Below are 110,041 nucleotides of genomic sequence, written 5' to 3'. Positions count from 1 at the left end.
GGCCGATCGCCAGATCGTGGACGAACCAATTGTCACTCGCCGCCGGCGGTTTGAGCGTCGTGCCGATCGGCGGGGGGCTGGCGGCCGGCCACGGGTGGCTGAGGATGTAGGCCCGCAGCTCGTCGCCGTCGAACGCGCCCCAGCAGAGGTTCGGCGCGATCGTCAGGCGACTGGCCAGAATGTCCTGCGGCTCGTGGAACAGCGGATCGAAGGCGATGAGCTGCAGGGCCGCCACCGCCGGCATGTCGGCGAAGGTCAGGGGGCGCAGGGAGGCTCGCTTCTCGGTCATGGGTCGGCTTATAGACCCTGGTCAGTCAGGAGGTCCCCATGCCGGTCGAAATTCTTCAGCAGCACAAGGTCCATGGCGGGACGCTGAGCTATATTCGCCACCAGAGCGCGGCGACCGGGACGGCGATGCGGTTCTCGATCTTCATGCCGGGCGACATGAGCGGTCCGGCTCCCTACCTGATCTGGCTGTCGGGCCTGACCTGCACCGAGGACAACTTCACCACCAAGGCCGGCGCCTACGCCTATGCGGCCAAGGCCGGCGTCGCCATCGTCGCCCCCGACACCAGCCCGCGCGGCGAGGGCGTCGCCGACGACCCGACCTATGACCTGGGCCAAGGCGCCGGCTTCTATGTCGACGCCACGCAAGCGCCCTGGGCTCCGCACTTCCAGATGGAGACCTACGTCGTCGCCGACCTGACTGCGGCGGCGGAGGAAGCCTTTGCGCTGGACGGCGGCCGGCGCGGGATCTTCGGACACTCGATGGGCGGCCATGGGGCGCTGACCTTGGCCCTGCGCCATCCGCAGCTCTTCAAGACGGTCTCCGCCTTTGCGCCGATCTCTTCGCCGACCCGCTGCCCGTGGGGGCGCAAGGCGTTCGGCGCCTATCTCGGCCCCGACGAGGCCGCCTGGGCCGCTCATGACAGCGCCCGGCTGATCGCGGCGGGCCAGGCGCGCGGCCGCGAAATCCTCGTCGACCAGGGCGGCGGCGACAGCTTCCTCGCCGAACAGCTGAAACCGGAACTGCTGCAATCAGCGGCGGCCGAAGGCGGTGCTGCCCTGACCCTGCGCATGCAGGAGGGCTACGACCATTCGTATTTCTTCATCACCAGCTTCATCGGCGACCACGTCGCCTGGCACGCCGCCCGGCTCTAGGAGGCGGCGGGTGCGGTCGACGGACAGGCCGCCGACCGCGAGCGCCTAGAGAGCGCGCTTGTAGAGGTCGAGCAGTTCGGCCCAAGCCTTTTCGGCGGCTGGCTCGTTGTAGACTTGGCTGCCCTTGACGGTCCAACCGTGGGCGGCGCCTTCGTAGACCTCCACGCGGCTCTTCAGCTTGGCGGCGTCGAGCGCCTGCTTGAGCTTTTCCTTGGCGGCCGGATCCTGCTTATCGTCGTTGTCGGCGACCAGGACCATGTACTCGGCCTGGGTTTTGGGCAGCACCAGGTGCGGGCTGGTCGGGCCGTCGGTGAACAGGCCGCCGCCGTGGAAGCTGGCGACCGCGCCGACCCGGTTCGGAACCGCGCCGGCCGTGCGGAAGGCGAGCGGTCCGCCCATGCAGTAGCCCTGCGTGCCGACCTTCTTATTTTTGTCGGTCTGCGGCTGGGCGTCGAGGAAGGCCAGATAGGCGACGGAGTCGCGATCAGCGCCTTCCGGCGTCACGCTGGCGCGCAGCGGGGCGAGCTTGGCGCGGTCGTCGGCGTTGGCGAAGTTGAACGCGCCGTCGACCACCGGGGCCTTCTTGACCCGGTAATAGAGGTTGGGAACCAGCACCACGTAGCCGGACGCAGCCAGGCGCTTGCCCATCTCGCGGAACACCGGCCGCAGGCTGACCACGTCAGGCCACAGCAGCACCGCGGGCCAGGCCCCCTTGCCCTCCGGATAGTAGAGCGCGGCGTCGGCGACGCCGTCGGAGGTCTTGATCTCAACGTCCTTCTCGACGACCGGGACCGCTGCGTGCGCGTTGGCGGCGGTCAAGCCGACCGCCGCCACGGTCATCAGGCCGAAAGTCCGGCGCGAAACTGTCGGGTCCTCGATCAGGCCCTGGTGGATATCGTCGTCGCACATGGCGTCACCTCCCTATTCCAGCGCATGGAGCGCAGCATTTGTTGCGCGGATGTGTCGGAGAGGGAAGCGCGGCCTCAGGCGGCCAGGCCGAGGCGCTTCAGTTCGGCGAAGTCGGCGTGCGGCAGGGTCGGTCGCGCAGCGTGCTCGATGACCGCTGCATAAGCCGGCGGCGGGGCGCCGGCCTTCATGCCGGTAAGCAGCCCGGCGCGCTCGCCCGGATTCATGGCCGGCAGCATCATCCGCATGTTCGCGATGGTCTCGTCCGGCGACAATGAGGCGATAATCGCCTGTTCAATCGTCATCAGTTCGTCGTCACTGAAGAGCGCGCAGAGCAGCGGCCAGACCACGGTCTCCTCGTGCAGCATGTGCAGCAGATCCTCCGCCACGAAAGCGCTGAACTCCAGGTAAAGGACCCGACCGAGCCCGGGGCGATCAAGGGAGTCGCCGTGCTCGACCCGCTTGATGGCCGCGTCCAGCGCTGCAAAGCGGGCGCGGTGATGTGCGTGCTGGTCGTCGAGCGTCGCGACGGCGTCCGAGGCGCGGGCGGCAAGCGCGGCGTGGATGTGCTCCTCCTCGTGCGCCAGGTGCTGGGCGCCGATCTGCAGGTGAGCGCGCAGGTCGGCGAGCAAGGGTTGAACATCGCCGGCGAAGTCGGCCGAGCCCAGCCGCGCGGCCATGGCGCCGTGGGCCAGGCGCAGCCCCTTGTGGACAGGGCCATAGATGTCCCAGCGGCGGGCGGTCGAGAGGGCGAGAAGGTCTGTGCTGGTCATGGAGCGTCTCGTGGCGGGGCCGCGCAGAGCGGCGCGTTGGCGTTGGCGCGCTGCCTAAGCCCGGCCCGCAGGCGGCTCATCCTAAATGGTTCCTAAGCGGCGAACAGCGTTCCTAAAACATCGCTATCGGGTTAGTTTTCCGGCCAGGGGAGCTGCTGTGATCGACGCGGAATTGACGGCGCTCCTGAAGGAGCCGGTGATGATGGTGTTCGCGGCCAAGAGCGCCGCGGGTCTGCCGGCTCTGGGCCGGGCGCTGGGCGCGCGCCCGGCTCCGGATGGGCGGACGATCGACATCTTCACGCCCGCCGCCCAGTGGGGCGAAGCATTGAGCGGCCTCGCCCCCGGCTCGCCGCTGGCGTTCACCTTCGTCCAACCGAACGACTACCGGACGTTCCAGCTGAAGGGCGAGCTGATCTCGATCGCACCTTCCGGCCCCGAGGACGTCGCCGCCGCCGAGCGCTACGTCGCCCAGGTGTCGCTGGCGCTGACGGCGCTGGGCGTGCAGCCGCAGCAGATGGAGCATTGGCTGGGGCGCGGCGACCTCGCCACATTGCGCCTGGCGCCGAGCATGGCGTTCCGCCAGACGCCAGGGCCGCACGCGGGCGAGCGCCTGCCGGATCGAGGCCTATGAAAGTCGCCCTGGCGAGCATTCGCGACTGCTTCGAGGGGGTGATCCCGTCGATCATCGCCACCCTGGATGCGGCCGGGCAGCCGAACGTCTCGTACCTCTCGCAGGTTTACCTCGTGGACGACGAGCACGTCGCGCTCTCGAACCAGTTCTTCTCGAAGACCGCGGCCAACGTCGCGGCGACCGGACGGGCGCATGTGCTGGTGGTAAGCGGCCGGACGGGCGAGCAGTTCGCGCTCGACGTCGAGCACCGGGCCTCGCTGGTCGACGGGCCGGTGTTCGAAAAGATGTCGGCCCAGCTGACGGCGATCAGCTCCCAGCACGGCGTCGGCGATGCAATGGTGCTGCGCAGCGCCGAGCTCTATCGGGTCAGGGAATGCCGGGCGATCCCCGGGCCGCCGATGCTGGCGCAGACCTTCGCACCGGGTACGCAGGATCGGCTGGCCCTGGCCGCCAGGGTCGCGGCCGCGATCGCCGCCCAGGCCGACGCCGAGGCGATGGTCGACGCGGCCCTCGACGGGCTGGTCTGCGCCTTCGGTTTCGCCAACGCCATGCTGCTGACGCTCGACGATCACGACGGCCGTCTGACCACCATCGGCAGCCGCGGCTACGCCCAGGGCGGCGCCGGCTCGGAGGTGGCCCTAGGCGAAGGCGCCATCGGCATCGCCGCGGCCAGCCGGCAGGCGATCCGGCTCAGCGACATGAGCCGCGGGCGGCGGATGGCGGCGGCCGTGAAGGCGGCCGCAGCCCTGGACGTCGAGCGATCGGTTCCCTTGCCCGGCCTGGACGAACCGCAAAGTCAGCTCGCCGCGCCGATGATCAGCCGGGGGACAGTGCAAGGGGTGCTGTTCGCCGAAGCCGCCGAGCGGTTTCGATTCGGGCCTGAGGACGAGGAGGCGATGATGCTGATCGGCGGCCAGTTGGCGGCCAGCCTGCGCCTGGCCGAGTTGGAGGCCCGGGAGGTCGAGACCGCCGCGATCCGGAACGGTCCGGCAGCCTCGGGCGGCGAGATCCGGGTCAAGTATTTCCGCCACGACGACAGCCTGTTCATCGACGAGGCCTACCTGATAAAGGGGGTTCCGGGGCGGCTGCTGTTCCATTTGCTGACCGTGTACGCCGACACCGGCCGGCGCGACTTCACCAACCGCGAGATCCGCCTGGAGGCCTCGCTCCGCTTACCCGGACTGAAGGACAACCTGGAGACCCGCCTGATCCTGCTGCGCCGGCGGCTCGAGGAGAAGGGCGCGCCGATCCGGCTGGCCCGGCCAGGCCGCGGGCAGATCCGCCTGGAGCTCGACGGCGTCCCGCGGCTGGAGACTGCGCCTTCCGCCTGATCAGCCGTCGCGCCAGAGGCCGCGGGCGATGACGCGGAGCTGGCTGGCGATCAGGTGCTCGCGGTCGGACCACGGAAAGCCCGGCTTGGCTATCAGCAGGGAGACCAGACCGTGCATTCCCGACCAGGCGCACTGGGTCAGGGTCTCGATGTCGAGGTCGATGGTCAGGCCGCGGGCCTGGAGCTTGGCCAGTTCGCCCCGCAGCACGCCGTAGGTGGACTGCACCGCCGGCAGCATGGCCAAGTCCTTCGGCTCGTGCCGCAGCTTGCCGATATGCTGCCCCTCGGACATGAAGCCGATGCGGTACATGTCAGGGTTCTCAAGCCCGAAATCGACATAGATCCGAAGCATCTGGACGACGCCGTCAAGGTTGTCGATCTGACCGCGGTCTCCCGCCGCCAGCTTCTCGGCCAGCAGCGCGAAGGCGCGGTGCTGCAGCTCGTGGCCGATATCGTCCTTGGTCGGAAAGTAGGCGTAGAGCGTCGGCTGAGAGATGCCCACGGCCTGGGCGATCTGCCGCGTGGAGACGGCGTAGATTCCGAATTCCGTGAACAGCTTGAGCGCCGCCGCGAGGATCTCCTCGCGTCGTTCGGCCCCCTGGCCCTTCGCCTTGCGCGGCGATCGCAAGCTCGGCGCATTCATCCTGCATGCCTGTCATAAGCCGTCGTCGCTTGACAATCGCACATTATCAATCACTGATCACCTATCATTGATTGATTACTGGAGACACCGGTGCGTATCAGGCGTTCTGTGAGACCACGCCTCGTGCGCGCCGGAGTGGCGGCGGCCGCCAGCCTGGCCGCCGCCACCGCTTGTTCGAAGGCGCCGAAAAGCGCCGAGGCTCCGCCGCCCGCGGCGGTCGAGGCGGTCGCCGTGCGCAGCCCCTCGGACGGCGCGATCCTGACCGCCACCGGCCCGCTGGAGCGGCGCCGGGAAATGACCTTGTCGTTCCGCATCGGCGGCGTGATCACCGCCCTGAACGTCGACGACGGCGACGTGGTCCGGGCCGGCCAGGTGCTGGCCAGCCTTGACCCCGCCGGCGTCGCCGCGGCCCAGACCCAGGCCGACGTCGAGGTCGAACGCGCCCGCCGCGACCTCGCCCGCGATCAGGCGCTGTTCGACAAAGGCTTCATCTCGGTTCAGCGGCTGGACGATCGCAAGAGCGCGCTGCGCGCGGCCCAGGCGCGGGCAGGCTCGGCCGCATTCGACCGACGCTGGGCCCAGTTGGTCTCGCCAGCCGGCGGCGTGGTCCTGCAGCGCACCGCCCAGGCTGGCGAGGTCGTGCAACCCGGACAGGCGGTCCTGCGCATCGCCGACGAATCCAGTCCGCTCACCCTGCGCGCGCCCCTGGCCGATCGTGACGTGATCCGCGTCCGCGTCGGCCAGAGCGCCAGCGTCCGCATCGACGGCCTCCCCGCCGTCGTGCCCGGCCGTATCAGTCGGGTGGGTGAGCGGGCCGGGCCCCAGACCGGCGCGGTTGACGTCGAGATCGAGCTGCTCGGCGCCCATCCGCTGCGCTCGGGCCAGATCGCCACCGCCGACATCAGCGTCGGCGCCGCGCCGACCACGCCGATGGCGCGGGTGCCGGCCGAGGCGATCCTTGAGGCCGACGGCCAGCGGGCCTTCGTCTTCGTGGTCGACAAGGACGTCGCCCGCCGCCGGCCGGTCAGCTTCGGCGGCTTCGACGGCGACGATGCGTTGGTCTCCGGCCTGCCGGTCGGCGCGCGAGTGATCACCGCCGGCGCCGGCTTCATCGACGACGGCGAGAAGGTGCAGGTCGTCGATCCCAAGCAGCTGAACCTGGTCTCGGCGGGGAAGTGAGCCGATGAGGTTCGACGTCGCCGCCTTCGCCGTCCGCAACTGGCAGTTCACGCTGGTCGCCTTCGCCCTGCTGGCCATGCTGGGCCTCAACGCCCTGATGACCACGCCGCGGTCCGAGGATCCGCACTTCCCCATTCCGGTGGTGATCGTCCGCGCGGTGCTACCCGGCGCCGAGCCGGCCGAGATGGAGCAGCTGGTCGCCGACCCGATCGAGGACGCTCTCGACGGCCTGGACGACGTCAGCAAGATCGCCTCGACCAGCCTGGACGGCGCGGCCATCGTCAGCGTCGAGTTCGACTGGAGCGTCAACACCGAGCGCAAGTACGACGAGGTCGTGCGCGAGGTGAACGCCCTGCGCCCCAGCCTGCCGCCGGGCCTGGCCCAGCTGGAAGTGCGCCGCGCGCGCACCACCGAGGTCGCCATCGTCCAAGTGGCGCTGGTCAGCGAACACCTGCCGATGCGGCGACTGGAGAAGCTGGCCGACACCCTGCGCGAGCGGCTGGACCGCACCCCCGGCGTGCGCGAGGCACGCTACTGGGGCGCGCCGCCGTCCGAGGTGCGGGTGGCGATCGACCTGCCGAAGCTGGCGGCGATGCAGCTGCCGCCGACGGCGGTCGCCGACGCCCTGCGCGCTGCCGGCGCCGAGACCCCGGTCGGGGCCGCCCACGCCGGCGAGCGGCGCTTCAACGTGAAGGCCGGCGGCGCCTTCCGGGACCTGCAGTCCGTCGCCGACACCCCCGTGCGGGCGGTCGATGGCCAGGTCGTGCGGCTCAAGGACGTCGCCCAGGTGAGCTGGGCCCAGCAGGAAGCCGACCACCTGGCGCGCTTCAACGGCCAGCGCGCGGTGTTCGTCACCGTCGCCCAGAAGGACGGCGCAGACGTCGCCCGCGTCACCAAGGGCGTGGAGCAGACCCTGGACGCCTTCGAGAAAACCCTGCCCGCCGGCGTGAAGCTGGAGCGCGGCTTTGTGCAGGCCGACAATGTCGCCCACAGGCTCTCGCGGCTGTTCCGTGACTTCGGCCTGGCGCTGGCCCTGGTGATGGTGACGCTTCTGCCGCTCGGCCTGCGCGCCGGCGGGGTGGTGATGCTGTCGATCCCGCTGTCGCTGCTGATCGGCCTCTCGGTGCTGCAGGCGCTGGGCTTCACGGTCAACCAGCTGGCCATCGCCGGCTTCGTGCTGTCGCTGGGGCTGCTGGTCGACGACAGCATCGTGGTCACCGAGAACATCGCCCGCCACCTGCGCGAGGGCGCCAGCCGGCTCGATGCGGCGATCAATGGCACGCGCCAGATCACCCTGGCGGTGATCGGCTGCACCGCGACCCTGATGTTCGCCTTCCTGCCGCTGCTGGCCCTGCCCGGCGGCTCGGGCGCCTATATCCGCTCGCTGCCCGTGACGGTGCTAGCGACGGTTGGCGCGTCCCTGGTAGTGGCGCTGACCATCATCCCGTTCCTGGCCAGCCGCATGCTCTCGCGCCACGAGGAGCCGGAGGGCAACGCCATCCTGCGGGCCGTGAACGGCGCGATCCACCGCTTCTACACCCCGGTGCTGCACCGCGCCCTGGCCCGGCCATGGGTCGCCGTCGCGATTATCGGCGCGATCTGCGCCACCACCGTGCCGCTGCTGGGCGCCATCGGCTCCAGCCTGTTCCCGCCGGCCGAGACCCCGCAGTTCCTGGTCCGCGTCGAGACCGCCGACGGATCGTCGATGGCCAAAACCGACCAGGCCCTGCGGCACGTGGAGGCGCGGCTGAAGGCAACGCCGCAGATCGCCTGGACCGCCGCCAACCTGGGCCGCGGCAACCCGCAGATCTTCTACAACCAGCAGCAACGCCAGACCCAGGCCAGCTATGGCGAGGTGTTCGCCAGCCTGAAGGCCTGGGAGCCCGGCAAGAGCCAGGAGGTGCTCGACGCCCTGCGCGCCGACTTCGCCCGCTATCCCGGCGCGCGGATCAGCATCGTCACCTTCGAGAACGGCCCGCCGATCGAGGCCCCGGTCGCCATCCGCATCACCGGCGAGAACCTCGACGTGCTGAAGGCGCTGGCCGCCCGCGCCGAGCAGATCATGAAGACGACGCCCGGAACCCGCGACGTCGAGAACCCGCTGCGGCTCGACCGCACCGACATCGATCTTGGCCTCGACGAAGCCAAGGCCGCGGCGCTGGGCATGCCGGCCGGCGCGGCGCGGCGCACCGCGCGGCTGGCGCTGTCGGGCGAGGATGCGGCGCGCTACCGCGACCCGGACGGCGACGACTATCCGGTGCGCGTGCGCCTGCCGATGGGCGAGCGTAACGAGCTCTCGGCCCTGTCGCAGATCCACGTGCCGACCGCCGACGGACAGTCGGCCCCGCTGGCGGCGGTCGCCCAGCCCACCTTCCGCTCCAGCCCGGCGTTGATCACCCGCTACGACCGCGAGCGCACCGTCACGGTCACCTCGCAGGTCCGCACGGGTGCCCTGACCTCGAAGGTCACCGCCGACGTCGAGGCCCGGCTGGCCAAGGAGCTGCCGATGCCGGCCGGCTACACCCTGTCGCTCGGCGGGCAGGCCGAGGCGCAGTCCGAGAGCTTCGCCGGCCTCGGCGCGGCGATCCTGGTCGCTGTGTTCGGCATCCTCGCCATCCTGGTGCTGGAGTTCGGCAAGTTCCGCACGGCGCTGGTCGTGGCCGGCGTGATCCCCCTCGGCCTGTTCGGCGCGGTGGCGGCGCTGTGGCTGACCGGACATTCGCTGTCCTTCACCGCCACCATCGGGCTGATCGCGCTCATCGGCATCGAGATCAAGAATTCGATCCTGCTGGTCGACTTCACAGAGCAGTTGCGCAAGAGCGGCATGGGTCTGCGCGAGGCGATCGAAAAGGCCGGCGAGGTGCGCTTCTTGCCGGTGCTGCTGACCTCGGTGACGGCGATCGGCGGCCTGCTGCCTTTGGCGCTCGAGGGCTCGGGCCTCTACTCGCCGCTGGCCATCGCCATCATCGGCGGGCTGATTACCTCGACCTTCCTCAGCCGAGTCGCGACGCCGGTCACTTACCTGTTGCTGTCACGCGGCGACGAGAAGGCTGCCGAGTCGCCGCATGAGGTCGAGGCGCAGGCGGCCTGAGGCCCCGCATGACGGATGACAAGGCGCCCCGTTGCGGCCAGTCTTGCGTCATGACCCTCGCGCCCCTGCCCGCCCAACCCGCCGATGTTCCCTGGCCGACCGAGGCCTGGCCTGAAGGTGCGCTGCCTGGAAGCTTGCAACGCGAGAGGTTTGACGCGCTGCTGGCGCAGGCCTTCGAGGGCGGCAGCGTCGGGGAGACCCACGCCCTGGCCATCGTCCAGGGCGGCAAGCTGATCTTCGAGCGCTATGGCGAAGGCCACGGTCCCGACGCCACCTATCCCTCCTGGTCCAAGGCGAAGAGCATCACCCAGTCGCTGGTCGGGATGCTGGTGCTGGACGGCAAATTAGACATCCACGCCCCGGCCAAGGCGCCCGAGTGGAGCGCCGAGGGCGACCCGCGCGGAGCCATCACCCTCGATCAGCTGCTGCGCATGTCGAGCGGGCTGAAGTTCGTCGAAGATTATGTTCCGGGCAGCGTCTCGGATGTAATCGAGATGTTGTTCCAGTCCGGCAAGGGCGACGTTGCCCACTATGCCGCCAGTCTGCCGCTGGAGCATGAACCGGGCGCCTTCTGGTCCTACGCCAGCGGCACAAGCAACATCATCGCCCGCGCCGCCGGCGATGCGGCCGGAAACCTTAAGGCTTTCATGCAGGAGCGCCTGTTCGGCCCGCTCGGCATGAAGACCGCGAGCCCGAAATTCGACGCCGCCGGCACCTTCATCGGCTCTTCGTTCTGCTACGCCAGCGCCCGCGACTTCGCGCGGTTCGGCCTGCTCTATCTGCGCGACGGCGTCTGGGAAGGCCGCCGGCTGCTTCCCGAAGGTTGGGTCGACTACGCACGCACCCCGACCTACCAGCAGCCAGGCGCCAGCGAGCTCGGCTATGGCGCGCACTGGTGGCTGGGCATCGCCGGCGAAGGCTCGTTTTCGGCGAACGGCTATGACGGCCAGTTCACGGTGCTAGTCCCCGAGCTCGACCTGATCCTGGTGCGCCACGGGGCGACGCCGCTGGACAAGAAGGAGGCGCTGGCCGCGTGGATCGGCCAGGCGGTGGACTGCTTCCGTTGATGTGGCTGCTGCCGGCTTTGGCGGCGGCGATGGGCGGAGCGACCTTCTGGCTCGCCCGAAAGCAACTGAACGACGACGGCCTGCCGGTGACCCGCGACCTGTTCGCGGATGCCGACCGTAGCGGTGAACATCGTGGCGCAGGGACGGCGCAAGCGGCGGCTGCTGGACATCCGCGCCTCGCAGGCCAAGGTCATCGCCGACGTGCGGCCCTATGCCGACCGCTTACCGCACTGGCTGTACTATCGGCTGTTCGACCGCGAGTACTTCGCGCTGGCGATCGACCGCTGAGGCTCAGGCGTCCGGATCGCCCGCCAGCACCACATCGCGGTACTTGAGCGCCGCCGCCGCCGGCATTCCCGACCAGCCCTGCAGCAGAGAGCCGCGTCCCCAGGGCGGCGCGAAGTACTCGACCGCGCCCATCCAGCCCTGCTCCAGGCAGGTCTCCCACCAGCGCAGCATCGGATAGCGCCAGCCGGGCAGGCCGCGGCGCAGGCGCTCCTCGGCGTACATCCCCGACAGCCAGGGCCAATCCGAGCCGTTGTGATAGCGATAGGCGAAGGCCGATTTCGAGCGGGTGTCGGCCTTGTGCTTGTAGGGCGGAAAGCAGCACATCACGCCCCAGTCTCCATAGGTCTGGGTCGCGTTGTGACGACTCTCCAGGCGCGTGCGCACCGCTTCCAGCACCTGCAAAGCCCGGTCGGGCGGGACCGCGTCGTGCCGGAGCAGGGTCAGGCTGTCGAGCGCCAGATGATCTTCGAGGGTCGGCTCGACGTCCTCCAGGCCGGGCGGGGCGTGGTAGTCGGCGTACCAGCCGGCCTTGCCCCACAGCGCCGCGTCGAGCGCCTCGCGGGTTTGCTTGGCCAGCACCCGCGCTTCGCCTGAGAGAGTCGGATCGATCTTCCGCCCAAGCCGCGCGATCACGTCCAGCGTCCCCACCCAAAGGCCGAGGTCATAGGCGACGAACCCGCCGCGGTAGACGTTGTCGGCCCAATCGCGGTCGTGGCGCGGCTTAACCGGCAGCCCCTGCTCTGTGAAGCCGCGGTAGCGCTCGAAGATCGCCTTGATCAGTGGCCAGTGACGTTCGGCGGGCCCGTCGTCGTCGCAAGTTCGCTCGTAGTCGCCGATCGCCAGCACAAAGAACAGAGGCGAGTCGAAGTGATCGCTCCACCAGTCGTTAGAGCGGGTGTGAATCCAATCTAGCCCGAACACCGTGGTGCGCAGCTCTTCCCAGGCCTTGGCCTGCTCGGGCCCGGAGACGATGACCCCGCTGGGCGCCTCGCCGTCCGGCTGTACGCCGGAGGCCAGCATCTCGATCTGCTCGTGGACCATGGCCGGGGCCGCTTCCAGCAAGAGCTGCAGGGTCCAGTAGCCGTCGCGGTAATAGGTGCGGGCCGGGGCCGAATAGTGCAGGCCAGCGGCCAGGCCGTCGAAGCGACCGCGCTCGTCGCGCCGGATGCTGGAGAGCGCCGCATGCGTCCCCTGCATGACCATGCTGCGCAGCATGGGGTCGGCCTCGCGCAACTGATCGCAGTGATCGGCGTAAGCCCGCGACTCGGCGACGATGGTGTCGACCGAGAAATGCAGCGCGCGCTCGGCCTCGGCGATGTCGGTCCCGGCGGCGATCACCAGATCCTGCCCCCTCTGCTCGATCAGCACGTTGGCCCAGGGCAGATCGACGCGGCGGCGGGTCTTCTCGCGCCGCACGCCGGCTTTCGGATGGTGAATGCGGTCCCAGGAAGCGCAGCGCCGTGCCGGGGTGAAGCCGCGATAGGCCACGCCGCGGATCACCATCACCGGTGCTTCCTGAGCCACGAAGATCCCGCCGCCAGGCGTGGTCAGGATGTTCGGTCCGTACACATAGGGGCCCGCGAGCGGCTCGAACCGGATGCGGCCTAGGTCGCCCTCGCCCCACAGCGCCAGATCGCCGAAGCCCGCCGCCGACAGCTCGCCCTGCAGCCGCGGCGCCATAACCGGCAACAGCACTGGCGTCGCGCTCTCGACCAGGCCGTCGGCGCGAGGGGTCAGGATCGGCATAGGCGGCTCCCGCAGCTGGCCATGGTGCAGGCCCTTGGGAAGAACGCGGAAGGGCGCAGTTAGCTCGCGCGGATCGCGGTGATCAGGCCCTTCAGGTTCGCGCCGGAGAAGATCTCGATCCAGTAGCCGTCCGGGTCCTTGATGAAGGCGATGCCCTTCATGGCGCCGTCGTTCGGACGTTTGACGAACTCGACGCCCAGTTCCTCGAAGCGGGCGCAGGCGGCGTCTACGTCGGGCACCGATACGCCGATGTGGCCGAAGCCGCGCGGCTCGCTGTTGCCGTTGTGATAGCCGAAGTCGGCGTCGTCCTCTGTGCCCCAGTTGTGGGTGAACTCAAGCAGCGCCGGCTGCTCGAACACCCATTTCACACGCTCGGCCGGATCGCTGGGGACCTCGCCGCCCGGATAACCCATGAAGTACAGCGAAAACTTGCCCGCCTCGAAGTCATAACGGTCGACCAGGGTCATCCCCAGGACGTCGCGATAGAACGGCACGGTCTTGGCCGGGTCCTTCACCCGCAGCATGGTCTGGTTCAGCACGAAGCCGTCGGTGGCGCTCATCTCAGGTGTCCTTCATGCCGTGGGCCCGGGCCGCGGCGGCCAGCTCTTCACGCATGACGCTCCTTAGCCGCTGCGGGGCGATGATTTCCACCTTGTCGCCCCAGGTAAACAGGTGCCAGGCCAGTTCGCGCATGCCCCCGGCGGTGAAGCGCACGATCACCGAGCCGCCGTCCTGGGGCTCGATCGACTGGGTCGGGTGAAAGCGCCAGCCCATCGCCTCCTCGGCGCCGTGCGGCAGAATGCGCAGCACCACCTCCTCGACCTCGTCCTGATAGATGCCGAAGCTGCGGTTCATGAACGCCTGCAGCGAGAATCCCGCAGGGCGAGAACCGGCGACGTCGGAGACCTCGATGTCGCGGATGCGGTCGAGGCGCCAGGTGCGCGGCTCCGGCGAATCCCCCTCGCCGCCGACCAGATAGTTCGAGCGGCCGAACAGCAGGCCGAAGGGAGTGATCTCGCGCACCCTGCCGGGCGAGGAGCCGCCCTCGTAACGCAGCCGCAGGCGGCGCAGCGAAATGATCGCCTCGCGCACCGCGCCCAGCACCTGCTCGTCCTCGAACGGGCGCGGGCCGGCGTGGACGGCCATGGTCTCGGCTTCTAGCAACGCCTCGAGGTCGGGGGCTAGCTTGCGGCGTGCGCCGGCGCGGATCGCCGAAAGCACCTTCTGCTCCAGCGACAGCAGCGCGCCGGCTCGGGCCCGGGCGCCCGCGGCCTTGAACTGCTCGGCGGCGGCGCGCAGAGCGGCGAACTCGTCGGCGCTGGGCGCCTGAAAGATGCCGTCCAGGCCAGCCGGGATGCGGAAGCGGCGGGTCGGCGGGTCCTCGACCTCCTCCATCTGTGGAAACGCCTCGCGGACGGCGTCGCGCATCCGCTCGGCCGTGCGGCGGCCGACATCCAGGCGCTCGGCCATTTCGTCGAGGGTCAGGCCCTCGGCGGACGAGGCCAGCATCCGGGCCAATTCGAGGAGGCGGGCGGCCTTCTCATGACGCATGAGAACTTTTCCAGAACAACGATGCGTCCGATTCTGACGCATCGGCACTTTAACAAGAACCTGCCGAGAGGAAAGGAGCTTCCCGATGTCCGCCGCCGCCCGAGTGACCCCGTTCCGCCGTTCCTATGCCGACCCGATGTTCCTGTTCGCCGCCCGCCGACCGATGGCGCCGGCGAGCGCGCAGATGATCGACGAGGTCATCACCCACGCCGACGTCGCGGTGCGGATGTCCGGCCAGCGCCTGAAGCTGCGTCTGTCGGCCGGCATGATCGAGCAGCTGCAGGCCCAGGGCAAGCTGGGCGAAGACGCCTGGCGGCTGGCCGACCTGACGGTGATCTGGGATGAGGCCGAGGGCCAGGTCCACACGGTCCGCGACGACGCCCGCCTGCGCGACGCCGCCGACAGCTGGGCCGACTGGGACGCCCTGTTCGACGAGGAGAGCTTTCGCCCGGTGAGCGCTGCGGCCTAGCCCCAGCGCTGGCCCATCGTCTTCACCGTCGCCTCGAACTCGGCGACCGTCTCAGCGATAACCTGGGCCACCGGCTTCACCGCATCGATGCGACCGGCGACCTGACCCGTCAGCGGGATCGACTTTTCGAGATCGCCGCCGAAGTACATCTCCTTGGCGTGGGCGAACTCGGCCATCACGCCCTCGCCGCCTTCGCGCTCGTAGGCTCCGGTTTTCTCGGTGCGCAGCGCCCGAAGCGCCGGGCCAGGTCCGAAGCGGTTGAGAAACACCGTGTCGGTCTCCTTGGCGCCGACGATGGCGTCCTTCCAGTTCTGGTGGACCGGGCTCTCGGCGGACGACACCATGCGCGTGCCCATCTGGACGCCCTCCGCGCCGAGCGCGAAGGCCGCGGCCATCGAGCGGCCGTCGGTGATCCCGCCGGCGGCGATCACCGGCACGTTCACCTTCGAGCAGACCAGCGGCAGCAGCACCATGGTCGAGACGTCCCGCGCGTTCTTGAACCCGCCGCCTTCGCCCCCCTCGACCACCAGCCCGTCGACGCCGGCCTCGATGGCCTTCAGCGCCGCGCCCAGCGACGGCACCACGTGGAAGACGGTCAGGCCGGCCTCCTTCAGCGCCGAACAGTACTTGTTGGGATCGCCGGCCGAGGTGGTGACGAACTTCACGCCCTGGTCGACCACGAAGGAGACGATGTCCGGGTCGCGGACGAAGGCCTGGGCGATGTTCACGCCGAACGGTTTGTCGGTCAGGTCGCGCATCTTGCGGACTTCGTCGCGGACGGCGTCGAGCTCGCCGGACGAGGTCTCGATGATCCCTAGACCGCCGGCGTTGGATACCGCCGAGGCGAGTTGGCTACGGGCGATCCAGCCCATCGGCGCCTGCACGATGGGGTACTCGATCCCGAGCATCTCGGTGATCTTGGTCTTGATCATGGAGCGCCTCCCAAACGCGTGTTTGAACCATTGGGCGACCAGCGCCCGGCGGCGTCAAGCGCCGGCCGAGGGTGAAATCAGCCCGAATGCAAAATGATTGTTGCGAGTCATTCTCAGTAGCAATACGGTCGAGAGAGTCCAAGGAGCCTACCCCATGCCCCAGCACGCTCACCGGCCGGACGACCACGCCCGCCTCTGCGACCTGTCCCACGGCGAGCACATGTTGCTATGGGCGTTTCGCGCTGCGGCCTTCGGCGCCGGCGACTGCCGCCTGGTGCGCCGTCAGTTCGAGGAAAGCTGCGGCCCGCTGGGGATCGAGGCGCTGACCGCCCTGACGGTGTTTGTCCGCGAGCTCGGCCTGTCGGGCCGACGCAAGATCACCCTGGCCGCGCCGGGCTCCTATCGCCTGACCCGCGACGAGCAGTCGGTGCTGGCCCTGTTCGCGGCCGCTCAGGCTGAGGACTACGCCCGGCTCGACGCGCATCTGGCCTGGCTGCTGGCCGACGATCCGCGCGCGCCGTTCCCCGCCGCCGCCTGCCTGGTCGCACAGGCGCTGGCGATGAGCGGCTATGTGCTGCGGCTGCCGACCATCGAGGCCGCCCGTCCACCCGAAGCCCCGGACCGTGAAATCGACAACGTGCTGGCCTTCCGCCGGCGCGCGTCCTGATGGCCTGCATTGACCACCTGGCATGCCTTCGGCATGGCCTCGTCTCCTTCCGTTCGCCAGCCGAGGGAAGGCCGCAATCAGAAGGCGACGGGCGCACGGCCTGATGTCTTCAAACGCAGCGCCCAGAGTGCCAGAACATCGACATCCGAAATGCACGCCCCGCAAACCGAAGGAGGGCCAGGTGCAAGTCGATCAATCCAAACTCGAAGCGTTCCAAGGCAAGATGCTCGGCGACATGGGCGCGGCCATCTCGGCGGCGCTGGTGATCCTCGGCGACCAGCTCGGGCTCTACAAGGCGATGGCCAAGAGCGGGCCGACCACCTCGCTGAAGCTCGCCTCGCAGACCGGCACCACCGAGCGCTACGTCCGCGAATGGCTGGCCGCCCAGGCGGCCTCCGGCTACGTCGAATACGACCCGGTGAAGTCCGAGTTCTTCCTCACCCCCGAGCAGGCCATGGTGTTCGCCGACGAGGGCGGGCCGGCGTTCATGGCGGGCGGCTTCGAAGTCCTCGCGGCGATGTTCCGGGACGAGCCGAAGGTCGAAGCGGTGTTCAAGAACGGCAAGGGCCTGGGCTGGCATGAACACGACGTCTGCCTGTTCCGCGGCACCGAGCGGTTCTTCAGGCCCGGCTATAACGCCCACCTGACCACCGAGTGGATCCCGTCGATGGACGGCATGGAGGGCAAGCTGAAGGCCGGGGCGCGGGTCGCGGACGTCGGCTGCGGGCACGGCGCCTCGACCGTGTTGATGGCCAAGACCTATCCCAACTCGAAGTTCTATGGCTTCGACTATCACGAGCCGTCGATCGAGCGGGCGCGTGAGGCGGCCAAGGAGGCCGGCGTTTCGGACCGCCTGACGTTCGAGGTCGCCAGCGCCAAGGATTTCAACGGCGGCGCCTACGACATTATCGCCATCTTCGACGCCCTGCACGATATGGGCGACCCGGTCGGCGCGGCCAAGCACATCCGCGAGAGCCTGGCCCCCGATGGCAGCTGGCTGTTGGTTGAGCCGTTCGCCAACGACGATTTGGCCGACAACCTCAATCCGTTTGGTCGGATCTTCTATTCGGCCTCGACCATGATCTGCACGCCGGCCTCGCTCAGCCAGGAAGTCGGAATGGGGCTAGGGGCCCAAGCCGGTGAGAAGCGGCTGCGGCAGGTGGCCGAGGACGCCGGCTTCACCCACTTCAAGCGCGCCACCCAGACGCCGTTCAACCTGGTGTTCGACGTGCGCCCCTAGAACGGGAAGAACACCGGGATCGCGATCATCGCGGCGATCCAAGTGACCAGGTTGAGCGGCACGCCGAGACGGACAAAGTCCATGTAGCTGTAGCCGCCCATCTGGAAGACCAGAACGTTGGTCTGGTAGCCGAACGGCGTGGCGAATGCGGCGCTGGCCGCCATCATCACCGCGACCAGGAACGGGCGCGGATCGACGCCCAGGCTTTCGGCCAGGGCCACGGCGATCGGCGTCACCAGCACCGCGACGGCGGCGTTGGACAGGAACTCGGTGGCGACCAGGGTCACGCCGTAGAGGATGATCAGCGCCGCCAGCGGGCCAAACGGGCGGATAAATCCGATGAGGAACTCGCTGCCGGCGGCGGCCAGGCCCGTGACCTCGATCGACATGCCGACCACGACCATGCCGGCGATCAGGAGCAACACGTCAGGCCGCAAGCCGGCATAGGCCTCCTCAGCGCTGATCACCCTCAGCAGAATTAGCGACACCGCACCGGCGAAGGCCGCCGCCGAGATCGGCGCCGCGCCGAAAGCCGCGGCCGCCACCACGGCCACGAACACCGCCAGCGAAGTCAGCGCCTTGCCAAATTGCAGCGGGCGGTCGGCCGCGCTAAACAACGCCACGTCGCCGAGCACCGCATCGCCCGCCCCACCCTCGTGGCCCCGCGCCTCGCCCAGCGGGATCGGGGCGGAGGTGCTGGGAATGATATCGCCCTTGGGCAGCAGGCGTACGCCGAACAGATAAAGGTAGACCGCTCCGGCTCCGGCTACGCAGAGACCCACCGGGGTGATCTCGAACAGGCCGAAGGTAGGCTGGCCGGCGTTGCGGGCCATGTCATTGACCAGCAGGTTGGTCGATGTCCCGATCAGGGTCAGCAGCCCGCCCATCACGGTCACGTAGCTGAGCGGCATCAGGAAGCGTTTCGGTGAGAGCCCGATTGAGGCCGCCACGTCGCGGATCACCGGCGCGGCCAGCACGACGATCGGCGTGTTGTTGAGGAAGCCGCCCACCGCGCCGCAGAGGCCGATGACCAGCCACAGCCCCTTCTCGCCCAGGCGCGCGCACATCTTGGTCGCCTGGCGGATCATCAGGCCGAGCAGGCCGGAGAGCTCGATGGCGTAGGCGATGACGAACAGCGAGGCGAGCGCAATGACCGCCGGACTGGCGAAGGCGCCCTGCACCTCGACGGGACGGATCACGCCCAAGAGCAACAGCGCCGCGGCGGCCGACAGCGCCGCCACGTCCGACCGGATCCGTCCGTGGATCAGCACGGCGACGACGCCGACAAGCACCACGAGGGCGGCGATCTGATCGAAGTTCATCGGTGAGGGCGCGCCTTCCGTGACGTTCACGCCAAGGTTCTTGGAACGTACGGGCGGTCACATGCTAGCCTTGCTCCCATGCCTCCCGCAGATGTGAACTCAGCGCGCCGGAGACCGGCTCGCCTCGGCGCCGTCGTAATGCCCGCTCTCCTGCTCCTGGCCTGCGGTCCGAAAGAGACCGCGCCGCCGCCTCCCCCGCCGAAGATCGAGCCGCCGCCGCCGGAAATCCCGAAGATCATTGCGCCGCCCCCAACGCTCAGCCGCGCCGACCTGCTGGCGGCTGCGACGACAGCCGCCTCGGCCTATGCCTCGGGCGTCGCCGCGGAAGGGACAGACCCGCTGGCCGGGCGCAGCTTCACGATCCGCACCCCGTTCGGCTGCAATCCGGACGCCAAGCCGGCTCCCGGACTGGCAGGACGCACCCTCCGGGCCAAGGGCCGGGCGGCGGAGCTAAGCCTGACTCCCGCCGACTGGAGCGGCTCGCCGCTGGTCGCCGCTGCGGTCGAGGCCAAGGTCTGGGACGCTGTCGAGGGCTACTGGATCGACAGGCCCTGGCTCCAGTCGGACCACTGCCCTCCGGCCGCGGCGCGGGCCGCGGATGTTGACGACGCAGAGGCTGCGCCGGCGCCGAGCCCGCAGACTCTTGGACTGGCGGCGGTGTTCGAGCCCGAGGGCTCGCGTTTCGGGCGGCGTAACGGGCGCGCGTACAGCTTCACCGTACGCAGCGAAGGCGAAGCGCCGCCGCCGATCCCGGCCAGGGGTTACCGGCTGGTGCTTGAGGGCCGCTTCGCCGCCTTTCCCGACGGGCGAACCATTCATTGCCGCGCCGAGACGCCGGACCGGCGGCCGCTCTGCATCGCCGCCGCCCAACTCGATCGGGTGGCGTTCGAAGACGCCGACACCGGCAGCGTGATCAGCGAGTGGCGCAAGGACTGAGAGCGCCCTAAATTTCAGTCCAACCTAGGAGACCGACGATGACCGAAGCGACCGACCTCCCAGAAGTGGTCCGCACCGATAAACGCTTCGAAATCAGTGTCGGCGAGAACGTCGCCTTCGCCGAGTACAAGGTGCGCGGCGACAGCGTGATCTTCCCCCACACCGTGGTGCCCGAGGCGTTCGCCGGACGGGGCGTCGGCAAGCGTCTGGTCGAGGCCGGGCTGCAGTTCGCGCGCGACGAGAAGCTGTGGGTGCGGCCGCACTGTCCGTTCTTCAACGCCTACATGAAGAAGCGCCCCGAGTTGCACGCCATGGTCCACCCGGACGAGCGCCCGGGCATGACCGCGTGAGCGAGGTCGTTCGCACGCCAAGCCGGTTCGAGATCGCGCTGCCCGGCGGCGAGGCCGCCTTCGCCGACTACAGCATCGCCGGCGGCAGCATCGTCTTTCCGCATACGGTGACGCCCAAGGCTTTCGAGGGACAGGGCCTAGCCTCGAAGCTTGCCCAGGCGGCGCTGGCCTACGCCCGCGACCAGGGCCTGAAGGTGCGGCCGCATTGCGGCTTCTTCCGCGCCTACATCGCCAAGCGGCCGGAACTGCACGACCTTGTCCATCCTGACGAGCGGGCGACGCTGAGCGCCTAGGGCTGCGGTTCCATCTGCTCGGCCGCGGCGGCGAGGTCGTCAGGCCGAAGCGGCCGATGCCAGTCGTCCGGCGTCGTCGGGATCGTCGTCTGGATGAGGATGCGCGACATGACGCCGACGCTACGCGCTCGAGTCAGGCACGCAAGCGCTGCGGCTCAGGCCGCCAGCCCCTGCATCCGCGCGGCAATTCCGCGCACTCGCTCGGGACCGCCCAGCAGCTGGCGGTTCAAGCCGATGCGCTTGAACCAATAGTGCAGGCCGAGCAAGTCGGTGATGCCCATGCCGCCGTGCACCTCGGTGGCGGTGCGGGCGATGAAACGGCCGATCTCGGAAGTGTGGGCCTTGGCGTGGGCGGCGGTCACCCCGGCCTCGGCCGGCGCGTCGTCGCAGGCGTAGGCGGCGTACCATACCAGCGAGCGGCTGGGCTCCAGCTCAGCCGCCATCTCGGCGCACAGGTGCTTCACCGCCTGAAACGAGCCGATCACCCGGCCGAACTGGCGGCGCTCCTTGGCGTAGGCGACGGCCTTCTCGATCATCACCTCGGCCGCGCCGAGAGTGTCGGAAGCCAGCAGCGTCCAGGCCGCGTCGCGCACGGCGTCCAGGGTGTGGACGGCCAGCGGCTCGGCGGCGACGCCGTCGAAGGCCAGTTCGCCCAGCCGCCGGGTCAGGTCGATGCTGGTCACGTCCGAGCGGGTCAGGCCGGCTGCATCGCCGGCCACCAGATGCAGACCGCCGGTGGTGTCGGCGACCAGGAACAGATCGGCGGCCAGGGCGTCGGTGACGAACAACGCGCCGCCGCTCAGCCGCCCGCCCGCCGCGGTCACGCCCATGCCGTCGCGCGCGCCGGCCACCGCCTCGGATATGGCCAGGCCGACGACGACCTCGCCCGAGGCGATCTTCGGCAGCCAGCGGGCCTGCTGCTCGGCGCTACCGCCGCGCACCAGCGCCACCGAGGCGGCGACCGAGCCCAGGAACGGTGTTGGGGCGACAGCCCGGCCCAGCGCCTCGGCCGCGAGGGCCGCGTCGAGCAGGCCAAGTCCCAGTCCGCCATGCTCCTCGGGCACGACGACGCCCGGCAGGCCGAAGTCGGCCAGGGCTGCCCAGATGTCGCGGGCGATCGCCTCCCGGTCGGCGGCGAACTTGCGCACGCGTTCCAGCGGCGCGGCCGCCTCCAGCGTGCGGGCGAGGCTTTCCTGCATCAGCCTCTGGTCGGCGGTGATCGAGAAATCCATGTCAGGCGCTCGCGAGCTTGGGTTCGCGCGGCATGCCGAGGCCGCGTTCGGCGATGATGTTCTTCTGGATCTGAGCGGTGCCGCCGCCGATGATCAGTCCGAGATCGAACATGTAGTTCCACTGCCACGAGCCCTTGGCCCGTAGGTGCGGACCGTCCTCGTAGAGCACGCCCAGTTCGCCCAGCGCGTCGATCGCCAGGGCGGCGATCTGGTGGTTCAGTTCACAGCCCTGCAACTTGACCACCAGCCCGGCCATGCCGCTGGATTCGCCGTTCACCGAGGCGGTCACGTTGCGCAGGCCGTTGAACTTCATGGTCAGAACGCGGGCCTGCAGTTGCATGGCCCGGTCGCAGAAGACCGGGTCGTCGATCAACCGCCGGCCGTCGACGGTCTCAGACTTCATCAGTTCGATGAGGGCGTGGAGCCGCGCTTCGGTGGCGTTGGGGTCCCCCAGCATGCCACGCTCGTGCTTGAGCGTGGCGTTGGCGACGAACCAGCCGCGGCCGCGGCCGCCGACCACCGCGCTCTTGGGCACCCGCACGTCGGTGAAGAAGACTTCGTTGAACTCGGCCGAACCGGTCATGGTCTTCAGCGGGCGCACCTCGATCCCCGGCGAGGTCATCGGGAACAGCAAATACGAAATGCCGTCGTGCTTGGGGGCGTCCGGCTCGGTCCGCACCAGGCAGAAGATCATGTCGGCTTGCGCCGCGGTGCTCGTCCAGATCTTCGAACCCGAGATCACGAAGTCGTCGCCGTCCTCGACCGCCTTGGTCTGCAGCGACGCCAGATCCGACCCGGCCCCCGGCTCGGAATATCCCTGGCACCATACCACCTCGCCACGCAGAGTCGGGCCGATCCAGCGTTGCTTCTGCTCCTCCGACCCGACCTCGAGGAGGGTTGGAACCAGCATCGAGATACCCTGATTGGCGAAGCCGCGCGGCGCGCCGACGCGGGTGAATTCCTCAGCGATGATCCGCGACTTCAACACGTCTGGCGCGGCGCCATAACCGCCATAGGCCTTGGGGATCGTCCGCGCCGCATAGCCATGCTCGATCAGCAGCCGCTGCCACTCCAGCGCAGCCTCACGCGGACGCGGGGCGTCGCCGGCGTAGCGATCGCGGTGTTTCGTCAGGAATCTGCGAACCTCGTCGCGGAAACCTTCCATTTCGGGCGTGAGTCTGAGGTCCATCGGCGTCCTCCCAGGGCGTCGTCGCCTCTAGGCGAGCACCCTCGCCCGCGCCCTGCAAGTATGACCCAACGGAACCCGAACGCCTTGCGGCGCACCGGAGCAAATCTCGAATTGAACTTTCGTATAATATGACTCAGCCGTCACTATATTACCCAGAACTGTAGAATTTGCATCTACACACGCTGAGGTTTGAAGCCGCCTGCCGATCGAAAACGCCACTGCGGCGGCTTGTCGCACCAAGGCGCGCAAACCCCCGCAAACACTGGATAAAGCCGCCTTCGCCCGCGGTTGCAGTAACCATTTATTCAGCCGGAACGACCTAGCGGTAGGACACGCGCTGAGGGGTGGCGGAGTGCACGCCTGCCGACATCGCTGAAGTATTCGTAGGAGAATAGTGCACGTCGCAGGCGACTATCTTTCGTATTATTGAGAACAATGTTCTCCAAGTGTAGAACCGGTAAGGTCGGCTCTGCAACTTCTTGGATCTGGTACGGAAAATCAGCCTGGGGCGCGCTCGCCTCGTGTCGCGCTGTCTGCGATGCGGTCTGAACCCTGGGGACGGCCTCGTGTTTCTCGACAACCTGAAGATCTCCCGCAAGCTGGCCCTGGGCTTCGCTGCGGTGGTGCTCACCATGGCCGGCATGGGCGGCGCGATGATGGTCAACCTGCGCACGCTCGACCACGCCCGAGAACAGATCACCGAAAGCCGCGAGGTGCTGTCAGCCCTCGACGAGGCCAAGTTCTTCATGACCCGGCAGGAGAACAGCTATCGCGGCTATCTGCTGTCGAAGAGCGACTACTATGTCGAGCGGGTGAACAAGCACCGGGCGAACTTCAAGAAGCGCCTGGATGCAGCACGCGCAGGTCTCGCCGATTCCCCGGAGCTCGCCTCCAAGATCGACACCGCCTCGGCGTCGGCTGACCGCTGGTACGCCGAGATCTTCGAGGCCGGGGTCAAGCTCGCCTCGGATCCGGCCACGATCGACCAGGCCATCGCCATGGTGGGCCCGGACGGGGCCGCCGACTCGGTGATCGCACCCGCCGAAGACGCGATGGACGCCGTTCAGGCGGCGATGAACGAAGAGATGGCCCGGCTACAGGCGCAGCAGGTCAAGGCGTCGGCCACCGCGACCGCCAGCCTGGCGATCGGCCTGACCCTGGCGGTGCTGATCGCCATCGGCCTCGGCTGGATGCTGAGCAAGATGATCGCCGCTCCGGTCACCGCCATGACTGCCGCCATGCGCCGCCTGGCGCAGGGCGACTTCACCGCCATCGTCCCGGCGATGGACCGCAAGGACGAGGTCGGCCAGATGGCGCAGGCCGTGGCGGTCTTCAAGGAAGCCGGCATCGAGAAGCTGCGCCTCGAAGGCCAGACCGCCGAGCAGCGCGCGGCCGCCGAGGCGGAGCGCCGCGCCCGCGAAGAGGAGAAGGCCCGCAAGGCCGAGGAAGACGCCATCGCCATCGGCGCCCTCGCCGAGGCTCTGGGCAAACTGGCCCACGGCGACCTGACCCACCGCATCACCGCTCCGTTCTCTCCGGACGCAGAACAGCTGAAGACCGACTTCAACGCCGCGATGGTCCAGCTCCAAGACGCCATGAAGGTGGTCATCGCCAACGTCCAGGGCATCAAGAGCGGCGCCGGCGAAATCAGCATCGCCGCCGACGACCTGTCCCGCCGCACCGAGCAGCAGGCCGCCAGCCTGGAAGAGACCGCCGCCGCGCTCGACGAGATCACCGCGACCGTCAACAAGACCGCCAGCGGAGCTAGGACCTGCAGCGACGTTGTGCTGGGCGCCCGCGGTGACGCCCAGAAGAGCGGCGAAGTGGTGCGGCAAGCCGTCGCGGCGATGAGCGAAATCGAACAATCGGCGCAACAGATCAGCCAGATCATCGGCGTCATCGACGAGATCGCCTTCCAGACCAACCTGCTGGCCCTGAACGCCGGCGTCGAAGCGGCCCGTGCGGGTGAGGCCGGCCGGGGCTTTGCGGTCGTCGCCTCGGAAGTGCGGGCCCTGGCTCAGCGCTCGGCCGAAGCGGCCAAGGAAATCAAGGCATTGATCAGCGCCTCGAGCCAGCAGGTCGGACAGGGCGTGCACCTGGTCGGCGAAACCGGCGAGGCCCTGCAGCGCATCGTCAGCCGTGTCGCTGAGATCGACGAGCTGGTCTCCGAGATCGCGGCCAGCGCCCAGGAGCAGGCAGTCGGTCTGCAACAGGTCAACACCGCTGTTAACCAAATGGATCAGGTCACGCAGCAGAATGCCGCCATGGTCGAGGAATCGACGGCGGCGAGCCATGCCCTGGCGGGTGAGGCCGAGGCCCTCTCCGGGTCCGTCGCGCGGTTCAACATCGGCCAGGTGCAGGCCGCTCCGGTCGGACGTCGTCCGGCCGCCGCCAGCACGCAGATGCGACGGTCGAGCCGTGACGGCTCAGCGCTCCGCAAGCCGGAGCCCGAGGCCGACGGTTGGGAAGAATTCTAAGGCGGCGCAGCACGCGGCCGCTTGGGGGGAGTGAAGATGACGACGTCGACGGCGCCCGCCGTAGTCAGCCTGCAGCCGATCCTGGACCTGCAGGCGGCCGAGCCGCTGCGGGCCGAATTGATGGCCCTACGCGGCCGCCCCCTGAGCCTTGACGCCTCGCAGGTCACGCGCCTCGGCGGGCTCTGCCTGCAAGTTTTGATGTCGGCGCGCAAAATCTGGGCCGAGGACGGCCTTAGCTTAACTGTGGATCAACCGTCTTCGGGCTTTTCAGAGCAATTGGCTGCGTTCGGCGCGCCCGAGCTGCAATTCGAGTCCTAGGGGGATTCTCGTGAGCAAAACCGTCCTGACGATCGACGATAGCCGCACCATGCGGGAAATGCTGAACCACGCCCTGGTTCAGGCCGGATACACCGTGATCCAGGCCGTAGACGGCGTGGAAGGCCTGGAAGTCCTGCAGGCCAACGGCGCCGACGTCGTCATCACCGACATCAACATGCCTCGCCTCGACGGCTTTGGCGTGATCGAGGGCGTGCGAGCCAATCCCGATCACCGCGCCACGCCGATCCTGGTCCTGACCACGGAAAGCGACGCGGCCAAGAAGGAGCGGGCCCGCGCGGCCGGCGCCACCGGCTGGATCGTGAAGCCCTTCAATCCGGTGAAGCTGGTCGAAGCCGTCCGCCGGGTCGCCGCCTAAATCTTCCCACCCAACCGGAGCGTTCCGTTGGATCCGTTCGAGAGCATCAAGCAGACCTTCTTCCAGGAGTGCGACGAGCTCCTGACCGACGCCGAGCAGGGTCTGCTGGCCATGGAGGCCGGCGACGCGGACAGTGAAACCATCAACGCGGTGTTCCGGGCGGTGCACTCCGTCAAGGGCGGCGCCGGGGCTTTCGGCCTGGAAGACCTGATCCGCTTCGCCCACGTCTTCGAGACGGTGATGGACGATCTGCGCTCGGGGAAGATGGAGCTGACCGACGAGGTCGCCAAAACCCTGCTGCGCGCCTTCGACGTGCTGGCCGACCATGTCGCCGCCGCGCGCGACGGCACGACCGTCGACGAGGCCCGCTCGGCGGGCATGCTCTCCGAACTCAAGTCGCTGATCGGCGAAGACGGCCTGGCCGACGACGGCGACCTGGGCGACGATGAGGACTTCGGCTTCGTGCCGATGGCGGTCTCGATCGACGACGACGCTGGCGCGCCGGCCATGGATTTCGACCTGCCCACGCCAGTGGCGCTGGAGCCGGAGCCCGCCGCCGCGGGCGGCGCCTGGATCATCCAGTTCGCCCCCAAGACCGAGATGTACGCCAAGGCCAACGAGGCCGGGCTGCTGCTGCGCGAACTGGCCCGCCTGGGCGAAACGCAAGTGACGCTGGACGACAGCGACCTGCCGCCGCTGGACCAGATCGCGGCCGAGAGCGCCTACCTGCGCTGGACGATCCGCCTGACCACCGAGCAGGACGAAGCCTCGATCCGCGAGGTGTTCGAGTTCGTCGAGGACGACTGCATCCTGTCGATCGTCCGCGAGGGCGGCGACGAGCCGGCCCCCAAGGCCGACGTGCCGATGAGCGACGACGACCTGGCCAAGGCCAGCGCCGAAGCGCCCCTGGATTTGGCCGCCCTGCTGGCCCGCGTGTCCGGCGACGCGCCCGCCGCCGCGGCCGAGCCCGAACCGATTCCTGAGCCGGTCGCCGAGCCCCCGCCCGAGCCGGCCGCCGACATGGACGTCGCCGCGCTGATCGCCCGCGCCCAGGCCGAACCCGTCCCGCCGCCCGCCGCGCCGGCTGTCGCCCCCGCTGCGGCGAAGGCGGCGGCGCCCGCGAACACCAACGCCCCGGCCGCGCCGGCCCAGGCGACGATCCGGGTCGACCTCGACCGCGTCGACCGCCTGATCAACGCCGTCGGCGAACTGGTCATCCAACAGGCCATGCTGTCCCAGCGCGTGCTGGAGAGCGGCCTGGCCCGCTCGTCGAACGTGGTGCTCGGCCTCGAGGACCTCGAACTGCTGACCCGGGAAATCCAGGACAGCGTCATGGCCATCCGCGCACAGCCGGTGAAGAGCGTGTTCCAGCGCATGCCGCGCCTGGTTCGCGAAGTCGCCGACATGGTCGGCAAGCGCGTGCGCCTGGTCATGGAAGGCGAAGGCACCGAGGTCGACAAGACCGTCATCGAGCGGTTGACCGACCCGATCACTCACATGCTGCGCAACGCCATCGACCACGGGTTGGAAACGCCCGAAGGCCGGGCGGAAGCGGGCAAGCCGGCCGAAGGCGTCGTGCATATGCGCGCCCTGCACCGCGGCGGCCGCATCGTCATCGAGATCCAGGACGACGGTCGCGGCATCAATCGCCAGCGCGTGCGCGGCATCGCCATCGACAAGGGCCTTATCTCCGAGGACGCGGTGCTGTCGGACGAAGAGACCGACAACCTGATCTTCCTTCCCGGCTTCTCCACCGCCGAGACCATCTCCGACATTTCCGGCCGTGGCGTCGGCATGGACGTGGTGCGTCGGTCGATCCAGGGCCTCGGTGGCCGCATCTCGATCTCATCCGAGCCCGGCAAGGGCTCGAAGTTCACTATGTCGCTCCCGCTGACCCTGGCGGTGCTGGACGGCATGGTGGTGACCGCCGCCGAGCAGACCCTGGTCGCGCCGCTGTCGGCCATCGTCGAGAGCCTGACCCCGCGCCCCGAAGACGTGCACTATGTCGGCGGCAAGGACGCGGTGATCCGTATCCGTGACACCTTCGTGCCGCTCATCGACGTCGGCGTGTCGCTGGGTTTCCGCGACGGACCGATGGAAGCCGGCCAGGGCGTGGCGATCCTGGTCGAAAGCGAGGGCGGCGGTAAGGCGGCCCTGCTCGTCGACGCCATCCAGGGCCAGCGCCAGGTGGTGATCAAGAGCCTGGAAGCCAACTACCAGCAGATCGACGGCATCGCCGCGGCGACCATCCTGGGCGACGGCCGCGTCGCCCTGATCCTCGACGTCGACGCCCTTGTGACCACTCAGCACCGGCGCAAGCCGGCGCCGCGTAGCGAAAAGCGAATGGCCGGATGAGCATGACTGACCCGATGACCCATGCCGCGGCCGGCGCGCGCCGCGAACTGATCGCCTTCCGCATCGCCGAGCAGGAATTCTGCGTCGACATCATGCAGGTGCGCGAGATCCGCGGCTGGACCCCGGCCACGCCCCTCCCCCGCACGCCGTCCTACATGAAGGGCGTCATCAATCTGCGCGGCGCGGTGCTGCCGATCGTCGACCTGGGCGCGCGCCTGGGCCTGACAACCAGCGAGCCGAGCGCCCGCCACGTGATCATGGTCGTCAATGTCGGCGGCCGCACGCTCGGCCTACTGGTCGAGGCGGTCAGCGACATCATCAACGTCAGCGATGACATGGTGCAGCCGACGCCGGACGTGGCCTGCGACCAGGTGAAGACCTTCGTGAAGGGCCTGTTCGCTATCGACGGGCGCATGGTCAGCCTGATCTCGCTCGACCGCGTCCTGCCCGAGACCGAGGCGGAGGCCGCATGACGAGCCCAGTCGATACGCGCGCCAGGGGCGGCGCCGCGGCCGGACTGGTCGAAGGCGAGTTCCTGTTCACCGAGGACGATTTCAAGAAAATCGCCAACATTCTGCACAGCCACGCCGGGATCGCCCTGGCCGAGGGCAAGGCCGCGCTGGTCTATTCGCGCCTGGCAAAGCGCCTGCGCTCGCTGGGCATGCGCTCGTTCCGCGAATACTGCAGCCTGATCGAGGGACAGCAGGGCGTCGACGAGCGCCAGGCCATGATGGCGGCGCTGACCACCAACGTGACGCGCTACTTCCGCGAGCCGCACCACTTCGACCACCTGCGCGAAGTCGTGATGCCCAAGCTGGCCGAGACGGCCCGCCGCGGCGGCCGCGTGCGCCTGTGGTCGGCGGCCTGCTCGAACGGTCAGGAGCCCTACTCCATGGCCATCACGGTGCTCAGCGCCCTGCCGGAAGCTGCGAACCTCGACGTCAAGATCCTGGCCACCGACATCGATCCGAACATGATCGCCGAGGGCAAGGCGGGCGTGTACCGCGAGGACGCCGTCGCCCCGGTGCCGCTGGACCTACGCCGCAAGTGGTTCAAGAAGGCCGGCTCGGGCTGGGAAGTCGCCGACGAACTGCGCGAACTGGTGGCGTTCCGCGAGCTGAACCTGATCGGCGACTGGCCGATGAAGGGCAAGTTCGACGTCATCTTCTGCCGCAACGTGGTGATCTACTTCGACGAACCGACCCAGGAGCGGATCTGGAGCCGCTTTGCGCCGGTGCTCGTTCCCGGCGGGACGCTCTACATCGGCCATTCCGAACGCGTGTCCGGACCGGCCGCCAGCCAGTTCGAGACCACCGGTTTGACCACCTATGCCCTGCGAGGCGGCCGATGAGCGTCGGAGTCCTCGTCGTCGACGATAGCGCCACCATGCGCGGCCTGATCGCCGCGGCGCTGAAGCGTGATCCTGAGATCGAGGTCCTCGGCTTCGCCAACGACCCGCTGGAAGCCCGCGAGCAGATCAAGAAGCTCAATCCTGATGTCGTCACCCTCGACATCGAGATGCCGAAGATGAACGGCCTGGAATTCCTGGAAAAGATCATGCGCCTGCGGCCGACGCCGGTCGTCATGGTCTCGACCCTGACCCAGGCCGGCGCGGACGTAACCCTCGAGGCGCTTGAGCTCGGCGCCGTCGACTGCGTGGGCAAGCCGGTGGGCGGCGTCACCGCCCAGGAAGCGTTCAACGACCTCACCGCCAAGGTGAAGGCCGCCGCCCGCGCAAGGGTAAAGCCGTACAACGGCCCGACCACGCCGGTGGAACGCGACGGCGACTACCGCGCCTCCGATGCGATCCTGGCGATCGGCTCGTCGACCGGCGGGGTCGAAGCGTTGATGACGATCCTGTCGACCTTCCCCGAGACCTGCCCGCCGACCGTGATCACCCAGCACATGCCGGCGACCTTCACCAAGAGCTTCGCCGCGCGCCTGGACCGTATCTCCGGCGCCCACGTGACCGAGGCCCGCGACGGCGACCGTCTCCAGCCCGGTCGCGTCTACATCGCCCCCGGCGGCGACCTGCACATGGAAGTCATGTCGGCCTCGCATCCGGTGATCCGGATGCGCGCGGGCGAGCCGGTCAACGGCCACCGCCCCTCGGTCGATGTGCTGTTCGAGTCGGTCGCCAAGCTGAACCGCCATGCGGTCGGGGCGATCCTGACCGGCATGGGCCGGGACGGCGCCGCCGGCCTGCTGGCCATGCGTAAGGCCGGGGCCCGCACCCTGGGTCAGGACGAGCCCTCGTGCGTGGTCTACGGCATGCCGCGCGTCGCCTTCGAAATGGGCGCCGTCGAGAAGCAGGTCGGCCTTTCGCGAATGGGCCCCGCCATCTTGAACCTCTGCTCCGCCGCAGACATCCATAGGAGCGCCTGATGCCCGCCGCCGCCAGCATCAAGACACTGATCGTCGATGATCAGCAGACCATGCGCTCGCTCATCCGCACGAGCCTTAACGCCCTGGGCATCGCTCAGACCCGCGAAGCGCCGGACGGCGAGGAAGCGCTGCGTCAGCTGATCGCCGCGCCGGCCAACCTGGTGATCACCGATTTCAACATGCCCAAGCTCGACGGCCTGGGCCTGTTGCGGGCGATCCGCGCCCATGGTCCGACCTCCAAGACCGCGGTGATCATGCTCACTGGGCGCGCAGACCGCGAACTCGTGCAGCGCGCGGTGCAATTCGGTGTGAACAACTACCTGGTGAAGCCCTTCACCACACAGACGCTCAAAGAAAAAATCGAAGCGGTGTTCGGTCCCCTGACATGATCGTCGAGAACGTCTCTGGACGGCCGGGAAAACGGATCCATGTGGTGCAGGGCGAGCACCACATCTCCAGCGATCCCGATGTCATGCTCACTACGATCCTCGGATCGTGCGTGGCGGTGTGCATGCGCGATCCGAAGACCGGCGTCGGCGGCATGAATCACTTCCTCCTGCCGAGCGGCAAGGCGGAGGGCCTGGACGAAGGCCGCCGCTACGGCGCTTACGCCATGGAGCTGCTGATCAACGAACTGCTGCGCTCAGGCGCACGTCGCGATCGCCTGGAGGCCAAACTGTTCGGCGGGGCCCGCATGTTCGGCGGCCTGTCGGACGTCGGCGCCTCGAACGCCGCCTTTGCGGAAAAATTTCTGCGCGACGAAGGCATTCCGGTTGTTGGCTCCAGCCTGGGCGGCCTGGCCGCGCGCCGGGTGCAGTACTGGCCGACCACCGGCCGGGCGCAACAGCGGACCGTCACTGATAACGCGGAGCTAACCCGTCTGCGCGAACCTGTAGCGCGGGTCCCTGCGCCAGTGGAGGACGAAGGGTCCGTGGAGCTGTTCTGATGAGCCAATCCGCGATCGTGCGCACCCCCGAGGTGCTCGCCTCCATAGCCCAGGAGTTGGAGCACGCCGGCGAGCTGTGCGACCGCCTGGAGACCCTGGTGACCCAGCTTGTTCGCGCCAGCCGCGGCGAGCCGCTGGCCATCGCCCTGCACGAGGCCCAGACTCTTGACGTGCTGACCCAACACCTGGCGGCCCTGGCCAACTTCACTCGCAAGCTGTCGGCCCAGGCAGAGAGCGACGCCTACGATCTCACCGACGCCGTCGCCGGCGTCACTCTCGGCGACCTCGCCAACCGGCTGGCGCGGGTGACGCGCGACGGGCCCGCGCGGGCGGCGGCCGACGCCGGGGACCTCGACCTCTTCTAGGCGCTCGCCAATGGCCCTCGATCCCAAGATCCGGATCAATCTCGACCGATCGGTGGTCCTGCTGGTCGAAGCGAATTCGCAGGCCATGGACGCGCTGACCGCCATGTTCCGCGGGTTCGGCGTGCGTAAGCAGTTCAAAGCCGCCAGCGGCGCCGAAGCCATGCACATCGTCAAGACGCAAGAACTCGACCTGATCGTCGCCGATTCGCACATGTCCGACATGGACGGCTACGACTTCGTTCGCTGGCTTCGCCGCGAAGGCCCCGACGGTGCGCGCTTCACGCCGGTGATCATGCTGACGGGACACGCAGCCCGGAGCATGGTCGAGAAGAGCCGCGACTCCGGCGCAAACTTCGTCGTCTCGCGGCCGTTTACGCCGGAAATCCTGCTCCAGCGGGTGTTCTGGGTGGCCAAGGACGAGAGGCAGATGGTGGTCGCGGAGGGCTATGTCGGCCCGGACCGCCGCTTCAAGAACATGGGTCCACCGCTCGGCATAAAAGGCCGCCGTAAGGACGATCTCTCCACGCACGTCGGGGCCGCGACGGATCCCAACATGGATCAGTCTGACATCGACATGCTGCTGAAACCGATGAAGGCGCAACTGTGAGCGAAGCTGAATTCGTCAAGGTCAAGTACCGCTTGACCGAACAGGTCGCCCGTCCGGGCGGCATGACCGCGGGCCTCGCCAACGAGCGCGCGCAACGCGAACTGGCCGCCCATGCCGGCGATGCGATGAAGTCGCTCGGCAACATGATCGGACGGCTGGAGGCGATGAACCGCGAGAAGTCGGTGTCGCTGGACACGGTATACGAGGAAGCCTCGACCATCCTCGACATCGCCGGCCTGTTCGACAAGCGCACGCTCTGTGACGCCTGCTACAGCCTCTGCGAGCTCGTCGATCGCCAGCGGACGCACGGGAGGCAGGACTGGGCCAGCATCGGCGTCCACGTCAGCGCCCTGCGCCTGCTATGGACCAAGGATGGTCAGGACCCGGACTCGCTGAAATCGGTGGTCGACGGGCTCTGGTCGATCACGGACCGGCTGGCGCCCTAAGGCGCCGCCCTTCCCTATTCCGGCTTAGCGTAGCGCTGGCTGACCTTGCGCAGCCCGGCCAGGATCGCCTGCGTGCCGGCCGCATCGGCCGCGCCCTCGGTCTGCAGCAGCAGCCGGCAGGCGCGCAGGTGCACCGCCACGGCGTTGGCGTCCCACCGCTGCTGGCTCTTCAGATAGTCCAGCAGGTCCGAAAGGCTGATGAGGGCCGTGTCGATGGCCACCAGGCCGCAGACGCTGGGCACCCCGATCGGCTTGGCGACGACGTCGTAGAGTTCGCCGGTCAGGGCCGCGTCGTAATCGCTCCCCGCCCGTCCCGCGCAAGCCTCTGCCTGATCGAGCATGGTGGTCAGCTCGGCGAGACATTCGTTCTTAAGGCTCGCGAGGCCCGCGCCGGCGCGTTGCACCGCCTCGGCGACGGGCAGCCCGCCGGGCGTGCGCAACAGCTTCGCCAGCTTGACCGGCGGGGTATGGATACGAACCGAGCTCATAGTTCCACCCGTCTTGTTTTCATCAGGCTGTCGATGACTTCCTGATCCATGTTGGGGCTCTGCGCCTCGCCGATGTCGCCTTGCAGGTCGTCGCGGCGCCGACCGGTCATGCCTGCCGGCACGCCGTCGTTCTTGAAGCGCCGGTCAGGCCCGACATAGGTGTCGCATTCCACGAACCGCCGGCCCTCGCGGGCGATCCAGATGATGCGCTCCAGCACGGCGATCGGTGTGAGCGGCTTGGCCATGATGAAGTGCGCGCCGCAGTCCCGGGCCTTCTGCACGGCGTGGCTGGGCGTGTGGCCGGCGGTCAGCAGCACCGGCGCATAGCAGTTCGGCTCGATCTTGCTCGACCGCAACCAGCTGACGAAATCATAACCCTCGCCTCCTGCGCCCAAGGCGTCGCAGACGATGAGGTCGATCTCGACCTTCGAGATCACGTCTTTCGCTTCCTCGACCTTTTCGCAGCGATGCAGCGTCTTGACCCCGAAGCCGGTGAGAATCTGCACGAGAATGCTCATGCCCATGGGGGATTCATCGAGCACCAGCACCGAAGCGCGCTCGAGATTGAAGCGGGCGCGGGATTCCGGACTAAGACCCATACTGTTTCCGGGCAGCGAGCGATTGGACCGACCCTACGGCGATCAGGGTTAATAAGTATTTCCAGGGTCAGCCGTGCGGCGAGCCGCCACACCCTAGGGTCGCAGATAGACCGGGTTGCCCAGCAGGATCAGCTTGCCGTCCGGACCGAGCACATCGACCCGCAGCCAACGCGCCGCACCGTCGGCGGTGAACGCGACTCTCAGTCGCTGATCGACCTTACTGATCGTCAGGTCGCCGGGCGCCGCCAGGCCCTTGGCGTCGCCAGCCAAGCGGACACGCCCGCCAGCGCCCCCCACCACGCGAATCTCGATCTCGACCTTGCGCCCGGCCGGCGCGGCGAGGACATCGCCCATCTGCGCAACGTCCGCCCCGCTCACGGCCCGGACTTCGAGCAGCCGGTCTGCGGTCCCGACGACATCGACGAACACATGCCCGCTCCGGATGGCTTCGAGAATGGCGCTCTGGCTGCGCTCGGGCGCGCGAACCACCGTGGTCGGCACGCCGACGGCCGGCGCCTTGACCGGGTCGAGGCCGGCGTCGTGGTTATCCGAGCCGCCGACGGCGGTGATGCGCCGCCCTTCGTCGAGCCGCGCCTCCCAGAAGGCCAGACCTGACAGAGGTCCCTCGGCGAAGCCGCCGTTGATCACCTCGATCGCCTCGACGGCGGCGTAGTCCATGTCCGGCGCAGTCCAGCCGCAGCCCATGCAGAACTCGCCCGACGGCAAGCCGGGGTGGTTGATCGAAAAGAGGCCGCCGGCCTTCCGCGCCTGCGCCTGGATGTCGGCCATGCGGGGGAGCTGAAAGTCGATGAAGTCGGTTGGGCCGAAGACGTTGGCGTGGCCGTGGAAGGTGGTGATCTCGCGGCCTGCCACCACCAGCAGGTCGTCGAAGTATGGCGCGAGTTCGCGCAGCGCGTCGAAATGCGACGTCGTGTTGTGGTCGGTCACCGCCACGAAATCGAGGCCGCGTGCGGCGGCCGCCTCCAGCGTCTTGAACACCGGGCACGGGATCCGCGCGCCCTTTCGCGACAGACAAGAGCCGTCGCTATGGGCGGTATGCACATGCAGGTCGCCACGCCACCAGCGCTCGCCTTGCGCCTGCACCACGGGCGAGAAATCAGGCGGCGCGCCGGCGCGGTCGAGCCAGATCCGGGCGAGATACTCCGCGCGAGCGCCCTTGCGGATGTTCGGCGCCCCCAGGATCAGCGTCCAGGTCCCGGGCGTCAGCGGCCCGGCGAGGTACGACGGGGTGGCGTCGGTCTTCGCCAAGGTAAAGCTCGACTTGTTCCCGCCGCTCCAGCCGCGGAAGCCCTCCGGGTCGCGCAGGCCGAGGTCGATGACCGACTTCTGCGCCTTGCCGGTGTATTCGAATTCGACGGTCAGCCGCTCGGTCCCCGGCGGGACCTTGAATGGAATCCCGACATAGGTCTGGTGCGCGGCAGAAGTCAGCGCTCCGCTCAGGGTCAGATCAGGCGCGCGCGCGGGCTGCGCCTGCGCGGCGCTCGCCAGCGCCGCGGCCATCACCAAGGCTGGCAAGGTTCGCTTCATCAGATTTCCGCATAGCACGCGCAAATTTACGACCGATCGTGCGTTTTTCGTTGCCGTAACGGCGCCCTGTCCATAGTTACGACGTAAGTAAAATCCAACGGAGACGGGTATGGAAACGAGCCTGCAACTGCGTTCGCTGGTCAAGTCGAGCGGCGAACTGGAACTGTCCCTGGCGCGCGTGCCGGTGCCGCAACCGGCCGCCGACGAGGTGCTGGTTCGGATCGAAGGCGCCCCGATCAATCCCTCCGACCTCGGCCTCCTGCTCGGTCCGGTCGATGTCTCGGCCGCCAAGGCCACGGGCTCGGGCGCCGACACCGTCGTCACCTTCCCGGTGCCGCAACAGTTCCTGCGGGCGCTGAAGGCCCGCCTCGACGATTCGATGCCGGTCGGCAATGAAGGCGCAGGCGTGGTCGTCGCGGCCGGCGACTCGCCGGAGGCGAAGGCCCTGCTCGGCAAGACCGTCGCCATCCTCGGGGGCGCCACCTACGCCCAGCACCGCATCGCCAAGGCCGCCGAAGTCCTGGAACTGCCCTCCGACGCGACAGCCGCCGACGGCGCCTCGTGCTTCGTCAACCCGCTGACCGCGCTCAGCATGGTCGAGGTCATGCGCCGTGAAGGTCACACGGCCCTGGTGCACACTGCCGCCGCCTCGAACCTGGGCCAGATGCTGAACAAGATCTGCCTCAAGGACGGCGTGGCCCTGGTTAACATCGTCCGCAGCCAGGAGCAGGCCGACCTGCTGCGCGGCATCGGCGCCAAGCATGTGGTCGACTCGACCGCGCCCGACTTCATCGACGCCCTGACCGACGCCATCGACGAGACCGGCGCGACGCTCGCCTTCGACGCCATTGGCGGCGGCAAGCTGGCCTCGCAGATCCTCTCGGCCATGGAAGTCGCGGCCAACCGTAAGGCGACCGTCTACAGCCGCTACGGCTCGTCGACCTACAAGCAGGTCTACATCTATGGCGGCCTGGACACGCGCCCGACCGAACTGGCTCGCAACTTCGGCCTGTCTTGGGGCGTGAACGGCTGGCTGCTGACGCCCTTCCTGGCCAAGATCGGCGCCGAAGAAGCCGGCAAGCTGCGCGCCCGCGTGGCGGCCGAACTGAAGACCACCTTCGCCAGCCACTACACCGCCGAGCTGTCGCTCGCCGAGGTGCTGCAGCCGGAAACCATCGCCGCCTACGCCCGCAAGGCGACCGGGGAGAAGTACCTGATCAACCCGAACAAGAACGTCTGACGCATAAAAAATGCTGCACCCACGCCTTGCAGCATGGGTGCAGCATGAACTGCGGTAAGCCGCTGTTTCTAGATTACTTCTCGTTCGTGAAGATCACCGTTCCGGACGAAGCGAACATGCCGCCTACGCCGTGACAGACGCTGATCTTCGCGCCTTCGACCTGAGCCGCGGCAGTGCCGCGCATCTGGCGAACGCTCTCCTGCAGGGCGTACATCCCGTACATCCCCGAGTGCATGTAGGAGAGACCCCCACCGTTGGTGTTCAGGGGCAGCTTTCCCCCGATGGCGGTGTTGCGCTCGCGGATGAAGTCCTTGGCCTCGCCCGGCTTTACGAAGCCAAGGTCCTCAAGGCCGTAGAGCGGGAGGTGCGCGAAGGCGTCGTAGATCATCAAGTGATCGACGTCGGAGTGCTTGATCCCCGCTTCGTCGAACGCCTTCTTGCCCGAGATTTTGAACGCGGTTGACGACGTGAAGTCGTACATCTGCGAGACCATCGGGGTCTCGACGCTCTCGCCCGTGCCCAGCACGTAGACGGGCTTGTTCGGGAAGTCCTTGGCCCGGTCCGCGCTGGTCAGAATCAGCGCGCCGCCGCCGTCGGTGACGAGGCAGCACATCAGCATGCGATACGGCCAGGCGATCATCGGCGAGTTCAGCACGTCGTCGACGGTGATCGGATCCTTGAAGCTGGCGCGCGGATTCTTTGCGGCCCACTCACGCTGGATGACCGCCACCATGGCCAGGTCTTCCTCGGTCACGCCGTAGGTCTTCATGTAGCGAAGCACCGGCACCGTGAACATCGTCGGCGGGCCGACCGGACCGAACGGCATTTCGAACTGGCCCATCAGACTCGAGGGCGCGCGCGCGAAACCGCCGGCGCCGACCCGGGAACGGCCCGATTCGCCGTGGGTGATCAGGATCGTCTTCGCATGGCCCGCCGCGATCGCCGCCGCCGCGTGGCGAACGTGCAGCATGAACGAGCAGCCGCCCACTGACGTGCCGTCGGCATAGGTCGGCTTGATGCCGAGATAGTGGGCCAGTTCGACCGGGCTGATGCCGGCGGTGGCGACGCCGTCGATGTCGGCCGGCGTCAGGCCGGCGTCGGCCATGGCGTTTAGCGCCGCATCGGCGTGGAGGCCGATCACGGACACGTCCGGAATCTTGCCCATCTTCGTGGTTTCCGCGGCCCCGACGACCGCGACGGAATTCTTTTGCATGGTCTGTGCGCCCTTACGACTTGGCCGGCTGGAAGAAGGGCAGCGAGATGGTGTCGCTGAACTTTTCGAAAACGACCTCGAGCGGCATGTCAAGGACCAGGGCTTCAGGCGTTTGCGGGCAGCCGACGATGTTGGTCATCATGGTCGGGCCTTCTTCGAGCTTCACCACCGCGATGGCGTAAGGCTCGGTCCCCATGTCGGGGCGGGGACGATGGTTGATCACATAGGACCACAGCACGGCCTTGCCGCTGGCCTTGAAGACCTCGACGTCGCGCGAACCGGTCTTCGGGCAGAACGGCCGCGGCGGGAAATAGGCTTCGCCGGTGGCCTTGTTGCGTTGCAGGAGCAGTTCGCCCCGGGCCGCCCCATCCCAGAAATGCTGGGTCTCGGGCGTGGGTTCAGGCAAGATTCTCGCCATCTTGAAATTCGTCCCCAATCAAAATTCGACGTTTGGAAATTGGCCCGCCCGACGACGGGCGCGGCAGCAAAGCCCGATACGGCGCTGTTGTCGATGCTGACGCTAAGGGAAACTTCGATGTCCGATCCTTTCGACCTCGCCCGTTTCCTCGAGGCCCAGGCGCCCGTGATCGCCGTGGCGCGCGCTGAGATGGCCGCCGGACGCAAGCGATCGCACTGGATGTGGTTCGTGTTTCCGCAGATCGCAGGCCTGGGTTCGAGCGCCATGGCCCAGCGCTACGCCATTGGTTCCACCGCGGAAGCGGAGGCTTATCTCGACCATCCGGTGCTCGGCTCGCGGCTGCGCGACCTGACCGAACTGGCCAACGAAGCCGCGGGCTCTGCGCGCGAAGTGTTCGGCGCGCCCGACGACCTGAAGTTCCGATCCTGCATGACGCTGTTCAACGCCGTCGCGCCGGACGAGACGCCTTTCCGCACCGCGCTCGCCCGTTTCTTCGGCGGCGAGCGCGACGAGGTCACCCTGGAGATTCTGGATCGCAGCTCAGACCGGTGACGAGGCCAGCTTGCGCCGTTCGGTGGACGCCACGAGTTCGGCCCAGATCGCCGCCTGCAGGTCCGTAGCGCCCTTCGCCTCGGCCTGCGCCTGCAGCTCGATCAGCGCTGCGCGCAGCGTATCGTTGCCGGCCTTCAGCGCCGACAGCCGCAGGTCGGCGTCGTCGCCGGCTGCGAGGACCGCAAGGTCGAGGCCGACCTCTTCTCCCCTCGCCAGCAGCGGGCGGATGGCGCGATTCTCGGCGACGAGACGCGCGGCCATGCCGTCCCAGACCTCGGCGGCGACGCCGAGCAGGGCCGCCGACAGGCCGAGCGAACTGGCCCGGTCGGCGGGATGGACGTCCGGCATAGCATTGCGGACGCTGAGCCCAGCGAGTTCGGCCAACACAGCGGGAACGGGCGGGTTCATAGGCGTCCCATCACTTGCAGGGTGGCGCGGTCCTGGGCGTTCTGCAGCAGCCAGGGCGGATAGACCATGATCGGCTCGCGGTTGCCGCCGTCGATCCAGACGCGGGCCGAGGAGATCCAGATCGCCTGGCCCTTCACGCAGTTGAACAGCTCCCACCAATGCAGCGCGGCGCGGTCGGCCGTAAGGCCGCTGGCCCGCTCCCAGATGGCGATCGCTTCCTCGCGCGGCAGCAGGCCGCCGGCCTTGCCCTGGCCGAACGACCAGACCGGATTGAAGCTCCAGCCGAGGTCCTCCAGCGGGTCGCCCAGATGGCACATCTCCCAGTCGAGAATGCCGTGGATGCCGCCGGCCTCGTCGTAGAGGAAGTTGCCGGTCCGGTAGTCGCCGTGCACCACCGAAAGCTTCTGGGCCGGCGGCGGTGGATTGGCGCGCAGCCAGCGGATCGCCGCACGGGTGATCGGCAGCGGCTCGGATTCGTCGCGATCGAGCAAGTTCTCCCAATAGCTGAGCTCGCGATCCCAGCAGGCGTCCGACGCGACCGGCGCCATCACTTGCGTGAGGCCCAGGGCGACCGGATCGGCCTTGGCGATCTCTCCGAGGATCGTCCATTTGCGCTCGCCCAGTCGCCCAAGCGTCGCCGCATAGGGCGGGCCGAACAGCATCATCGGCGAGGCCTGGAAGCCGGCGATCTCCTCGGCGATGAAGAACGGATGATCGAGGGCGCCGTCCTCTTCCTCAAGCCAAAGCATCTCGGGCACGGGTACGGCGCTGCCGTAGAAGGCGCGATAGGCTTCGAACTCGATACGCCGCTCGGTCTCGATCAGCGAGGCCGGCGGGTCGCGGCGCAGGATCAGCTTGCGCTCGCGCGCCGCGCCATCCTCGTTCCACAGCAGCTTAAAACGATAGGTCTCGCGCGAAGCGCCGCCCGAGATACGAGACAGGTCTTGCACCGCCACATCACGCGCGCCGGGCATGCGGGCGGCGATGTAGGCGGCCAGACGGGGTTCCAACGCCATACTTAGACTCAGTGCATCTGGAAGCGGATCGGCAGGGTCTTGGGCCCGTTGACGAAAGTCGCCAGGCTCTGCTTGGGCTCGCCGTTCAGCTCGACGGACTTGATGCGCGGCAGCATTTCCTCCCAGAGGATCCGCATCTCCATCTTCGCCAGGTGCTGACCCAGGCAGAGGTGGGCGCCGTAACCGAAGGCCAGGTGCTTGTTGGGCTTGCGATCGACCTTGAACGCCGCGGCGTCATCGAACACCTCTTCGTCGCGGTTGCCCGAGGCGTAGCAGAGCATCATCCAGTCGTCCTTGGCGAGCTGGCGGCCGGCGAACTCAGTCGGTTCGGTGGCCGTGCGCATGAAGGTCTTTACCGGCGTGATCCAGCGGATGCTCTCGTCCACCAGGCTGGGGATCAGCGAGGGATCGGCCTTCACCTTGGCGAACTCGCCCGGATTGGCCGCCAGCCCCCAGAGCGCGCCGGCGGTCGACGACGAGGTCGTGTCGTGCCCGGCGGTGGCGACGATCATGTAGTAGCTGATCGCCTCCAACTCGGAGATCGGCTGTCCGTCGATCGTCGAATTGGCGATCACCGAGGCGACGTCGTCGCGCGGGTTGGCCCGGCGGTCGGCCGAGACCTTGTTGAAGTAGGTGTAGAAGTCGGCGATCACCCCGTCGCGCATCAGGGACTCGAAGTCCCGCTGCTTGCCGCCGTCGCGAGCCAGCTCCGGATCGGTGGCGCCGAACAGCTCCTGCGTCAGGGTCAGCATCCGGGGCTCGTCCTCCTCCGGCACCCCCAGGATCTCCATGATCACGTGCAACGGATAGCCGAGCGCGACGTCACGGACGAAGTCGCACTCGCCGCCGGTCGCCGCCATCTTGTCGACCGCGCGGCGCGCGATGCCGCGGATTCGGTCCTCCAGGCCCTTGATGTTGGTCGGCATGAACCAGGACTGGGTCAGGGCGCGGTACTTCGGATGATCGGGCGCATCCATCTGCACGAGGCTGCGGACCAGATGCGGGCTGCCGCCCATCATCGCGCGCACCGCGGTGTCTGCGGCCTTGTTTGTAATGACGGTGGCCTTGTCGCCGTTGTGGAACAGCGCATTCTGGCGGCTGATCTCCAGGATGTCGGCATGCTTGGTCGCCACCCAGAAGGGGTCGAAACCCTCGATCTCGGCCAGCCCAAAGGGATTGTTGGCGCGAAGCCAGGCATAGGTGTCGTGAATACGGCCGTCCGCATAGGCGGCAGGGTCAACCAGGTTGGCCGCGTATTCGTCGGGTATGCGCGCGTTGCTTGTGCTCATCTCTCCTGAGCGCTCGTTGCTGGCTTACGCCCCGTAACCTTACGTGGCGTCAGCAAAAAGCGTCCTCCCTTGTCTTGTTATCTTTGTTCACTTGATAATGCCGCAGATGGCGACGTCGCAATACCGTCAATCGGCAAAGACATGATCGCCCGCAGTTCACGAGTGTCTGGGAGGACGCCACCGATGCTGACCAAGGCCGACGATTTTCCGATTCACCAGACGCCCGAGCCGATCGCCTACGCCGGGACCGACCGGAACTTCTACGATCGCTACTTCTTCAACGGCTATCAGCCGGACGGCACGGAGTTCTTCGCCATCGCTTTCGGGGTCTACCCGCAGCTGAACGTCGCCGACGCCCATTTCTCGGTGATCCGCGATGGGGTCGAACATTGCCTGCACGCCTCCAGGGTCATCAACATGGAGCGGATGGACCTGGCCTGCGGACCGATCTCCATCGAGGTCATCGAGCCGCTGCAGAAGCTGAAGGTGACGGTGGCGCCGTCGAACGGCTTCGCCGCCGAGATCGTCTTCGAGGGCCGATCTTTTCCGATCGAAGAGCCGCGCTTTATGCGCCGGATCGGGCCCCGCGCCTTCATGGACTATACCCGCCTGACTCAAAACGTGCGCTGCACCGGCTGGATCGAGGTCGACGGTGTGCGCAAGCAGCTGGCGGCCGGCACGGTCGGCACCCGCGACCGCTCCTGGGGCATCCGGCCGATCGGCGCGCCGGACCCGCAGCCGCCGGTCCCGACGACGCTCGGCGGCTTCTTCTGGCAGTGGACGCCGCTGAATTTCGCCGACCGCAGCATCTTCTTCCACGTCAACGCCGACCCGGAAGGGCGCCCCTGGAACACCCGCGCGGTGATCGCCCCGGACGGCGCCGGCCATGACGGCTTCTACGAAACCGAGGCGCCGACCATGGACGAGGTGTCGCTGATCTCCGGCACGCGCCACGCCAGCACCGGGACCCTGAACGTGCCGCTGGCCCAGGGCTCGGCCTCCATCCGCTTCAAGCCGTTCCTGACCTTCCTGATGCGCGGCATCGGCTATGGCGCGCCGAACTGGCGGCACGGAGGCTACAAGGGCGACCTTGTCGTCGAGCGCGAGGACATCGACTTGGCCGCCACCGACATGGGCAGCCCGGAGAACTGGCACATCCAGGCGCTCAGCCATGTGACGCTGACCCTGCCGGGAGAGGCGCCGGTACAGGGCCTGGGCGTCTTCGAGCAGCTGATCGCCGGGCCTTATCGCCCCTACGGCCTGTAAATCTCCGCCATCCGGCGAGCGCGGCCGGCGGTCGCGTCCTCCAACACCCGTTTGAACCAGCGCTTGCGTGCGGGGCCCCGCCCCTGCACACTCACGTTCATTGAAGATAGCCAGGCGCCATTTCGCGCGACTTTTGAAAGTTTGAGACTTTGACCGCTACCTCTCCCGCGGCGATTAAGGCCGCGCAACCGGACGTGCTGTCGTCCGTGGACGCCCTGATCGAAGGTCTGGCCAGCGTCGGCTATATCGCCTCGCGCCGCATCGCCACGGCCCTCTACATGGCCATCCACCTGCAAAAGCCGATCCTGGTCGAAGGCTCGGCCGGCGTGGGCAAGACCGAGCTGGCGCTGTCGACCGCCAAGCTGCTCGGCCAGCCCCTGATCCGCATGCAGTGCTACGAGGGCCTGGACGAGTCCAAGGCGCTTTACGAGTGGAAGTACGGCAAGCAGCTGCTTTACACCCAGATCCTCAAGGACCGAATGGGCGCCGCGCTCTCCGACGCGCAGGACATGGACGCCGCCATGGAACGCCTGCACGGCATCGGCGACCTGTTCTTCTCCGAGCCTTTCCTGGAACCGCGTCCGCTGATGAAGGCGCTGAAGGAAGACGACGGCTGCGTCCTGCTGATCGACGAAATCGACAAGTCCGACGAGGCCTTCGAAGCGTTCCTGTTGGAAGTGCTGTCGGCCTACCAGGTCTCGATCCCGGAGCTCGGCGTCATCGAGGCCAAGACCCCGCCGCTGGTGTTCCTGACCTCGAACAACATCCGCGACCTGGGCGACGCGCTGAAGCGCCGCTGCCTGCACCTGCACATCCCGCTGCCCGACGCCGACCTGGAACGGAAGATCGTCGCCAGCCGCGTGCCGGGCATCGAGCAGACTCTGACCACCAGCCTCGTGAACTTCGTGCAGTCGCTGCGCACGCTCGACCTGCGCAAGTCGCCGTCGATCTCCGAGACCGTCGACTGGGCCCGCGCGCTGATCCTGTTGAACGCCGACAGCCTCAATCCCGAGATCGTCCGCGACACGCTGAACGTGCTGCTGAAGTTCGAACCGGACATCGCCGCGGTGGAGCCGCAAATCTCCGAGCTGCTGCGCCGTCCGGCGGCCTGAGGCCATGCAGGGCGCTCTGGAGGACTTCTTCCGGGCCCTGCGGGCCGCGGATGTGAAGGTCTCGCCTGCCGAGGCCATCGACGCCCACCGCACGGTGGAGAAGGTCGGATTCGCCGATCGCGAACTGTTCAAGGACGCGTTGTGCGCGACTCTGGCCAAATCCTCGGACGAGGTGATCCGGTTCGACGAGACATTCGAGACCTTCTTCCGCCGCGACGAGATGGCCTTCGAGCCGCCGCCTCAGGGCGAAGGCGACCCGATGGAGGGGCTGCCGGAAGGGGCCGAGGAATCGGAGCTCGCCCGGATGCTGCTGGAGGGCGACGCCTCGGGTTTGGCGCAGGCCATGGAAGAGGCCGCCCAGCGGGCTCAGGTCTCACAGATCCGGCTGACCACCCAACGCTCGCGCCTGACCCGGCGTTTGCTGGAGGAGATGGGCCTCGCCGAGATCGAGTCGATCATCTCCAACGCCCGCAAGCTGGAAAGCGGCGGCGAGGCGGCCGATCGGCTGGAGGCCGGCAAGCGCCGGCTGGCTCAAGAAGCCCAGCGCTACGTCGAGCGCCAGCACGAGCTTTACGCCTCAGGCTCGGGCAAGATGCTCCGCGAGGAGATGCTGGCCCGCAAGGCGCTGAACGCCGAAGGCGGCATCGATCCGATCGACCAGGCGATGATGCAGGCGCTGGTCAAGAAGATGGCCAAGCGCCTGGCCGACCGCTACTCGCGCCGGCGCAATCGCGCCCGCAAGGGGCACATGGATATCCGCCGCACGCTGCGGAAGTCGATGCCCTATGGCGGCATGCCGTTCGAGATCGTCTGGAAGACCGAGAAGATCGACAAGCCGTCGATCATCTGCATCTGCGACGTGTCAAAGTCGGTGGCCGCCGCCGCCCAGTTCCTGCTGACCTTCCTCTACTCACTCAATGAGGTGGTCGACCGGATGGAGGCCTATGCCTTCTCGGGCCGGCTGATCAGCGTCAACGACATCCTCGACGACGAGCACGTCGATGGGGCGATCTTCCAGGTGCTGCGCAAGATCGGCTTCCAGCAGACCGACTACGGCAAATCGCTCGAGGACTTCTGCGAGAACCACCTGGACCGGGTCGACCGGCACACCACCGTCATTTTCCTGGGAGACGGACGGTCGAATTATGCCGATCCGCGGCTCGATCTGATGGCCACGATCCACAATCGCGCCCGTTCGGTCATCTGGCTGAACCCCGAGCCCGAGAGCTATTGGACCCAGGGCGACAGCGTCATGCACCGCTACGAGCGCTTCTGCCACGTGGCCAAGACCTGTAACACGCTGGGCCAGCTGGAGCGGATCATTGAGGACGTGCTGCGGACCTACGTCCCGCACTAGCCGCTCAGGCGCCCGCCGCTTCCGCGCGGCGGGCTCTGGCTCCGAACACGTCCCAGGCCAGCGAAGCCAGAAAGCCGGAGTAGAGAATATAGAGGCTGGCGACATAGCCACGTGACAGCAGGGTGACGTCGGCCAGCTTTGCGGCGTGGCACATCAGGGTCAGAGCTTCGGCCGCCCAGGCCCCGATCAGCCACTGGCGGTCGCAGAACCAGATCAGCAGGGTCACGACGGCAAGCACCGACGCATCCACCGCCGCCACGCCCCACAACGGCTGCGGCAGGCCGCCGAGTTGCTGAGCCAGCGGGCTGAGGAAGAAGGCCGCGAGACTGACGCAGGCGGCGATCCGCTCAGGAACGCCGCCTTTCAAGAGCGCCAGCAGCGTGACCGCCGCCGTGGCGACGGCGCCGGTCAGCTGAACGGGCGCATTGATCCGCTCGAACCAGCTCATCCCCGAAAGGGAAAGCGGTGCGAGCATCGCGTTAAGCCGCGCTGGCGACGGCGCGCAGGATCGGCTCCTCGGCTCCCGCTGCGCCAGTCGGCGGCTTCTCGACGGCCTCGTGGCCCAGCACCGCCGAGTACTGACCTGTGCTGGCCAGACTGTCGAAGATCGCTTCGAGGTCGCCGCAGGTGCTCTGTGGCAGTCGTTCGGCCGTGCGTGGCATGTGCGCCTCCTTTCGAGAAGGAGGTGAGCATCTCGTCGACGCTCTCAGCCAGCGAGGCGGCCCGCATCGCGAGGCCTAGCGAGCGTAAACCTGCTTAACGCGGATGGCGAAGCAAGGCGCGGCCGGTCACAGCGCCGTGCGCGGACAGATCACCAGCTGTCGATCCACCGCAGCTTTTTCTCGGTGCGCACCGGCAGCGGCGGCAGCGACTTCAGCCCCGACAGCACCCAGCGCCGGGTGTCGGCCGGGTCGATCACGTCGTCGAGCGCCGGCCCCATGGCGTGGGACAGCGCCTTACCGCGGGCGTAGGCGGCGGCGACCATCTCATCGAACTTCGCCTTGCGGGCGCCGGCGTCCTCGATCGCCGCCAGTTCGTTGCGGTAGCCAAGCTTCACCGAGCCTTCGAGCCCCATGCCGCCGAACTCGCCGGTCGGCCAGGATACGCTGAACATCGAAGCCTGATAGCTTCCTCCCGTCATCGAGATCGCGCCCAAACCGTAGCTCTTGCGCAGGATCACCGAGAAGAGCGGCACGGTCAGGTTCGCTCCGATCACGAAAAGCCGCGAGCAGTGGCGGATCAGACCGGTCTTTTCCGCCTCGGGACCGACCATGTTGCCGGGGGTGTCGGACAGTGACAGCAGCGGGATGTCGAAGGCCTCGCACAGCTGCATGAAGCGCGCGGCCTTGTCGGACGCGTCGGAATCGATCGCGCCGCCGATGTGCTGAGGGTTGTTGGCGAACACCCCGACCGGTCGGCCTTCGATTCGGATGAAGGCGGTGACCATGGCCAGGCCGAACTTGGGGCGCAGCTCCATCACCGAGCCGTCGTCGGCGATCAGTTCGATGACCTTGCGGATGTCGTAGACCCGCAGCCGGTTCTCCGGGATCGCTCGGCGCAGAAGGCGTTGGTCGGCGCAGGTCCAGTCGGCGACCGGGCCCTGGAAGTACGACAGGTACTGTTTGGCCAACTTCACGGCATGGCCCTCGTTATCGGCGAGGACGTCGATGGTGCCGTTGGCTTGCATGACCTTGACCGGGCCGATCTCTTCGGGCCGGAAGACACCGAGCCCGCCGCCTTCGACCATGGCCGGACCGCCCATACCGAGCGCCGTGTCCTTGGTGGCGATGATCACGTCGCAGCAGCCGAGGATGGCGGCATTGCCCGCGAAGCACCGCCCCGACGCGACGCCGACCAGCGGCACGGCGCCCGACAGGCGTCCCCAGAATTCAAACCCTCGCACGAAGCCGCCGCCCTCGGTGTCGCCGGGCCGACCGCCTCCGCCCTCCGTGAAGAACACCGTCGGCAGCCGCCAGCGCGCAGCGATCTCGCTCATCCGGTCGAGCTTGTCGTGGTTGTGCGAACCCTGGGTGCCGGCCAGCACGGTGTAGTCGTAGGCCATCACCGCCACCCGGGCCTTGTCCTCTGCGAAGCGGTCGCCATTGACCGCGCCCAGCCCCATGACCATGCCGTCGGCCGGGGTCTGGGCGATGAGTTCGTCGACGGTGTTACGGCGTCGCCTGGCGGCGACGGTGAGCGCGCCATATTCGGTGAAGGTGTCCGGATCACAGAGGTCGTCGATGTTCTCGCGAGTCGTTCGCTGACCGGTCTTGCGCCGTCGCGCGACGGCGTCGGGACGCGCCTCATCGAGCGTCAGGCGATGGCGCTCCAGCACCTCGGCCAGATCCGGGCGAATATGATTGAGGTCGATGGCCTCCTCGCCCACGACCGCGCCGCCAGCGACCTCGGCCGGCTCGATGAAAGCCAGCGCATGGTCCTCGAAGACCGTGTCGCCCTCGCCGACCGCCACCAGCCGCACGACGCCCGAAACGTCGGCCGCGACCACGTGCTCCATCTTCATCGCTTCCATGACGAAGAGCGGTTGGCCCTCACGCACCTCGTTCCCCGGCTGGATCATCAAGCCGATGACCGTGCCCTGCAGCGGCGCGCGCACCGGCCTCGTGCCCTCCGGCCCCTCCAGCTCGTCCGGTTCGTCCGAAGCCACCACCTGGGCCTTGCCGTGATTCAGGACGGCCAAGGGGTCGGAAGCGTCGATCTGCGCTCCAGCGCGCTTAGGCGCCGCCGATGCGGTCTCGAAGTAGTGGCGAGAGGGCGTTGGAGTCTGCGCCAGCTCCTCCATGCGCTCTTCGATCAGCCGAGTATGAACTTCTCCGCCCGCGACGGCCGGATGGGCCAGCAGCCCCTGCAGGAACTCGATATTGGTCGCCGCCCCGACGATCTTGAACTCCGACAGCGCCCGACGCGCCTTGGCGGTGGCCGAGGCCAGGTCCGGCGCGTGGACGATCAGCTTGGCGAGCAGGGAGTCGAAGCGCGTCCCGGTCCGGTATCCGCCATAGCCGAATCCGTCGACCCGCACCCCTGGCCCGGAGGGCGGCTCATAGGCCGAGAGCACTCCGCCAGAGGGCTTGGCAGCGCCGTCGGGCGTCATGGTCTCCAGATTGACCCGCGCCTGCAGCGCCACGCCGCGGGGCCGGGGAACCGAAGCCTGGACCAGATCCAGCTCGGCGAGGGTGCGCCCTCTAGCCAATTCGATCTGTAGTCGGACAAGATCGAGTCCAGTAACCTCTTCGGTCACCGTATGCTCGACCTGCAGGCGCGGATTGGCCTCGATGAACACCGCCCGCTCGCCGTCAACGAGGAACTCTATCGTGCCCAGGTTCCGGTAGCGCGCCGCCCGCCCCAAGGCGACGGCGGCCTCGAAGAGACGCTCGCGGATTGCGGTCGGCAAGGTCGTCGCCGGAGCGATCTCGACCACCTTTTGCCGCTGGCGTTGCAGGCTGCATTCGCGGTCCCACAGGTGCGAGACGACTTGGCCGTCGCCGACGATCTGCACCTCGACGTGCCGCGCGCGGGGCAGGAACTCCTCGACATAGAGCGCGGCGTCGCCGAACGCGGCCTGTGCTTCCGAGGCGCAGCGTTCGAAGGCCTCGGTGAGTTCGTCTGGCGCTCGCACCGGCCGCATGCCTCGGCCGCCGCCGCCGGCGACGGCTTTGACCATCACCGCTCCGCCCCGTCCCAGGCTCTCCAGAAACACCCGCGCCTCAGCCAAGCTCGCGCCGCCGCGGGTGCCGGCCAGGATCGGCACATCGCAGCGCTGCGCCAGGCCTCGGGCCGCGCCCTTGTCGCCAAACAGCTCCAGCGTTTCGGGCGACGGGCCGACGAAGGTCACGCCCGCCTGCGCGCACGCCCGCGCGAAGGCCGCGTTTTCCGAGAGGAAGCCATAACCGGGATGCACCGCGTCGCATCCGTGCGCCTGGGCGGCAGCTAGAATCTGTGCGCCGTCGAGATAGGCCGCGGGGCCCGCCCCGGTCAGGGCATGGGCCTCATCGGCCACCCGAGTGTGCAGCGACGCGGCATCGTCGCTAGAATGGACCGCCAGCGTCTCGATCCCCATGTCCGCAGCGGTGCGGGCGATCCGAATGGCGATCTCGCCCCGGTTGGCGATCAGCAGCTTCTTCACGTGGCGTTTCCCCTGGCGTGGCTCTCGGGCTTTTCGCTCACTCTGCCCGGGCGCCGCGGGGGCCGTCTACGCCTCGGGCGCCAGTCCCTCGAAGAACGGCCGCACATAGAGCGCTGCAGCGACCTGAGGCGTGACGCCGGGCGTCCAGTGGTGCAGCTCGGCGGCGGCATTGATCATCGCGGTCAGCATCTGGGCGCCGACATTGACGTCCACCGGTCGCACCGATCCGTCGGCGATCCCGTCGGAAATCAGCGAGGCGAAGCGGTCCGACAGGCGGTCGAAACGCGCGACCAGCTGCGGCTGGATGGCTTCCGGCGCCGAGGTCAGGGCCGAGGCGCGCAGCAGCGGCGCATTGCCATTCAACTGATATTCGACCAGGGCGGTGGCGATCGTCGCCAGGGTTTGCAGCCCGGTGGTCGACACCTCCTCGGCCTGACGGATGGCCCGTCGCATGACGTCGAACGTGCGCTCGAAGCAGGCGACCACCAGTTCATCCTTGGTCTCGTGGTGGTGATAGAAGGCGCCCTTGGTGACATTGAGCCGGGCGCTGATCTTCTCGACCGACGCGCCGACATAGCCCTCCTCGTTGATCAACTGCGTGGCCGCGCGCAGGAAGAGCTCGCTGGACGCTTCGCCGCCCTTCGGAATAAGGGTCGGCAGAGCCACCGGATTCCAGGCCGCCCCTGCCGCGGCGAGTCCGTCGACCGTGATCGCCCATACCCGCTTGGACACCCGGCCGAAGTCCTCGGCGTCGTTGCGGTGCAGCCAGACCGGGGCCCAGAACACTTCCGAGATCAACAGCAGCGCGCGCGCGCCCAGCGCCGGTCGCGACACCGCGCGGGTCTCGGGTCCGGAGAGCAGCGTGCGGATACGCCGAAACATGTCGACATAGGCGGCATTGACCGGCGCGCTGTTCAGCGCCCGAACGTCGTTGAACACTGTCAGCGGTTCGGCCTGTCCGGCCAGCATCTGGGCGCGATAGTCGAAATACGCGTCGAGGAACAGCTTCACCCGGGCGCGGACATTCTCACCCCCCTCCGCCAGGGCGATGAGGTCGTTGTAGCGATCGATCCCGCGTAGAAAGCAGGCCGCAGCCAGGTCTTCCTTGTTCTTGAAGTAGTAGATCACCCCCGTAGGAACGAGGTCGAGCCGCGCCGCCACGTCGGCCAGCGTCATACCCCTCACGCCGCGGCGGTTGAGCACCTCCACGGCCGATCCCACAATTGCGCTCTTGCGCTGCTCAAAGCGCTTGGTCGGTACACGGACCGTCGTCGTCGTCATCGATGCGTTCTTGTTATCTAGACGACGACAGATCAGCCCCGCCGCGTCCTCCCGGACACATGATGACCGACCTGAGCGCGCTTAGCCACTCTTGAGCATGGCCGTATCTATCGGAAGCTGACGAATGCGCTTTCCGGTGGCGGCGAAGATCGCGTTGCACAACGCAGGGACAATCGGCGGCAGGGCCGGCTCGCCCAATCCGGTCGGCGAGTTGTCCGACTTGATGAAGTGGGTCTCGATCGGCGGGGCCTCGTTGATGCGCATCAGCCCGTAGTCGGTGAAGTTGCTCTCGACCGCGGCGCCGTTCTCGATGGTGATCTTCTGGTGCAGCGCGCCGGACAGACCGTCGAGCACGGAACCCTCGACCTGGTTCAGGGCCCCGAACGGGTTGATGATCTGGCGGCCGACATCGGCGGCCACCCACACCTTCACCACCTTGATGGCCCCGTCGGGCGCCACCGCCACCTCGGCCACCTCGGCGAAGTAGCCCAGATGACTGTAATGGAACGCGATGCCGAGGCCCGAGCCCTTGGGCAGGGTCCGGCCCCATCCCGACTTCTCGGCCGCCAGCTTGACCACCGCGGCCATGCGCCCGGCCGCATAGCCGGACGGGGCATCGCCGACCATCGGCTTTTCGCCCAGCAGCTTCAGGCGGAAGGCCACCGGATCGGCGCCGGCGGCATGCGCCAGTTCATCGATGAATGACTGCACGACGAAGGCGATGGCGTTCGAGCCGGGCGCGCGCAGCGGGCCGGTCGGCACCCCGCAGGGCATCATCGACAGGTCATAACGGTAGTTCGGGACAAATCGGGCCGGGAACTCGGTCGGCGACATGCCGGCGCTGCGCGCGGCCGTGCCGTTCTCGCCCAGGGTGACGAAGTGGTCGTGCCAGCCGACGACGTCGCCAGCCGCGTTCACACCGCCCTTCAGGAAATGCCAGCCGGCCGGGCGATAGAAATCGTGGCGCATGTCGTCTTCACGCGTCCAGAGAAGCTTCACCGGCGCGCCGGCCTGTTTGGAGATCCACGCCGCCTCGACCATGTAGTCGTTCATCAGCCGCCGGCCGAAGCCGCCGCCGCCCCGGACCATGTGGATCGAGACCGCCTCCGGCGCGATACCCAGGGTCTTGGCGACCAGCTGGCGGCCCGGTTCCGGGTTCTGGGTGGGCGCCCAGATCTCGACCTTGTCGTCCTTGAAGTGCGCCGTGCAGTTCTGCGGTTCGAGATTGGCGTGGGAGATGAAAGGATAGGCGTAGGCCGCCTCCACCGTCTTGGCCGCGCCCTTCAGGGCGGCCTCCACGTCGCCGTCGTTGCGCTCCGTCTTGCCGGGGGCGGCCTTGGAGAGCTCGACCGCTTTGGCGGCGAATGCGGCCGACGACTGCGCCGCCGTCGGATGTTCGACCCAGCGGGTGTTCAGTTGATCGCGGCCCTTGCGCGCCGCCCACCAGCTGTCGGCCACCACCGCCACGCCGGGCAGCAGGCCATCGAGCGCCGTGCCCCCCTCGACCACGAAGGCGTCGCGCACGCCCTTGACGCCCTTGGCCGCGGCGAGGTCCGCGCCGGCCACCTTGGCCCCGAACACCGGCGCCTTCTCGTAGGTCGCGTAGAGCATTCCCGGCACGACGACGTCGATGCCGAACAGCGGCTTGCCCGTGACGATGGCGTCGGTGTCGACCTGACGCAGCGGCTGGCCGATGATCTTGTAGTCCTTGGGGTCCTTGACCGGCACGGTCTTCAGGTCCGGCACCGTGATCTGCGCCGCCTTGGTCGCCAGTGAGCCGTAGGTCGCCTTGCGCTTGGAGCCGGCATGGTGGACGACGCCGCTAGCGGTCGTGCACTCGGTCGCCGGAACGCCCCAACCCTGGGCCGCGGCCGCCACGAGCATCATCCGGGCCGCAGCGCCGACCCGGCGCAGCTCGTCCCAGTGCAGCGGCGTGGCCATGCTGCCGCCGGCGAACTGGCGGCCATAGGTGGCGAAGTCGTTCATCGCCTGCTCGGTACGCACCTGGCTCCAGTCGACGTCGAGTTCCTCGGCGATCAGCATCGGCAGCATCGTCTTGACGCCCTGCCCGACCTCCGGGTTCTTGGAGACGATGGTCACGCTGTTGTCGGGGGCGACCCGGACATAGGCGTTGAGCTTGCCCCCCGCACCGCCTGCCTCGGCCGCGCCGGCCTTGCCGGCGACCGTGAAGGACAACACCAGACCCGCGCCAGCGAGGACGTCACGGCGGCTGGCCGAAAGGAGTTGGGATCCGTCCGCCATGATCAGGCCTCCGTCTTCTGGCCAGAGGCCAGTTTGATGGCCGCGCGAATACGCGTGTAGGTCGCGCAGCGGCAGAGGTTGCCTGCCATCGCTTCGTCGATGTCGGCGTCCGTGGGCTTGGGCTTCTCGGCCAGCAGCGCCGTCGCCGACATGATCTGGCCGGCCTGGCAGTAGCCGCATTGGGCGACGTCGAGTTCGCTCCAGGCCTGCTGAACTTTCTTGCCCACGGCGCTGGCGCCGACACCTTCGATGGTGACGATCTTCGACTGCCCCAGCCCCTCGACCGGGATCGCACACGAGCGCATCGGCGCGCCGTCGATATGCACCGTGCACGCGCCGCACTGGGCGACGCCGCAGCCGTACTTGGGCCCCAGTATGCCGAGTGTGTCGCGAAGCACCCAGAGGAGCGGCGTGTCGCCGTCCACGTCCGCCGACAAGACCTTGCCGTTTACGTTGAGCTTGAAGGCCATGAAGCCGCCCTCCCTGTTTCTTGCGGAATCCTAAGGGTTGGTATGGCCACGCCGCAAGCGGAGTAAATCTGACAGCGTCCGGACGAGGCGGCCGGGCCACCTACCGAAAGCATAAACTCCAAGTAATAATGCACATGTACTTTCGGTAATATTCTTAAACCTTCGTCATTACTCCGGTTTAACACGACTAGGCAGCGATCATTGGAATATCCAACACCCATCGGCGGCCTACACAGGCCCCACGAATTGGGAGAATTCGAATGACCAAGTTCAGCGCCACCCTGGCCGGCGTAGCCACCATCGCCCTCGCGGCGGTCCCTATCCTGGCGCTGGCCTCAGGCGCGCAGGCCGCCCCGGTCGCAGTTAAGGTTTCGGACATCGACGTCGGGTCGGCCCGCCACGCGCACGCCCTGGAGCGCCGGGTGTCAAAGGCCGCCGCCGACTACTGCAGCGCCGCTACGGTCGGGCGCATCACCCTGGCCGCCCACCAAACCTGCCTGAAGGGCGCCCGCGCAGAGATCCAGGACAAGTTGGCCGTGCGTCAGGCGTTGACCGGCAAGCCCCAGGAGCTCGCGCAGCGCTAGCCCCCAAAGGCCAACGCGAGTAAGGCCCGCCCTTTTCGTGGCGGGCCTTTGCACGTCTGGTCCTAGCGGCCGCCGGCCGCCTGCATGATGCGGTCGGACGAGGGACGGCCATAGAGGCCATCGGCCGGCGTGACGGTGATCCGCATCTCTTCCCCGTAGAGGATCGCCGAGGGCCGCCGCCCTTCGACCAACTTCACCTTTTTCACCCGCGACAGCAGGCTGCGGCCATCGGGGCGGCGCGAGATGCGCACGACGGCCTCGGCCGTGACCGCCGCGGCGTCGGCGACCACCGCCGAAGACGCCGGCGAGGCGTCGGCCTCGAACGGAATCAGGCGCCGCGCAGCGCGGGTCGCACGGGCGCTTGCCTGGGCCAGTTTCTCAAGCAGGGCCTGCGGGCTCAGCGGCGCGAGCCGCAGGGCGCCGCCGGCGCCGGTGAGGGCCGCTGGGGACCCGCCCGGCCGATCAGCGGTGAACAGAGTCAGGCCGCCGAGGCGCGTCGCGCGCAACATCGGCTCACCCAGATCGTTCTTGTAGATCACGTCGCCGCGCGGCGCCGGATGCGGTCGCAGCGCCCAGATTTCGGGGCTGTCGTCGAACTTCATGTAGACGCGCGGCTGGCTGCGATCGAGGACGAAGCCATCGCCGTCCTCGCTGACATAGCGGGCGATCGGCGGGCTTGCCTGACGACCAGGGGCGGGACGATCTCCGAACAGACCCTCTCGCAGAGTCTGCGGTCCGGCCTGCGCGACCACCACCCAGCCAAGGTTTATCGCCGCGGCGAGAGCCACGGCGAGAAGCCCCAGGTACGCTGACGCCGGTCTTTCGCTCACCATCGAGCTAGGCAGATGCCCTTTGAGTGGGGCGCTTTTTGGACGCGCGCCAAGCTTAGCCGGCCATGTACTGGCCACCGTTCAGCGACAATGTCGACCCGGTGACATAGCCGGCATGCTCGCCGGCCAGGAACGCGACCATGTCGGCGATCTCTTCGCCCTTGCCGAGGCGTCCGACGGGTATCTGACCAATGATCGAGGCCAGCACGTTTTCAGGCACCGCCTGCACCATTTCGGTGTCGATGTATCCGGGGGCGATGCAGTTGACGGTCACGCCCTTGCGCGCGTTCTCGAGCGCCAGCGCCTTGGTGAAGCCGATGACCCCGGCCTTGGCCGCCGAATAGTTGGTCTGGCCCATCTGGCCCTTCTGGCCGTTGATCGACGAGATGTTGATCACCCGTCCCCAGCCCCGGTCCCGCATGCCCTCGATCACGTGGCGGGTCATATTGAAGACCGAGTCCATGTTGACCCGGATGACTTCGGACCACTGCTCGGGGGTCATCTTGTGGAAGACGCCGTCGCGGGTGATGCCGGCGTTGTTCACCAGCACCTCGATCGGTCCCAACTCGGCGGTGACCAGTTCGACCGCCCGGCCGCAGTCCTCGAAGCTGCCGACGTTACCCTTCACGACCATCACACCCAGTTCGGACGCGCAGGCCTGGGCGGCGGCCTCGTTGCCGGAATAGCCAGCCGCCACCTCGAACCCGTCGTTCTTCAGCCGCTCCACGATCGCCCGGCCGATCCCCCGGGTTCCCCCCGTCACGAACGCAACTCTGCCCATCGGGCTCGCCTCCCTCGCTTAAACAACCGGGCGCCGGTTGGTCCGGCGCTCCAGGAACGTCAGACTGACTCCACGCACATGGCAACGCCCATGCCGCCGCCGACGCACAGCGTCGCCAATCCCTTCTTGGCGCCCGAACGTTTCATTTCGTGCACAAGGGTGGTGAGAATGCGGGCGCCCGAGGCGCCGATCGGGTGGCCGATGGCGATCGCGCCGCCATTGACGTTCACCTTGGCCGGATCGAGGCCCAGGTCGCGCACCACGCAGATCGACTGCGCGGCGAACGCCTCGTTCGATTCGACCAGATCCAGGTCGGCCACGCTCCAGCCGGCCTTTTCCAGCGCCTTGCGGCTGGCAGGGATCGGGCCCGTGCCCATGATCTCCGGCTCGACCCCGGCATTGGCCCAGGAGGCGATGCGCGCCAGCGGCTTCAGGCCGCGCTTGGCGGCCTCCTCGGCGCTCATCAGCACCAGCGCGGCGGCGCCGTCGTTGAGGCCCGAGGCGTTAGCGGCGGTGACCGAGCCGTCCTTGGCGAAGGCCGGACGCAGGCCCGCCACGCTCTCCAGCGTCGCACCGTGGCGGATGTACTCGTCCTGATCGACGACGGTATCGCCCTTGCGGCCCTTGATGGTGACCGGCGCAATCTCGTCGACGAACTTGCCAGCCTTCTGAGCGGCCTCGGCCTTGTTCTGGCTGGCCACGGCGAACTTGTCCTGCTCCTCGCGGGTGATCTGCCAGCGGGCGGCGATGTTCTCGGCCGTCTGGCCCATGTGGTAGCCGTGGAAGGCGTCCCAGAGGCCGTCCTTGATCATGGTGTCGACCAGGGCCAAGTCGCCCATCTTCTGGCCCGAGCGCAACTGCTGGGCGTGAGGCGCTTGGCTCATGCTTTCCTGGCCGCCGGCGATGACGATGGCGGCCGAGCCGTCGGCGATCTGCTGGGCGCCCAGGGCGACCGCGCGCAGGCCCGAGCCGCAAAGCTGGTTGAGGCTCCAGGCCGGGCTTTCCACCGGGATGCCGGCGTTGACCGCCGCTTGGCGCGCGGGGCCCTGACCGGCGCCGGCCTGCAGCACCTGGCCCATGATCACCTCGCCGACATCGGCCGGGGCGATGCCCGCCCGCTCGACCGCGGCGGTGATCGCCACCTTGCCGAGCTCATGGGCGGGGAGGCTGGACAGCGCTCCATTGAACGATCCGACAGGGGTGCGGACGGCCGAGACGATGACGACGTCGCTCATGGGAGGGCTCCTCAGCTCATTTGAGGTTTTCATCTATCGATAAAGGGCGGAGCTTGGGCAAGGGCGCAAACCGACTCGCCTAATCGGCGCGGCACTTTCGGAACGCGCTCGCATCCGCGATACTGCGGTGCAAGAATGAGAATCCGCCGCCGGGGGCGGGCAGATGAAGGACTGTGGGATGGCTGACGCCCAGGGATCCGACGACGGCCGCGTCGTCATCAAGAAGTACGCCAACCGGCGGCTCTATAACACCGCCTCGTCCTCGTACGTCACGCTTGAGCACCTGTCCGACATGGTGAAACAGGGCGTGGACTTCGTCGTCTACGACGCCAAGACCAACGAGGACATCACCCGCACCGTCCTTACGCAGATCATCTTCGAGGAAGAGAGCCGCGAGGGGCAGAATTTGTTGCCCATCCAGTTCCTGCGCCAGCTGATCGGGTTCTACGGCAACTCGATGCAGGCTTTCCTGCCGAGCTATTTGGAGCTGTCGCTCGCGACGTTCGCCGAGCAGCAGGAGCGCATGCGCGCCCAGTTCGCCAGCATCGGCCAAGGGTCGGGACTCGGCTCGGGATTGGGCGGGGCCTACGAGGACCAGATCCGCCAGAACCTGGCCATGTTCGACCGGGCGATGAAGATGTTCTCGCCCTTCGCCTACACCCGCCCGCAGGACGAACCCGCGCCTGCCGCCAAACCCGCCGCGGCCGCGCCGCCGGCGTCCGACGAGACGCTCGACGCCCTGAAGAAACAAATGGCCGAGATGCAGGCGCAGATCGAAAAGCTCGCCAAACGCTAGCTTAACCCCCGGTCGGCTAGGCTCAGGGCATGACTTCCCCCATCGATCCCATCCGCAGGCCGAACGCGCCGCGGCGCGTCAAGCGCTCCGACAACGCCGCGCGGGGCGAATCGACGGATCGCAGCGTGCCGGCGGTCTACGAGCCGCCGCCGCCTCCCGCGCCGTCCGGCGTAGCCGCGCAACCGGAAGCGGCCTTCGCCGCCCACATGCTCGGCCAGGACGGTCAGAGGCGCGGCCTGCGCGGCGGCAAGGAAACCCTCGACAGCGCCCGAACGCTCTACAACAAGATCGAGTACTCGGGCTCGGCCGACCGCCGCTCGCCCAAGGGCCGCACGGCCAAGACCGAGGTCTAGCGCCCCTTCAGCCGGGCGATCTCGGCTTCCAGCGCCGCCACCTTCTTTTCCAGCGCCAGCAGGCGGCCGGTCAGGTCGCCCTGCCCGGGCACGGGCGTCGATATTCCCGCACGGTCGGCGATCTCGGCGGCCGGCACGCCCAGCAGGTCGGCGAAAATGCCTACCTCCTCGGCTGAAAGTTCCCGCTGGTCCTTGAACGCCAGGGCCAGCTCGGCCTCGCTCATGCCGGCCGCCGCCGCGAGAATGCGTTGATTGAGCTCGCGTTCGGCGAGCTTTTCCTCGAACCACTGGCGATCGAAGAACAGCGCCATCAGCCGCGCCCGGCTTGGCGCCGGTCTTGCTTAACCGGGAGTGAATCCATCGCCGACGGGACTCCCATGTTCGCCATCGCCACCCGCTTCTTCGATCTGGCCGTCGTCACCCTGATCTTCTCCGCCCTGACCTGAGGCCTAGTAGTCGCCCTGGCCGAAGTCGACGTCGCGGCGCGCCGAGACGATGGTGACGATGAACCCGGCCAGCACGTCCAACAGCACCATCACGGTCAGTAGAAAGAAGGCCGAGGTCGCGAAAGCCGGCGCCAGCAGGAACTCTACCAGGCAGCCGACAAACAGCAGCATCGAGAGCGCGTGATTGACGATCGCCGTCCGCCGGCTGGTCGTCGACTTGAGCAGCTCGATGAACAGCACGATCAGGCCGGCCAGCAGCAGCAGATCGCCTAGCGTCACCGGCCATTCGGCCGCCGAGTTCATCGCGATCGTGAACAGCGGCTCGGTCATCCGGATGGTCGCTTCCTGCGAGCCGAAGCCGCCAGCCAGGGTCAGCACGACGATGTTGTAGGCGAGCACGGGCAGGGCCAGCAGCGGCACGGCGGCGAACATCGAAACCCCTCCCCCTTCGGGATCGAGCAGGAGCTTCCGCTGCTTCTCCAGGCGCGACAAGCGCTCGGCCTCAGAGCTCTTCCACGCGGCCGGGCAGCCGCGAGCGAGACTGCAGCCACATCACGCCGAACAGATCCGAGAGCGAGGCCCAGAGTCGGCCGAGGTTCGTGTACTTCGACTGACCGGTCTGGCGATGGCGATGGTTCACAGGGCGGAACGACACCTGATAGCCCTCGCGCAGCATCAGCGCCGGCAGGTAGCGGTGGATGTGATCGAAGTAAGGCAAGCGCAGAAAGGCCTCGCGCCGGAACGCCTTGAGCCCGCAGCCGGTGTCGTTGGCGGTGTCCTTGAGCAGCTTCTTGCGCACGCCGTTGCCGAAGCGCGAGGCGAACTTCTTGGCGGCGCTGTCCTGGCGCTTGACCCGCTCGCCGCCGACCAGGACCAGATCGGCGGGGCCAGCATTTAGCGCGTCGACCAGACCCGGGCCGTCGGCCGGGTCGTTCTGGCCGTCTCCGTCCAGGGTCACGATCACGTCGCCGCGCGCCGCCAGGATGCCCGTGCGGATCGAGCGACTCTGTCCGGAGTTGCTCGTGTGGCTCAGCAACCGCAGTTGCGGGATCTCGGCCTTCAGCGCGCTCAGCGCAGCGCGCGTGCCGTCGCGGCTCTTGTCGTCGACGAAGATCATTTCATAGTCGCGGCCGGCGAAGGCGGCGGCGATCTCACGTGCGAGATCCGGCGCCGCGCCTTCCTCGTCGAAAACGGGGACGACCACGGAAATGTCGGGCGTTGATTTGGCCATGGCCCCTCATAGCGGAAAAATCGCCGCGCGGATGCTATCAACGCTGCCATGAGTCTACAGGCCTATCTGGACCGATTCAGCGAGGGCTGGCGTGCGCCGGCCTTCGCCGCCCTGATCGCCATGCTCGCCGGCCTGCCCGGCGTCTTCGCCATGCCCCCGCTGGACCGCGACGAGAGCCGGTTCGCCCAGGCCACGGCGCAGATGCTGGAGACCGGCGACTTTGTCGTCATCCAGTTCCAGGACCAGCCACGGTTCAAGAAGCCGGTCGGAATCCACTGGATGCAGGCGGCCAGCGTGGCGCTGACCTCCGAGGTCGAGGACCGCGACATCTGGGCCTATCGGCTCCCCTCATTGCTCGGCGCGATGTTGGCCGCGGCCGCCTGCGCCTGGGGCGCCTCGGTGTTCTTCGGCGGGCCGACCGGTCTGCTGGCCGGCGCGATCCTCGGATCGACCTTCCTGCTCTCGACCGAGGCCTTCATCGCCAAGACCGATGCGGTGCTAGCTGGGACTACCACCCTGGCGTTGGCCGCTTTGGCCCGGATCTACGCCGCCTCACGCGACGGACCGCCGGCGGGGCGGATCACGCGGTTGCTGTTCTGGCTCGGCCTTTCCCTGTCGATGCTGGTCAAGGGGCCGGTGGGGCTTATGGTCGTCACCCTGACAGCGCTGTCGCTGTGGGCCTGGGACCGCAAGGGCGCCTGGCTGAAGGGGCTGGGCTGGAGCTGGGGCCTGATCCTGATGGCCGCCATAGTTGGTCCGTGGGCCGCGGCCGTGACAGTCGCCACCGACGGCGGCTTCTGGACCACCGCTTTCGGCGCCGATTTCGCGCCCAAGCTGGTCGGGGGCCAGGAAAGCCACGGCGCCCCGCCCGGCTATCACACCCTGCTGACCCCGCTGCTGATCTTCCCGGGCGCGCTGCTGCTGCCGGCGGCTCTGGCGCTTGGCTGGCGGGCGCGCAAGGAGCCAGGCGTGCGCTTCGCGCTGTGCTGGCTGATCCCGGCCTTCATCGTGTTCGAGGCCACCCCAACCAAGCTCGTTCACTACACGCTGCCGACCTACGGCGCGTTCGCCTGGCTGATGGCCGCGGCGGTGATGCGCCCGCCGGTCGGAAAGGTCGCCAAGTGGATCGGCGTCGTGCTGTCGGCCCTGGTCGGCGTCGTGTTCGCCGCGGCCATCTTTTACCTCTACGGCGAGTACGGCGATCCGAGCGACCTGCCGGCGACGATCGCCACGGCGCTGCTGCTGGCCTCCGCCGGCCTGAGTGGCGCCTATCTGCTCCGGCGAGGAGAGGCCCTGAAGGCCATCGTCGGGGCCGGCGCCCTGACCATCCTCGGCCACGGCGCCTTCGCGGCCGCCTTCGCCCCGCGCCTGGAGCCGCTGTGGCTGTCTCAGCGAACCGAGAAGGTGCTGGAACAGGCTCGCCTGCTGCCGCGGCAAGGCTTCACGCCCGCGCCGGTCGCGGTCGCCGGCTACGCCGAACCCAGCCTGGTGTTCGCGCTCGGCACGCCGACCGACCTCGGCGACGTTCCCGAGGCCATCGAGGCCATCGCCGACCAGCGGCCCGCGGTGGTCGAGGGCCGCGAACAGGGTGCCTTCGAGGCCGAGCTCAAGGCCCGCGGCCTGAAAGTCCGCGAGATCGGCAAGGTCGGCGGCCTCAACTACTCCAACGGCGACGAAACGACTTTACGCATCTACGCCCCAGCCCCATCTGAGTCCCCATGAGCCGGTTCATCGAAATCGTCGAAGTCGGTCCGCGCGACGGGCTGCAGAACGAGAAGTCCATCCTTGAGGTCGATCAGAAGCTCGACTTCATCCGCCGGCTGCAAGCGGCCGGCGCCAAGCGGATGGAGGTCGTGTCCTTCGTCAATCCAAACCGCGTGCCGCAGATGGCGGGCGCTGAGGAGATCATGGCCTCCCTGCCCGCGGGGTCGGGTCTCTCACGCATCGGCCTGGTGCTGAACATGCGCGGCTGGGAGCGTGCGGTGGCGACCGGTTGCGACGAGGCAAATGTCGTCGTGTGTTCATCCGACGGCTTCGGGATCCGCAACCAGGGCGCCAACGTCGCCGAGCAGATCGAGGCGATGCACGCCATCGCCGCGCGCCAAAAGACCGAAGGGGGCCCTCCGATCTCGGTGACTTTCTCGACCGCGTTCGGCTGTCCGTTCGACGGCGAGGTGCCGCAGGACCGCGTAGTCTGGCTGGCGCGCGAGGCGGCGGACGCCAAGGTCGACGAGATCGCCCTGGCCGACACCATCGGCGTCGCCGACCCCTGGATGGTCCGCGACCGGGTCGAGGCGGTGAAAAAGGTTATCGGCGACATCCCGCTGCGGCTGCATTTCCACGACACCCGCAACACGGGCCTCGCCAACGCCTTCGCCGGGGTTGAGGCGGGGGTCGACATCCTGGACGCCAGCTGCGGCGGCCTGGGAGGCTGCCCCTTCGCGCCGGCCGCGACCGGCAACATCGGAACCGAGGATCTGGTCTACATGCTGGAGCGGGCCGGGTTCGAGACCGGTTACGACATCGGCGCGCTGATCGAGACGGCCAAGTGGATGTCGGGTCTGCTGGACAAGCCGATCGCCGCCTCCGTCAGCCGGGCGGGCGTGTTTCCGGCCTAGGCCGTGCGGCCGCGGATCCGCCACATCACCGGGCGGGCGATGGCGGTGCAGACGATGATCGGGGACAGGATCAAGGCGAGCACGCGCTCGCCGAAGCTCTCGGCACGTTTGCGGAAGTAACGGGCGAGGCCGACGCCCTTGTGGAACTCGACGCGCAGCGGACTGGCGTGGCTCGTATGGCCAAGATGAATCACCTCGGCCTTGGGCTGGAACAGCACCTCGCCGCCGGTCTGGCGCACGCGCCAGCAGAGGTCGACGTCCTCGACGTGCAGGAAATAGCCCTCGTCGAAGCCCTGGACGGTGTCGAAGTCCTCGCGGCGCATGCAGAAGCAGGCGCCTGAGATGGTCGGTACGGCGATCACGGCTTCCGGCGCGGCCTCGGCTTCCCAATGCACCTCGTAGCGGCGCCAGGCGGGGATCTTCCGCGACAGATGGCTTAGGCTCATCAGCGCGCTGACCGGGGTGATGTCGCCGCGGCGCGCGCCGCGCTGTTCGGTCCGGTCGGCGTTGAGCACCCGGCCGCCGACCAGGGTCGGGACCGGACGGCCGTCGATGGCCCGAACGAGCTCGGCGATGCAGCCGGGCTGCAGAAAGGCGTCAGGATTGAGGAAGACGATGGTGTCGCCGGCTGCGCCGCGAGCGCCGAGATTGGCGCCGCGGGCGAAGCCGACGTTGCCATGGCCGGTGATCAGCCGCACGCGCTTGTCGCTTTCGGACAGGCGCTTCAGGCGCGCCGCCTCCATGCGGGTCGAACCGTTGTCCACGATCACGAGCTCGTCGACCAGCGGGTCGGCGAGCACGCATTCAATGCTCTGCTGCAGCGCCTCGCCGGTCATGTAGACGACCATGACGACGGACACTTTGCGGTGCGGCTTCAGGAAGTCCTGAGTCGGCGCGGGTTCGTAAGCAACGATCGGTGCGGCGATGCCGTTCATCCAGCCTCCCAAACCCCGACCGCGCCCTGCTCCGGCGAAGCACCCCGAAGCACAGCCTGACGTGCAACATCCGGCGGACTCGCCTCTAAGGCAAGTTTATTGACCGCCTCATCCAGCGAAAGAATGGACTGTCCGTCTGAGCCCAAGCGCCTCAAGGCGACCTTGCCTTCCTCAGCTTCTCGCCGGCCGACCACCGCGATGATCGGAGCCTTCGCGAGACTGTGTTCACGGATCTTGTAGTTGATTTTTTCGTTCCGCAGATCCGTATCAACCCGGAGACCGGCGGCGCTCAATTCTTGAGCCACCCTCAAGGCATAATCATCGGCGTCTGACGTAATTGTGGCGACAACCACCTGCGTCGGCGCCAGCCACAGCGGGAACGCGCCTGCATAGTTTTCGATCACCACGCCGATGAAACGCTCCATCGAGCCGCAGATCGCGCGGTGCAGCATGACCGGGCGCTGCTTGGAGCCGTCCTCAACCACGTACTCGGCGTCGAGCCGTTCGGGCAGCACGAAATCGAGCTGCAGCGTGCCGCACTGCCACGTCCGGCCGATGGCGTCGGACAGGTGGAACTCGAGCTTCGGACCGTAGAAGGCGCCTTCGCCTGGCAACCGCTCGACCCCCATGTTCACCGCCTGGCGGGCGGCGCGATCGAGCTTGTCCTCGGCGACGTCCCAGACCTCGTCGGTGCCGGCGCGCAGATCCGGACGCAAGGCGAGCTTCACGCTGTGCAGCTCCAGGCCGAAGTCGGCGTAGACCGAGTTGAGCAGGCGCACGAACTTCGTCGTCTCCTCTTCGATCTGGTCCTCGCGGCAGAAGATGTGGGCGTCGTCCTGGGTGAAAGCCCGCAGGCGCATAATCCCGTGGAGGGCGCCGGACGGCTCGAAGCGGTGGCAGGCCCCGAACTCGGCCATGCGCAGCGGCAGGTCGCGATAGGACTTCTGGCCGAAGTTGAAGATCTGGACGTGGCCTGGGCAGTTCATCGGCTTGACGGCCAGCTCTTCGCCTTCCGTCGTTTCGCACGTGAACATGTTCGCGCCGAACTTCTCCCAGTGACCGGACTTCTCCCAGAGGGCCCGGTCCATGATCTGGGGCGCCTTGACCTCGACATAGCCGTCGCTGTCTAGGCGGCGGCGCATATAGGCCTCGACCGTGCGGTAGAGCGTCCAGCCCTTGGGGTGCCAGAAGATCATGCCCTTGGCCTCTTCCTGCAGGTGGAAGAGGTCCATGGCGCGGCCGATCTTGCGGTGGTCGCGGCGTTCGGCTTCCTCAAGGCGCTTCAAGTGCGCTTCCAGGTCGGCCTCGCTGGCCCAGGCCGTGCCGTAGATGCGCTGCAGCTGGGCGTTGCGATGGTCGCCGCGCCAGTAGGCGCCGGCCAGCTTCATCAGCTTGAAGGCCTTGCCCACCGACTTGGTCGACGGCAGGTGCGGCCCGAGGCACAGGTCCTTCCAGTTCCCTTGGCGATAGACGGTGATCGTCTCGCCTTCCGGCAGGTCGGAGATGATCTCGGCCTTGTAGGCCTCGCCGATCGACTTGAAGTGTTCGATCGCCTCGGCGCGGTCCCAGACCTCGCGGACGATCTTCTCGTCGCGGTCGACGATCTCCTTCATGCGCTGTTCGATCGTCGCCAGGTCGTCCAGGCTGAACGGCGTGTCGCGCGCGAAGTCGTAGTAGAAGCCGTCGTCGATGGCCGGGCCGATCGTGACCTGGGTGCCGGGGAACAGCTCCTGCACCGCCTCGGCCATGATGTGGCTGGCGTCGTGGCGGATGGTCTCGAGGCTCTCGGGGCTCTCGCGCGTGAGGATCTCGAAGGCGCCGCCCTTTTCGAGCGGGCGGTCGAGGTCGCGCAGCTCGCCGTCGAGCTTCACGAGCACGGCCTTCTTCTCCAGCGACTTGGCGATGGAGGCGGCGACGTCACGTCCCGTCACGCCGTCGTCGAACTGGCGCTGGGAACCATCGGGGAAAATCAGGTCGATCATGTCTCACATGTCCATGTCCGCGAGGCCGGCCCATTTCCATCCGGGGCCTTGTCGCGCGGTTGGGGGACCGGGTCGTAGCCCGAAGCTCCCCAGGGGTGACAGCGGCACAACCGCCGGGTCGCAAGCCAGGAGCCGCGAACGGGGCCGTGCAGGATCAGGGCCTGGGCCGCGTACTCCGAACAGGTCGGAAGAAACCGGCACTGGCGCCCGATCAGGGGCGAAAGCGTCAGCTTGTAGGCGCGCAAGGCGCCACGGACGCAGGTCTCGTAGAGGTTCATGCCGGCTCGCGGACGTGCGATTCAGCCGCAGCGATTACGCTGGGCGGCCTTGAGGATCAAGCCGCGCCGGCGCGGCTAGTTCGTTCCACGGCGCGGCGGACAGCCTCGGCCGCGGCCTCGAACGCCAGAAGCGTGGAGGCGTGGCGGGCGGGATAGTCTTTCACCGGGGCCAGCATGGAGAGATCCGAAAAACGTCCTTGGGGCGCATCTGCGCCTTGCTTGAGCATAGCACGGAACTGATCCCGGGCCATCTCGATCTCCGACAGGCTCGCCCCGAGCACGCTGGCGCCGAGCACCGCGGCCGAGGCCTGACCCAACGCGCAGGCCTTCACGTCCTGGGCGAACTGGGCGACGCGGTCGCCCTCCACCGTCACGTCGACCACCACCCGGCTGCCGCAAAGCTTGGCGACCTTTTCCGAGCTGGCGTCCGGCGCAGGCAGCCGGCCGAGATGCGGCATGTTCGCCGCAAGCTTCAGCAGCTTGGCCGAGTAGAGATCGTCGATCATGGCTCAGATGTAGGCGCTCCGCCTTCGGCGCGCCATTGCGCCTCGGCGCGCGCCTTCAGCGCTTCGCTCATGGCCTGGAAGCCGCGGTAGATCTTACGGCCCATGCGGCGCGCGACCGTCGGGCCCAGCAGCCCGCCGATCAGTTCGCCGTTGGAGAAGATCGTGCTGGCAGTGTCGAGCTTCTCAAGCTCCAGGAAGCGGATGTTGGAGACCAGTCCGCCCAACATCTTCAGCCGCCAGTGGATCTGGTCGTGCGGCACCCATTCGTACACCACCGGCTGGATCACCCGCGGCGCCTCGCCCTCCAGGGCCAGGGTCAGGGTGAGCTGGCCGCCGGTGCGAACCGCCCCCTCGGCCTTGGTGTAGAGCGGGTTCCACTCGTGCCAGCGCTCGACGTCGTAGAGGATCTCCCAGATCGTCTCGACCGGGGCCTGGATGCCGATGCGGTGTTCGACCCGCACGCCAGGCGGCCCGGCCGAGGCGGCAGGCTTGAACTTCAGGCCCTTGCCGGGCGTGAACATGTTGTTTTGCGTCTTCGGGCCCAGACCCATCAGCCGGATTCCCTGATCCGCCAGGTCGCGCCGGTCGGACCGTCCATCACTTCGATGTTCAACGCGGTGAGCTCGTCGCGGATGCGGTCGGCGGCGGCCCAGTCCTTGGCGGCGCGGGCTTCGATACGCTGAGCGATCAGGCCGTCGACCCTTTCGCGCAGGTCGTCGGTGACGCCGGCCTGGAACCAGTCCTCCGGATCGCCGAACAGGAATCCCAGCAGATTGGCGGCGGCCAGCAGCTCGCCCTTGGCCTGACCGCGGCCCTTGCCGGTGGCCGTCTCCAGCTTGGTGGCCATGGCGAACAGCTCTGCAAAGGCGGCCGGTGTGTTGAGGTCGTCCTCCAGCGCGGCCAGGAAGGCGGCGGGCGGAGGAACATCCTCGGCCTCGACCTCGCTGGCGCGGCGCAGGGCGCCATACAGCCGGTCGAGCGCCTTCTTGGACTGCTCGATGAGCTCGCCGGTCCATTCCAGCGGCGCGCGGTAGTGGCCGACCAGCAGCGCCCAGCGGAGCGCCTCGCCGGGCGCCTGCTGAATAAGGTCGTGCACCAGGGCGACATTGCCGAGGCTCTTGGACATCTTCTCGGCCGCCATGTTCAGGAAGCCGTTGTGCATCCAGTAGTTGGCGTATCCGACCTCGTGATCGTGGCCGGCGCAGACGCCCTGGGCCATCTCGTTCTCATGGTGCGGGAACAGGAGGTCGATGCCGCCGCCGTGGATGTCGATCGGCAGGCCCAGCGTCTTCTCGATCATCGCCGAGCATTCGATGTGCCAGCCGGGACGGCCGGGGCCCCAGGGGCTTTCCCAGACCGGCTCGTTCGCCTTCGACGGCTTCCAGAGCACGAAGTCGGCCGGATGCTGCTTGTACGGCGCGACGTCGACGCGGGCGCCGGCGACCATCTCGTCCATTGGCTGGCGCGAGAGCTTCCCGTAGTCGGCGTATGCCTGGGTGTTGAACAGGACGTGGCCTTCGGCCGCATAGGCCGAGCCGTTGGCCACCAGCTTGCCAATCATGGCGATGATCTCGGCCATGGTCTGGGTGGCGCGCGGCTGATGGGTCGGCCGCAACGCGCCCAGGGTGGCCATGTCGTCGTTGTAGATCGCCAGGTAGCGGTCGGTGATCACGTCGATGGCGACCCCTTCCTCGGCGGCCTTCTTGTTGATCTTGTCGTCCACGTCGGTGACGTTCGCCGCATAAATCACGGCGTTTTCGCCGTAGGCGTGGCGGAGCAGGCGGAACAGCACGTCGAAGATGACGACCGGCCGGGCGTTGCCGATATGGGCGTAGTTGTAGACCGTCGGCCCGCAGACATACATCGTCACCCGGTTCGGATCCTTGGGGACGAAGGGCCGCTTTTCGCGGGCCATGGTGTCGTAGAGCGAGAGGGCCATAGGGTCCTTCATGAAAAGGCGCGTCAGTATTTGAGAAAAACTGACGCTGGGTAACAGTTGCCCGCCAAGGGGTTGGCCCCATATACATTCGGTCCGGCCGCGAGGCCACGGTTCCGTCCGTGGTCGCGCACACGGCCGACATCAGGGGTGGCACGCGTCATTTCCGGGACCTTCGTCCCGGCGCAACTCAGGCCCCGGAAAGAAACCGCTGACACATGGACGCTCCCAGTCGCGACCGAACCCTGATCGGCACGCCCGGTCTTGATCTTGAAGCCGTGAAGCGCCCGTCGCGCGAAGAGGCTATGGAAGCTGTGCGCACGCTGATCGCGTGGGCCGGCGACGATCCGCGCCGCGAAGGCGTGATCGACACCCCCAAGCGTGTGGTCGACGCCTACGCCGAATGGTTCGAGGGCTATCAGCTCGACCCGGCCAAGGAACTGTCGCGCACCTTCGAGGACGTGCAGGGCTATGACGACATCGTCATGCTGCGCGACATCGAGGTCGAGAGCCACTGCGAGCACCACATGGCTCCGTTCCTCGGCAAGGCCTACGTGGCCTACATGCCGACCAACCGGGTCGTCGGGATCTCCAAGCTGGCCAAGGTCGTGGAAATCTACGCCCGCCGCCTGCAGACCCAAGAAACCATGACTCAGCAGATCGCCGACGCGATCACCGACAGCCTGCGTCCGGCCGGCGTCGCGATCCTGATCGACGCGGCCCACCAGTGCATGACCACCCGCGGCGTGCACCACCGCCACGTCTCGACGATCACCACCCAGTTCACGGGGGTGTTCAAGACCGACGCGACCCTGCGTCAGCGCTTCCTCGACTTCGTCAACAAGCGCTAGGCCCTTGCGACCCGTCGGGCCTTCCTTGCGAAGGTCCGACGTCCGCGCGCAGGCCGGCGAATTAGGCCACATGCGCCCATGACCGAGACCACCTTTCCCACTGCCCCGTCCAAAGACGCGCTCGAGCGTGGCGCGGTCCTGAGCCCCAGGTTCGACGCAAGCGGCCTGATGGCCGTCGTCGCGACCCATGCGGAGACCGGCGAGGTGCTGATGTTCGCGCATATGAACGCCGAGGCCCTGGCCCGGACGCTGGAGCTGGGCGAGGCGGTCTATTTCAGCCGGTCACGCAACGAGATCTGGCATAAGGGCGCGACCAGCGGCCAGATCCAGAAGATCGTCGAGATGCGGGTCGACTGCGACCAGGACTGCCTCTGGATCAAGGTGCTGCCGCAGGGCGACGGCGGCGCTTGCCACGTCGGCTTCCGCTCGTGCTTCTATCGCGTCGTCGAGGACGGCAGGCTGGTCGAGCGGCCGTGAGCCCGCTGGAGGCCCTCGCCGCCCATCCGGCGCCGCCGCGGGCCTAGACTTCGGTCAGACCTGAAACGCGATGGGCCTCCGGCGTCACCCGGAAGGTCTTCAGCACCCTCGTCTCGAAGGTCTTGGAGGCGACCGTCGAGACGGTCACCAGTTCGGCCTTGGCGTCCTCATGCGTCAGGGTCAGCAGCAGGAAGCCCTTCATCGACTGCTCGGAGAACACCACCTCCTTGTTGGCGGTCGCGAACATCTCGCCGACCGAGAAGCCCTTGATCGTGTCGTTGGCGCCGGGGCTGGTGATCGCGGTGGCCCCGAACTCGGCGGCGACGCGATTGCCGGCGTCGTCATAGAGCTCGTTGGCCCAGAAGGCGTGGCTGTCGCCGGCCAGCACGATGGCGCGCGCGCCGGCGCTCTTGATGGCGTCGTAGAGCCGCTCGCGCTCGGCGGGATAGCCGTCCCACATGTCGAGGCCGTAGGGCAGGTTAAGCTGGGCCAGCTGCTCCATCCGCGCCAGGCGCTTGCGCGAGCCTTCGCCCTGCGCGGCCAGGACCTCGGCGAGCTTGGCCTCGCCCAGGTGCTTGCTGAGGCTGGGGACCGGCAGGCGGGCCATGACCACCTCGTTGCCGAGCACCTGCCAGACGCGGCCGGCCTTGACCGAGTCCTTCAGGCCGGCGGCGAGCCAGGCCTGCTGGGTCGGGCCCATCATCTTGCGGGCCGGGTCGTCGAGCTTGGCGCGGAAGGCGGCGACCTCGGCCGGGCCGCCGGGGGCCGGCAGGTCGCGCTCGTAGTTCAGCTGCTGGTCGCGGGCGGTGAGCCGGGTCTCGAGCATGAACAGGCTCATCAGATCGCCGAACTGGAAGGCCCGGTTGATCGCCGCGCCGCCGCCCTGCGGCTCGCGGATCGGCATCCACTCGTAATAGGCCTTGATGGCGCGGGCCTTGCGCGCGTTCCAGTCGCCTTCCTTGTCGGGCTGGTGGTTCTGGGCGCCGGACATGAAGCTGTCGTTGGCGGTCTCGTGGTCGTCCCAGACCACGATCCACGGCGCGCGGGCGTGGGCGGCCTGCAGCTGCGGGTCGGATTTGTACTGCGCGTGGCGGCGGCGATAGTCGGCGAGCGAGAGGATCTCGTGCGGCGGATCATGCGGCCGCTCGGCGGCGACGGGCGAGGTCATCCCGTAGGAGTCCGGGCCGCCGTACTCGTAGATGTAGTCGCCCAGGTGCAGCACCGCGTCGACCCGCGGCAGGTCGGCGATGGCCTGGTAGGCGTTGAAGTATCCGTTCGGATAGAGCGAGCAGGAGGCGACGGCCAGCACCACGTCCTTGGTCGCGCCGCTGGGCAGGGTGGCGGTGCGGCCGATCGGCGAGGCGACGCCGTTGGCGGTGAACTCGAAGCTGTAGGCGCGGCCGGCGTCGAGGCCGCCGACGTCGACCTTGACGGTCCAGTCGCGCCCCGGACCGGTGATCCCCTGGCCCGACTTGGCGCCGCCGGCGCGGCGGTCGAGGGGGTTAAGCTTCCAGCTGTAGGCGATCTCGCCGGCGGCAGGGTCGGCCGGCGTGATCCGGGTCCAGAGTATGACGCGGTCGGCCAGCGGATCGCCTGAGGCGACGCCGTGGTCGAACGAAACCGCGCCCGTGTAGCGGGAGCCGCCCTGAGCCGCCGCCGGACCGGCGGCGCCGATGCCCAGCAGGGCCAGCGCCCGGCGTCTGTCGATCCGCATGAAATCCCCCTCGCACTCGATGGCCGAGCTTGAGGCATAGCCGAGAAGGATGACGGTCACATGTCCAGCGCGCGCCCCGCTCGTCCGGGGGAAGGCCGGGACCACCCACACGCCGCGCGACCGGGCCGCTGCGGCGCGGAGAGCCCCCAGACCCTCCAGGCGGTCCCGACCCTCGCCGGGACGGGCGTTCGACGCGGAGGCGGCGGCCGCCGCAGCGGGGGCCGCCGCCTCCGGTCATGGTGATCCGGCTATGGTGGGGACCGTGGGATCACCGCAGGGCCCGCGGCGCGATGGAGAGACCGGCCGGGCCCTGACTACTGGCCGACGCGCGCGCCGGCTCCGCCTTCATCAGCTCCGCCGTGGCCGGCGTCGTCAGGGCGATGACCCCGGCGGCGATGAAGGAGGCGATCGAGAATCCGAGGGTCAGATAGGCCATGGCTGTGCTCCTCCGCCGACGTCTCGGGGCCGCGTTCGTGGTTGCCCCGAAATCTAGAAGAACGTCGTTCGACGAGCAGTTGCAGCGACCTGCGACGGCCTGCGCAGCCACGTGCAACCGTTGCATTCCAAGGCGCAACCGTTGCATGCAGGGTTGCATTCCGTGAGGGCTATGGAATCATTGAGGTTCCATGCACGCCGCTACGCCGTTTTCAGAGAAGCTGGATCTGGTGCTGAAGGCGCTCTCGATGAGCCGGGGGCGACTTGCAGCCGAACTCGGCGTGGATAAGTCGCTGGTCGGGCGCTGGGCGTCCGGGGCGGTGACGCCCTCGGCGCACAATCTGGAGAACCTGACCCGGCTGGTGGCCCAGCGTCGCCCTGGCTTCACCATGCTCGACTGGGACCGGAGCCTCGAGGGGCTGGCGCAGGTGTTCGGGGTCGAGCCGGCCTCGCCGCGCGCGCGCCGGCCGCGGGTCGACGGCCCGGCCGTCGAGGGCCTGCCGCTGCCGGGCCTCGACATGGTGCGGATGGTCACCGAGCGGCGCGGGGCGACCTATGAGGGGTTCTGGCGCAGCACCCGCCCCTCGATCGCGATGCCGGGCGAGATTTTTCACGACTACGGGATGATCCGGCGCGGCCCCGACGGCCTGCTGCGCTTCCAGATGGGCGGGTCGGGCCTGCTGTTCGACGGCTGGCTGATGCCGGTCGAGGGCCAGGTGTTCGCGATCCTGTTCGACACGGTCGGGCAGACGCCGGTGTTCCTGGTGTTCAACGGGGTCTCGCTGCACAAGGCGGTGCAGTTGGACGGGCTGATCCTGGCGGCCGCGCTGAATGCGGCGCGCACGCCTTCGGCCTATCCGGTGGTGCTGGAGCGGATCGGGGACTTGACCGGCGACCCGGAAACCGACGACGAACGCTGCGCCGAGCTCCTGAAGCTCGACACGGCCGCCACCGAGGACACCGCGCCGCAAGCCATGCGCAAGCACCTGATCCGCGACATCGGCCCGGCCGCGGCCGCCGCCGGCACGGGCGAGCTGTTCCTGCTGTCGACCTGGGCCAACAGCCTGTCGAAGGGCTTGTCGTCCGGCGGACACCTGCAGGGGTGAGCCAGACCGACTTCGAGGACGACGACCTCGCCGCTGAAGCCCCCGCCGCCGAGGGTATGGCCGCGCGCATCGTCACGATCGAGCCGAGCGCGGCCGGCGGGCGGCTGGACAAGACCCTGGCCGAGCACCTGCCGGACCTGTCGCGCGGCCGCATCCAGGCGCTGATGGCCCAGGGCCTGGTCAGTCGCAACGGCGCGGCGCTGTCCGACGCCTCGGCCAAGGCCAAGCCCGGCGAATACCAGCTGCTGATCCCGCCCCCGGCTCCGGCCGAGCCGGAGCCGGAAGACATTCCGCTGTCGATCCTGTTCGAAGACAAGCATCTGATCGTCATCGACAAGCCGGCCGGCATGGCCGTGCACCCGGCCCCCGGCAGCGAGACCGGCACCCTGGTCAATGCGCTGCTGCACCATTGCGGCGCCAGCCTCTCGGGCATCGGCGGGGTAGCGCGGCCGGGCATTGTCCACCGGCTCGACAAGGACACCTCCGGCGTGATGGTGGCGGCCAAGTCGGACGCCGCCCACCAGGGTCTTTCGAAGCTGTTCGCGACGCACGATATCGACAGGGTCTACGTCGCCCTGGTCCGCGGCGCGCCCAATCCGGAGCGCGGGACCATCGAGACGCGGCTCGGCCGATCGCCCCACGACCGCAAAAAGATCGCCGTGTTGAAGAACGGCGGCCGTGAGGCGATCACGCACTATCGCACCGAGGCCGTCTATGGCGGCGACGGCGGCAAGCCGCTGGCGGCCCGCATCGCCTGCACCCTGGAGACGGGGCGCACGCACCAGATCCGCGTACACATGACCTCGAAGGGCACGCCTTGCCTGGGCGATCCGGTCTACGGCTCGGGTCCGCCGGCCGCCGCGGTGCGCGAGGCGATCAGGGACGCCGGCCTGAAGCGCCAAGCCCTGCACGCCGCGGTGCTCGGGTTCGTCCATCCCGTCACCGGCCAAGCCGTGAGATTCGAAAGCCCCCTGCCCGCCGATATGGCGCAACTGCAAGCTAACCTGACAGCTTTGTAAGAAAGCTTGTGCCTGTTGCGCCTTGATGGCGCCCACATCGGCCTGTACTAATACCTGACTAGAGCAGTCGGACTTCCGGGCCGCCGGTTTCTCCCAAACCGGGCCCTTACGCCCAGGGCAACCAATACCTATCTAGATGGTTGGAGGGGGCGGACGGTTTCGCGCGCGCGGCGTGCAGCGATCCGAGAGTCCGCCGAGTATGAAAGGGGATATGTCCATGGCCGCTAACGCGCTCGCCGTGATGTCGCCGGAAGGCGGACTGAGCCGGTACCTGACTGAAATTCGCAAATTCCCGATGCTGGCCAAGGACGAAGAGTTCATGCTGGCCAAGGCCTGGCGTGAGCATGAAGACTCCGAGGCCGCCCATCGGCTTGTCACCAGCCACCTGCGCCTCGTCGCCAAGATCGCCATGGGCTATCGCGGCTACGGCCTGCCGATCGGGGAAGTGATCTCCGAAGGCAATGTCGGCCTGATGCAGGCGGTGAAGAAGTTCGAGCCGGACAAGGGCTTCCGCCTGGCGACCTACGCCATGTGGTGGATCCGCGCCTCGATCCAGGAGTACATCCTGCGGTCCTGGAGCCTGGTGAAGATGGGCACCACCGCCGCGCAGAAGAAGCTCTTCTTCAACCTGCGCAAGGCCAAGAGCCAGATCAGCGCCTTCCAGGACGGGGACCTGCACCCCGACCAGGTCAGCCAGATCGCCACCAAGCTGGGCGTGCTGGACGAGGAAGTGATCTCGATGAACCGCCGGCTGTCCGGCCCGGACGCCTCGCTGAACGCGCCGCTGCGCGCCGACGGCGAGAGCGAATGGCAGGATTGGCTGGAGGACGAGACCTCGGTCAGCCAGGAGACCTACGTCGCCGAAAGCCAGGAGCGCACCCAGCGCATGACCCTGATGGAAGCGGCGCTGACCGAACTGTCGGACCGCGAGCGGCACATCCTGACCGAACGGCGGCTGAAGGATAACCCGACCACGCTCGAGGAGCTGGCTGCGGAATACGGCGTCAGCCGCGAACGCGTCCGCCAGATCGAGGTCCGGGCCTTCGAGAAGCTGCAGAAGTCGGTGACCGCCGCAGCTCGCGACAAGAACCTGATCGAAGCCTAAGAGCCCAGATCTTCGACTGAACGGGAAGCGTCGCAATCCGAAGGGGTTGCGGCGCTTCTTGCTTTTCAGGTCCTGCGCTCGTCGCCGATCAGAAAGCGAGGCCCCTGGCCCTCGCCGTGTCGTCCGTTCTGAAACTCAATTAACGGCGGGCCCTAGACGCAGGATGCGGCCAAGATCGGCAGGCTCGGAGAAAATCTGCTCTCAATTGCGGCGCCCGCAAATATGCTTCAGGCGTCAAAAACTTGGGGTGAATAATTGCGCGACACGACTGAGCAATTCTGGCGCACTTCCGAGAGATCCTGACTAACGCCCAACAATCTTCACCATGACTATCCCTGAAGCGTCGCAGCATTCCGCGTCGCTTCTATGGGGATAGGAATGAACACCGTAAAAATTGGAACTAGTTTGCGCTGCCTGCTTTTGGCTAGCGCCCTGGCGGCTCCCGCGTCAGGCGCTCTGGCCCAGCAGGTCGACGAGGTCGTGGTCACCGGCCGGCGGGTCTCGGAAGCCGCCGTCGCGATCGGCACCGACGAGCCCACGGCCACCGTCTCGATCACCCGCGACGCGCTGTTGTCGGCGCCGGCGGGGATCACCGGGCTGAAGATGCTGGAGAGCCTGCCCGGCTTCAACGTCCAGTCCAACGATCCGCTCGGCATGTACGAGTTCGGCAACTCGGTCAGCGTGCGGGCCTTCTCGTTCACCCAGATCGGCTTCCTGCTGGACGACGTGCCGATGGGCCGCTCCGACCAGTTCGGCGGCTCGCCGATCTACCGCTATGTCGACAACGAGAACCTGGCGCGGGTGCAGGCCTCGTCCGGGGCCGGCGACGTCAGCCTGCCGAGCTACGCCTCGCTGGGCACGATCGTCAGCTACTACACCACCGCGCCGGCCGAAACGTTCGGCGGCTTGGCCAGCCTGACGTTCGGCTCGGACTCGCTGTTCCGCAACTTCCTGCGCATCGACACCGGCGAACACGACGGATGGTCCGCCTACATCGCCCGCTCCGACATCCAGTCGAACCTGTGGCGCGGCGAGGGCGACATCAACCGCGAGCACATCGAAGGCAAGATCCGCTACCAGTTCGAAGGCGGCGCGGAGATCACGTTCCAGGGCGTCTACAACGACTATTTCGACTACGACTCCCCGGCCATCACCAAGGCTCAGTACGAGGGGCCGCCGGACCAGTTCGGCCGCCGCGGCCGTTTCTTCCCCTACCTGCACTATGTACCGGTGCTGCCGATCACGGCTCCGGGGATCACCTATTCGAACACCGCTTACAACCAATACTACAAGCAGGCGGTCAACTCGCGGACCGACTACCTCTGGGCGCTGACCGCCAAGACGCCGCTGGGCGAGAACGTCAATCTGTCAGCGACGGCCTACTACGAGGACAAGCAGGGCTACGGCGTCTCGCCCGAGGCCTATGCGACCTCGCTGACCAGCTACAACGCCCAGCGGTTGATCCTGGCGGGACTTACCGCGCCGCGCGGCCTGCAATACGGGCTGTCGACCATCAATGGCGAGCGCAAGGGCGTCAGCACGAGCGGCGAGTGGCGCGTGTCCAATCATAGCCTGCAGGCCGGCCTCTGGTATGAGGACGACGACTATCACCGCACCCAGGCCCGCTATAACCACGAAGGCGGCAATCCCGACGGCGCGCCGCTGCTGACCGAGCCGGTGCACCTGCAGCGCAACTACGTCTCGACGCGCCAGAGCACCCAGTTCTTCCTGAAGGACGTCATCAGCCTGCTGGACGACCGGCTGAAGCTGGACATCGGCTTCAAGGGGCTGTGGGTCGACTACGAGATCACCGGCTATCGAAACCCCGGCGACTACATCGCGCGGCGTCAGCCCACCCTGACCGCCAAGTGGGAGGACAGCTTCCTGCCGCAGGTGGGCGCGGTCTACAACCTGACCGACCGCGAGCAGGTCTTCGCGTCGTACTCGGAGAACATGGCCCTGCCGCGCGGAGCGGACGACGTGTTCTCGGCCGCCAGCCCGACCGTGCCGCCGCCCGATCCGGAGACGGCCAAGAACTGGGAGCTGGGGATCCGGACCAACCGGCCGACCTTCAACGCCTCGCTGGTCGCCTACCAGACCAGCTTCGCCAACCGACTGCAGTCGTTCGCCTCGATCGTGCCCGGCTCGACGACCACCGAGACCTTCTTTCAGAATGTGGGAGAAGTGGACGCCTACGGGGCTGAGTTCTCCGGCCAGTGGAAGCCGGACCTGTTCGGCGGGCGGATCTATTTCAACACCAACCTGTCCTACAACCACGCCGAATTTCAGGACAACTACACGACGGTCGTGAGCGGCGTCCCGACCACGGTGGCGATCGCCGGCAAGATCGTGCCGGACTTTCCCGAGTGGGTGTTCCAGGGCGGGGTGACCTTCGAGCCGACCGACTGGGCGCTGTTCAACATCTCGGCCCGGCACATCTCGCAGCGCTACACCAACTTCATCAACACGGAGTCGGTCGACGGCTACACGGTGTGGAACGCCTATATCGACGTCGGCGAACTGGGCAGCGGGCCGCTGAGCCACCTGAAGTTCCGGCTCAACGTCGATAACATCTTCGACGAGGACTATCTCGGCACGATCACGCCCACGACGACCGGCCTGGCGACCTTCAGGCCCGGCCCCCCGCGCTCGGTGCAGCTGACCCTGACGGCTGAGTTCTGAGCAAAATGCGGGCGGTCCCTAGGCCGCCCGCGACTTGCCCGGGTCGTCCTTGGGCAGGAAAGCCAGCAGCGGAACGGCGTGCCTGGCGATGTCCTGCGGGACCAGCGCGCCGGTCTGGGCCACGACGGCCAGGTGGCGCTGGAAGTCGACGGCGGCGGCGGCCAGCGGGGCGTTCTTGGTCGCCGCGGCGGCGCGTTGCAGTTCGACCATCTGGGCCAGCAGCGCGCGCATGGCCTGGCTGGGATCGGTGGCGATCGCCGGGATCGCCGAGCGGACGATTCGCAGGGCCTGGGTGATGCGCTCGGCCTCAGGCGTCGCGCCGACGTCCGAGCGGCGCTTCATCGGGCCGCTGTAGTCCCCGGAGTTGAAGCGGCGACGGTCGGGGCCAACATACTCGACCGCCTCGATCCAGTCGCGCGGATGCAGGGTGACAGCTTCGAGCCGGCGCAGCAGGTCCTTGGTGGTGTAGGGCTTGCGCAGGAACTCGTGCACGCCGGCGTCGCGCGCGGCCAGAATCGCCGCGGCGGTCGCCGTGGCGGTGACCATGATGATCGGGGCCATGCGGCAGGCCGCATGCGAGCGGCGGAGCTGGCGCGAGAACTGGACGCCGTCGACGTCGGTCCCCGACAGCTCGACAAAAATCAGTTGAGGATTGACCTGGCGGGCCGCCTCCAAACCCTTGCGGGTGGTCGGCGCATGCCAGAGTTGCACATTGGCGATATTGCGCATCAGGTCGGCGAGCAGCCGGGCGCTGGCGGGCGCCGGATCGACGATCAGCACCCGCTGCATGAGCGGCGCCATCCGCTGTATTTGTTTGAGGTTCTCGGTGAACACGGGCGGCGCTCGGACTCCTGGAATCGCGCCGTCATAGTGACGCGACGTCCTTAAGAACGCCTTACGCCGCCCGTCTTCGATCAGTCTTGGAAGGGATCGCGGACCATGATGGTGTCGTCGCGCTGCGGGCTGGTCGAGACCATCGCCGCCGGGGCGCCGATCAGTTCCTCAACGCGCCGCACATACTTCACCGCATTGGCCGGCAGGTCCTTCCAGGAGGTGGCGCCGGCGGTGCTTTCGCTCCAGCCGTCCATCTCCTCGTAGACCGGCTCCAGCGCCGACTGCGACTTGAGGCCGGCGGGCAGGTAGTCGAGCACCTCGCCGTTCAGCTTGTAGCCGACGCAGATCTTCAGCTTGGGCAGGCCGTCCAGCACGTCGAGCTTGGTCAGGGCGATGCCATCGATGCCGTTGAGGGCCACCGATTGGCGCACCAGCACCGCATCGAACCAGCCGCAGCGGCGCGGACGCCCGGTGACGACGCCGAACTCGCGGCCGACCGTGCCCAGATGCTGGCCGATCTCGTCGGAAAGCTCGGTCGGGAACGGGCCCTCGCCGACGCGGGTGGTGTAGGCCTTGACGATGCCGAGCACGAAGCCGGGCCCCTTCGGCCCCAGGCCCGAACCGGCGGCGGCCTGGCCGGCGACGGTGTTGGACGACGTCACATAGGGATAGGTGCCGTGGTCGACGTCGAGCAGCGCGCCCTGCGCGCCCTCGAACAGCACGCGCTTGCCGGACTTCACCACGCCGTCGAGCAGCCGCCAGGCCGGCTGGGCGAAAGGTAGGATCTTCGGGGCGATCTCTTCCAGGGCGGCGAGCAGCTGGGCGCCGTCGTATTCCGGCAGGCCCAGGCCCGCGCGCAGCGGCTTGTGGTGGGCCAGCAGCCGGTCGATCTTGGCTTCCAGGGCGTCACGGTCGCGCAGGTCGTCGACGCGGATGGCGCGGCGGCCGACCTTGTCCTCGTAGGCCGGGCCGATGCCGCGGCCGGTGGTGCCGATCTTGTTGACGGCGGCGGCTTCACGGGCCTGGTCGAGGTCGCGGTGCAGCGGCAGGATCAGGGCGGCGTTATCGGCCAGGACCAGCAGGTCCGGGGTGATCGAGACGCCCTGCGAGCCCAGCTTGGCGATCTCTTCCAGCAGATGCCAGGGATCGACGACGACGCCGTTGCCGATCACCGACAGCTTGCCCTGGACGACGCCCGAGGGCAGGAGGCTGAGCTTGTAGACCTGGTCGCCGACCACCAGGGTGTGGCCGGCGTTGTGGCCGCCCTGGAAACGCACCACGACGTCGGCCCGGTTCGACAGCCAGTCGACGAGCTTGCCCTTGCCTTCGTCGCCCCACTGAGCGCCGATCACGGTCACATTGGCCATTCGGATACGATCTCCCGGCCTGCCCGAGCGGATCCAACAACGCCCTTCGACAGGACTCGGCGGGTGGACTTGATCGATTGTAGGAACCAGATGCGGCGGCCCTGCGGGCGGCGGCTTTCCGTTCGGCGGGGGTAAACCAGCGGGCGGCCCGTGCGTCAAGCCCCTGGTCGCCTGACGCCGCGGCTCAGGCTATGAAGGCGCATGACCCGACCGCGCTTTCACCTCGCCTTTCCCGTCCGCGACCTGGCTGAGGCGCGGAGCTTCTATGGGGGGCTGCTGGGCTGCCCGGAAGGGCGTTCGAGCCCGGATTGGATCGATTTTGACTTCTACGGCCACCAGATCGTGGCCCACCTGTCGCCCGACGAATGCGGCCACAGGAACACCAGCAGCGTCGACGGCGAGGAGGTGCCGGTCCGCCACTTCGGCGCGATCCTGACCCTGCCTGAGTGGCACGTGCTGGCCGGCAAGCTGGAGGATGCGGGCATCAAGTTCGTGATTGAGCCGCAGATTCGCTTCGAGGGCCAGCCGGGCGAGCAGGCGACGATGTTCTTCCTCGATCCGTCCGGCAACGCGCTGGAGTTCAAGGCCTTCGCCGACGACGCCATGGTGTTCGCGAAGTGAGCGTGACCCTCGCCGACATCGAAGCCGCCGCCGGACGGCTGGCGGGACACGCAGTCGAGACCCCGCTGATCGAGAGCCCGGCTCTGAACGAACGAGTGGGCCGGCGGGTGCTGATCAAGCCCGAGACGCTGCAACGGGTCGGAGCGTTCAAGTTCCGCGGGGCCTACAACCGGCTCTCGCAGCTGTCGGCGGAGGAGCGCGCCCGCGGCGTCGTCGCCTTCTCGTCGGGCAACCACGCCCAGGGCGTGGCGCTGGCGGCGCGGCTGCTGGGCATGCCGGCGCTGATCGTCATGCCGACCGACGCGCCCAGCGTGAAGGTCGATGCGACGCGTGGCTATGGCGCGGAGGTCAGGTTCTACGACCGGCTCACCGAGAGCCGCGAGGCGATCGCCGCGGCGGTCGCCGCCGAACGCGGCGCGGTGACCGTCCCGGCCTTCGACGACCTCGACGTCATCGCCGGCCAGGGCACGGTGGGGCTGGAGCTGGTCGCCCAGGCGAAGGCCCGCGGCGTGACCCTAGACACGCTCGTCTCGCCGATCGGCGGCGGCGGGCTGCTGGCCGGGGTCTCGACGGCGGTCAAGGCGCTGTCGCCGACCACCGCCATCGTCGGCGTCGAGCCGGCCGGCTTCGACGACACCCTGCGCTCGCTGCAGAAGGGCGAGCGGATCGTGACTCAGCCCACCACGCGCTCGCTGTGCGATGCGCTGGAAAGCCCGGCGCCGGGGCTGCTGACCTTCCCGGTGCTGCAGAAGACCCTGGCCGACGTGGCGCTGGTCACCGACGCCGAGGTCGCCGAGGCGATGCGCTATGCGTTCTCGGTGCTGAAGCTGGTGGTCGAGCCGGGCGGCTCGGTCGGCCTGGCCGCGCTGCTGGCAGGCAAGGTGAAGTCGTTCGGCGAGGACACGACCGGGCTGGTGCTGTCGGGCGGGAACGTCGATCCGGAGTTGTTCGCCAGGGTGCTGCGCGGAGAGGTCTAGGCTTGCTCCTCGGGCGCGAGCTGGCGGTAGATCGCCGCCAGCGGCGCGCTGTAAAGCACCATGCCGAACACGCTGACAAACGCCATCAGCACGGCGGCCAGGGCGAGGATCGGCGAGACCTGGGCGAAGGTTAGGGTCGCGACGTCGGACTCGGCGGCCGGGCCGAGGACCGCCACCGCCGCGAAGATGAAGCCCAGAAAGAACGCCAGCTGGACGAGGGTGGCGATGACGCCGACCACGACGCCGACCAGCGCCATCTTCGCCGCATGGCCGCTCGTCAGCCGCCAGGAGTCGAACAGCCGGAAATAGCTGTCGGCGAACGACATCGGCAGGCCGAGCGAGAAGCGCACGAACAGCCAAAGCATCGCGCCGAGCACGATGAGCACGATAGCGGCGATGCCGAACCCGACGCCGGGCGCCAGGGTCTGGCTAGGGCCGGCGGCGACGAGGACGAGCGAGGTGAGCACGATCGGGATGGTGCTGAGCGCGACCAGCAGGATCGCCACGACGCCGACGACGATCAGGCACAGCGCCAGCCACAGCTCCTGACGGCCGAGACGAAGGAAGAACCCGCGCCGGTCGTCGGGTTCGAGCACGGCGCGGAACACCGCGCCCATGATCAGGGCGCTGGACGCCAGGCTGGTCACCCACTGCAGTAGCGACAGCGCATTGACCTGGCCCATCAGGGTGGTCATCTGCCGGGTGGCGGCGGGTGAATCGGGCGCGATCTCGGCCTCGGCGAGCGCGGCGAGAGCGCTGAACTGCGGCCACATCGCCGCGGCCATCAGCGCCAGCGGCCCAAGCGCGACAACCAGATAGACCGCGCACCAGACCAGGAACGCCAGCGGGTTTCGGGCGATGACGCCGACCCCCGATCCGACCGCGCCGCCGAACGAAAACGTCTTCATGCCCCCACCCCGCAACCCTCAGCTGCGGAAGATAGCGGGACCGTCCAACGCGCCGCAACCGCGCCGCCTAGAGGCGGTCCTCCGGAACCGCCTCGCCGGGCGCTTCGCGCGGAGTGATCAGCCTGGCGAGCTTGGGGCGCAGCCAGTTCTCGAAGTCGTCGACGAACTCGTAGACCACCGGCACCAGCACCAGCGACAGCAGGGTCGAGGTGATAAGGCCGCCGATCACCGCGACCGCCATCGGCTGGCGGAATTCGGCGCCCTTCTCCAGGGCCAGGGCGGTCGGCAGCATGCCGGCGGCCATGGCCACGGTGGTCATGACGATCGGCCGGGCCCGCTCGCGGCAGGCCTCGATCAGGGCGTTGCGCTGGGGCATGCCCTCCCGCTCGCGCTCGATCGCGTACTCGACCAGCAGGATCGAGTTCTTCGCCGCCAGGCCCATCAACATCAGGAAACCGATGAGCGAGGGGATCGACAGCGACAGGTTGAAGATGAAGAGGCCGATGAAGGCCCCGCCCACGGCGAGCGGCAGCGCCGCCAGGATGACGATCGGCTTGAAGAAGCTCTTGAACAGCAGCACTAGCACGGCGAACATCAGGAAGACCGCGGTGGCGAAGGCGACGACGAAGCCGCCGAACATCTCGGCCATGGCCTCGGCGTCGCCGATGGCGCTGGGGGCGACCCCGGCCGGCAGCTTGTTCATGATCGGCAGCTTGTGGACCTCGGCGGTCGCGTCGCCGAGCTCGACCCCGTCGGCCAGCTCGGCCTGGACGGTCATCTGGCGCTGACGGTTGAGGCGGTCGATCCGGGCCGGGCCGGCCTGGAACTGCACGTCGGCCACGGCGCCGAGCGTCGTCGAGCCCCCCGTAGCGGTCGGCAGGCGAAGCTGACGGACCTGCTCGATGTCGGCGCGGGCCGATTCCGGCAGCCGGATGCGGATGGGAATCCGCCGCTCGCCCTCGTTCATCTTCGGAATGTTGGCGTCGATATCGCCGACGGTGGCGACGCGGGCGGCCTGGGCGATCGCGGCGACCGAGACGCCGAGGCGCGCGGCCTCGTCCGCCTTGGGGCGGATCACCAGTTCTGGGCCGATCGGCGGGTTCTTCGGCCGCGGATCAGTGACCTTGGTCAGGGTCCGCATCTGCCGCTCGAGCTCGAGGCTGGCCTGTTCCAGCGCCTTGGGATCGGAGCTGGTCAGGATCTGCTCGAACCCGGCCGAGCCCTGGCCGTCGAGGAAGTTGAGCCGCACGTCCGGGACCGCGGTGATCTGGGCGCGGACACGGTCCTTCAGCTGGTTGCCGGTGACCTTGCGGTCGGAATTGAGCAGCACCGTGATGGTGCCGTTGCGCAGGTCGCTGCCGCCCCCGCCGCCGCCGGGGCCGAAGTTCGCGACGGTCGAGCCGACCTGGCTGAAGACGCCCCGCACTTCCGGCTGGGCCGCCATGACGAGCGAGGCCTGCTGGACCGCGCGCTCCATGTCGCCGATGGTCGCGCCGGGCGGGCCCTGCACGTTGATGTAGACGTAGTCGGGATCGCCGGGCGGCTGGAAACCTTTGGGCAGGAAGGCGATCATCGCCGCCGAGCAGATGAACAGCAGCAGGCCCGCGATGGAGGCGAGGATGCGATGGCCCAGCGCCCACTTGAGGGCGCTGGGATAGAAGCCCTCGAACGGCTTCTGCGGCCGCTGATGCACGTTGGGCTTGAGGAAGTAGGCCGCCATCAGCGGCGTCACCAGGCGCGCGACGAGCAGCGAGAACAGCACCGCCACCGAGACGGTAAGGCCGAACTCCTTGAAGAACTGGCCGGGAATGCCGGGCATGAAGCTGACCGGCGTGAACACCACGACGATGGCGAAGGTGGTCGCCACCACCGCCAGGCCGATGGCGTCGGCGCCTTCCAGCGCGGCCTTGAACGGCCGCACGCCGCGGGCCACCCGCTTTTCGATGTTCTCGATCTCGACGATGGCGTCGTCGACGAGGATGCCGATCACCAGGGTCAGGGCGAGCAGGGTCACCAGGTTCAGCGAAAACCCGGCCAGCTTCATCACGAAGAAGGTCGGAATCAGCGAGATCGGCATGGCCAGCACGGTGATGGCCGTGGCGCGCCAGTCGCGCAGGAACAGCAGCACCACCAGCGCCGCCAGCACCATGCCCTCAAGGAGCACGTGCTGGGTGGCGCGGAAGTTGGCGCGGGTCTCGTCGACCGAGGCGTAGATCTTGGTGAACTTGACGTTGGGATCGGCCTTGGCGATTTCGGCCAGCTTGGCGTTCACCCCGTCCTCGACGTCGACGTCGGACGACTCCTTGGTCTTGCTGACCTGGAAGCCGACCACGGGGCGGTTGTCCAGGCGCGCGAAGCCGCGCGCCTCGGCCGAGCCCTCGCCGATGTCGGCGACGTCGGTGAGGCGGACGAAGCCGCCGCCGCCGGTGGCGATGGTCATGGCCCGCAACTGGTCGATCGTCTCGGCCGAGCCGAGGACGCGGACGGTCTGTTCGCGGCCGCCGACCTGCACGCGGCCGCCGGGCGCGTCCTGCTGGAAGGCCATCAGGGCGTTGTTGACCTCGGCCGCGGTCAGGCCCCGCGCCGCCAGCTTGTCGGGATCGAGGACGACGTTGATCTCGCGCGCCACGCCGCCGACCCGCGAGATCTGCGCGACCCCGCTGACGGTCTGGAGGTCGCGGGCGATCTTGTCGTCGACGTACCAGGAAAGCTGCTCGTCCGACATCGACGGCGCTTCGACCGCATAGGTGATGATCGGGAATGCGTCGTCGATCTCGACCCGGGTGACGGTCGGCTCGTCGATGTCGCGCGGCAGCACCTGGCGGGTCTGGTCGATCTTGGCGCGGACTTCGTCGGTCTTCTTCTGAAGGTCCTCGCCCATTTCGAACTGGATGGACGTCGTCGAAACGCCCTGGGTAACAACCGACTGGATGTTCTTGACCCCGGTGATGCCCGACATGGCGTCTTCGACCGGCCGGGTGATCTGGGTCTCCATTTCCCCAGGCGCGGCGCCGCTCTGGGTCACCGTGATGGCGACAACCGGGAACTGGATGTTCGGGAACTGTTTAACCGCCAACCCCGAATAGGCGATCATGCCGGCGATCAGCAGGCCGATGAACAGCAGGGCGACCGGAACCGGGTTGCGGATCGCCCAGGCCGAGATCGGGAAGCCGGAGCTCCCGCCTTGATGCTCGCTCATTTGGCCCTCGCAGCGGGTTGCGGCGCGGCGGCTTTCGGCGCAGCGGCCGCGCCGGCTTCGACTGGCTTCACGAGGTCACCATCGAGCAGGAAAGAGGCCGCGTTCTGGACCACGCGGGAGCCGGCGGGCGGCCCCTTCACGATCTGAACGAGGCCCGAGCCGCGCTGGCCGGTCTGGACGGCCACGTGCTTCACGCGGTTGTCGTCGCCGACCACCATGACCGCCGCGCCGCTCGCGTCGTAGCGGATCGCGGTTTCAGGCAGGGCGAGCGTCGAGGCGCTGGCGTCGGCGAAGACCGCCCGGGCGAAACCGCCGGCGCGGATGTCCGAGCGGGCCGGCAGCAACACGCGAACCTGGCCGAGCTTGGTCTGGGCGTCGATCTGCGGGCTGACGATACGCACTGTGCCCTGGGCCTGGCCGCCGCCCGGGAGGGTGACGGTCGCGCTCTGTCCCACGCGGATGCGGGCCAGATCGTCTTCGGGCATGTCGGCGCCCAGTTCCATCTGGCCGTCGCGGGCGATGCGGAACCACGGCGTGCCGCCGCCGGACGACAGGTCGCCCGGGCGGACCGTGCGTTCGAGGATCACGCCGGACACCGGCGCGACGACGGAAAGCTTGGCGAGACGGGTCTGCAGGTCGCGCAGGTTCGCGCGGGCGGCCTGGGCCTGGAAGCGACGCTGGGCGATCTGCTCCTGGGCGAGCACGCCCTGGCCGTCCAGGTCGGCGACGCGTCTGGCCTGGTCCTCGGCCTGCGCCGCCTGGGCCTCGGCCTGAGCGATCTGGGCCTGGAGCAGAGCCGGGTCGAGTTGCACCAACACCTGGCCGGCGCGGACGGTGTCGCCCACATCGGCGTTGACGCGCAGCACTCGGAAACCGGTGACTTCGGCCGCCACGGCGGCCTCTTCGCGCGGGCGCAGCGTGCCCGAAGCGCTGAGCGCGCCGGAAATCGCACGCGGCTCCAGCCGCACGACCGTCACCGCGCGCGCCTGGGCGGCCGGGTCCTTCTTAGGCGGCTCCTTGGAGCCGCAGGCGGAGAGCGTCACGGCGGAAGCCAGGCCGGCGGCGAGGGCCAGGATGGTCTTGGTTCTCGTCACTTCAGCGAGCCTCTTTGTTGGTCGGTGCGTTCTCAAGCGGCCAACCACCGCCGAGCGCCTTGTAGGTCTGAACCCCTCGGCGCAGGGCCTGCACCTGGGCGGCGGTCTTCAGGGTGCGCACGGTGCGCCAGGCCCGCTCGTTGTCGAGCGTGGTCTGCAGGTCGACGAAGCCGGCGACGTAGCCTTTGCGGGACGCTTCGTAGGCGCGGCGGGCGCGGGCCTCGCCGTCCTGCAACAGGTCTACGCGGCGGCGATCGGACTCCAGCTGGACCAGCGCGTTCTCGGCCTCGCCGAAGGCGGTCTGGACGGCCTTTTCATAGCCGATGGCGGCCTGCTCGGAGCGGGCGTCCTGGGCCTTCATCTCCGAGAGCAGGCGTGGGATGTCGAGCACAGGGACGACGACGTTGGCGCCGATGCTCCAGCTCTGGGTCGTCGCGGAGTAACCGGGCTGGTCGTTCTTCTGCAGGCCGATGCCGGGCGCCAGCTTGAAGGTCGGGAAGAAGGCGAGCTTGGCGTAGTCGAGGCGACCGAGGGCCGAGGCGAGCATCGCCTCCGCCCGGCGCACGTCGGGGCGACGGGCGAGCAGTTCCCCGGGAACCACGTCCGGTACTGCGGGCGCAACGCCGACCTCGGCGTCGATCGGCAAGGCGGCGATCGGTTCGATCCCGCGGCCCGTAAGGATCAGCAGGTTGCGGCGGGCGGCCTGCAGCTCGGCTTCCAGTCCGGCGACCTGGGACCGCGCCTGGGCGAGGTCGCCGGCCACGCGGTCGGCGTCGGCGGTCGAGGAGATGCCCCGCTGCGCGCGGATGTCGACGATGCGATAGAGCTCGGCCTGGATCCGCTCGGTGGCGCGAGTGTCTTCGAGCTGGATGGCGACGCCGCGGGCGGCGAAATAGCTGTCGGCGACCGCCGCCGCCAGACTGGCGCGGGCCGCCTCGTAGTCGAGCCGCGCGGCCGCCATCTCGGCGTTGGCGGCGCGGCTGGCGGCGAAGATGCGCCCGAAGAGGTCGATCTCCCAGCTGACGTCGAAGTTGGCGGTCTCGGTGCGGCTGTCGCCGGTGCTTGAGAAACCGGGGATGTTGATGGCGGTCCCGTCGACCAACTTACTGTCGGTCTCGGTGATCGAACCGCGCGGATTGCCCTGGGGCAGGAAGCTGGTCAGCGCGCCGGAACGGGTGGCGCGCGCCTCGCGCAGCTTGGCCGCCGCGCTGCGGGCGTCGGGGCTGTTGGCCAACGCCTCAGTGATCAGGGCGGTGAGCTGCGGATCATTGAACCCGGTCCACCAGGTCTCGAGGGAAGGCGCCGCGGCGATGGCCGGAGAGGACGGCGCCTCGTAGGCGGCGGGAAGGCGCGTATCGACGTCGCGGGTGGAGGCGCAGGCTGAAAGCATCAGGGCCAGGCCGGCCGCCGTTCCGACCGCAGGGGTAACTAGGCGCATCGCTCTTTTCATCACTATCGGTTTGCGACACCGCCCGCCGCGCAGGGCGCGATTAGCACACGCAGCACGGACCTCGATACCGGCGTTCCGCTTTTAGCTGTGGTCACGCTTCAGGTCGATTGCTGAGAACAGACAATCGGCAAAGCAAGATGCAGATGTCGCAAACCAGTCGCATGGCACTGGCGCGAGATCACGCCGCGAACTAGGGTTCCGCGCAATTCCACCCCCCATTTGAGTGAACTATGAAACAGTTTCTGCTCGCTGGCGCCGCGATTTGGGCCGTTTTCGCCGCCCCCGCCCTCGCTGGCGACATCAACCCCGCAAAGATCGCCGAGCACGTGAAGGTGCTGGCGTCCGATGAGTTCGAAGGTCGCGGTCCGGCCACCGAAGGCGAGAAGAGGACGGTCGCCTACATCATCGAGCAGTTCAAGGACGCCGGATTGAAGCCGGGTGGAGATCTTGTGGAGGGCCAGCGCGCCTGGACCCAGGACGTGCCGCTGGCCCGCTTCGAGATCAAGGGCCCCGTGAGCGTCGGCGTCACCGCCGGCGGCAAGACGCAGACCTGGACCCAGGGTGACGACGTCGCCCTGCGCGCGGCCCAGACCGGCGCTACGCAGGTCGCCGTCAAGGACGCCCCGATCGTTTTCGTCGGCTATGGCGTCACCGCGCCGGAGCGCAACTGGGACGACTTCAAGGGCGTCGATCTGAAGGGCAAGGTTGCCCTGGTGCTGGTCAACGATCCCGACTTCGAGACCGGAAAGGGCGACTTCGGCGGCAAGGCGATGACCTATTACGGCCGCTGGACCTACAAGTACGAAGAGGCCGCCCGCCGCGGGGCGATCGGCTTCCTGGTGGTCCACGAGACGGCGCCGGCCTCGTATGGCTGGGCGACGGTGAAGAACTCCAACACCGCGCCGCTGTTCGACATCATCCGCGAGAAGCCGAGCGAGGCGCACGCCCTGCTGGAAGGCTGGATCCAGCGCGACCGGACGGTCGAGCTGTTCAAGGCCGCGGGCCTGGATTTCGAAGCGGCCAAGAAGCAGGCCCAAAGCCGCGACTTCAAGCCCGTCGAACTGAAGGGCGCCACCTTCTCGACCAACTACGACGTCGACGTGCAGAAAATCGTCTCGAAGAACGTGGTCGGACTGATCCCCGGCGCCACGCGCCCTGACGAGACCATCATCTATTCGGGCCACTGGGACCACCTGGGCGTCGGCCTGCCGGACGCCAAGGGCGACACGATCTACAACGGCGCGGTCGACAACGCCGACGGCATCGCCACCATGATCGAGATCGGCCGCGCCTTCGCCAAGGGCCCGCAGCCGGACCGCTCGGTGGTGTTCCTGGCGGTGACCGCAGAGGAAAAGGGCCTGCTGGGCTCGGAATACTACGCCGCCAATCCGCTCTACCCGCTCGGCAAGACGGTCGCGAACATCAACATGGACGCGCTGTCGCCGGCCGGCCCGGCGAAGGACTTCACGACCTCGGGCGACGCGGCCTCGACGCTGCAGGACGCGCTGATCGCGGTCGGCAAGACCCACGGCCGCTACTACACGCCGGACTCCAAGCCGGAAGCGGGCCTGTTCTTCCGCTCCGACCACTTCCCGTTCGCCAAGCGCGGCGTGCCGGCGATCTCGTTCGGCTCGGGCTACGACCTGGTGACCGGCGGCAAGGAAGCCGGCGCGGCCTGGTCGAAGGCCTATACCGCCGACCGCTATCACCAGCCGGCCGACCATTTCGACGACAGTTGGAACCTTGAAGGCATCGCCCAGGACGGCCAACTGATGTTCGAGCTGGGCCGCCAACTGGCCGACTCCGCCACCTGGCCGGAGTGGAAGGCGGGCTCGGAGTTCAAGCTGACCCGGGACGCGACCGCGGCCGAGCGGAAATAGCAGGGCGAGGAACGAGATGGCGCAGGCAGGTCAGATCCGGGCCGGCATCGGGGGCTGGACCTTCGAACCGTGGCGCGGGGTCTTCTATCCGCAAGGCCTCAAGCACGCCGACGAGCTGGCCTACGCCAGTCGCCATCTCACCGCGCTGGAGATCAACTCCACCTATTACTCGAGCCAGAAGCCGCAGACCTTCGCCAAGTGGGCGGCCGCCACCCCGGACGGCTTCAAGTTCACGGTGAAGGCCTCGCGGTTCTGCACCAACCGCCGGGTGCTGGCCGAGGCCGGCGACTCCGTGACCAAGTTCCTGACCCAAGGGATCGTCGAGCTGGGCGACCGGCTCGGCCCGATCCTCTGGCAGTTCATGCCCACCAAGAAGTTCGACGAGGCCGACTTCGCCAGCTTCCTGGACCTGCTGCCCAAGAGCCAGGACGGGCTGCCGCTGCGCCACTGCGTGGAGGTGCGCCACGCCAGCTTCGTCGATCCGGCGTTCGTGAAGATGTGCCGCGAGCGCAATGTGGCGATCTGCGTCTCGGAGCACGAAAACTATCCGCTGATCTGCGACATCACCGCCGACTTCGTCTATTCTCGCCTGCTGATGGGCTCGGACGCGATCGAGACCGGCTATGTCGCAGAAGACCTCGACGCCTGGGCCGAACGCTTCGGCGAATACGCGAAAGGCCGCGTGCCCGGCGACCTCAAGCCCATAGACCGCACCGGGCCGGCGGAAGGCCCACACGAGACCTTCGTGTTCTTCATCCACGAGGGAAAGGTCCGCGCCCCGGCCGCGGCGCAGGAACTGCTGAAGCGGGTCAATACCTAGCCCCACAACGCAAAACGCCCCCGGCCGTGGCCGAGGGCGCGATATGCAAGAATGCTAGAATTCTTGTTGCGGCTGCTTACGCGCCGCCGGGGAAGCGCATCGGAACCTTCACGGTGCCGGTCTTCGAACCCATCGGCAGAGCATCGGCCACGCACAGGGCGGCCTTGTCGAAGCCCTTACCAGCCTTGCTGTCTTCAAGGACCTTGCAGCCCGACAGCTTACCGGCCGTCGCATTGCACTCGAGCATCACCACAGCCGCGTCGCGGGTGTTGGCGTGCTTGGTCAGGCACTTCGACATGCTTTCTTGGAAGTCAGCCGCAGCCGACGCGCCGGCAAACGCCAGGCAGAGGGCGACACCGCCGCCGATTTTGATGAGATTCTTCATGGCCCCACTCCTTTCTAGATAACGGACGCAGGCCCTGTATGGGGCATTCAGGTTAAAAGAATCTGATGGCTGAGAATTAGATTTGGTTAATGCTCAGTAAACTCGACAATCACAATTGTTGTGTCTCTATATCTATTACGCACGTGAAGTCGGGACAATGCGGATTTCCAGTGACGATTGGTTAGCAACCTCCCGTCATTGTGCAGCTAAGGATACTACCTAGTCGGGGGAAACTTAGGTGAAGCGCTTTCGGCTCGTCGACCTGCCGCTGATCGCGAAGATCGGCTTTGCGCCTGCTTTCGCACTGGTGATGTTGGCCCTGACGGCCGGCGGCGCCGTCATCATCCAACGCGGTCAAGCCGCCGACCTCACGCAGGTCGTGCACACCGACCTTCCCAACAGCCTGCGCCTGCAGAAGATTTCGGAGCGCATTACTGCCGTCCACGGCGAACTCTACTTCCTGCTGACCCATCAGGCCGCCTCGATCGAGACCGACAAGATCGAGGGCGAGAGCCAGGAACTGCTGGCCGAGGTCGACGCGATCACCAAGGAAGTTCAGGCGATGGAGGCCAAGGCCCCCGCCGCTCAGAAGAAGGCCTTCCAGGATCTGATCAAGGCGCTCAAGGGCACCCGCGACGCGCTGGACGTCATCGCGGCCATGATCACCACCGACTTCAGCACCGCCGCCGGTTTTGCCGCTCCGTTCGAGCAGGAATACACAAACATGACCGGCATGCTGAACAAGATCGTCGCCGCCAACAACGCGATGACCGACGCCAACGCCAAGGCCAGCGAGGACCGCTCGCAGACCGCGCAGATGATCCAGATGGTCGCCGCGGTGGCCACCCTGCTGATCGCCGGCGCCCTGGCCTGGGCCCTGACCATGATGCTGCGCCGCGACGTCAAGCAGATCGCCGGCGCGACCGAGGCCCTGGCCCGCGGCGACAGCTCCATCGACCTCGACAAGCTGGCCCGCAAGGACGAGCTCGGCGCGATCGTCTCGTCGCTGACCGTGTTCCGCGACAACCAGCTGCACCTCGAGAAACTGCGCGTCGAGCACGAGCAGACCGAGGCCGCCGCTGAAATCACCCGCCGGCAGAACGCCGAAGCCGCGGCGGCCATCGCCGAGGAACAGGCCATGGTGGTCAACTCGCTGGCCCGCGGCCTCGACAGCTTGGCCGCCGGCGACCTGACCTATCGCCTCGACGCGGAGTTCCCGGGCGACTACCGCAAGCTGCGCGACGACTTCAACGCCGCCTCGGCCAAGCTGGAAGAGGCCATGGCCGCTATCGCCGGCGCCACCGCCTCGATCCAGTCCGGCGCGGGCGAGATCAGCACCTCGGCCGACGACCTGTCGCGGCGCACCGAGCATCAGGCCGCGACGCTGGAAGAGACCGCCGCGGCGCTGGACGAGATCACCGCCACCGTCAACAAGACCTCCGAAGGCGCCAGCCACGGCCGCGAGGCCGTCGCCGCCGCCAAGACCGACGCCGAAGAAGGCGGCCTGGTCGTCGGCCGCGCCATCGAGGCGATGGGCCAGATCGAAAGCTCGGCCAAGCAGATCAGCCAGATCATCGGCGTGATCGACGAGATCGCCTTCCAGACCAACCTGCTGGCCCTGAACGCCGGCGTCGAAGCCGCCCGGGCCGGTGAAGCGGGTCGCGGCTTCGCGGTCGTCGCCTCGGAAGTGCGGGCCTTGGCCCAGCGCTCGGCCGAAGCCGCCAAGGAGATCAAGACCCTGATCAGCGCCTCCAGCCAGCAGGTCGCCGCGGGCGTGAGCCTGGTCGGCGAAACCGGCAAGGCGCTTGAGCGCATCGTGCGCCAGGTCGGCGAGATCTCGACCGTGGTCGGGGAGATCGCCGCCAGCGCCAAGGAAGAGGCCCTCGGCCTCGGCCAGGTCAACACCGCGGTCAACCAGATGGACCAGGTCACCCAGCAGAACGCCGCGATGGTCGAGCAGTCGACCGCCGCCAGCCGCGTGCTGGCCGACGAGGCGCAGGAGCTGGCCCGGCTGGTCGCGCGCTTCCGGGTCACCGGCGGCGGCGTGCAGACGGGCACCCGCACGGTCGGCGCCCCGCGCGCCCACCAGCCCGCGCCGCGCCCGGTCAGCCGCGGGGCCACGGCCCTGGCGACGGCCGCCCACGCCGACGAGGACAGCTGGGAAGAATTTTAAGGATAAGAAGACGTCCAGGAACGAGGGGGTCGCCGAGAGGCGGCCCCTTTTTCTTTGCGCCGCGCCCCGCTTGACCGACGCGGCGTCAGGCCGTGCGCAGTTCGCGCCGCAACGGGAGAAAACGCCATGGCTCAGTTCACCCCCGACGACCTGATGTTCAAGCCGGGCCTGATGTCCGGCGAACGGATCCTGATCACCGGCGGCGGCACGGGCCTGGGCAAGGTGATGGCCGAGGCGCTGCTGATGCTGGGCGCCGAGGTCTATATCTGCGGCCGCCGCGGCGGCGTGGTCGAGACGACCGCCAAGGAGCTGATGGCGGCCCACGGCGGCAAGTGCGGGGGCCTGGCCTGCGACATCCGCGTGCCCGAGGCGATCAGCGAGATGCTGGACACGATCTGGGCGGATGGCGGCGCGCTGACCGGGCTGGTCAACAACGCCGCCGGCAACTTCATCAGCCGCACCCAGGACCTCTCGCCGCGCGGCTTCGACGCCATCGCCAACATCGTGTTCCGCGGCTCGTTCTTCGTGACCCTGGAATGCGGAAAGCGCTGGATCGCGGAAGGCCGCCACGCCTCGGTGATTTCGATTCTGACCACCTGGATCTGGAACGGAGGTCCGTTCACCGTACCCTCGGCGATGTCAAAGGCCGGTATCGCCACCATGAGCCAGTCGCTGGCGGTGGAGTGGGGCCAGCACGGCATCCGCTTCAACAACATCGCACCAGGCCCCTTCCCGACCGAGGGCATGAGCGCGCGCCTCAACCCCAGCCAGGGTGAAGAGACCGGCGGGGCCTATTCGGACATGAGCGGCAACCCGATGGGCCGGGTCGGCGACATGCGCGAGCTGGCCAATCTGGCCGTCTATCTGCTGCACCCACTGTCGGCCTATGTGAACGGCCAGACCATCGCCATCGACGGCGCCGCGTGGCAGGCCTCCGGCGGCAACTTTTCGCGGCTGACCGGCTGGGGCGACGCCGAGTGGACGGCGGCCAAGGAAGCCATTCAAGCCACCAACGCCAGGGACCGCGCCGCCCGAACGGTCTGAGTAGGGTTAACCGCCCCTTAAGCCGCAGCGGCCCAAGCCAGGGCCATGCATGTCGCGCCGCTCCTGCTGATCCTGGCCCTGACCGCGTGGCCGGCGAACGCCCAGCAGCCGCTGCGCGGCGCCGTGCAGCCCGAGCGGGCGCCGCCATCGTCATCACCCGCGCCACCGGCCGTCGAGCCGCTGCCGGAGCTCCTTGCGCCGCTGGCGTCGGACGCCCCCGCCGCCGATCGCTGCCGGCTGAACTGCGCCAGCGACTATTATTTCTGTCTGTCGACCGAGACGGCGGAGGATTGTGCGCCGACCTGGATGCAATGCCGCAGCGACTGCGCAGCGGCCGGCCGTCGATAGACGATCGCTCCGAACCCGGAGCGCTTCTTCACCTTGGCTTCCGGCCCGCCCTGGTCCTAATATGACGGGCGTCACCTTCCGAGTCAGGCCTGAGATGTCCGAAGTCGCCTATCTTCCCGCCGGCAAGCGCGAACTGACCAAGGTCGCCAACCGGCAGGCCATCCTGGACGCGGCCCGCAAGGTGTTCGGCGACCTCGGCTACGAGACTGCGACGGTGCGCGACATCATCCGCGGCACCGGCCTGGCCGCGGGCACCTTCTACAACTACTTTAAATCCAAGGACGAGGTGTACCTTGCCCTGGCGAGCGAGGGAGCGCGACAGTTCGCGCCGCTGCTCAAGGCGCACCGCGCCCAGTCGTCCGGCTGGGAAGAGTTCCTGAACGCCGCCATCGAGGCCTACTTCCTGTTTCTGGCCGACGCGCACAAGAGCTGGCTCAGCCAGCGCCCGCCCGGCGAGACCCAGCCCCACGTGCACGGCGAGACGCCCGAGATGGCGGCCGTCTTCAACGAGGTTCGCGAAGCCATCGTCGAGGAGATGGCCAATGGCGGCGCACCGGTCACCGACCCCGACTACCTGGCCGCCGCCTGCATCGCCGTCGCCCGCGACGTCGGCGAGAAAATGCTGGCCCGTCGCCCGATCGACACCAAGGGCGCGACCGCCTTCGCAGTGGCGATGATCCAAGGCGGCCTGAAGGGCCTCCAGCAGGCGGAGGACTAGGCAGGGTGGCGAACGTCCGTCGCGCCCTCGCCAGAACCCTGCTCTCGCTGCCCTCTCCGATCCTGCGCCTGATGTCAGGCGGGGCGGCCGTCTATCGCGGCGGACGCACGCTGGACCCGCGCTTCCAGTTCATGGCCGCCCAGGCCGCGCGCATGCCGGCAATGACCTCCCTATCGCCCGAGGAGGCTCGCCGCGCCACGGCCGAAGGCGGCAAGGTCTATGGCGGGCGGCCGGAGCCCGGCGTCCGCGTCGAGCCCCTGACCATCCCCGCGGGCGAGCGGAGCATCGCAGCGCGCCTCTACAGGCCCCAGCAGCAGGATCCGGCCGCGCCGGCCATCGTCTTCGCGCACTTCGGCGGCGGCGTGATCGGTGACCTGGACACCAGCCACGCCTTCTGCGGCATCCTGGCCAAGGTCGCCCGCGCGCCCGTGGTGTCGGTCGAATACCGCCTGGCGCCCGAGCACCGCTTCCCCGCGGGCCTGGATGACGTGCTGGCGGCCTATCGGCACGTCCGAGACCATGCCGCCCAGTTCGGCGCCCCGGCCGGTCAGGCGATGATCGGCGGCGATTCCATGGGCGGCAACTTCGCCGCCGTGGTCTGCCAGGAGCTGGCCCGCACCGGCCAGCCGCAGCCGGCCCTGCAGCTGCTGATCTATCCCTGCGTCGACGTCGCCAGCCAGACCGCCTCGATGACCACCTATGCCGAGGCCTTTCCGCTATCGCGGGCGACGATGGACTGGTTCATGGGCCACTATATGGGCCCCGACGCCGACCCGGCCGATCCGCGGCTGTCGCCGATCCGCCAGGACGATCTGTCCGGCCTGGCGCCGGCCGTCGTCGTCACCGCCGGCTTCGACCCGCTGGTCGACCAGGGCGAGGCCTACGCCCGGCGCCTGCGCGCGGCCGGCGTGCCGGTGATCTATCGCTGCTATGACGCCATGGCCCACGGATTCACCGCCTTCACCGGCGTCGTGCCCTGCGCCGACGTGGCGTGTCGGGAGATTGCGGGCCTGGTCCGCGAAGGTCTGGAGGGACGTATTGCGCGCGCTGCTAGTTGAGGAGCTGAAGCCCGAGTACGGCGGCTGCGTCCTGAAGGAGGTCGAGCCCCCGGCCCCAGGCCCGGGCGAGGTGCAGATCATGGTGCTAGCCGCCGCGGTGAACTTCCCCGACCTGCTACAGACCCGCGGCGAGTACCAGCACAAACCGCCGCTGCCGTTCATTCCCGGCATGGAGATCGCCGGCGAGGTGAGCGCGGTGGGCGAAGGCGTCGATCAGTTCCAGGTCGGCGAGGCGGTGGTCGGCGGCGCACGGATCGGCGGCTTTTCCGAATACGCGGTGACGCCGGCGGCCGGCCTGCGCCGCAAGCCCGAGGGGCTGTCGTTCAGCCAGGCGGCCGGCTACGCCACGGCCTACCTGACCGCCTACGTCTCGCTGGTGCGCCGCGCGGCGGTGCAGCCGGGCGAATGGGTGCTGGTGCACGGCGCCGCCGGCGGTGTCGGCCTGGCGGCCGTGGACCTGGCTAAGCACCTGGGCTGCAAGGTCATCGCGGCCTCCGCCTCGGACGACAAGCTGGCCATCGTGCAGCGCGAGTACCAGCCCGACGCCGTCGTGAACGTGACCGGCGGCTTCCGTGAGAAGGTCAAGGAGATCACCGGCGGGCGCGGCGCGAACGTCATCTATGACCCGGTCGGCGGCGACGTGTTCGACGAGAGCACCCGCTGCATCGCCTTCGACGGCCGCCTGCTGGTGGTCGGCTTCGCCTCGGGCCGATTGCCGGTGCTGCCGGTCAACATCGCCCTCATCAAGGGATTCTCGGTGATGGGCGTGCGGGCCGGCGAGTACGGCCGCCAGTTCCCGGAGAAGGGCCGCGAGAACCAGGCGGCGATCTGGGACCTGGCCGCCAAGATGAAGCCGCGGGTCGACCAGGAGTATCCGCTGAGCGAGTGGCGCGCGGCCTTCGACTCGCTGGCCGATCGCAAGGTGGTGGGCAAGACCATCGTGCGGCCCGATCTCTGACCTATATACTCAGCCCATGACCGTCGAACACGAACACGAACTCGAAGGCCTGAAGGCCGCAGGCCGGCTTGTGGCGCGCACGCTGGAGGCCATGGGCAAGGCGCTGGAGCCGGGTATCACCACCCGCGAGCTCGACCAACTCGGCCGCCAGATGCTTGAGCTGGAGGGCGCCCGCTCGGCGCCCGAACTGACCTACAACTTCCCAGGCGCGACTTGCATCTCCGTCGCGCCGGACTGCGCGCACGGCATTCCCGACGATCGCCGCATCGAGGCCGGGACCCTGGTCAATATCGACGTCTCGGCGGAGTTGAATGGGTTCTTCGGCGACACGGGGGCGAGCTTCGCGGTGCCGCCGGTCAAACCGAACATCGAGCGCCTGTGCCGCGACGGCCGCCGCGCCATGTGGGCCGGCATCCGCGCCGTGCGCCCGGGCGCCAAGCTCAACGAGGTCGGCAAGGCCATCCAGACCTTCGCCGACAAGAACGGCTATTCGCTGGTCACCAACCTGGCCAGCCACGGCGTCGGCCGCTCGCTGCACGACGACCCGGCCGAGATTCCGACCTGGTGGGAGCCGGGCGACCGCCGCCGGATTCACGAGGGGCTGGTGTTCACGATCGAGCCGTTCCTGTCGCTCGGGGCCGACTGGGTCGAGGAGGGCGACGACGGCTGGACGCTTACCCCGCCGGGCCACGAACCGACCGTCCAATACGAACATACGCTGATCGCGACCCGGCGCGGACCGGTAATCCTGACCCTCGCGGCCTGAATACGCAGGAGAAGGTTGACTCCTCTCCCAGGCTCCCTTAGGAACCGCCGCTCAATTTTATACCGGAGTTGATCTCGTGAAGCGGACTTTCCAACCGTCCCGACTGGTGCGTGCACGCCGTCACGGTTTCCGCGCGCGCATGGCGACCAAGAACGGCGCCAAGATCGTGGCTCGCCGTCGCGCCAAGGGCCGCAAGCGCCTGACCGCCTAAGACGCATCCGCGTCTTAGAGCCTGAGGTGTCGGCATGACCGACGCCCCTAAAGTCATCGAACGCATTCAAAAGCGCTCGGACTTTCTCGCCGCCGCGCGGGCGTCTTCGTACGCCAAAGGCGCGGTGGTGATGCAGGCCCGTGATCGGGCCGACGACTCCCCCGTCATTCGCGTCGGCTTCACCGCCACCCGCAAGATCGGCGGCGCGGTCGTGCGCAACCGCGCCAAGCGGCGCCTGCGCGCCGCGGCGCAGGCGATTTTGCCGCAACTCGGCAAGCCCGGCTTTGACTATGTTTTGATCGCTCGCAACGGCGCGCCCACCAGGGCGTGGCCGCGTCTGCTTGACGATGTGAAAACCGCGCTGATAAGCCTCGCGGCCGAAAGCGACAGCCCGTCCCGCGCCTCGCAGCGCGCCCCTTCTTCCTCCGCCTGAGCGCGCGTCCCCATGCAAGAGAACAACAACCGCAACACGATCATCTTCGTGGTCAGCGCGGTTCTGATCCTGATCGCCTACCAGTTCTTCGTGCTGGATCCGGCCGCCAAGAAGCGCAGCGCCGAGGCCGCGCGCCAGAAGGCCGTCGCAGCCGAAGTGCAGGCCGCCTCGGGCGCGGCGCCCGCCCTGCCAGGCGCGCCCAGCGCCAATCCCGGCCCGGTCGTGGTCTCGCGCCAGGACGCCGCCGCCGCCAGCGCGCGCGCGCCGATCGCCACGCCGGCCCTGGCCGGCTCGGTCTCGCTGCGCGGCGCGCGCATCGACGACCTGTTCCTGAAGAACTACCGCGTGGCGGTGGCCAAAGACTCGCCGCCGGTCGAGCTGCTGCGCCCTGAAGGCGCCAAGCACGCCTTCTTCGCCGAATTCGGCTGGACTGGGGCCAACCTGCCCGGACTGCCCAACGCCGACACCGTCTGGCAGGTGGTCGAGGGTTCAACCCTCGCGCCCGGCCAGCCGCTGGTGCTGCGCACCTCGAACGGCCAGGGCCTGACCTTCACGCGCAAGCTGGAGGTCGACGACAAGTTCATGTTCACGGTGACCGACACCGTGGCCAACACCGGCGCGGGTTCGGTGACGCTCGCCCCCTACGCCTCGGTCCAGCGCCAGGGCGTGCCGGCCGACCTCGGCCGCAACCAGATCGTCCATGAAGGCGCGATCGGCTGGCTGGGCGGCGAGCTGCGGCAGCTGAAATACGCCAAGTGGCTGAAGGAGGGCGGCCTGAACGTGTCGTCCGTCGGCGGCTGGACCGGCATCACTGACAAGTACTGGCTGACCGCTCTGATCCCCGATCAGAAGGAACACATCCAGAGCCAGTACCGGGTGACCAAGTCGCTCGCCGCGGACATCTACGAAGCCAACTATGTCGGCCGCCCGCACATCATCCCGGCCGGCAAGCAGGTCACCGAGGTCACCCGCCTGTTCGCCGGCGCCAAGACCGTGCCGCTGCTGAAGGAATACGAGACCAAGCTCGGCGTGCCGCACCTCGACATGGCCGTGGATTGGGGGAACTTCTGGTTCATCACCCGGCCGATGTTCATGTTCCTGGACTTCATCTTCCAGAAGGTCGGCAACTTCGGCATCGCCATCCTGCTGCTGACCGTCGCCGTGAAGCTGATCTTCTTCCCGCTGGCCAACAAGAGCTACGAGTCGCTGACCAAGATGAAGAAGGTGCAGCCGCAGGTCGAAGCGCTGCGCACGAAGTACAAGGAAGATCCGGCCAAGCAGCAGCAGGAGCTGATGGCCCTGTACCAGCGCGAGAAGATCAACCCGCTGACCGGCTGTCTGCCGATGCTGGTGCAGATCCCGGTCTTCTACGGCCTCTACAAGGTGCTCACCGTCACCATCGAAATGCGTCACGCGCCGTTCTTCGGCTGGATCCAGGACCTGTCGGCCAAGGACCCGCTGACGATCTGGAACCTGTTCGGCCTGATCCCGTACAACCCGGCGACCGTGCCGGTGATCGGCGGCATCCTGAACTCCGACCTCCTGCATCTCGGCCCGATGGCGCTGCTCTACGGCGTGACCATGTACCTCTCGACGGCGATGAACCCGCCGCAGCCGGACCCGATCCAGCAAAAGATCTTCCAGTTCATGCCGGTCATGTTCACCTTCATCATGGCCCCGTTCGCGGTGGGCCTGCTGATCTACTGGACCTGGTCGAACGTGCTGACGATCCTGCAGCAGTACGTGATCATGCGCCGCTTCAAGGTGGACAACCCGATCGACCAGATCATCGCCAAGATCACCGGCAAGCCCAGGGAAGTCGGTTGAGCCAGGACCCGCTCTTTTCCGAGGAAGAACTGGAAGCCGCGCGCGTTCTGTTCGCGCGGCAAGCCAGCTTCCTGATGGGAGCCGTCTCGGTCGACGGCCTGCCGCCGGGCGACCTGCCCGAGGTCGCCTTCGCCGGCCGTTCGAACGTCGGCAAGTCGTCGCTGATCAACGCGCTGGTCGGCCACAAGGGCCTGGCCCGCGCCTCCAACGAGCCTGGCCGCACCCGCGAGCTGAACTTCTTCATGCTCGACGAGCGGCTGCGGCTGGTCGACCTGCCCGGCTATGGCTGGGCCAAGGCGTCCAAGGTCGAGGTGAAGAAATTCCAGAATCTCGGCCGCGACTTCCTGCGCGGCCGCGCCAACCTCAAGCGCGCCTACCTGCTGATCGATGCGCGTCACGGCCTGAAGGCGGTCGACGAGGAGCCGATGGCCGCCTTCGATAAGGCCGCGGTCTCCTACCAGATCATCCTGACCAAGGCGGACAAGCTGAAGCCCGCCGAGGTCGAGGCCGTCCGCCAGCGCACCGAGGCGGCGATCATCAAGCGGCCGGCGGCGTTCCCGCGGGTGCTGGCCACCTCGTCGGAAAAGGGCCACGGCATCCCTGAACTGCGGGCCGAGATCATGTCGGCCTGCGAGATCACGCTCTAGGCGCAGACGCCGCACTGACGCGGGGTCAATCTTTGCGCGCCGCGGCGTCCATGGAAGAACGGCGGGGACGATAGCCTCGGGACCGCCACCATGCTCTCCACCGCCGGCCGCACGGCCTATGACGCCGACCTCGACCTGTTCCGCGACCAGGTGCGCAAGTTCTTCGACAAGGAGCTCTATCCGCACCTCGACCGCTGGGAAGAGGCCGGCATCGTCGATCGCGATTTCTGGAAGGCCTATGGGGCGGCGGGCCTGCTCTGTCCGCAGGTCCCGGCTGAGTACGGCGGGCTGGGCCTCGACTATCGCTACAATGCGGTGATCGGCGAGGAGCTCTCCTATGCCGGCTCGTCGGCCGGGGTGACCCTGCAGTCCGACATCACCGTCGACTACATCATCAACTACGGCTCCGAGGAGCAGAAGCAGCGGCTGCTGCCGGGCATGGTCTCGGGCGAGATCATCACCGCCATCGCCATGACCGAGCCTGGAACGGGCTCGGACCTGCAGGGCGTCAAGACCACCGCCATCCGGGACGGCAACCACTACGTCCTCAACGGCAGCAAGACCTACATCACCAACGGCCAGAACGCCGACGTGGTGATCGTGGTCGCCAAGACCGATCCGAGCCTGGGCTCCAAGGGAATCTCGTTGATCCTGGTCGAGCGCGGAACCCAAGGCTTCGAGCGCGGCCGCAACCTGGACAAGGTGGGGCAAAACTCGGCCGACACCTCCGAGCTGTTCTTCAACGACGTGCGCGTGCCGATCACCAACTGCCTGGGCGAAGAAGGCCGCGGCTTCGCCTATCTTATGAACCAGCTGGCCCAGGAGCGGCTGCAGATCGCCATCGCCGGCCAGGCCGGCGCCCAGCGCGCCTTCGACGAGGCGGTGAAGTTCACGAAGGACCGAAAGGCTTTCGGCCAGTCGATCTTCGACTTCCAGAACACTCGCTTCACCCTGGCCGCCCTGAAGGCCAAGCTGCAGGCCGGCTGGGCGCACCTGGACTGGGCGATCGCCCGTCACGTGGCCGGCAAGCTCGACGCGGCCGAGGCGTCCGCCGCCAAGCTGTTTCACACTGAGCTGCAATGGGAAGCCTGCGACATCGCCCTGCAGCTGCACGGCGGGGCCGGCTACATGAACGAGTATCCGATCGCCCGCCTGTGGCGCGACGCCCGTGTCCAGCGCATCTACGGCGGCACCTCCGAGATCATGAAGGAAGTGGTCGCCCGCTCGATCTGAGGCCTGCGCGCCCCCGCGCTCGCCACAGGCGGTGACAGGGGGCGTGAGGTCCGCTATCGGAGCCCCCAACAGCGCGCGAGCCATCGGCGCTGGCTTTGTGTGGCGGAGCCAAGGCGGCTCCTGGAGGGTTGCGACCTTGACCGACGACGCCGAAGAACAGGGCTGGGCCACCGCCAAGACCCTCGCCGAGGCCCTGCCCTATATCCAGATCTACGACCGCGAGGTCGTGACGATCAAATACGGCGGCCACGCCATGGGTGAAGAAAGCGTCGCCAAGCTGTTCGCGGCCGATGCGGTGCTGCTGAAGATGCTGGGCGTGCATCCGGTCGTGGTGCACGGCGGCGGCCCGCAGATCTCGCGCATGCTCGACAAGGCCGGCGTCAAGTCGACCTTCATCGACGGCCTGCGGGTGACCGACGAGGCCACCATGGAGGTCGCCGAGATGGTGCTGTCGGGCGCCATCAACAAGGAGATCGCGAACTGGATCACGCTGGCCGGCGCCGAGGCCGACGTGCGCGGCGTGGGCCTGTCGGGCAAGGACGCGCGGCTGATCACCGTCGAGAAGGCGCACCGCACCAAGAAGGATCCGGACAGCCAGATCGAACAGGTCGTCGACCTGGGCTATGTCGGCGAGCCGACCCGCATCGACCCGAAGCTGATCGAGGCGCTGATCTACGCCGAGGAGGACTACATCCCGGTGGTCGCGCCGATCGGCGTGTCGGTCGAAGGCGAGACCTACAACATCAACGCCGACACCGTGGCCGGCGCCCTAGCCGGGGCGCTGAACGCCAAGCGCATGCTGCTGCTGACCGACGTGCGCGGCGTTCTGGACAAGAACGGCGAGCTGATCCGCCAGATGACCCTGGCCGAGGCGCGCGAGGCGATCGCCTCCGGCGTGGCGACCGGCGGCATGATCCCCAAGCTGGAGACTGCGATCGCCGCGGTCGAGTCCGGCGTCGAGGCCGTGGTCATCCTGGACGGGCGCCGCCCGCACGCCATGCTCACCGAGCTCTTCACGGAACACGGCTCGGGCACGCTCATCCGCGCATGACGGCGGACCTGACGCATATCGACACCTGGCTGTTCGACCTGGACAACACCCTCTACCCCGAGGAGTCCGGGTTCATGCAGGGCGTAGAGAGCCGCATGACGGCCTTCGTGGCCAAGGTCACGGGGTTGGCGCACGACGCCGCCTACAGCCTGCAGAAGCACTATCTCGCCGAACACGGCCTGACGCTGAAGGGGCTGATGCTGCACCACGGCGTCGATCCCGCCGACTTCCACGCCCTGTTCCACGACCTGTCGCTGGACCTGCTGGCCAAGGACCCGGAACTGGTCGCCGCCATCGCGCGGCTGCCGGGGCGGCGGCTGATCTTCACCAACGCCGACGACAGGCACGCCGAACGGGTGCTGGCGCACCTGAACCTGCGCGGCCTGTTCGACGAGGTGTTCCACATCCACTCGTTCGGGTTCGCGCCCAAGCCAGACCCGCTCGGCTTCCAGCGGATGATCGACGCCCACGGCCTGAACCCGGCCAGCACCGCCTTTTTCGAGGACTCCGAGCGCAACCTGCATCCGGCCGCGGACTTGGGCATGACCACCGTGCTGGTCGGCTCGCGCGCGCTCGCCTCGACCGCCGCCTTTGTCCACCACCGCACCGAAAAGCTGACGCCGTTCCTGAGTTCGGCGCGTCTGAAGGAAACCGCCTGATGTCCGACGACCTGAAGTCCGTGATCGAAGCCGCCTGGGAAGCCCGCGACGGCGTCAACACCAGCACCCAGGGCCAAGTCCGCGAGGCGGTCGAAGAAACCCTGAACCGGCTCGACAACGGCACGCTTCGCGTCGCCTCGCGCGGCGAGGACGGCGTGTGGACCACCCACCAGTGGGCCAAGCAGGCGATCCTCCTGTCCTTCCGCCTGAACGCCAACCAGCTGATCGACGAGGGCGCGCCGCACCCCTACTGGGACAAGATCCCGCTGAAGTTCACCGGCTGGGACGCCGCCAAGTTCGAGGCCGCCGGCTTCCGCGCGGTCCCGGGCTGCGTAGTGCGCCGTGGCGCCTACATCGCCAAGGGCGTGATCATGACCCCGTCGTTCGTGAACATCGGCGCCTATGTCGACGAGGGCACGATGGTCGACACCTGGGCGACGGTCGGCTCCTGCGCCCAGATCGGCAAGAACGTCCACCTGTCGGGCGGCGCGGGCATCGGCGGCGTGCTGGAGCCGCTGCAGGCGAACCCGACCATCATTGAGGACAACTGCTTCATCGGCGCGCGTTCGGAAGTGGCCGAAGGCGTGATCGTGCGTGAAGGCAGCGTGCTGTCGATGGGCACCTTCATCACCTCGACCACCCGCATCGTCGACCGCAAGACCGGCGAAGTGTTCATGGGCGAGGTCCCGCCCTACTCGGTGATCATGCCGGGCTCGATGCCCAGCCCGTTCGGCGAAGGGCTGCCCTCGATCAACTGCGCGGTCATTGTGAAGACCGTTGACGAGCGCACGCGCTCCAAGACCTCGATCAACGAACTGCTGCGCGACTAACGCGCCTCGACCGGCGGCCTGGCCCCAGGTTCCAGGGCCGCCGACCCTCCTGATTCTCCAGACGATTCGCCGGCTGCGGACGATTTCCGCAGCCGGAGCGGGCGCCATGCGCGTCTACCCGCGGCCCAAGCCCGCGATTACGCCCGTGACGCCGGGGTCATCCACAGGAAATGCCCCCGTTCCGAGCCGCCGGGACCAATTAACTATAGCATTCGCTTCTCGCGATACTGACGCCCCAATAGGTTATCGCGTGACGCGAATATTGTCGCGGCGAGAAACGACAGTATCCTTAACGTAATGGCGGGAATGTTCGGAGCCCGTTGTTATTCAAGGAGATTGCCATTCGCCACGACCATTGAAGCCGATGGTTATTAACTTTAACGCAGGGCCCGAACCGATGACCCCAGCGCCTTCCCTCGCCGCCATCGTCGCCGAAACGCTGGACCAGGATGTCCCGCAGCCGGAGGCGCCCTCATGGGACGAACCGGCCGCCGGCTACCTCGAACAGGACGCCATGCGGTTCTTCTATCGCTGGGGCGGCCACCTTTCGGCGACGCTGATCCGGGTCCGCTCACGCTTCGACGGCGACCTCGACCAGTACCTGCTCTACCTGATCTTCCTGCTGGCCGAGATTTCCGAATCCATGCCGCGCGGTCCGCGGCCGCCGCAGACCTTCCGCCGCCGGCGCGGGCTCAATGCCCTGAGCCTGGCCGACATCACCCAGATCCCGCGGGAGACCACACGCCGCAAGCTGCTGGCGCTCGTCGAGCGCGGCTATCTGGTGCGCGAGCCCGACGGCCTGTTCACGCTGGGCGAGGCCTATGACGTCGATCAGTTCTTCACCGACCTGAAGCCGCTGTTTTGGGATGCGGTGCGGCTAGAACGCTAGCCGCCTACTCGATATTGTCGAGCTTGCGCCATAGCCGGCGGATCGCCAAGGCCCGCACGGCCGCATCATCCGACTCCAGCGGCGCCATGCCGAGCTTCAGCAGGCAGTCATTGAGCGCCAGCGGCTCGCGACGCGACAAGCGGATGCCCTTGCGGCGGGCCACAGCCTGGAAGCGGCGCCAGGCGCATTCCGCCCCGCCTGCGCCTTCAGCCGCCCCTGGCGGCAAGAGCCCGGTCTGTAGCACCCGATGAAAAGCGACCAGGGTCGCCCCGCGGCAGATTCGCGCCGCCAGCACGGCGAAAGCCGCCTCTTCCATCGGCTCGGCCGGCAGATCCTCGCTGGCGGAGCCGCCGAATAGGGTCGCTGGACTCGAGGAGCGCACGAAGGCGCTGAGGGCCACATTTCCACGATCGTCGACGAACGCGTACTGCATCACATGCTGGCGGCCGTCGGCGGCGACGGAACGAACGGCGAAGTAGACATGCTCGCTGGCCGACACCTGCCGCGATGTCTGCGTTGGAATGATCTGATCAGGTAACTGCGTTCCACGAATAACGCCGCCGCGTTCCAGAATATCAAGGATATCCTCGATCTTCTCGGCAGATGTTCTGAGCTTCTTCTTCTTGAAGAAATTGAACATGACGCAGCACCCCACACGCGGTTCAGGCATAGTTCTTGAATGCGCGTCCCAGGTCGATCCAATTGCTTCCCAATTCGGGATGGTAAACAGGAAACTAACGCCCCATTTTGGGCGCAGCGGCTTGACGGCCCATCGACTCGACAGCCATTGCCCCTGACGGCCGTCGCCGCTACCAGCGACCCATGCCGCAGCTCGACCCCATCGCACTCACCCAAGACCTCATCCGCCGCCCGTCGGTGACCCCCGCCGACGAAGGCGCCATGGATATCGTCCAGCGCACGCTTGAGGGTCTGGGCTTCGCCTGCCGGCGCATGAAATTCGGCGAGATCGAGAACCTCTACGCCCGCTACGGGACCGCCAGCCCGAACCTTTGCTTCGCCGGCCACACCGACGTGGTGCCGGTGGGCGACGCGGCGGCCTGGAGCCGCGAGGCCTTCGCCGCCGACATCGTCGACGGCATGCTGATCGGCCGCGGGTCGGTCGACATGAAGAGCGCGGTCGCCGCCTTCGCCGCGGCCGCCGCCCAGGCGATCGAAGCCGGACAGGTGACTGGATCGCTGTCGTTCCTGATCACCGGCGACGAGGAAGGCGTGGCGACCCACGGCACCAAGATGGTGGTCGAGGCCCTGGCCGCCGAGGGCGAGGTCATCGACCATTGCGTGGTCGGCGAGCCGTCGAGCGCCGAGACCTTCGGCGACATGATCAAGATCGGCCGCCGCGGCTCGATCAACACCTGGATCACCGTCGACGGCCGCCAGGGCCACGTGGCCTATCCGCATCGCGCGGCCAACCCGATCCCGGTGCTCATCGACCTGCTGGCCCGGCTGCAGAACCATGTTTTGGACGAAGGCTATACGGGTTTTCAGCCGTCCAACCTGGAGGTGACGACGGTCGACGTCGGCAACGGCGCCACCAACGTCATTCCGGCCCAGGCCAAGGCGCGGCTCAACATCCGCTTCAATCCAGCCCACAAGGGCGCCGAACTCGCCGCCTGGATCGAAGCCGAAGCGGCCAAGTCGCGGGAAGGCTTCGCCGGCGCCATCACCGTCGAGCCGGTGATTAGCGGCGAGGCGTTTCTGACCGAGCCCGGGGCCTTCACCGACGTGGTCGCCGCCGCAGTGCAGGACGTGGCGGGCGCGGCGCCGGAGCTGTCGACAACGGGCGGCACCTCGGACGCCCGCTTCATCCGCGCACTCTGCCCGGTGGTCGAACTGGGCCTGGTGGGCAAGACCATGCACGCAGTCGACGAGCGCGCGCCGGTACAAGAGATCCACGACCTGCAGAAGGTCTATGAGCGGCTGATCGAGCGTTACTTCGCGGCGTTCGGCTAATCTCTCGATGCTCCCCGTCTGGGGTCCCCCTCCGTCTCGATGCTTCGCATAGATCCACCTCCCCAAGAGGGGAGGATCTGGAATTCAGTACTTCACGCCCGTGAGGTAAAGCCCGTCGGCGGGTGCGACCGGGCCGCAAGCCTTGCGGTCGCGAGCCTCCAGCGCGGCCGCGACGTCGTCGTGCCCCCAGCGACCGACACCGACCTCGGCCAGGGTGCCGGTCATCGAGCGGACCTGCCGGTGCAGGAACGAGCGGGAGGCGAACTCGAGCAGCACGTACTCGCCCTCGCGCCAGGCGCGGGCCACGTCCAGCGTCTTCATCGGCGACTTCGCCTGGCACTGCATGTGGCGGAAGGTGGTGAAGTCGTGATGGCCGATCAATTGGCGGGCGGCGGCGTCCATGGCATCGGCGTCCAGCGGCTTCTTCACGTGCCAGACGCGGCCGCGGTCGAGGGCCGGCGGGCTCTTGCGATTGAGGATGCGGTAGATGTAGCGCCGCTCGGTCGCCGAGAACCGCGCATGCCAGTCGCCGACCGCGATCTCGACATCGAGCACGGCGATCGGCTCGGGCACGAGGTAGGCGTTCATCGCGTCACGCACGACCTCAGGCCGCCATTCCTTGGCGAGGTCGATGTGGACCACCTGGCCGGTGGCGTGGACCCCGGTGTCGGTACGACCGGCCGCCTGCAGGCGCAGGGTCTCGCCGCTGAACGCCTTGACCGCGCGCTCGATCGACCCCTGGACCGACGGAAGGTCGTCCTGCGCCTGGAACCCCTTATAAGGGCGTCCGTCGTACTCGATGGTCAGCTTGTAGCGCGGCATCAAGCCAGCTCGGTCCCGGCCGCCACAGGCGCGCCACGCAGAAAGGCCTCCGCATCCTGCGGACCCTTGCCCTCGCGCTGGACACGCAGCAGGCGCACTGCGCCCTCACCGCAGGAGATCAGCAGGGCGTCGTCCAGCACCCGGCCTGGCGCGCCCTGGCCGTCCTCCAGCCGCGAGAGCAGCGCCTTGACCCGGACCGGGCCCTTGTCGGTCGGCAGCTCGAACCAGGCGCCGGGGAACGGCGACAGGCCGCGGATCTTGCGATCGACCTCGGCCGCCGGCTTGTCCCAGCGAATGCGCGCTTCCTTCGGACGGATCTTCTTGGCGTAGGTCAGGCCCTCCTCGGCCTGAGGCGTAGCCTTGGCCTCGCCGCGCTCGACCGCGGCCATGGTGCGCGCCAGGAGATCGGCGCCGACGATGGCCAGGCGATCATGCAGGGTTGTGGCGGTCTCCAAGGCGTCGATGCGCACGGTCTCGGAGGCCAGCACCGGGCCCTCGTCCAGGCCCTCGGTCATCTGCATGACTTCGACGCCGGTGACCTTGTCGCCCGCCATGATCGCCCGCTGTATGGGGGCCGCTCCGCGCCAGCGCGGCAGCAGCGAGGCGTGCAGATTGAAGCAGCCGAGCTTTGGTGCGTCGAGCACGGCGGCCGGCAGGATCTGGCCGAACGCCACCACCACGCCGGCGTCAAGGTTGAGGGCGGCGAAGGCCTCGATCTCGGCCGGATCGCGCATCGAGACCGGCGTGCGCACCGGAATGCCGCGTTCTTCGGCGTAGGCGTGCACGGGCGACGGCTTCAGCGTCTGGCCGCGGCCGCGCGGCGCGGGCGGCTGGGAATAGACGCAGGCGACTTCGTGCCCGGCCTCGACCAGAGCGGCGAGGGCGGCGACGGCGAAGTCGGGCGTTCCGAGAAAAGCGATGCGCATCAGACCTGCATGTAACGACGGCGGAGGATTTTAGGAACCTCAGGCAAGCTTGGCCGTTGTGTGAAGCACTCGGGAAGGGAGAACCAATCCATGCGCAACTTGATGATCGTC

Annotated in this window: 112 protein-coding genes (2 of these 112 cut by a window edge); 63 read left to right on the top strand and 49 right to left on the bottom strand. The window is 67.9% G+C overall.

The features are described from left to right. Positions 1–289, bottom strand: the 5' portion of a protein-coding gene (locus GGQ61_RS09170; protein WP_183771734.1) for a GNAT family N-acetyltransferase. 239 nt of this gene lie to the left of the window's left edge; the window shows 289 of its 528 coding nt (coding positions 1–289); the start codon lies at positions 287–289; the stop codon falls past the left edge of the window. Between the two features lie 38 nt (positions 290–327). Between GGQ61_RS09170 and fghA the strand changes: the two genes are divergently transcribed. Continuing rightward, positions 328–1,161, top strand: coding sequence for an S-formylglutathione hydrolase (gene fghA, locus GGQ61_RS09165; protein WP_183771732.1), 834 nt, complete (start codon positions 328–330; stop codon positions 1,159–1,161). A 45-nt stretch (positions 1,162–1,206) separates the two neighbouring features. Here the strand turns inward: fghA and GGQ61_RS09160 are convergent, their stop codons facing one another. Continuing rightward, on the bottom strand, positions 1,207–2,070 hold the full coding sequence (locus tag GGQ61_RS09160) for a dienelactone hydrolase family protein (RefSeq protein WP_183771730.1): 864 nt from the start codon (positions 2,068–2,070) through the stop codon (positions 1,207–1,209). 74 nt (positions 2,071–2,144) lie between these two features. Next, complete coding sequence (locus GGQ61_RS09155) at positions 2,145–2,840, bottom strand: hemerythrin domain-containing protein (protein WP_183771728.1); 696 nt, start codon at positions 2,838–2,840, stop codon at positions 2,145–2,147. A 157-nt stretch (positions 2,841–2,997) separates the two neighbouring features. On the opposite strand from GGQ61_RS09155, the gene GGQ61_RS09150 reads away from it, so the two are divergent. Beyond that, positions 2,998–3,471 carry a hypothetical protein gene (locus GGQ61_RS09150; protein ID WP_183771726.1) on the top strand — a complete coding sequence of 158 codons (474 nt, stop codon included), beginning with the start codon at positions 2,998–3,000 and terminating at the stop codon, positions 3,469–3,471. Then, positions 3,468–4,802, top strand: coding sequence for a pyridoxamine 5'-phosphate oxidase family protein (locus GGQ61_RS09145; RefSeq protein WP_183771724.1), 1,335 nt, complete (start codon positions 3,468–3,470; stop codon positions 4,800–4,802). Before GGQ61_RS09150 ends, GGQ61_RS09145 begins: the two co-directional genes overlap by 4 nt. Here the strand turns inward: GGQ61_RS09145 and GGQ61_RS09140 are convergent, their stop codons facing one another. After that, complete coding sequence (locus GGQ61_RS09140; protein WP_246370595.1) at positions 4,803–5,429, bottom strand: TetR/AcrR family transcriptional regulator; 627 nt, start codon at positions 5,427–5,429, stop codon at positions 4,803–4,805. Positions 5,430–5,534: 105 nt separating this feature from the next. Here GGQ61_RS09140 and GGQ61_RS09135 point away from each other — a divergent pair, with 105 nt between their 5' ends. The 4 genes from GGQ61_RS09135 to GGQ61_RS09120 all read left to right on the top strand — a co-directional run bounded on the left by GGQ61_RS09135 (position 5,535) and on the right by GGQ61_RS09120 (position 11,069). Continuing rightward, entirely contained in the window at positions 5,535–6,623 is a 1,089-nt protein-coding gene (locus tag GGQ61_RS09135; protein ID WP_343056098.1) for an efflux RND transporter periplasmic adaptor subunit, read from the top strand. A 4-nt stretch (positions 6,624–6,627) separates the two neighbouring features. Beyond that, on the top strand, positions 6,628–9,714 hold the full coding sequence (locus tag GGQ61_RS09130; RefSeq protein WP_183771720.1) for an efflux RND transporter permease subunit: 3,087 nt from the start codon (positions 6,628–6,630) through the stop codon (positions 9,712–9,714). Positions 9,715–9,764: 50 nt separating this feature from the next. Then, positions 9,765–10,781: a serine hydrolase domain-containing protein gene (locus GGQ61_RS09125; RefSeq protein WP_183771718.1), complete on the top strand. Its 1,017-nt coding sequence runs from the start codon at positions 9,765–9,767 to the stop codon at positions 10,779–10,781. Between the two features lie 108 nt (positions 10,782–10,889). Next, on the top strand, positions 10,890–11,069 hold the full coding sequence (locus GGQ61_RS09120) for a hypothetical protein (protein WP_183771716.1): 180 nt from the start codon (positions 10,890–10,892) through the stop codon (positions 11,067–11,069). A gap of 3 nt (positions 11,070–11,072) precedes the next feature. Here GGQ61_RS09120 and GGQ61_RS09115 read toward each other — a convergent pair whose 3' ends face one another. From GGQ61_RS09115 to GGQ61_RS09105, 3 genes are read right to left on the bottom strand one after another with little or no spacing between them, the layout of a single operon-like run. Next, a complete protein-coding gene (locus GGQ61_RS09115) occupies positions 11,073–12,815 on the bottom strand; it encodes a glucosidase family protein (protein ID WP_183771714.1) in 1,743 nt (580 codons plus the stop codon). Between the two features lie 59 nt (positions 12,816–12,874). Next, positions 12,875–13,375, bottom strand: a complete 501-nt coding sequence (gene gloA / locus GGQ61_RS09110; protein ID WP_183771712.1) for a lactoylglutathione lyase — start codon at positions 13,373–13,375, stop codon at positions 12,875–12,877. 1 nt (position 13,376) lies between these two features. After that, positions 13,377–14,366, bottom strand: a complete 990-nt coding sequence (locus GGQ61_RS09105; protein WP_183771710.1) for a helix-turn-helix transcriptional regulator — start codon at positions 14,364–14,366, stop codon at positions 13,377–13,379. Between the two features lie 85 nt (positions 14,367–14,451). Between GGQ61_RS09105 and GGQ61_RS09100 the strand changes: the two genes are divergently transcribed. After that, the gene (locus tag GGQ61_RS09100; RefSeq protein ID WP_183771708.1) at positions 14,452–14,835 is read left to right on the top strand and encodes a hypothetical protein; all 384 of its coding nucleotides are present in this window, start codon (positions 14,452–14,454) and stop codon (positions 14,833–14,835) included. Here the strand turns inward: GGQ61_RS09100 and GGQ61_RS09095 are convergent. Beyond that, positions 14,832–15,767: an NAD(P)H-dependent flavin oxidoreductase gene (locus tag GGQ61_RS09095; RefSeq protein WP_183771707.1), complete on the bottom strand. Its 936-nt coding sequence runs from the start codon at positions 15,765–15,767 to the stop codon at positions 14,832–14,834. The two genes, GGQ61_RS09100 and GGQ61_RS09095, sit on opposite strands and share 4 nt — an antisense overlap. 154 nt (positions 15,768–15,921) lie before the next feature. Between GGQ61_RS09095 and GGQ61_RS09090 the strand changes: the two genes are divergently transcribed. Further along, positions 15,922–16,434, top strand: a complete 513-nt coding sequence (locus GGQ61_RS09090; protein ID WP_183771705.1) for a hypothetical protein — start codon at positions 15,922–15,924, stop codon at positions 16,432–16,434. Between the two features lie 181 nt (positions 16,435–16,615). After that, on the top strand, positions 16,616–17,674 hold the full coding sequence (locus GGQ61_RS22165; protein ID WP_221220929.1) for a methyltransferase domain-containing protein: 1,059 nt from the start codon (positions 16,616–16,618) through the stop codon (positions 17,672–17,674). Here GGQ61_RS22165 and GGQ61_RS09080 read toward each other — a convergent pair. After that, positions 17,671–18,996 carry an SLC13 family permease gene (locus GGQ61_RS09080; RefSeq protein WP_183772446.1) on the bottom strand — a complete coding sequence of 442 codons (1,326 nt, stop codon included), beginning with the start codon at positions 18,994–18,996 and terminating at the stop codon, positions 17,671–17,673. The two genes, GGQ61_RS22165 and GGQ61_RS09080, sit on opposite strands and share 4 nt — an antisense overlap. A gap of 138 nt (positions 18,997–19,134) precedes the next feature. On the opposite strand from GGQ61_RS09080, the gene GGQ61_RS09075 reads away from it, so the two are divergent. From GGQ61_RS09075 to GGQ61_RS09065, 3 genes are read left to right on the top strand one after another with little or no spacing between them, the layout of a single operon-like run. Beyond that, positions 19,135–19,932 carry a hypothetical protein gene (locus tag GGQ61_RS09075; protein WP_246370594.1) on the top strand — a complete coding sequence of 266 codons (798 nt, stop codon included), beginning with the start codon at positions 19,135–19,137 and terminating at the stop codon, positions 19,930–19,932. A 38-nt stretch (positions 19,933–19,970) separates the two neighbouring features. Further along, entirely contained in the window at positions 19,971–20,282 is a 312-nt protein-coding gene (locus GGQ61_RS09070) for a GNAT family N-acetyltransferase (RefSeq protein WP_183771699.1), read from the top strand. Next, entirely contained in the window at positions 20,279–20,575 is a 297-nt protein-coding gene (locus GGQ61_RS09065; protein WP_183771698.1) for an N-acetyltransferase, read from the top strand. The genes GGQ61_RS09070 and GGQ61_RS09065 overlap by 4 nt, the downstream gene beginning before the upstream one ends. 155 nt (positions 20,576–20,730) lie before the next feature. Here the strand turns inward: GGQ61_RS09065 and GGQ61_RS09060 are convergent, their stop codons facing one another. Then, the gene (locus tag GGQ61_RS09060; RefSeq protein WP_183771696.1) at positions 20,731–21,807 is read right to left on the bottom strand and encodes an acyl-CoA dehydrogenase family protein; all 1,077 of its coding nucleotides are present in this window, start codon (positions 21,805–21,807) and stop codon (positions 20,731–20,733) included. 1 nt (position 21,808) lies between these two features. Next, the gene (locus tag GGQ61_RS09055) at positions 21,809–22,996 is read right to left on the bottom strand and encodes an acyl-CoA dehydrogenase family protein (protein WP_183771694.1); all 1,188 of its coding nucleotides are present in this window, start codon (positions 22,994–22,996) and stop codon (positions 21,809–21,811) included. 566 nt (positions 22,997–23,562) lie between these two features. Here GGQ61_RS09055 and GGQ61_RS09050 point away from each other — a divergent pair. The 12 genes from GGQ61_RS09050 to GGQ61_RS08995 are packed head-to-tail and all read left to right on the top strand — an operon-like array spanning position 23,563 to position 33,271. Continuing rightward, positions 23,563–25,473 carry a methyl-accepting chemotaxis protein gene (locus GGQ61_RS09050; RefSeq protein WP_343056095.1) on the top strand — a complete coding sequence of 637 codons (1,911 nt, stop codon included), beginning with the start codon at positions 23,563–23,565 and terminating at the stop codon, positions 25,471–25,473. A gap of 36 nt (positions 25,474–25,509) precedes the next feature. Further along, positions 25,510–25,791 carry an STAS domain-containing protein gene (locus GGQ61_RS09045; RefSeq protein ID WP_183771692.1) on the top strand — a complete coding sequence of 94 codons (282 nt, stop codon included), beginning with the start codon at positions 25,510–25,512 and terminating at the stop codon, positions 25,789–25,791. Positions 25,792–25,801: 10 nt separating this feature from the next. Continuing rightward, positions 25,802–26,167, top strand: a complete 366-nt coding sequence (locus GGQ61_RS09040) for a response regulator (protein ID WP_056017186.1) — start codon at positions 25,802–25,804, stop codon at positions 26,165–26,167. Between the two features lie 27 nt (positions 26,168–26,194). Beyond that, entirely contained in the window at positions 26,195–28,522 is a 2,328-nt protein-coding gene (locus GGQ61_RS09035; RefSeq protein ID WP_183771690.1) for a chemotaxis protein CheA, read from the top strand. Between the two features lie 2 nt (positions 28,523–28,524). Next, a complete protein-coding gene (locus tag GGQ61_RS09030; RefSeq protein WP_183772442.1) occupies positions 28,525–28,995 on the top strand; it encodes a chemotaxis protein CheW in 471 nt (156 codons plus the stop codon). Further along, on the top strand, positions 28,992–29,873 hold the full coding sequence (locus GGQ61_RS09025; RefSeq protein ID WP_183771688.1) for a CheR family methyltransferase: 882 nt from the start codon (positions 28,992–28,994) through the stop codon (positions 29,871–29,873). Before GGQ61_RS09030 ends, GGQ61_RS09025 begins: the two co-directional genes overlap by 4 nt. Then, positions 29,870–30,907: a protein-glutamate methylesterase/protein-glutamine glutaminase gene (locus GGQ61_RS09020; RefSeq protein ID WP_183771687.1), complete on the top strand. Its 1,038-nt coding sequence runs from the start codon at positions 29,870–29,872 to the stop codon at positions 30,905–30,907. The genes GGQ61_RS09025 and GGQ61_RS09020 overlap by 4 nt, the downstream gene beginning before the upstream one ends. Next, positions 30,907–31,296 (top strand): response regulator, encoded by a 390-nt coding sequence (locus GGQ61_RS09015; RefSeq protein ID WP_183771685.1) that lies wholly within the window; start codon positions 30,907–30,909, stop codon positions 31,294–31,296. The genes GGQ61_RS09020 and GGQ61_RS09015 overlap by 1 nt, the downstream gene beginning before the upstream one ends. Next, positions 31,293–31,853, top strand: coding sequence for a chemotaxis protein CheD (locus tag GGQ61_RS09010; RefSeq protein WP_183771683.1), 561 nt, complete (start codon positions 31,293–31,295; stop codon positions 31,851–31,853). The genes GGQ61_RS09015 and GGQ61_RS09010 overlap by 4 nt, the downstream gene beginning before the upstream one ends. After that, a complete protein-coding gene (locus tag GGQ61_RS09005) occupies positions 31,853–32,218 on the top strand; it encodes a hypothetical protein (protein WP_183771681.1) in 366 nt (121 codons plus the stop codon). Before GGQ61_RS09010 ends, GGQ61_RS09005 begins: the two co-directional genes overlap by 1 nt. A 10-nt stretch (positions 32,219–32,228) precedes the next feature. After that, on the top strand, positions 32,229–32,825 hold the full coding sequence (locus GGQ61_RS09000; protein ID WP_183771679.1) for a response regulator: 597 nt from the start codon (positions 32,229–32,231) through the stop codon (positions 32,823–32,825). Then, entirely contained in the window at positions 32,822–33,271 is a 450-nt protein-coding gene (locus GGQ61_RS08995; RefSeq protein ID WP_183771677.1) for a hypothetical protein, read from the top strand. Before GGQ61_RS09000 ends, GGQ61_RS08995 begins: the two co-directional genes overlap by 4 nt. 14 nt (positions 33,272–33,285) lie before the next feature. On the opposite strand, the gene GGQ61_RS08990 is transcribed toward GGQ61_RS08995, so the two are convergent. From GGQ61_RS08990 to GGQ61_RS08980, 3 genes are all read right to left on the bottom strand, one after another. Beyond that, positions 33,286–33,759, bottom strand: coding sequence for a hypothetical protein (locus tag GGQ61_RS08990; protein WP_183771675.1), 474 nt, complete (start codon positions 33,757–33,759; stop codon positions 33,286–33,288). Continuing rightward, positions 33,756–34,358, bottom strand: a complete 603-nt coding sequence (locus GGQ61_RS08985; protein WP_183771673.1) for a response regulator — start codon at positions 34,356–34,358, stop codon at positions 33,756–33,758. Before GGQ61_RS08985 ends, GGQ61_RS08990 begins: the two co-directional genes overlap by 4 nt. Before the next feature lie 93 nt (positions 34,359–34,451). After that, positions 34,452–35,906, bottom strand: a complete 1,455-nt coding sequence (locus tag GGQ61_RS08980) for a CehA/McbA family metallohydrolase (protein WP_183771671.1) — start codon at positions 35,904–35,906, stop codon at positions 34,452–34,454. A 109-nt stretch (positions 35,907–36,015) separates the two neighbouring features. Here GGQ61_RS08980 and GGQ61_RS08975 point away from each other — a divergent pair, with 109 nt between their 5' ends. Further along, the gene (locus GGQ61_RS08975) at positions 36,016–37,146 is read left to right on the top strand and encodes a zinc-binding dehydrogenase (protein WP_183771669.1); all 1,131 of its coding nucleotides are present in this window, start codon (positions 36,016–36,018) and stop codon (positions 37,144–37,146) included. 73 nt (positions 37,147–37,219) lie between these two features. Here the strand turns inward: GGQ61_RS08975 and GGQ61_RS08970 are convergent, their stop codons facing one another. Together GGQ61_RS08970 and GGQ61_RS08965 are read right to left on the bottom strand one after the other, a co-directional pair. Further along, positions 37,220–38,359 carry a thiolase C-terminal domain-containing protein gene (locus tag GGQ61_RS08970; RefSeq protein WP_183771667.1) on the bottom strand — a complete coding sequence of 380 codons (1,140 nt, stop codon included), beginning with the start codon at positions 38,357–38,359 and terminating at the stop codon, positions 37,220–37,222. Positions 38,360–38,372: 13 nt separating this feature from the next. Then, positions 38,373–38,765 (bottom strand): Zn-ribbon domain-containing OB-fold protein, encoded by a 393-nt coding sequence (locus GGQ61_RS08965; protein WP_221220928.1) that lies wholly within the window; start codon positions 38,763–38,765, stop codon positions 38,373–38,375. Positions 38,766–38,894: 129 nt separating this feature from the next. Here GGQ61_RS08965 and GGQ61_RS08960 point away from each other — a divergent pair, with 129 nt between their 5' ends. Beyond that, on the top strand, positions 38,895–39,329 hold the full coding sequence (locus GGQ61_RS08960) for a DUF1810 domain-containing protein (protein ID WP_183771663.1): 435 nt from the start codon (positions 38,895–38,897) through the stop codon (positions 39,327–39,329). On the opposite strand, the gene GGQ61_RS08955 is transcribed toward GGQ61_RS08960, so the two are convergent. From GGQ61_RS08955 to GGQ61_RS08945, 3 genes are read right to left on the bottom strand one after another with little or no spacing between them, the layout of a single operon-like run. Further along, positions 39,318–39,737, bottom strand: a complete 420-nt coding sequence (locus tag GGQ61_RS08955; protein WP_183771661.1) for a hypothetical protein — start codon at positions 39,735–39,737, stop codon at positions 39,318–39,320. The genes GGQ61_RS08960 and GGQ61_RS08955 overlap by 12 nt on opposite strands. After that, the gene (locus tag GGQ61_RS08950) at positions 39,734–40,753 is read right to left on the bottom strand and encodes a phosphotransferase family protein (RefSeq protein WP_183771659.1); all 1,020 of its coding nucleotides are present in this window, start codon (positions 40,751–40,753) and stop codon (positions 39,734–39,736) included. Before GGQ61_RS08950 ends, GGQ61_RS08955 begins: the two co-directional genes overlap by 4 nt. Positions 40,754–40,761: 8 nt before the next feature. Next, positions 40,762–42,042, bottom strand: coding sequence for a cytochrome P450 (locus GGQ61_RS08945; protein WP_183771657.1), 1,281 nt, complete (start codon positions 42,040–42,042; stop codon positions 40,762–40,764). A 183-nt stretch (positions 42,043–42,225) separates the two neighbouring features. Here GGQ61_RS08945 and GGQ61_RS08940 point away from each other — a divergent pair, with 183 nt between their 5' ends. The 3 genes from GGQ61_RS08940 to GGQ61_RS08930 all read left to right on the top strand — a co-directional run bounded on the left by GGQ61_RS08940 (position 42,226) and on the right by GGQ61_RS08930 (position 45,777). Continuing rightward, positions 42,226–43,308, top strand: a complete 1,083-nt coding sequence (locus GGQ61_RS08940) for an Rv3169 family protein (protein ID WP_183771655.1) — start codon at positions 42,226–42,228, stop codon at positions 43,306–43,308. 149 nt (positions 43,309–43,457) lie between these two features. After that, a complete protein-coding gene (locus tag GGQ61_RS08935; protein ID WP_246370593.1) occupies positions 43,458–44,420 on the top strand; it encodes an AAA family ATPase in 963 nt (320 codons plus the stop codon). Between the two features lie 4 nt (positions 44,421–44,424). Next, entirely contained in the window at positions 44,425–45,777 is a 1,353-nt protein-coding gene (locus GGQ61_RS08930) for a VWA domain-containing protein (RefSeq protein WP_183771653.1), read from the top strand. Positions 45,778–45,781: 4 nt separating this feature from the next. On the opposite strand, the gene GGQ61_RS08925 is transcribed toward GGQ61_RS08930, so the two are convergent. The 6 genes from GGQ61_RS08925 to GGQ61_RS08900 all read right to left on the bottom strand — a co-directional run bounded on the left by GGQ61_RS08925 (position 45,782) and on the right by GGQ61_RS08900 (position 53,931). Then, positions 45,782–46,252, bottom strand: coding sequence for a hypothetical protein (locus GGQ61_RS08925; RefSeq protein ID WP_183771651.1), 471 nt, complete (start codon positions 46,250–46,252; stop codon positions 45,782–45,784). A 4-nt stretch (positions 46,253–46,256) separates the two neighbouring features. Continuing rightward, positions 46,257–46,439, bottom strand: a complete 183-nt coding sequence (locus GGQ61_RS08920) for a hypothetical protein (protein ID WP_183771649.1) — start codon at positions 46,437–46,439, stop codon at positions 46,257–46,259. 149 nt (positions 46,440–46,588) lie between these two features. Continuing rightward, positions 46,589–49,918: a carboxyl transferase domain-containing protein gene (locus tag GGQ61_RS08915; RefSeq protein WP_183771647.1), complete on the bottom strand. Its 3,330-nt coding sequence runs from the start codon at positions 49,916–49,918 to the stop codon at positions 46,589–46,591. Between the two features lie 66 nt (positions 49,919–49,984). Further along, complete coding sequence (locus GGQ61_RS08910; RefSeq protein ID WP_183771645.1) at positions 49,985–51,199, bottom strand: TetR/AcrR family transcriptional regulator; 1,215 nt, start codon at positions 51,197–51,199, stop codon at positions 49,985–49,987. 81 nt (positions 51,200–51,280) lie between these two features. Continuing rightward, positions 51,281–53,461, bottom strand: a complete 2,181-nt coding sequence (locus tag GGQ61_RS08905; RefSeq protein ID WP_183771643.1) for a xanthine dehydrogenase family protein molybdopterin-binding subunit — start codon at positions 53,459–53,461, stop codon at positions 51,281–51,283. A gap of 2 nt (positions 53,462–53,463) precedes the next feature. After that, a complete protein-coding gene (locus GGQ61_RS08900; protein ID WP_183771641.1) occupies positions 53,464–53,931 on the bottom strand; it encodes a (2Fe-2S)-binding protein in 468 nt (155 codons plus the stop codon). A gap of 260 nt (positions 53,932–54,191) precedes the next feature. Between GGQ61_RS08900 and GGQ61_RS08895 the strand changes: the two genes are divergently transcribed. Next, a complete protein-coding gene (locus GGQ61_RS08895) occupies positions 54,192–54,515 on the top strand; it encodes a UrcA family protein (protein WP_183771639.1) in 324 nt (107 codons plus the stop codon). 62 nt (positions 54,516–54,577) lie between these two features. On the opposite strand, the gene GGQ61_RS08890 is transcribed toward GGQ61_RS08895, so the two are convergent. From GGQ61_RS08890 to GGQ61_RS08880, 3 genes are all read right to left on the bottom strand, one after another. Then, positions 54,578–55,303: a DUF4908 domain-containing protein gene (locus tag GGQ61_RS08890; protein ID WP_343056094.1), complete on the bottom strand. Its 726-nt coding sequence runs from the start codon at positions 55,301–55,303 to the stop codon at positions 54,578–54,580. A gap of 97 nt (positions 55,304–55,400) precedes the next feature. Further along, complete coding sequence (gene phbB / locus GGQ61_RS08885; RefSeq protein WP_183771635.1) at positions 55,401–56,126, bottom strand: beta-ketoacyl-ACP reductase; 726 nt, start codon at positions 56,124–56,126, stop codon at positions 55,401–55,403. Between the two features lie 59 nt (positions 56,127–56,185). Beyond that, a complete protein-coding gene (locus tag GGQ61_RS08880) occupies positions 56,186–57,361 on the bottom strand; it encodes an acetyl-CoA C-acetyltransferase (protein ID WP_183771633.1) in 1,176 nt (391 codons plus the stop codon). Positions 57,362–57,539: 178 nt separating this feature from the next. Here GGQ61_RS08880 and phaR point away from each other — a divergent pair, with 178 nt between their 5' ends. Together phaR and GGQ61_RS08870 are read left to right on the top strand one after the other, a co-directional pair. After that, complete coding sequence (gene phaR, locus GGQ61_RS08875; RefSeq protein WP_183771632.1) at positions 57,540–58,157, top strand: polyhydroxyalkanoate synthesis repressor PhaR; 618 nt, start codon at positions 57,540–57,542, stop codon at positions 58,155–58,157. Positions 58,158–58,186: 29 nt separating this feature from the next. Then, positions 58,187–58,510 carry a hypothetical protein gene (locus tag GGQ61_RS08870; protein ID WP_183771630.1) on the top strand — a complete coding sequence of 108 codons (324 nt, stop codon included), beginning with the start codon at positions 58,187–58,189 and terminating at the stop codon, positions 58,508–58,510. On the opposite strand, the gene GGQ61_RS08865 is transcribed toward GGQ61_RS08870, so the two are convergent. The 3 genes from GGQ61_RS08865 to GGQ61_RS08855 all read right to left on the bottom strand — a co-directional run bounded on the left by GGQ61_RS08865 (position 58,507) and on the right by GGQ61_RS08855 (position 60,187). Continuing rightward, entirely contained in the window at positions 58,507–58,821 is a 315-nt protein-coding gene (locus GGQ61_RS08865; protein WP_183771628.1) for a DNA-binding protein, read from the bottom strand. The two genes, GGQ61_RS08870 and GGQ61_RS08865, sit on opposite strands and share 4 nt — an antisense overlap. Positions 58,822–58,959: 138 nt before the next feature. After that, a complete protein-coding gene (locus tag GGQ61_RS08860) occupies positions 58,960–59,388 on the bottom strand; it encodes a hypothetical protein (RefSeq protein WP_183772438.1) in 429 nt (142 codons plus the stop codon). Between the two features lie 70 nt (positions 59,389–59,458). Beyond that, positions 59,459–60,187, bottom strand: a complete 729-nt coding sequence (locus tag GGQ61_RS08855; protein WP_183771626.1) for a glycosyltransferase family 2 protein — start codon at positions 60,185–60,187, stop codon at positions 59,459–59,461. Between the two features lie 48 nt (positions 60,188–60,235). Here GGQ61_RS08855 and GGQ61_RS08850 point away from each other — a divergent pair, with 48 nt between their 5' ends. Continuing rightward, positions 60,236–61,909 carry an ArnT family glycosyltransferase gene (locus GGQ61_RS08850; RefSeq protein ID WP_183771624.1) on the top strand — a complete coding sequence of 558 codons (1,674 nt, stop codon included), beginning with the start codon at positions 60,236–60,238 and terminating at the stop codon, positions 61,907–61,909. Beyond that, positions 61,906–62,805 carry a hydroxymethylglutaryl-CoA lyase gene (locus GGQ61_RS08845; RefSeq protein WP_183771623.1) on the top strand — a complete coding sequence of 300 codons (900 nt, stop codon included), beginning with the start codon at positions 61,906–61,908 and terminating at the stop codon, positions 62,803–62,805. Before GGQ61_RS08850 ends, GGQ61_RS08845 begins: the two co-directional genes overlap by 4 nt. On the opposite strand, the gene GGQ61_RS08840 is transcribed toward GGQ61_RS08845, so the two are convergent. The 6 genes from GGQ61_RS08840 to cysS are packed head-to-tail and all read right to left on the bottom strand — an operon-like array spanning position 62,802 to position 68,445. Beyond that, the gene (locus tag GGQ61_RS08840) at positions 62,802–63,740 is read right to left on the bottom strand and encodes a glycosyltransferase family 2 protein (protein ID WP_183771622.1); all 939 of its coding nucleotides are present in this window, start codon (positions 63,738–63,740) and stop codon (positions 62,802–62,804) included. The genes GGQ61_RS08845 and GGQ61_RS08840 overlap by 4 nt on opposite strands. After that, on the bottom strand, positions 63,737–65,722 hold the full coding sequence (gene thrS, locus GGQ61_RS08835) for a threonine--tRNA ligase (RefSeq protein ID WP_183771621.1): 1,986 nt from the start codon (positions 65,720–65,722) through the stop codon (positions 63,737–63,739). The genes GGQ61_RS08840 and thrS overlap by 4 nt, the downstream gene beginning before the upstream one ends. Beyond that, complete coding sequence (gene yidD / locus GGQ61_RS08830; RefSeq protein ID WP_183771620.1) at positions 65,719–66,000, bottom strand: membrane protein insertion efficiency factor YidD; 282 nt, start codon at positions 65,998–66,000, stop codon at positions 65,719–65,721. The genes thrS and yidD overlap by 4 nt, the downstream gene beginning before the upstream one ends. Before the next feature lie 56 nt (positions 66,001–66,056). Then, entirely contained in the window at positions 66,057–66,506 is a 450-nt protein-coding gene (locus GGQ61_RS08825; RefSeq protein WP_183771619.1) for an iron-sulfur cluster assembly scaffold protein, read from the bottom strand. Then, the gene (locus GGQ61_RS08820) at positions 66,503–67,057 is read right to left on the bottom strand and encodes an SRPBCC domain-containing protein (RefSeq protein WP_246370592.1); all 555 of its coding nucleotides are present in this window, start codon (positions 67,055–67,057) and stop codon (positions 66,503–66,505) included. The genes GGQ61_RS08825 and GGQ61_RS08820 overlap by 4 nt, the downstream gene beginning before the upstream one ends. Next, the gene (gene cysS / locus GGQ61_RS08815) at positions 67,057–68,445 is read right to left on the bottom strand and encodes a cysteine--tRNA ligase (protein ID WP_183771618.1); all 1,389 of its coding nucleotides are present in this window, start codon (positions 68,443–68,445) and stop codon (positions 67,057–67,059) included. Before cysS ends, GGQ61_RS08820 begins: the two co-directional genes overlap by 1 nt. Before the next feature lie 215 nt (positions 68,446–68,660). On the opposite strand from cysS, the gene folE reads away from it, so the two are divergent. Then, complete coding sequence (folE, locus tag GGQ61_RS08810) at positions 68,661–69,293, top strand: GTP cyclohydrolase I FolE (protein ID WP_183771616.1); 633 nt, start codon at positions 68,661–68,663, stop codon at positions 69,291–69,293. A gap of 78 nt (positions 69,294–69,371) precedes the next feature. Beyond that, positions 69,372–69,770 (top strand): phosphoribosyl-AMP cyclohydrolase, encoded by a 399-nt coding sequence (hisI, locus tag GGQ61_RS08805; RefSeq protein ID WP_183771614.1) that lies wholly within the window; start codon positions 69,372–69,374, stop codon positions 69,768–69,770. 43 nt (positions 69,771–69,813) lie between these two features. Here hisI and GGQ61_RS08800 read toward each other — a convergent pair whose 3' ends face one another. Together GGQ61_RS08800 and GGQ61_RS08795 are read right to left on the bottom strand one after the other, a co-directional pair. Further along, positions 69,814–71,484 carry an alkaline phosphatase D family protein gene (locus GGQ61_RS08800; protein WP_183771612.1) on the bottom strand — a complete coding sequence of 557 codons (1,671 nt, stop codon included), beginning with the start codon at positions 71,482–71,484 and terminating at the stop codon, positions 69,814–69,816. 268 nt (positions 71,485–71,752) lie between these two features. After that, a complete protein-coding gene (locus tag GGQ61_RS08795; protein WP_183771610.1) occupies positions 71,753–71,920 on the bottom strand; it encodes a hypothetical protein in 168 nt (55 codons plus the stop codon). Between the two features lie 190 nt (positions 71,921–72,110). Between GGQ61_RS08795 and GGQ61_RS08790 the strand changes: the two genes are divergently transcribed. From GGQ61_RS08790 to GGQ61_RS08775, 4 genes are all read left to right on the top strand, one after another. After that, positions 72,111–73,025, top strand: a complete 915-nt coding sequence (locus GGQ61_RS08790) for a helix-turn-helix domain-containing protein (RefSeq protein ID WP_183771608.1) — start codon at positions 72,111–72,113, stop codon at positions 73,023–73,025. Between the two features lie 56 nt (positions 73,026–73,081). Then, complete coding sequence (locus GGQ61_RS08785) at positions 73,082–74,044, top strand: RluA family pseudouridine synthase (protein WP_183772435.1); 963 nt, start codon at positions 73,082–73,084, stop codon at positions 74,042–74,044. Between the two features lie 217 nt (positions 74,045–74,261). After that, on the top strand, positions 74,262–75,149 hold the full coding sequence (gene rpoH / locus GGQ61_RS08780; RefSeq protein WP_425500988.1) for an RNA polymerase sigma factor RpoH: 888 nt from the start codon (positions 74,262–74,264) through the stop codon (positions 75,147–75,149). 378 nt (positions 75,150–75,527) lie between these two features. Further along, entirely contained in the window at positions 75,528–77,831 is a 2,304-nt protein-coding gene (locus GGQ61_RS08775; RefSeq protein WP_183771605.1) for a TonB-dependent receptor family protein, read from the top strand. A gap of 18 nt (positions 77,832–77,849) precedes the next feature. Here GGQ61_RS08775 and GGQ61_RS08770 read toward each other — a convergent pair whose 3' ends face one another. Further along, positions 77,850–78,632, bottom strand: a complete 783-nt coding sequence (locus GGQ61_RS08770; protein WP_183771603.1) for a response regulator — start codon at positions 78,630–78,632, stop codon at positions 77,850–77,852. A 113-nt stretch (positions 78,633–78,745) separates the two neighbouring features. After that, entirely contained in the window at positions 78,746–80,032 is a 1,287-nt protein-coding gene (locus GGQ61_RS08765) for an adenylosuccinate synthase (RefSeq protein WP_183771601.1), read from the bottom strand. Positions 80,033–80,233: 201 nt separating this feature from the next. Between GGQ61_RS08765 and GGQ61_RS08760 the strand changes: the two genes are divergently transcribed. Beyond that, positions 80,234–80,653 (top strand): VOC family protein, encoded by a 420-nt coding sequence (locus GGQ61_RS08760; protein ID WP_183771600.1) that lies wholly within the window; start codon positions 80,234–80,236, stop codon positions 80,651–80,653. Beyond that, positions 80,650–81,630, top strand: a complete 981-nt coding sequence (locus tag GGQ61_RS08755) for a pyridoxal-phosphate dependent enzyme (RefSeq protein WP_183771598.1) — start codon at positions 80,650–80,652, stop codon at positions 81,628–81,630. Before GGQ61_RS08760 ends, GGQ61_RS08755 begins: the two co-directional genes overlap by 4 nt. Here GGQ61_RS08755 and GGQ61_RS08750 read toward each other — a convergent pair. The 4 genes from GGQ61_RS08750 to GGQ61_RS08735 form a co-directional block, all read right to left on the bottom strand. Next, positions 81,627–82,538 (bottom strand): hypothetical protein, encoded by a 912-nt coding sequence (locus tag GGQ61_RS08750; protein ID WP_183771596.1) that lies wholly within the window; start codon positions 82,536–82,538, stop codon positions 81,627–81,629. The two genes, GGQ61_RS08755 and GGQ61_RS08750, sit on opposite strands and share 4 nt — an antisense overlap. 67 nt (positions 82,539–82,605) lie before the next feature. After that, on the bottom strand, positions 82,606–85,737 hold the full coding sequence (locus tag GGQ61_RS08745; RefSeq protein WP_183771594.1) for an efflux RND transporter permease subunit: 3,132 nt from the start codon (positions 85,735–85,737) through the stop codon (positions 82,606–82,608). After that, complete coding sequence (locus GGQ61_RS08740) at positions 85,734–86,831, bottom strand: efflux RND transporter periplasmic adaptor subunit (RefSeq protein WP_183771592.1); 1,098 nt, start codon at positions 86,829–86,831, stop codon at positions 85,734–85,736. The genes GGQ61_RS08745 and GGQ61_RS08740 overlap by 4 nt, the downstream gene beginning before the upstream one ends. A gap of 1 nt (position 86,832) precedes the next feature. Further along, on the bottom strand, positions 86,833–88,269 hold the full coding sequence (locus tag GGQ61_RS08735) for an efflux transporter outer membrane subunit (protein ID WP_246370591.1): 1,437 nt from the start codon (positions 88,267–88,269) through the stop codon (positions 86,833–86,835). A gap of 242 nt (positions 88,270–88,511) precedes the next feature. On the opposite strand from GGQ61_RS08735, the gene GGQ61_RS08730 reads away from it, so the two are divergent. Together GGQ61_RS08730 and GGQ61_RS08725 are read left to right on the top strand one after the other, a co-directional pair. After that, positions 88,512–90,161 carry a M28 family metallopeptidase gene (locus tag GGQ61_RS08730; RefSeq protein WP_183771588.1) on the top strand — a complete coding sequence of 550 codons (1,650 nt, stop codon included), beginning with the start codon at positions 88,512–88,514 and terminating at the stop codon, positions 90,159–90,161. A 16-nt stretch (positions 90,162–90,177) separates the two neighbouring features. After that, the gene (locus tag GGQ61_RS08725; RefSeq protein WP_183771586.1) at positions 90,178–90,981 is read left to right on the top strand and encodes a DUF72 domain-containing protein; all 804 of its coding nucleotides are present in this window, start codon (positions 90,178–90,180) and stop codon (positions 90,979–90,981) included. 76 nt (positions 90,982–91,057) lie between these two features. On the opposite strand, the gene GGQ61_RS08720 is transcribed toward GGQ61_RS08725, so the two are convergent. Continuing rightward, entirely contained in the window at positions 91,058–91,366 is a 309-nt protein-coding gene (locus GGQ61_RS08720) for a hypothetical protein (protein ID WP_183771584.1), read from the bottom strand. Between the two features lie 238 nt (positions 91,367–91,604). Between GGQ61_RS08720 and GGQ61_RS08715 the strand changes: the two genes are divergently transcribed. The 16 genes from GGQ61_RS08715 (at position 91,605) to GGQ61_RS08640 (ending at position 106,211) form a co-directional block, all read left to right on the top strand. Beyond that, a complete protein-coding gene (locus GGQ61_RS08715; protein WP_183771583.1) occupies positions 91,605–93,539 on the top strand; it encodes a methyl-accepting chemotaxis protein in 1,935 nt (644 codons plus the stop codon). A gap of 126 nt (positions 93,540–93,665) precedes the next feature. After that, positions 93,666–94,583, top strand: a complete 918-nt coding sequence (locus GGQ61_RS08710) for an SDR family oxidoreductase (protein ID WP_221220926.1) — start codon at positions 93,666–93,668, stop codon at positions 94,581–94,583. A gap of 45 nt (positions 94,584–94,628) precedes the next feature. Continuing rightward, positions 94,629–94,931: a hypothetical protein gene (locus tag GGQ61_RS08705; RefSeq protein ID WP_183771581.1), complete on the top strand. Its 303-nt coding sequence runs from the start codon at positions 94,629–94,631 to the stop codon at positions 94,929–94,931. 94 nt (positions 94,932–95,025) lie between these two features. Continuing rightward, positions 95,026–95,649 carry a TetR/AcrR family transcriptional regulator gene (locus tag GGQ61_RS08700; protein ID WP_183771579.1) on the top strand — a complete coding sequence of 208 codons (624 nt, stop codon included), beginning with the start codon at positions 95,026–95,028 and terminating at the stop codon, positions 95,647–95,649. Between the two features lie 5 nt (positions 95,650–95,654). Beyond that, complete coding sequence (locus tag GGQ61_RS08695) at positions 95,655–96,707, top strand: alpha/beta hydrolase (RefSeq protein ID WP_343056092.1); 1,053 nt, start codon at positions 95,655–95,657, stop codon at positions 96,705–96,707. Continuing rightward, complete coding sequence (locus tag GGQ61_RS08690; RefSeq protein ID WP_246370590.1) at positions 96,688–97,665, top strand: NADPH:quinone oxidoreductase family protein; 978 nt, start codon at positions 96,688–96,690, stop codon at positions 97,663–97,665. Before GGQ61_RS08695 ends, GGQ61_RS08690 begins: the two co-directional genes overlap by 20 nt. A 16-nt stretch (positions 97,666–97,681) precedes the next feature. Then, complete coding sequence (gene map, locus GGQ61_RS08685) at positions 97,682–98,431, top strand: type I methionyl aminopeptidase (protein WP_183771575.1); 750 nt, start codon at positions 97,682–97,684, stop codon at positions 98,429–98,431. 76 nt (positions 98,432–98,507) lie between these two features. Beyond that, positions 98,508–98,642, top strand: coding sequence for a 50S ribosomal protein L34 (gene rpmH / locus GGQ61_RS08680; RefSeq protein WP_056017364.1), 135 nt, complete (start codon positions 98,508–98,510; stop codon positions 98,640–98,642). A 34-nt stretch (positions 98,643–98,676) separates the two neighbouring features. Continuing rightward, positions 98,677–99,075 carry a ribonuclease P protein component gene (gene rnpA / locus GGQ61_RS08675; RefSeq protein ID WP_183771573.1) on the top strand — a complete coding sequence of 133 codons (399 nt, stop codon included), beginning with the start codon at positions 98,677–98,679 and terminating at the stop codon, positions 99,073–99,075. 12 nt (positions 99,076–99,087) lie between these two features. Beyond that, positions 99,088–100,902 (top strand): membrane protein insertase YidC, encoded by a 1,815-nt coding sequence (yidC, locus tag GGQ61_RS08670; protein WP_183771572.1) that lies wholly within the window; start codon positions 99,088–99,090, stop codon positions 100,900–100,902. Then, positions 100,899–101,549, top strand: coding sequence for a ribosome biogenesis GTP-binding protein YihA/YsxC (gene yihA / locus GGQ61_RS08665; RefSeq protein WP_183771571.1), 651 nt, complete (start codon positions 100,899–100,901; stop codon positions 101,547–101,549). The genes yidC and yihA overlap by 4 nt, the downstream gene beginning before the upstream one ends. 90 nt (positions 101,550–101,639) lie before the next feature. Further along, the gene (locus GGQ61_RS08660; protein ID WP_183771570.1) at positions 101,640–102,782 is read left to right on the top strand and encodes an acyl-CoA dehydrogenase family protein; all 1,143 of its coding nucleotides are present in this window, start codon (positions 101,640–101,642) and stop codon (positions 102,780–102,782) included. A 136-nt stretch (positions 102,783–102,918) separates the two neighbouring features. Continuing rightward, on the top strand, positions 102,919–103,833 hold the full coding sequence (argB, locus tag GGQ61_RS08655) for an acetylglutamate kinase (protein WP_183771569.1): 915 nt from the start codon (positions 102,919–102,921) through the stop codon (positions 103,831–103,833). After that, complete coding sequence (locus tag GGQ61_RS08650) at positions 103,830–104,492, top strand: pyrimidine 5'-nucleotidase (protein WP_183771568.1); 663 nt, start codon at positions 103,830–103,832, stop codon at positions 104,490–104,492. The genes argB and GGQ61_RS08650 overlap by 4 nt, the downstream gene beginning before the upstream one ends. Beyond that, positions 104,492–105,322 (top strand): 2,3,4,5-tetrahydropyridine-2,6-dicarboxylate N-succinyltransferase, encoded by an 831-nt coding sequence (dapD, locus tag GGQ61_RS08645; RefSeq protein ID WP_183771567.1) that lies wholly within the window; start codon positions 104,492–104,494, stop codon positions 105,320–105,322. Before GGQ61_RS08650 ends, dapD begins: the two co-directional genes overlap by 1 nt. Before the next feature lie 397 nt (positions 105,323–105,719). Next, positions 105,720–106,211, top strand: coding sequence for a hypothetical protein (locus tag GGQ61_RS08640; RefSeq protein ID WP_183771565.1), 492 nt, complete (start codon positions 105,720–105,722; stop codon positions 106,209–106,211). Between the two features lie 4 nt (positions 106,212–106,215). On the opposite strand, the gene GGQ61_RS08635 is transcribed toward GGQ61_RS08640, so the two are convergent. Continuing rightward, positions 106,216–106,851 (bottom strand): hypothetical protein, encoded by a 636-nt coding sequence (locus GGQ61_RS08635; RefSeq protein WP_183771564.1) that lies wholly within the window; start codon positions 106,849–106,851, stop codon positions 106,216–106,218. Between the two features lie 182 nt (positions 106,852–107,033). Here GGQ61_RS08635 and dapE point away from each other — a divergent pair, with 182 nt between their 5' ends. Beyond that, positions 107,034–108,182 carry a succinyl-diaminopimelate desuccinylase gene (dapE, locus tag GGQ61_RS08630; protein WP_183771562.1) on the top strand — a complete coding sequence of 383 codons (1,149 nt, stop codon included), beginning with the start codon at positions 107,034–107,036 and terminating at the stop codon, positions 108,180–108,182. An 84-nt stretch (positions 108,183–108,266) separates the two neighbouring features. On the opposite strand, the gene truA is transcribed toward dapE, so the two are convergent. Both truA and fmt read right to left on the bottom strand, forming a co-directional pair. Next, on the bottom strand, positions 108,267–109,004 hold the full coding sequence (gene truA / locus GGQ61_RS08625; RefSeq protein ID WP_183771560.1) for a tRNA pseudouridine(38-40) synthase TruA: 738 nt from the start codon (positions 109,002–109,004) through the stop codon (positions 108,267–108,269). Next, positions 109,004–109,930, bottom strand: coding sequence for a methionyl-tRNA formyltransferase (fmt, locus tag GGQ61_RS08620; RefSeq protein WP_183771558.1), 927 nt, complete (start codon positions 109,928–109,930; stop codon positions 109,004–109,006). The genes truA and fmt overlap by 1 nt, the downstream gene beginning before the upstream one ends. Positions 109,931–110,020: 90 nt before the next feature. Between fmt and GGQ61_RS08615 the strand changes: the two genes are divergently transcribed. After that, a protein-coding gene (locus GGQ61_RS08615; protein WP_183771556.1) for a hypothetical protein crosses the window boundary here: on the top strand, positions 110,021–110,041 show its start. 318 nt of this gene lie beyond the right edge of the window; the window shows 21 of its 339 coding nt (coding positions 1–21); its start codon is at positions 110,021–110,023; its stop codon lies beyond the right edge, outside the window.

The organism is Phenylobacterium haematophilum, assembly GCF_014196295.1.
GTDB classification, from domain to species: domain Bacteria; phylum Pseudomonadota; class Alphaproteobacteria; order Caulobacterales; family Caulobacteraceae; genus Phenylobacterium; species Phenylobacterium haematophilum.
Note: the sequence above shows the minus strand (reverse complement) of the source record. Positions and strands in the feature narration are given on the sequence as shown.

Coding starts and splice junctions, on each gene's coding strand:
- GGQ61_RS08820 (WP_246370592.1), bottom strand. CDS start 67,057: ATGGGTCTGGGCCCGAAGACGCAAAACAACATGTTCACGCCCGGCAAG.
- GGQ61_RS08785 (WP_183772435.1), top strand. CDS start 73,082: ATGGCCGCGCGCATCGTCACGATCGAGCCGAGCGCGGCCGGCGGGCGG.
- GGQ61_RS08710 (WP_221220926.1), top strand. CDS start 93,666: ATGGCTCAGTTCACCCCCGACGACCTGATGTTCAAGCCGGGCCTGATG.
- truA (WP_183771560.1), bottom strand. CDS start 109,004: ATGCCGCGCTACAAGCTGACCATCGAGTACGACGGACGCCCTTATAAG.
- dapD (WP_183771567.1), top strand. CDS start 104,492: ATGTCCGACGACCTGAAGTCCGTGATCGAAGCCGCCTGGGAAGCCCGC.
- GGQ61_RS08840 (WP_183771622.1), bottom strand. CDS start 63,740: ATGAACGGCATCGCCGCACCGATCGTTGCTTACGAACCCGCGCCGACT.
- GGQ61_RS09055 (WP_183771694.1), bottom strand. CDS start 22,996: ATGGACCTCAGACTCACGCCCGAAATGGAAGGTTTCCGCGACGAGGTT.
- GGQ61_RS08865 (WP_183771628.1), bottom strand. CDS start 58,821: ATGGCGCTGTTCTTCGATCGCCAGTGGTTCGAGGAAAAGCTCGCCGAA.
- folE (WP_183771616.1), top strand. CDS start 68,661: ATGGACGCTCCCAGTCGCGACCGAACCCTGATCGGCACGCCCGGTCTT.
- GGQ61_RS08765 (WP_183771601.1), bottom strand. CDS start 80,032: ATGGCCAATGTGACCGTGATCGGCGCTCAGTGGGGCGACGAAGGCAAG.
- GGQ61_RS09015 (WP_183771685.1), top strand. CDS start 30,907: ATGCCCGCCGCCGCCAGCATCAAGACACTGATCGTCGATGATCAGCAG.
- GGQ61_RS09080 (WP_183772446.1), bottom strand. CDS start 18,996: ATGAACTTCGATCAGATCGCCGCCCTCGTGGTGCTTGTCGGCGTCGTC.
- GGQ61_RS08930 (WP_183771653.1), top strand. CDS start 44,425: ATGCAGGGCGCTCTGGAGGACTTCTTCCGGGCCCTGCGGGCCGCGGAT.
- GGQ61_RS09100 (WP_183771708.1), top strand. CDS start 14,452: ATGTCCGCCGCCGCCCGAGTGACCCCGTTCCGCCGTTCCTATGCCGAC.
- GGQ61_RS09095 (WP_183771707.1), bottom strand. CDS start 15,767: ATGATCAAGACCAAGATCACCGAGATGCTCGGGATCGAGTACCCCATC.
- GGQ61_RS08750 (WP_183771596.1), bottom strand. CDS start 82,538: ATGAAGACGTTTTCGTTCGGCGGCGCGGTCGGATCGGGGGTCGGCGTC.
- GGQ61_RS08990 (WP_183771675.1), bottom strand. CDS start 33,759: ATGAGCTCGGTTCGTATCCATACCCCGCCGGTCAAGCTGGCGAAGCTG.
- GGQ61_RS09045 (WP_183771692.1), top strand. CDS start 25,510: ATGACGACGTCGACGGCGCCCGCCGTAGTCAGCCTGCAGCCGATCCTG.
- GGQ61_RS09130 (WP_183771720.1), top strand. CDS start 6,628: ATGAGGTTCGACGTCGCCGCCTTCGCCGTCCGCAACTGGCAGTTCACG.
- GGQ61_RS09075 (WP_246370594.1), top strand. CDS start 19,135: ATGCCCGCTCTCCTGCTCCTGGCCTGCGGTCCGAAAGAGACCGCGCCG.
- cysS (WP_183771618.1), bottom strand. CDS start 68,445: ATGGCCCTCTCGCTCTACGACACCATGGCCCGCGAAAAGCGGCCCTTC.
- GGQ61_RS08950 (WP_183771659.1), bottom strand. CDS start 40,753: ATGGCGTTGGAACCCCGTCTGGCCGCCTACATCGCCGCCCGCATGCCC.
- gloA (WP_183771712.1), bottom strand. CDS start 13,375: ATGAGCGCCACCGACGGCTTCGTGCTGAACCAGACCATGCTGCGGGTG.
- GGQ61_RS08760 (WP_183771600.1), top strand. CDS start 80,234: ATGACCCGACCGCGCTTTCACCTCGCCTTTCCCGTCCGCGACCTGGCT.
- GGQ61_RS08975 (WP_183771669.1), top strand. CDS start 36,016: ATGGAAACGAGCCTGCAACTGCGTTCGCTGGTCAAGTCGAGCGGCGAA.
- GGQ61_RS08855 (WP_183771626.1), bottom strand. CDS start 60,187: ATGGCCAAATCAACGCCCGACATTTCCGTGGTCGTCCCCGTTTTCGAC.
- fghA (WP_183771732.1), top strand. CDS start 328: ATGCCGGTCGAAATTCTTCAGCAGCACAAGGTCCATGGCGGGACGCTG.
- GGQ61_RS08970 (WP_183771667.1), bottom strand. CDS start 38,359: ATGCAAAAGAATTCCGTCGCGGTCGTCGGGGCCGCGGAAACCACGAAG.
- GGQ61_RS08910 (WP_183771645.1), bottom strand. CDS start 51,199: ATGACGACGACGACGGTCCGTGTACCGACCAAGCGCTTTGAGCAGCGC.
- GGQ61_RS08895 (WP_183771639.1), top strand. CDS start 54,192: ATGACCAAGTTCAGCGCCACCCTGGCCGGCGTAGCCACCATCGCCCTC.
- GGQ61_RS08800 (WP_183771612.1), bottom strand. CDS start 71,484: ATGCGGATCGACAGACGCCGGGCGCTGGCCCTGCTGGGCATCGGCGCC.
- GGQ61_RS08720 (WP_183771584.1), bottom strand. CDS start 91,366: ATGAAGAATCTCATCAAAATCGGCGGCGGTGTCGCCCTCTGCCTGGCG.
- GGQ61_RS09090 (WP_183771705.1), top strand. CDS start 15,922: ATGCCCCAGCACGCTCACCGGCCGGACGACCACGCCCGCCTCTGCGAC.
- GGQ61_RS08790 (WP_183771608.1), top strand. CDS start 72,111: ATGCACGCCGCTACGCCGTTTTCAGAGAAGCTGGATCTGGTGCTGAAG.
- GGQ61_RS09120 (WP_183771716.1), top strand. CDS start 10,890: ATGCCGACCGTAGCGGTGAACATCGTGGCGCAGGGACGGCGCAAGCGG.
- phbB (WP_183771635.1), bottom strand. CDS start 56,126: ATGGGCAGAGTTGCGTTCGTGACGGGGGGAACCCGGGGGATCGGCCGG.
- GGQ61_RS08700 (WP_183771579.1), top strand. CDS start 95,026: ATGTCCGAAGTCGCCTATCTTCCCGCCGGCAAGCGCGAACTGACCAAG.
- GGQ61_RS08870 (WP_183771630.1), top strand. CDS start 58,187: ATGACTTCCCCCATCGATCCCATCCGCAGGCCGAACGCGCCGCGGCGC.
- hisI (WP_183771614.1), top strand. CDS start 69,372: ATGACCGAGACCACCTTTCCCACTGCCCCGTCCAAAGACGCGCTCGAG.
- GGQ61_RS08775 (WP_183771605.1), top strand. CDS start 75,528: ATGAACACCGTAAAAATTGGAACTAGTTTGCGCTGCCTGCTTTTGGCT.
- GGQ61_RS08960 (WP_183771663.1), top strand. CDS start 38,895: ATGTCCGATCCTTTCGACCTCGCCCGTTTCCTCGAGGCCCAGGCGCCC.
- GGQ61_RS08650 (WP_183771568.1), top strand. CDS start 103,830: ATGACGGCGGACCTGACGCATATCGACACCTGGCTGTTCGACCTGGAC.
- GGQ61_RS09060 (WP_183771696.1), bottom strand. CDS start 21,807: ATGGATTTCTCGATCACCGCCGACCAGAGGCTGATGCAGGAAAGCCTC.
- GGQ61_RS08880 (WP_183771633.1), bottom strand. CDS start 57,361: ATGAGCGACGTCGTCATCGTCTCGGCCGTCCGCACCCCTGTCGGATCG.
- GGQ61_RS08725 (WP_183771586.1), top strand. CDS start 90,178: ATGGCGCAGGCAGGTCAGATCCGGGCCGGCATCGGGGGCTGGACCTTC.
- thrS (WP_183771621.1), bottom strand. CDS start 65,722: ATGATCGACCTGATTTTCCCCGATGGTTCCCAGCGCCAGTTCGACGAC.
- GGQ61_RS09070 (WP_183771699.1), top strand. CDS start 19,971: ATGACCGAAGCGACCGACCTCCCAGAAGTGGTCCGCACCGATAAACGC.
- GGQ61_RS09010 (WP_183771683.1), top strand. CDS start 31,293: ATGATCGTCGAGAACGTCTCTGGACGGCCGGGAAAACGGATCCATGTG.
- phaR (WP_183771632.1), top strand. CDS start 57,540: ATGGCTGACGCCCAGGGATCCGACGACGGCCGCGTCGTCATCAAGAAG.
- GGQ61_RS09020 (WP_183771687.1), top strand. CDS start 29,870: ATGAGCGTCGGAGTCCTCGTCGTCGACGATAGCGCCACCATGCGCGGC.
- GGQ61_RS08770 (WP_183771603.1), bottom strand. CDS start 78,632: ATGGCGCCGCTCATGCAGCGGGTGCTGATCGTCGATCCGGCGCCCGCC.
- GGQ61_RS08945 (WP_183771657.1), bottom strand. CDS start 42,042: ATGAGCACAAGCAACGCGCGCATACCCGACGAATACGCGGCCAACCTG.
- GGQ61_RS09115 (WP_183771714.1), bottom strand. CDS start 12,815: ATGCCGATCCTGACCCCTCGCGCCGACGGCCTGGTCGAGAGCGCGACG.
- GGQ61_RS08955 (WP_183771661.1), bottom strand. CDS start 39,737: ATGAACCCGCCCGTTCCCGCTGTGTTGGCCGAACTCGCTGGGCTCAGC.
- rnpA (WP_183771573.1), top strand. CDS start 98,677: ATGACCGACGCCCCTAAAGTCATCGAACGCATTCAAAAGCGCTCGGAC.
- GGQ61_RS08730 (WP_183771588.1), top strand. CDS start 88,512: ATGAAACAGTTTCTGCTCGCTGGCGCCGCGATTTGGGCCGTTTTCGCC.
- GGQ61_RS08745 (WP_183771594.1), bottom strand. CDS start 85,737: ATGAGCGAGCATCAAGGCGGGAGCTCCGGCTTCCCGATCTCGGCCTGG.
- GGQ61_RS08735 (WP_246370591.1), bottom strand. CDS start 88,269: ATGCGCCTAGTTACCCCTGCGGTCGGAACGGCGGCCGGCCTGGCCCTG.
- GGQ61_RS08845 (WP_183771623.1), top strand. CDS start 61,906: ATGAGCCGGTTCATCGAAATCGTCGAAGTCGGTCCGCGCGACGGGCTG.
- GGQ61_RS08900 (WP_183771641.1), bottom strand. CDS start 53,931: ATGGCCTTCAAGCTCAACGTAAACGGCAAGGTCTTGTCGGCGGACGTG.
- fmt (WP_183771558.1), bottom strand. CDS start 109,930: ATGCGCATCGCTTTTCTCGGAACGCCCGACTTCGCCGTCGCCGCCCTC.
- yidD (WP_183771620.1), bottom strand. CDS start 66,000: ATGAACCTCTACGAGACCTGCGTCCGTGGCGCCTTGCGCGCCTACAAG.
- GGQ61_RS08640 (WP_183771565.1), top strand. CDS start 105,720: ATGACCCCAGCGCCTTCCCTCGCCGCCATCGTCGCCGAAACGCTGGAC.
- GGQ61_RS09125 (WP_183771718.1), top strand. CDS start 9,765: ATGACCCTCGCGCCCCTGCCCGCCCAACCCGCCGATGTTCCCTGGCCG.
- GGQ61_RS08660 (WP_183771570.1), top strand. CDS start 101,640: ATGCTCTCCACCGCCGGCCGCACGGCCTATGACGCCGACCTCGACCTG.
- GGQ61_RS09160 (WP_183771730.1), bottom strand. CDS start 2,070: ATGTGCGACGACGATATCCACCAGGGCCTGATCGAGGACCCGACAGTT.
- GGQ61_RS09025 (WP_183771688.1), top strand. CDS start 28,992: ATGACGAGCCCAGTCGATACGCGCGCCAGGGGCGGCGCCGCGGCCGGA.
- GGQ61_RS08795 (WP_183771610.1), bottom strand. CDS start 71,920: ATGGCCTATCTGACCCTCGGATTCTCGATCGCCTCCTTCATCGCCGCC.
- GGQ61_RS08905 (WP_183771643.1), bottom strand. CDS start 53,461: ATGGCGGACGGATCCCAACTCCTTTCGGCCAGCCGCCGTGACGTCCTC.
- GGQ61_RS08980 (WP_183771671.1), bottom strand. CDS start 35,906: ATGAAGCGAACCTTGCCAGCCTTGGTGATGGCCGCGGCGCTGGCGAGC.
- GGQ61_RS08635 (WP_183771564.1), bottom strand. CDS start 106,851: ATGTTCAATTTCTTCAAGAAGAAGAAGCTCAGAACATCTGCCGAGAAG.
- GGQ61_RS08705 (WP_183771581.1), top strand. CDS start 94,629: ATGCATGTCGCGCCGCTCCTGCTGATCCTGGCCCTGACCGCGTGGCCG.
- rpoH (WP_425500988.1), top strand. CDS start 74,262: ATGGCCGCTAACGCGCTCGCCGTGATGTCGCCGGAAGGCGGACTGAGC.
- GGQ61_RS08940 (WP_183771655.1), top strand. CDS start 42,226: ATGCTGACCAAGGCCGACGATTTTCCGATTCACCAGACGCCCGAGCCG.
- GGQ61_RS08860 (WP_183772438.1), bottom strand. CDS start 59,388: ATGTTCGCCGCCGTGCCGCTGCTGGCCCTGCCCGTGCTCGCCTACAAC.
- GGQ61_RS08925 (WP_183771651.1), bottom strand. CDS start 46,252: ATGCTCGCACCGCTTTCCCTTTCGGGGATGAGCTGGTTCGAGCGGATC.
- GGQ61_RS09155 (WP_183771728.1), bottom strand. CDS start 2,840: ATGACCAGCACAGACCTTCTCGCCCTCTCGACCGCCCGCCGCTGGGAC.
- yidC (WP_183771572.1), top strand. CDS start 99,088: ATGCAAGAGAACAACAACCGCAACACGATCATCTTCGTGGTCAGCGCG.
- GGQ61_RS09145 (WP_183771724.1), top strand. CDS start 3,468: ATGAAAGTCGCCCTGGCGAGCATTCGCGACTGCTTCGAGGGGGTGATC.
- GGQ61_RS09105 (WP_183771710.1), bottom strand. CDS start 14,366: ATGCGTCATGAGAAGGCCGCCCGCCTCCTCGAATTGGCCCGGATGCTG.
- GGQ61_RS08985 (WP_183771673.1), bottom strand. CDS start 34,358: ATGGGTCTTAGTCCGGAATCCCGCGCCCGCTTCAATCTCGAGCGCGCT.
- GGQ61_RS08825 (WP_183771619.1), bottom strand. CDS start 66,506: ATGATCGACGATCTCTACTCGGCCAAGCTGCTGAAGCTTGCGGCGAAC.
- GGQ61_RS08920 (WP_183771649.1), bottom strand. CDS start 46,439: ATGCCACGCACGGCCGAACGACTGCCACAGAGCACCTGCGGCGACCTC.
- GGQ61_RS09000 (WP_183771679.1), top strand. CDS start 32,229: ATGGCCCTCGATCCCAAGATCCGGATCAATCTCGACCGATCGGTGGTC.
- GGQ61_RS09005 (WP_183771681.1), top strand. CDS start 31,853: ATGAGCCAATCCGCGATCGTGCGCACCCCCGAGGTGCTCGCCTCCATA.
- GGQ61_RS09030 (WP_183772442.1), top strand. CDS start 28,525: ATGACTGACCCGATGACCCATGCCGCGGCCGGCGCGCGCCGCGAACTG.
- GGQ61_RS08850 (WP_183771624.1), top strand. CDS start 60,236: ATGAGTCTACAGGCCTATCTGGACCGATTCAGCGAGGGCTGGCGTGCG.
- map (WP_183771575.1), top strand. CDS start 97,682: ATGACCGTCGAACACGAACACGAACTCGAAGGCCTGAAGGCCGCAGGC.
- dapE (WP_183771562.1), top strand. CDS start 107,034: ATGCCGCAGCTCGACCCCATCGCACTCACCCAAGACCTCATCCGCCGC.